The 98,901-nt window shown below is 71.2% G+C and carries 73 protein-coding genes (1 of these 73 running past the window's edge); 35 read left to right on the forward strand and 38 right to left on the reverse strand.

The window, feature by feature from the left end; genetic code table 11:
* From K8638_RS03055 to K8638_RS03065, 3 genes are all read left to right on the forward strand, one after another.
* Positions 1 to 1,047, forward strand: partial view of a sigma 54-interacting transcriptional regulator gene (locus tag K8638_RS03055; protein ID WP_223752850.1) — the 3' portion only. Its footprint begins 780 nt before the window's first position; 1,047 of the gene's 1,827 nt are visible here — the last part of the coding sequence; the start codon falls outside the window, past its left edge; the stop codon is at positions 1,045 to 1,047.
* Entirely contained in the window at positions 1,044 to 4,985 is a 3,942-nt protein-coding gene (locus K8638_RS03060) for an SUMF1/EgtB/PvdO family nonheme iron enzyme (protein WP_223752851.1), read from the forward strand. Before K8638_RS03055 ends, K8638_RS03060 begins: the two co-directional genes overlap by 4 nt.
* A gap of 143 nt (positions 4,986 to 5,128) precedes the next feature.
* Positions 5,129 to 6,661, forward strand: a complete 1,533-nt coding sequence (locus K8638_RS03065; protein WP_223752852.1) for an ADYC domain-containing protein — start codon at positions 5,129 to 5,131, stop codon at positions 6,659 to 6,661.
* Here the strand turns inward: K8638_RS03065 and K8638_RS03070 are convergent.
* From K8638_RS03070 to K8638_RS03130, 13 genes are all read right to left on the reverse strand, one after another.
* Positions 6,630 to 8,855, reverse strand: a complete 2,226-nt coding sequence (locus K8638_RS03070) for a tetratricopeptide repeat protein (protein ID WP_223752853.1) — start codon at positions 8,853 to 8,855, stop codon at positions 6,630 to 6,632. The two genes, K8638_RS03065 and K8638_RS03070, sit on opposite strands and share 32 nt — an antisense overlap.
* 97 nt (positions 8,856 to 8,952) lie before the next feature.
* The gene (locus K8638_RS03075) at positions 8,953 to 9,849 is read right to left on the reverse strand and encodes a MerR family transcriptional regulator (RefSeq protein ID WP_223752854.1); all 897 of its coding nucleotides are present in this window, start codon (positions 9,847 to 9,849) and stop codon (positions 8,953 to 8,955) included.
* A gap of 18 nt (positions 9,850 to 9,867) precedes the next feature.
* Positions 9,868 to 10,734: a MerR family transcriptional regulator gene (locus tag K8638_RS03080; RefSeq protein ID WP_223752855.1), complete on the reverse strand. Its 867-nt coding sequence runs from the start codon at positions 10,732 to 10,734 to the stop codon at positions 9,868 to 9,870.
* Positions 10,731 to 11,408 carry a lysophospholipid acyltransferase family protein gene (locus K8638_RS03085; RefSeq protein ID WP_223752856.1) on the reverse strand — a complete coding sequence of 226 codons (678 nt, stop codon included), beginning with the start codon at positions 11,406 to 11,408 and terminating at the stop codon, positions 10,731 to 10,733. Before K8638_RS03085 ends, K8638_RS03080 begins: the two co-directional genes overlap by 4 nt.
* Positions 11,405 to 11,755 (reverse strand): lycopene cyclase domain-containing protein, encoded by a 351-nt coding sequence (locus tag K8638_RS03090; RefSeq protein ID WP_223752857.1) that lies wholly within the window; start codon positions 11,753 to 11,755, stop codon positions 11,405 to 11,407. The genes K8638_RS03085 and K8638_RS03090 overlap by 4 nt, the downstream gene beginning before the upstream one ends.
* Positions 11,752 to 12,141 carry a lycopene cyclase domain-containing protein gene (locus K8638_RS03095; RefSeq protein ID WP_223752858.1) on the reverse strand — a complete coding sequence of 130 codons (390 nt, stop codon included), beginning with the start codon at positions 12,139 to 12,141 and terminating at the stop codon, positions 11,752 to 11,754. The genes K8638_RS03090 and K8638_RS03095 overlap by 4 nt, the downstream gene beginning before the upstream one ends.
* Positions 12,138 to 13,292 (reverse strand): glycosyltransferase, encoded by a 1,155-nt coding sequence (locus tag K8638_RS03100; RefSeq protein WP_223752859.1) that lies wholly within the window; start codon positions 13,290 to 13,292, stop codon positions 12,138 to 12,140. Before K8638_RS03100 ends, K8638_RS03095 begins: the two co-directional genes overlap by 4 nt.
* A 76-nt stretch (positions 13,293 to 13,368) precedes the next feature.
* Positions 13,369 to 14,304, reverse strand: a complete 936-nt coding sequence (locus K8638_RS03105) for a carotenoid 1,2-hydratase (RefSeq protein ID WP_223752860.1) — start codon at positions 14,302 to 14,304, stop codon at positions 13,369 to 13,371.
* Positions 14,301 to 15,758: an NAD(P)/FAD-dependent oxidoreductase gene (locus K8638_RS03110; protein WP_223752861.1), complete on the reverse strand. Its 1,458-nt coding sequence runs from the start codon at positions 15,756 to 15,758 to the stop codon at positions 14,301 to 14,303. The genes K8638_RS03105 and K8638_RS03110 overlap by 4 nt, the downstream gene beginning before the upstream one ends.
* Complete coding sequence (locus K8638_RS03115; RefSeq protein WP_223752862.1) at positions 15,755 to 17,080, reverse strand: hydroxymethylglutaryl-CoA reductase, degradative; 1,326 nt, start codon at positions 17,078 to 17,080, stop codon at positions 15,755 to 15,757. Before K8638_RS03115 ends, K8638_RS03110 begins: the two co-directional genes overlap by 4 nt.
* A gap of 7 nt (positions 17,081 to 17,087) precedes the next feature.
* On the reverse strand, positions 17,088 to 18,098 hold the full coding sequence (locus K8638_RS03120; RefSeq protein ID WP_223752863.1) for a phytoene/squalene synthase family protein: 1,011 nt from the start codon (positions 18,096 to 18,098) through the stop codon (positions 17,088 to 17,090).
* Positions 18,095 to 19,648 (reverse strand): NAD(P)/FAD-dependent oxidoreductase, encoded by a 1,554-nt coding sequence (locus K8638_RS03125; RefSeq protein WP_223752864.1) that lies wholly within the window; start codon positions 19,646 to 19,648, stop codon positions 18,095 to 18,097. Before K8638_RS03125 ends, K8638_RS03120 begins: the two co-directional genes overlap by 4 nt.
* A 7-nt stretch (positions 19,649 to 19,655) precedes the next feature.
* Positions 19,656 to 20,741, reverse strand: a complete 1,086-nt coding sequence (locus tag K8638_RS03130) for a polyprenyl synthetase family protein (protein WP_223752865.1) — start codon at positions 20,739 to 20,741, stop codon at positions 19,656 to 19,658.
* Between the two features lie 114 nt (positions 20,742 to 20,855).
* On the opposite strand from K8638_RS03130, the gene K8638_RS03135 reads away from it, so the two are divergent.
* The 4 genes from K8638_RS03135 to K8638_RS03150 all read left to right on the forward strand — a co-directional run bounded on the left by K8638_RS03135 (position 20,856) and on the right by K8638_RS03150 (position 24,190).
* The gene (locus tag K8638_RS03135; protein ID WP_223752866.1) at positions 20,856 to 21,434 is read left to right on the forward strand and encodes a peroxiredoxin; all 579 of its coding nucleotides are present in this window, start codon (positions 20,856 to 20,858) and stop codon (positions 21,432 to 21,434) included.
* On the forward strand, positions 21,431 to 22,336 hold the full coding sequence (locus tag K8638_RS03140) for a TIGR01777 family oxidoreductase (RefSeq protein WP_223752867.1): 906 nt from the start codon (positions 21,431 to 21,433) through the stop codon (positions 22,334 to 22,336). Before K8638_RS03135 ends, K8638_RS03140 begins: the two co-directional genes overlap by 4 nt.
* A 10-nt stretch (positions 22,337 to 22,346) precedes the next feature.
* Positions 22,347 to 23,408, forward strand: a complete 1,062-nt coding sequence (locus tag K8638_RS03145; protein WP_223752868.1) for an alpha/beta hydrolase-fold protein — start codon at positions 22,347 to 22,349, stop codon at positions 23,406 to 23,408.
* Between the two features lie 167 nt (positions 23,409 to 23,575).
* Positions 23,576 to 24,190, forward strand: a complete 615-nt coding sequence (locus K8638_RS03150; RefSeq protein ID WP_223752869.1) for a hypothetical protein — start codon at positions 23,576 to 23,578, stop codon at positions 24,188 to 24,190.
* Positions 24,191 to 24,634: 444 nt separating this feature from the next.
* Here K8638_RS03150 and K8638_RS03155 read toward each other — a convergent pair whose 3' ends face one another.
* Positions 24,635 to 25,282, reverse strand: a complete 648-nt coding sequence (locus tag K8638_RS03155) for a hypothetical protein (protein WP_223752870.1) — start codon at positions 25,280 to 25,282, stop codon at positions 24,635 to 24,637.
* Between the two features lie 37 nt (positions 25,283 to 25,319).
* Between K8638_RS03155 and K8638_RS03160 the strand changes: the two genes are divergently transcribed.
* The 3 genes from K8638_RS03160 (at position 25,320) to K8638_RS03170 (ending at position 30,901) form a co-directional block, all read left to right on the forward strand.
* The gene (locus K8638_RS03160; RefSeq protein WP_223752871.1) at positions 25,320 to 28,307 is read left to right on the forward strand and encodes a HEAT repeat domain-containing protein; all 2,988 of its coding nucleotides are present in this window, start codon (positions 25,320 to 25,322) and stop codon (positions 28,305 to 28,307) included.
* 207 nt (positions 28,308 to 28,514) lie between these two features.
* The gene (locus tag K8638_RS03165; protein ID WP_223752872.1) at positions 28,515 to 29,930 is read left to right on the forward strand and encodes a reverse transcriptase family protein; all 1,416 of its coding nucleotides are present in this window, start codon (positions 28,515 to 28,517) and stop codon (positions 29,928 to 29,930) included.
* A complete protein-coding gene (locus tag K8638_RS03170) occupies positions 29,927 to 30,901 on the forward strand; it encodes a TIGR02996 domain-containing protein (protein WP_223752873.1) in 975 nt (324 codons plus the stop codon). Before K8638_RS03165 ends, K8638_RS03170 begins: the two co-directional genes overlap by 4 nt.
* 22 nt (positions 30,902 to 30,923) lie before the next feature.
* Here K8638_RS03170 and K8638_RS03175 read toward each other — a convergent pair whose 3' ends face one another.
* Positions 30,924 to 35,297 (reverse strand): chromosome condensation regulator RCC1, encoded by a 4,374-nt coding sequence (locus K8638_RS03175; RefSeq protein ID WP_223752874.1) that lies wholly within the window; start codon positions 35,295 to 35,297, stop codon positions 30,924 to 30,926.
* A gap of 314 nt (positions 35,298 to 35,611) precedes the next feature.
* Between K8638_RS03175 and K8638_RS03180 the strand changes: the two genes are divergently transcribed.
* The gene (locus tag K8638_RS03180) at positions 35,612 to 36,922 is read left to right on the forward strand and encodes a metallophosphoesterase (protein WP_223752875.1); all 1,311 of its coding nucleotides are present in this window, start codon (positions 35,612 to 35,614) and stop codon (positions 36,920 to 36,922) included.
* An 18-nt stretch (positions 36,923 to 36,940) separates the two neighbouring features.
* Positions 36,941 to 37,591 carry a TetR/AcrR family transcriptional regulator gene (locus K8638_RS03185; RefSeq protein ID WP_223752876.1) on the forward strand — a complete coding sequence of 217 codons (651 nt, stop codon included), beginning with the start codon at positions 36,941 to 36,943 and terminating at the stop codon, positions 37,589 to 37,591.
* 158 nt (positions 37,592 to 37,749) lie between these two features.
* Here the strand turns inward: K8638_RS03185 and K8638_RS03190 are convergent, their stop codons facing one another.
* Positions 37,750 to 42,402 (reverse strand): lamin tail domain-containing protein, encoded by a 4,653-nt coding sequence (locus tag K8638_RS03190; protein ID WP_223752877.1) that lies wholly within the window; start codon positions 42,400 to 42,402, stop codon positions 37,750 to 37,752.
* A gap of 214 nt (positions 42,403 to 42,616) precedes the next feature.
* Here K8638_RS03190 and K8638_RS03195 point away from each other — a divergent pair, with 214 nt between their 5' ends.
* Entirely contained in the window at positions 42,617 to 44,227 is a 1,611-nt protein-coding gene (locus K8638_RS03195; RefSeq protein WP_223752878.1) for a serine/threonine-protein kinase, read from the forward strand.
* Between the two features lie 34 nt (positions 44,228 to 44,261).
* Here K8638_RS03195 and K8638_RS03200 read toward each other — a convergent pair whose 3' ends face one another.
* Entirely contained in the window at positions 44,262 to 45,689 is a 1,428-nt protein-coding gene (locus tag K8638_RS03200; RefSeq protein ID WP_223752879.1) for an esterase family protein, read from the reverse strand.
* Between the two features lie 210 nt (positions 45,690 to 45,899).
* Between K8638_RS03200 and K8638_RS03205 the strand changes: the two genes are divergently transcribed.
* Complete coding sequence (locus K8638_RS03205) at positions 45,900 to 46,436, forward strand: FHA domain-containing protein (protein WP_223752880.1); 537 nt, start codon at positions 45,900 to 45,902, stop codon at positions 46,434 to 46,436.
* A 13-nt stretch (positions 46,437 to 46,449) separates the two neighbouring features.
* Here K8638_RS03205 and K8638_RS03210 read toward each other — a convergent pair whose 3' ends face one another.
* The 4 genes from K8638_RS03210 to K8638_RS03225 form a co-directional block, all read right to left on the reverse strand.
* Positions 46,450 to 47,157 (reverse strand): tol-pal system YbgF family protein, encoded by a 708-nt coding sequence (locus K8638_RS03210; RefSeq protein WP_223752881.1) that lies wholly within the window; start codon positions 47,155 to 47,157, stop codon positions 46,450 to 46,452.
* Positions 47,126 to 48,604: a serine/threonine-protein kinase gene (locus K8638_RS03215; protein WP_223752882.1), complete on the reverse strand. Its 1,479-nt coding sequence runs from the start codon at positions 48,602 to 48,604 to the stop codon at positions 47,126 to 47,128. The genes K8638_RS03210 and K8638_RS03215 overlap by 32 nt, the downstream gene beginning before the upstream one ends.
* Before the next feature lie 326 nt (positions 48,605 to 48,930).
* Positions 48,931 to 50,220, reverse strand: a complete 1,290-nt coding sequence (locus tag K8638_RS03220) for a hypothetical protein (protein WP_223752883.1) — start codon at positions 50,218 to 50,220, stop codon at positions 48,931 to 48,933.
* Between the two features lie 5 nt (positions 50,221 to 50,225).
* The gene (locus K8638_RS03225) at positions 50,226 to 51,428 is read right to left on the reverse strand and encodes a PEGA domain-containing protein (protein ID WP_223752884.1); all 1,203 of its coding nucleotides are present in this window, start codon (positions 51,426 to 51,428) and stop codon (positions 50,226 to 50,228) included.
* Positions 51,429 to 51,625: 197 nt separating this feature from the next.
* On the opposite strand from K8638_RS03225, the gene K8638_RS03230 reads away from it, so the two are divergent.
* The 4 genes from K8638_RS03230 to K8638_RS03245 all read left to right on the forward strand — a co-directional run bounded on the left by K8638_RS03230 (position 51,626) and on the right by K8638_RS03245 (position 55,511).
* Positions 51,626 to 52,066 carry a host attachment protein gene (locus K8638_RS03230; RefSeq protein WP_223752885.1) on the forward strand — a complete coding sequence of 147 codons (441 nt, stop codon included), beginning with the start codon at positions 51,626 to 51,628 and terminating at the stop codon, positions 52,064 to 52,066.
* A 110-nt stretch (positions 52,067 to 52,176) separates the two neighbouring features.
* Positions 52,177 to 54,075 carry a methyl-accepting chemotaxis protein gene (locus tag K8638_RS03235; protein WP_223752886.1) on the forward strand — a complete coding sequence of 633 codons (1,899 nt, stop codon included), beginning with the start codon at positions 52,177 to 52,179 and terminating at the stop codon, positions 54,073 to 54,075.
* 15 nt (positions 54,076 to 54,090) lie between these two features.
* Entirely contained in the window at positions 54,091 to 54,690 is a 600-nt protein-coding gene (locus tag K8638_RS03240) for an HAD family phosphatase (protein ID WP_223752887.1), read from the forward strand.
* A complete protein-coding gene (locus K8638_RS03245) occupies positions 54,687 to 55,511 on the forward strand; it encodes a glycosyltransferase family 2 protein (RefSeq protein ID WP_223752888.1) in 825 nt (274 codons plus the stop codon). Before K8638_RS03240 ends, K8638_RS03245 begins: the two co-directional genes overlap by 4 nt.
* 15 nt (positions 55,512 to 55,526) lie before the next feature.
* Here K8638_RS03245 and K8638_RS03250 read toward each other — a convergent pair whose 3' ends face one another.
* The 6 genes from K8638_RS03250 to K8638_RS03275 all read right to left on the reverse strand — a co-directional run bounded on the left by K8638_RS03250 (position 55,527) and on the right by K8638_RS03275 (position 63,057).
* A complete protein-coding gene (locus K8638_RS03250; RefSeq protein WP_223752889.1) occupies positions 55,527 to 56,174 on the reverse strand; it encodes a glutathione S-transferase family protein in 648 nt (215 codons plus the stop codon).
* A gap of 51 nt (positions 56,175 to 56,225) precedes the next feature.
* Positions 56,226 to 56,822 carry an adenylate/guanylate cyclase domain-containing protein gene (locus K8638_RS03255; protein WP_223752890.1) on the reverse strand — a complete coding sequence of 199 codons (597 nt, stop codon included), beginning with the start codon at positions 56,820 to 56,822 and terminating at the stop codon, positions 56,226 to 56,228.
* A 375-nt stretch (positions 56,823 to 57,197) separates the two neighbouring features.
* Complete coding sequence (locus K8638_RS03260; protein ID WP_223752891.1) at positions 57,198 to 58,022, reverse strand: hypothetical protein; 825 nt, start codon at positions 58,020 to 58,022, stop codon at positions 57,198 to 57,200.
* A 13-nt stretch (positions 58,023 to 58,035) separates the two neighbouring features.
* Entirely contained in the window at positions 58,036 to 58,857 is an 822-nt protein-coding gene (locus tag K8638_RS03265; RefSeq protein ID WP_223752892.1) for a hypothetical protein, read from the reverse strand.
* Positions 58,858 to 58,928: 71 nt separating this feature from the next.
* Positions 58,929 to 60,809, reverse strand: coding sequence for a serine/threonine-protein kinase (locus K8638_RS03270; RefSeq protein ID WP_223752893.1), 1,881 nt, complete (start codon positions 60,807 to 60,809; stop codon positions 58,929 to 58,931).
* Between the two features lie 169 nt (positions 60,810 to 60,978).
* Positions 60,979 to 63,057, reverse strand: a complete 2,079-nt coding sequence (locus K8638_RS03275) for a S46 family peptidase (protein ID WP_223752894.1) — start codon at positions 63,055 to 63,057, stop codon at positions 60,979 to 60,981.
* Positions 63,058 to 63,193: 136 nt separating this feature from the next.
* On the opposite strand from K8638_RS03275, the gene K8638_RS03280 reads away from it, so the two are divergent.
* Positions 63,194 to 64,333 carry a triacylglycerol lipase gene (locus K8638_RS03280; RefSeq protein ID WP_223752895.1) on the forward strand — a complete coding sequence of 380 codons (1,140 nt, stop codon included), beginning with the start codon at positions 63,194 to 63,196 and terminating at the stop codon, positions 64,331 to 64,333.
* A 123-nt stretch (positions 64,334 to 64,456) separates the two neighbouring features.
* On the opposite strand, the gene K8638_RS03285 is transcribed toward K8638_RS03280, so the two are convergent.
* Entirely contained in the window at positions 64,457 to 65,533 is a 1,077-nt protein-coding gene (locus K8638_RS03285; RefSeq protein ID WP_223752896.1) for a ferrichrome ABC transporter substrate-binding protein, read from the reverse strand.
* Between the two features lie 150 nt (positions 65,534 to 65,683).
* On the opposite strand from K8638_RS03285, the gene K8638_RS03290 reads away from it, so the two are divergent.
* The gene (locus tag K8638_RS03290) at positions 65,684 to 67,924 is read left to right on the forward strand and encodes a carboxypeptidase-like regulatory domain-containing protein (protein WP_223752897.1); all 2,241 of its coding nucleotides are present in this window, start codon (positions 65,684 to 65,686) and stop codon (positions 67,922 to 67,924) included.
* A gap of 39 nt (positions 67,925 to 67,963) precedes the next feature.
* Positions 67,964 to 69,751 carry a carboxypeptidase-like regulatory domain-containing protein gene (locus K8638_RS03295; protein WP_223752898.1) on the forward strand — a complete coding sequence of 596 codons (1,788 nt, stop codon included), beginning with the start codon at positions 67,964 to 67,966 and terminating at the stop codon, positions 69,749 to 69,751.
* A gap of 430 nt (positions 69,752 to 70,181) precedes the next feature.
* Here K8638_RS03295 and K8638_RS03300 read toward each other — a convergent pair whose 3' ends face one another.
* Complete coding sequence (locus K8638_RS03300) at positions 70,182 to 70,673, reverse strand: DUF4442 domain-containing protein (RefSeq protein WP_223752899.1); 492 nt, start codon at positions 70,671 to 70,673, stop codon at positions 70,182 to 70,184.
* A gap of 280 nt (positions 70,674 to 70,953) precedes the next feature.
* Here K8638_RS03300 and K8638_RS03305 point away from each other — a divergent pair, with 280 nt between their 5' ends.
* The 7 genes from K8638_RS03305 to K8638_RS03335 all read left to right on the forward strand — a co-directional run bounded on the left by K8638_RS03305 (position 70,954) and on the right by K8638_RS03335 (position 76,579).
* Positions 70,954 to 72,345, forward strand: a complete 1,392-nt coding sequence (locus tag K8638_RS03305; protein ID WP_370643901.1) for a flavin monoamine oxidase family protein — start codon at positions 70,954 to 70,956, stop codon at positions 72,343 to 72,345.
* A 93-nt stretch (positions 72,346 to 72,438) separates the two neighbouring features.
* Positions 72,439 to 72,987, forward strand: coding sequence for a DNA starvation/stationary phase protection protein Dps (gene dps / locus K8638_RS03310; RefSeq protein WP_223752901.1), 549 nt, complete (start codon positions 72,439 to 72,441; stop codon positions 72,985 to 72,987).
* Positions 72,988 to 73,109: 122 nt separating this feature from the next.
* Complete coding sequence (locus K8638_RS03315) at positions 73,110 to 73,952, forward strand: SDR family oxidoreductase (RefSeq protein ID WP_223752948.1); 843 nt, start codon at positions 73,110 to 73,112, stop codon at positions 73,950 to 73,952.
* Complete coding sequence (locus K8638_RS03320) at positions 73,949 to 74,578, forward strand: glutathione S-transferase family protein (protein WP_223752902.1); 630 nt, start codon at positions 73,949 to 73,951, stop codon at positions 74,576 to 74,578. Before K8638_RS03315 ends, K8638_RS03320 begins: the two co-directional genes overlap by 4 nt.
* Before the next feature lie 119 nt (positions 74,579 to 74,697).
* Positions 74,698 to 75,201, forward strand: coding sequence for a hypothetical protein (locus K8638_RS03325; protein ID WP_223752903.1), 504 nt, complete (start codon positions 74,698 to 74,700; stop codon positions 75,199 to 75,201).
* 91 nt (positions 75,202 to 75,292) lie between these two features.
* Positions 75,293 to 75,679 (forward strand): inorganic diphosphatase, encoded by a 387-nt coding sequence (locus K8638_RS03330; RefSeq protein WP_223752904.1) that lies wholly within the window; start codon positions 75,293 to 75,295, stop codon positions 75,677 to 75,679.
* A complete protein-coding gene (locus K8638_RS03335) occupies positions 75,680 to 76,579 on the forward strand; it encodes a CHAD domain-containing protein (protein WP_223752905.1) in 900 nt (299 codons plus the stop codon).
* 97 nt (positions 76,580 to 76,676) lie between these two features.
* Here K8638_RS03335 and K8638_RS03340 read toward each other — a convergent pair whose 3' ends face one another.
* Positions 76,677 to 77,360, reverse strand: coding sequence for a TetR/AcrR family transcriptional regulator (locus K8638_RS03340; RefSeq protein WP_223752906.1), 684 nt, complete (start codon positions 77,358 to 77,360; stop codon positions 76,677 to 76,679).
* Between the two features lie 155 nt (positions 77,361 to 77,515).
* Between K8638_RS03340 and K8638_RS03345 the strand changes: the two genes are divergently transcribed.
* The 3 genes from K8638_RS03345 to K8638_RS03355 all read left to right on the forward strand — a co-directional run bounded on the left by K8638_RS03345 (position 77,516) and on the right by K8638_RS03355 (position 81,287).
* Positions 77,516 to 79,129 carry a bifunctional 3-(3-hydroxy-phenyl)propionate/3-hydroxycinnamic acid hydroxylase gene (locus K8638_RS03345; RefSeq protein WP_223752907.1) on the forward strand — a complete coding sequence of 538 codons (1,614 nt, stop codon included), beginning with the start codon at positions 77,516 to 77,518 and terminating at the stop codon, positions 79,127 to 79,129.
* A 110-nt stretch (positions 79,130 to 79,239) separates the two neighbouring features.
* On the forward strand, positions 79,240 to 80,301 hold the full coding sequence (locus K8638_RS03350) for a 2,4,5-trihydroxytoluene oxygenase (RefSeq protein ID WP_223752908.1): 1,062 nt from the start codon (positions 79,240 to 79,242) through the stop codon (positions 80,299 to 80,301).
* 29 nt (positions 80,302 to 80,330) lie between these two features.
* Positions 80,331 to 81,287 carry a fumarylacetoacetate hydrolase family protein gene (locus K8638_RS03355; RefSeq protein WP_223752909.1) on the forward strand — a complete coding sequence of 319 codons (957 nt, stop codon included), beginning with the start codon at positions 80,331 to 80,333 and terminating at the stop codon, positions 81,285 to 81,287.
* A gap of 77 nt (positions 81,288 to 81,364) precedes the next feature.
* Here K8638_RS03355 and K8638_RS03360 read toward each other — a convergent pair whose 3' ends face one another.
* Positions 81,365 to 82,294 carry a hypothetical protein gene (locus tag K8638_RS03360; RefSeq protein ID WP_223752910.1) on the reverse strand — a complete coding sequence of 310 codons (930 nt, stop codon included), beginning with the start codon at positions 82,292 to 82,294 and terminating at the stop codon, positions 81,365 to 81,367.
* Between the two features lie 165 nt (positions 82,295 to 82,459).
* On the opposite strand from K8638_RS03360, the gene K8638_RS03365 reads away from it, so the two are divergent.
* Positions 82,460 to 83,716, forward strand: coding sequence for an Hsp70 family protein (locus tag K8638_RS03365; RefSeq protein WP_223752911.1), 1,257 nt, complete (start codon positions 82,460 to 82,462; stop codon positions 83,714 to 83,716).
* A gap of 5 nt (positions 83,717 to 83,721) precedes the next feature.
* Here K8638_RS03365 and K8638_RS03370 read toward each other — a convergent pair whose 3' ends face one another.
* From K8638_RS03370 to K8638_RS03385, 4 genes are all read right to left on the reverse strand, one after another.
* Entirely contained in the window at positions 83,722 to 84,588 is an 867-nt protein-coding gene (locus K8638_RS03370) for a hypothetical protein (RefSeq protein ID WP_223752912.1), read from the reverse strand.
* Between the two features lies 1 nt (position 84,589).
* The gene (locus K8638_RS03375) at positions 84,590 to 87,199 is read right to left on the reverse strand and encodes a TonB family protein (protein WP_223752913.1); all 2,610 of its coding nucleotides are present in this window, start codon (positions 87,197 to 87,199) and stop codon (positions 84,590 to 84,592) included.
* Between the two features lie 40 nt (positions 87,200 to 87,239).
* On the reverse strand, positions 87,240 to 88,043 hold the full coding sequence (locus tag K8638_RS03380; protein ID WP_223752914.1) for an OmpA family protein: 804 nt from the start codon (positions 88,041 to 88,043) through the stop codon (positions 87,240 to 87,242).
* A 129-nt stretch (positions 88,044 to 88,172) separates the two neighbouring features.
* Positions 88,173 to 88,727, reverse strand: a complete 555-nt coding sequence (locus K8638_RS03385; protein WP_223752915.1) for a chalcone isomerase family protein — start codon at positions 88,725 to 88,727, stop codon at positions 88,173 to 88,175.
* 336 nt (positions 88,728 to 89,063) lie between these two features.
* Here K8638_RS03385 and K8638_RS03390 point away from each other — a divergent pair, with 336 nt between their 5' ends.
* Positions 89,064 to 92,273, forward strand: a complete 3,210-nt coding sequence (locus tag K8638_RS03390; protein ID WP_223752916.1) for an NEW3 domain-containing protein — start codon at positions 89,064 to 89,066, stop codon at positions 92,271 to 92,273.
* Positions 92,274 to 92,448: 175 nt separating this feature from the next.
* Here K8638_RS03390 and K8638_RS03395 read toward each other — a convergent pair whose 3' ends face one another.
* Positions 92,449 to 93,222, reverse strand: a complete 774-nt coding sequence (locus K8638_RS03395) for a hypothetical protein (protein ID WP_223752917.1) — start codon at positions 93,220 to 93,222, stop codon at positions 92,449 to 92,451.
* A gap of 107 nt (positions 93,223 to 93,329) precedes the next feature.
* Here K8638_RS03395 and K8638_RS03400 point away from each other — a divergent pair, with 107 nt between their 5' ends.
* Together K8638_RS03400 and K8638_RS03405 are read left to right on the forward strand one after the other, a co-directional pair.
* Complete coding sequence (locus tag K8638_RS03400; RefSeq protein WP_223752918.1) at positions 93,330 to 95,603, forward strand: ATP-dependent endonuclease; 2,274 nt, start codon at positions 93,330 to 93,332, stop codon at positions 95,601 to 95,603.
* Complete coding sequence (locus K8638_RS03405) at positions 95,600 to 97,504, forward strand: UvrD-helicase domain-containing protein (protein ID WP_223752919.1); 1,905 nt, start codon at positions 95,600 to 95,602, stop codon at positions 97,502 to 97,504. The genes K8638_RS03400 and K8638_RS03405 overlap by 4 nt, the downstream gene beginning before the upstream one ends.
* Before the next feature lie 319 nt (positions 97,505 to 97,823).
* Here K8638_RS03405 and K8638_RS03410 read toward each other — a convergent pair whose 3' ends face one another.
* On the reverse strand, positions 97,824 to 98,531 hold the full coding sequence (locus K8638_RS03410) for a hypothetical protein (RefSeq protein WP_223752920.1): 708 nt from the start codon (positions 98,529 to 98,531) through the stop codon (positions 97,824 to 97,826).
* A 71-nt stretch (positions 98,532 to 98,602) separates the two neighbouring features.
* Positions 98,603 to 98,901 (reverse strand): hypothetical protein (locus K8638_RS03415; RefSeq protein ID WP_223752921.1); only part of this gene is annotated, 299 nt, incomplete at its 5' end.

Consider the following 98,901-nt stretch of genomic DNA (forward strand, 5'->3'; position numbering starts at 1 on the left):
GAGGGCATCACCCGGCTCGCCCTGGGCGAGCGCACCGTGCTGGTGGCGGACCCCGCCATGGCGCAGCTCTACGCGCTGCTGCGCCGGCTGGCCGCCAGCGAGCTGCCGGTGCTGGTGTGCGGGGAGACGGGCGTGGGCAAGGAGAACGCCGCGTTCGCGGTGCACCACTGGTCGCCGCGCGCCTCCGGGCCCTTCATCGCCGTCAACTGCGCCGCCCTGCCCGAGGGGCTGGTGGAGAGCGAGCTGTTCGGCCACGAGCGCGGCGCCTTCACCGGCGCCACCACCGCGCGCGCGGGCCTGCTGGAGAGCGCCCAGGGCGGCACCGTCTTCCTGGACGAGGTGGGCGAGCTACCCGCGTCCGCGCAGGCGAAGCTGCTGCGCGCGCTGGAGGTGCGCCGCATCACCCGCGTGGGCGAGGTGCGCGAGCGGCCCATCGACATCCGCATCGTCGCCGCCACGCACCGGGACCTGGAGGCGGAGGTGGCGGCGGGACGCTTCCGGGAGGACCTCTACTTCCGGCTCGGCGCGGCCACCGTGCTGCTGCCGCCGCTGCGCGAGCGCCCACGCGAGGTGCCCATGCTGGCGCGCGACTTCCTGGCGCGGGCCTGCCAGGCGCTCGGGCGGCGCGAGCTGGAGCTGGCCGCGGGCACGCTGCACGCGCTGTCCCGCCACGGCTGGCCCGGCAACGTGCGCGAGCTGCGCAACCTGATGGACTATGTCGCCGCGGCCGTGACGGGAGACGTGGTGGAGCCGCACCACCTTCCGGCGCGGATGCTGGGGCGCAAGGGTTCCGCTTCCGGCGCGCAGCCGTTGGTGGAGCCGGAGCCGGCTCCGGCTCCCCCGGCCGGGCCTCGCCCCCGGGTGCCGCTGGCGCAGGAGATTCGGGAGCTGGAGCGCCGCCGCATGCAGGAGGCGCTCGCGGAGGCGGAGGGCGTGCAGACGCGCGCGGCGGCGCTGATTGGCATGCCCATCCGCACCTTCTCCTTCAAGCTGAAGCAACTGGGCCTTCAGCCACGCGCCGGACGCAAGGGGCCCCCGGCCGGATGAGCTCCGCGCCCGGGCTCACGCAGCCCCCTCCCGAGTTCGAGGAGTACCGGCTGCTGAAACCCCTGGGGCACGGGGCCATGGGACAGGTGTTCCTGGCCCAGGACACGCTGCTGGACAGGCTCGTGGCGGTGAAGTTCATCGCCACGCCCGCGGGCCGGCTACCGGACGCGGCGGCCCGGGCGCGCTTCTTCCAGGAGGCCCGCGCCATCGCCCGCTTGCAGCACCCCAACGTGGTGGCCATCCACCGCGTGGGCGAGGTGCGCGGCCAGCCCTACCTCGTGTCCGAGCTGGTCCGGGGCGAGACGCTGGACCGCCTGCCCCGGCCCATGGACGGGCGCGAGGTGCTGCGGCTGGGCATCGGACTGGCGCGGGGGCTCGCCGCCGCGCACCGGCGCGGGGTGCTCCACCGCGACATCAAGCCGGCCAACGCCATCCTCTCCGAGGACGGTGAGGTGAAGCTGCTCGACTTCGGGCTGGCGGAGCCGTGGGCGGGGGGCGGTGCCGCTGGATGGGAGGAAGCGGCCTCCGCCGGGGCGCTGGCGCGGGAGGCTCGGCCGGAGGACACGCGCCCCCTGCCCGGCACCATGCAAGGCCTCCACTCCGATGCGGACACGCCTTCGCTCGTGACGCGGCCTCTTCCCGGTGCCGTGCAGCGAACCCCGCCCGCTGCCGCGCGCGCGACGCGCCCCCTGGACGGCGGAGCCGCCGAAGCAGGAGGAGACGTCACCCGCACCGGTGCGCCCGCGCCATGGGTGGCCGTGGCCGGCACCCCGCTCTACCTTGCCCCGGAGCTGTGGCGCGGTGAGCCCGCCAGCCGCGCGAGCGACGTGTACGCGCTGGGCGTGCTCCTCTACGAATCGTGCGCGGGCGCCGCGCCCTACCATGACGTGCCGATGGAGGCGCTGGGCCACGCCGTGCTGGAGCGTCCGCCTCCGCCGCTCGCGGGGCTCGCGCCCGGACTCCCGCGGGGCCTGGCCGCCGTGGTGGACCGCTGCCTCGCCGCGGAGCCCTCCCAGCGCTTCGAGTCCGGAGACGCGCTACGCGAGGCGCTGGAGGCCCTGTCCGCATCAGAGCGGCCAGGCGCCCTGCCCTCTGGAAACCCGTACCTGGGCCTGCGCGCCTTCGATGCCGAGCACCGCGGCGTCTTCTTCGGCCGCGAGGCCGAGCTGCGCGAGGTGATGGACCGGCTGCGCGGAGACGCCTTCGTCCTGCTCGCGGGCGACTCCGGCGTGGGCAAGTCCTCGCTGTGCCGCGCGGGCGTGCTGCCCATCGCCGCCAGCTCCGGCCTGGAGGAGGGAGGCCCCCCACGCCTCGTCCTCTGCTGCACTCCCGGGCGCCGCCCGCTGGAGGCGCTGGTGGAGGCGCTGGCTCCCGTGCTGGACGAGGGCGCGGACGCCCTGCTCGCGCGCGTGGCCACGGAGGAGCCCGGAGCCCTGGCGCGCGCCCTGCGCCGCCGGCCCGCGAGCGCCCCGCCCGTGCTGCTGTTCCTCGACCAGCTCGAGGAGCTGGTGACCTTCTCCGAGCCCGGCCAGGCCGCGCGGCTCGCCGAGGAGCTGGCCCTGGTGCTGCGCCGCGCCCCGCGCGTCCGAGTCCTCGCCACCGCGCGCAGCGACTGCCTCACCCGGCTGGTGGCGCTGCCGGGCCTGGGAGAGGAGCTGCCACGCGCGCTGTACCTCGTGCGGGCCCTGTCCGAGCGCGGGCTGCGCGAGGCCGTGGAGGGCCCCGCCCGCGCGATGGGCGTGCGCTTCGAATCCCCCGCGCTGGTGGACACCCTCGTCACCTCCGCCGCGCGCGCCGAGGGAGGCCTTCCCCTGCTCCAGTTCGCGCTGGAGGCGCTGTGGGAGGCGAGGGACAGGGAGCGCCACGTCATCCCCGCCGCCGCGCTGGAGTCGCTCGGAGGCGTGGAGGGCGCGCTGGCCCGCCACGCGGACGCGGTGGTGGCGCGGCTGCGGCCGGAGCAGCGCCCGCGCGCGAGGGAGCTGCTGCTGGAGCTCGTCACTCCCGAGGGCACGCGTCTGCGCCGCACCCGCGAGGAGCTGCTGCGCGGGGCCGGCGACGCCACCGGGCGCGCGGTGCTGGACGGGCTGGTGCGGGGCCGCCTGCTGACGGCCGGCGAGGCGGAGGGCGGCGAGGGCGTCTACACGCTGGCCCACGAGAGCCTGGTGACGGGCTGGGACACGCTGCGCGGGTGGCTGGGCCAGGACGAGCAACGCCGCGCCGCGCGCCACCGGCTGGAGCGCGCCGCCGCCGAGTGGGAGCGCATGGGCCGGCCCGTGGAGCTGCTCTATGGCGAGCGTCAGCTCTCCGAGGCCGAGGGCACGGGAGCGCTCGCCGAGGGGCCTCGCGAGCGGGACTTCCTCTTCCGCTCACGACAGGCCTCGCGCCGCCGCCGCGCCGCGCGGTGGGCGGTGGCCATCGCGGTGCCGCTGGTGCTGCTGACCGCGGTGGGTGTCACCCGGGTGCAGGCTCGCGCGCAGCTCGACGCACGCATCAACGGCCACCTGGACGAGGCGCGGCGGTACCGGGACGCCGCCCATGCGCGAGGCGCCGAGGCCGAGCGCCTGCGCGCCCAGGCCTTCGCCCTCTTCGACGCGCCCGGGCCGGAGAAGCGCGAGGCCGCCGAGGCGGTGTGGTCCCGCGTGCTGGAAGAGGAGCACGGCGCGGAGGAGAGTGCCCTGCGAGCCCTCGCCGCGCTGGAGACGGCGTGGGGCCTGGACCCGGGCAATGCCCGCGTGAAGGAGCCGCTGGCGGACGTGCTCGCGGAGCGCGTCGAGTGGGCCACCCGGCGGCGCCAGCCCGAGCAGCGCGCGCAGTGGCTGGCGCGGCTGGCGGCGTACGACGAGTCCGGGAGGCGGAGCCAGCGGCTGGAGGCGGCCCCACGCGTCTCCGTCATCAGCTCGCCCCCGGGCGCGCGGGTGCGGCTGCTGGCCACCGGGCCGGACGGCCTGGAGGGCCCGGGCCGCGTCCTGGGAGAGACACCGCTGCGCGACGTGGAGCTGGCCACGGGCTCGCACCTGCTGGTGCTGGAGGCTCCGGGCCGCTTCCCCGTGCGCGCCCCCGTGCTGCTGCGGCCCGGTGAGCACCTGCCGCTGGAGCTGGCGCTCCCGGAGGAGTCCCTGGTGCCGGAGGGCTTCGTCTACGTGCCCCCGGGACGCTTCCTCCAGGGCCTGTCGGACAACGAGTACCTGCGCCGGGCCTTCTTCGCCGCGCCGCCGCTGCACACGGTGGAGACGGGCGCGTACCTCATTGCCCGGCACGAGGTGACGTTCGCCGAGTACATCGCCTTCCTGGAGACGCTGCCGCCCGGGGAGCGCGCCGCGCGCATGCCGGGCACCCGCCTGCGCTCCAGTGTGGTGGACCTGTCACGGGAGGCGGATGGCCGGTGGCGCCTGGACCTCCGCCCAGCCTCCGGACACTACAGCGTGCGGGACGGAGAGCCGGTGCGCTACACGAAGCGGGCCCGGCGCGCGGTGCAGGACTGGCTGCGGTTCCCCGTGTCGGCCATCTCCTTCGACGACGCGCTGGCGTACGTGGCCTGGCTGGACAAAACGGGCCGCGTGCCCGGCGCGCGCACCTGCACGGAGCGGGAGTGGGAGCGGGCCGCGAGGGGCGCGGACGGACGGCGCTACCCTTCCGGCGACTGGCTGGCCCCGGACGACGCCAACCACGACGTGACATACGGCCGGGAGCCCGGCGGCTTCGGACCGGACGAGGTGGGCAGTCACCCGCGCTCGCGCAGCCCCTTCGGCGTGGACGACCTGGCCGGCAACGTATGGGAGTGGACGCGCTCCGACGTGGACCCGGAGAAGCCCTCCGCCCAGGGAGGAAGCTGGTACCAGAGCGACCTGACGGCGCACTCCGCCAACCGTGACCGGGTGGAACGGACCCAGCGCGAGGCCCTCATCGGCCTGCGCGTGTGCGCCACGCCGCGTCCCTGAAGGCACCACGGCAAGCCTTGCCGTCCGGAAGGAGCCGCCGCGCCGCCTCCCGGCAATCCTTGCCGGCAGTCCCTGCCAGCGAGGGCTGCCGGCAACTCCCGCCCGGCCGAGGACTTCGCGCCAGGGACGTTGATTTCGGTGGCATGCCGGATGCTCCGGGCCTGCCACACGAGAACGAGAACGAGGTCCTCCACGTGACGCCCATGCTCCGCCTGCTTCCGACGTGTCTGTGTGCCGTCCTCCTCGCAGCCTGCGGCGTGTCCCCGGAGGAGGCCGAGCCTCCGTCCCCGCTGGAGGCCCGGTCCTTCGCCGCGGGGAGCGACGGCTTCCACACCCAGGGCACGTGGCTCCACGGCACGCACGTCCAGTCCGTGTCCTTCTCCGGGGCCACCGTGAAGCGCGAGGGCGCGAACCGGAGCGTCACGCTGAGGCTGATTCAAGGGGAGCTGGTGGCCAACATGCCGCTGCAGCTCTCCGGCACCACGCCGAGCCTCGAGCCCTGCCTGTCTCGCGCCGCCTCGGGAGTGGACCGGGGCTGCGGCTTCACCGTGGAAGGCCACGGCGTGTGCACGCCGGGCAGTGCCGTCACGCTCACCAGCGGCGCGTGCGGCCAGGCGGGAAGCTGCTCGGGCAACCCCGTGGTGCGCGTGTGCTCGGGAGAGACGCCCTGCGAGCACCGCGGCGCCGGCTATCTCGCCTCGGGAGACGACGTCACCGCCTGCCTGTCGTCGTGCCCGAGCGTCCGGTTCATCTGTCCCGCCAGCGGCATCTACACCGTGCTCGCCGCGCCCTACACGTCCGGACAGGCGTGGAGCGTGACGCTGGCGGCCAGCAGCGGGCTCTTCCCGGCGGCCACGAAGATATTGCGCGGCACGGACCTGGTGGGCGCGACGCTGTGGCCCCACGTGGGGGGCACGCTGGCGTACAACCTGGAGGTGGTGGAGGCCGTCAACGCCAACAGTGTCCCCAGCCCCGAGGACTCCCTGGAGCCGTGGGATTCGAGCGGTGACACCTTCCTGTACCGCGTGCGCGTCCTCCCGTCGAATGGGACGCCCACGGAGCTGTGCGCCCCGAGCGCGGGCACGGCGGGCTGGGCTTGGGCCGTGCCGGTGAAGGGACTCTTCGACTCGCAGGGGAACCGGCAGGACAGCAGCACGGCCTTCACGCTGGGATGTGACCCGGGCGTCATCGCCAAGTGCTACCGCTGGGGCTACAAGCCGTGGCTGGACGGGGTGCAGTCGGGGGATGTGACGAGGGCCCATCATGCCTGCACGAGGATGGCTCGCGCGGACTACTGCGCCGACGGCACCTCGTACACCCAGGACGGCACGTACATCCGCCTGTGGGACAGCGTGGTGCCGAACATCACCCCCGCGCCGTCCACGGATGCCGGCTCGGTGGGAATGACCTTCGAGGCGGGCTGGAAGCCCACCGGCCCCGCGTGCCTCAGCCACTGGCGCTGGCAGCACCTGAACGCGCCGTGCGTGGGCCTCAACGCGCCCATCTACGGCAGGGACGGCGGCATCGAGAATGACTGCCGGGACCCGGAGAATCCCTACGGCCCCCTCAAGTGCTCGCAAATCTGCGACAACGCCGGGGAGGCGGAGAAGCACTATGGAGCCCGGCTCTTCAACGACTCCGCCCTCAATGGGCCAGGTGGGGAGCCGAGCCCGTGAGGCCCGGGCCCCAGCCCCCGGGCCTGCCCTGGAGCTCCGCGCGGATGTCCGGCTTGCGCAGGGCGAGATGGCCCCAGGCCTGGAAGGCGTCCTGGGTGTGCAGGTTCTCGAGCTCCGGGTAGCGCAGCAGCCACTTCCAGGTGCTCGCGGTGAAGGGGCCCTCGGGGTCCCGGAGCGCGCAGGAGAGATGGAAGGTGGCGCGCCGGGCCTCCGCCTCCGCGTCCACGCCATCTCCGATGCGCAGCGCGTGGAAGCAGGCGAGGTTGTAGTGCGTGACGCCCAGCCAGTGCCCGCGGATGCGCATGGCGTGCCGCGCCTCGAAGTCCAGCAGCCTCACCCGGAAGAGGCACCAGCGATGGCGCAGCCTCCATGAGGCGGGCATCGGGTACCGCGGGTTCTTCCGAAGCCGCTGCAGCCGCTGCAGCTCGACGTTCAGCCGCGCGGCCTTGGTGGACAGGTAGAGCCCCCGGTACCTGCGGGGAGGCCAGATGAGGGTCTTCCAGAAGAGCCGGCGCTCCGAGGTGCTCTTGAGGCACCAGAATGGCATCCACCAGCGGCCCGCGCGCTCCATCTGCTTCGCGCACCGCAGCGCGATGTCGAGCAGCACGTCCTGCAGCCGCCCCGTGTTCCAGGTGATGAGGGGGTCCGGCTCGCGGGAGAAGAGGGCCTTCAGCGGCTGGCGCTGTCTCCACCGCTGTTCCCGGCACAGCAGGGTGGGCCTGCGCAGGCGCCGCGCCTTCCGCGTCGAGAGCGCCACCTGGAGGCGCGTCCACGGGTCCAGCTCCCCGGTGGCCTTCGCCTTGTCATTCAACCGGGGCGCCCAGGCTCGCGCCGAGCGGCAGACGGAGACCAGCCTGTACTTCGCCACCAGGAGGTGCGGGTGGCGGCGGATGAGCTCCAGGTAGATTTCGATGGCGCCGACGTAGTCCCCTTCCGCCTCCAGCGCCTCCGCGAGCTGGAGCCAGGCCAGCGCCGTCCCGGGGCTGCGCTCCGCGGCGCGCTGCAGGTGCTCCTTCGCCTTCTCCACCACGGCGGGCTCGCCCGCGTCCTGGCAGATGTGCAGCACACCCTCGTGGTACTCGCGCAGCGCGGAGCCGCCTTCCCGGCGCAGGAGCGCATCATCCTCCCGCCAGTACGCCCACTCCGGGAGCTTGCCGCACTCCTCCATGGCCCGCTCCGCGGCATAGTACGCCCCCTGCTCCACGGCGTGCTCCAGCTTCGTGTCGCTCCAGAAGGTGCGCGCCATCAGCGTCTGCCGCGTGTAGACGTCCACCATGTGGACGCGGATGCCGAACTTCACGGGGCCCCCTGGCCGCCCCTCGTTGCTGTCGATGACGGTGCCGCAGATCTCCATGCCCGACGGAGGATGGATGGCCCGCATCGCGATGGCCGCCAGCCGGGTGAACCAGTGCTGGTCATTGACGGACTGCTTCTCCACGAAGTCCTGCCAGTAGACGAGCCCCCCTCCGGGGAACGGCGCCGGGGTGTGGGGCGTGTTGCGGTGGAGGCACTCGCGCATGAGCAGCTCGAGGTCCGGCCGGGCATTCCCGCTGACGTCCTCGATGCGGTGGACCTTGATGGGAAGCAGCGTCTGCCGCAGGTTGACGCGGTCCAGCCAGCCGTAGCCCAGCAGGAGCGCCACCCCCATGAGGATGAGGGTGACCATGTCCGGCCGGCTGCCGTCCCGGTGGAGGATGGGGTCGAAGAACCGCTCCGAGCCACGCTCGAGGACGACGTCGTCCACCTCCTGCTCCACGGGGAGCGGCTGCACGGAGGCCGGCTCGCCGTGCAGCGCCACGCCGAGGAAGGCGCCGGCCAGCAGTCCCGCCGCCAGGAGGTGGAAGTTGCGGCGCGAGAGGTGGCGGGCCGCGAGCAACAGCAGCCCCAACAACACCACGAGCGTGGGGAACCAGGGCCATAACCAGTCGAGGGGAGCGAGCATCGCGCCGGGCCCACCTCCGGTCAGGGACCGCCAGTGCCGCTCAGGGTCGCTCCAGAGCCATCGGATTCCCCACACGAGGCCCACCAGGGCACCCAGGTGCACGGCCACCAGCACGAGCACCACCAGGGCATGCGGGTAGAGCCCGCTCCCCAGCCGTGGGAACGCGCCGACCACCAGGTGCCACGCCCCCCAGAGAAGCAGGAGGACTCCCAGCGCCACGACGAGCGCCTCGGGCAGCCATGCCGGCAACACGGGTTCCCCCCTCTTGCCCAAGACTCGGCATTGTTCCCGGACGGGACAACCCGCAGGCCACGGACCGCCGGCCGTGCCCCCGCGCGCGAAGCGGGCCCTACTCCACCAGCCTCAGCCAGTCGTCCTCGTCGGAGAACAGGCGCGCGCCCAGGCGCACGCACACGTCCGGATGGGCCTGCGCCGCGGGGCCACCCACCCAGACGGGCAGGCCCCCGGGCACCGCGTCCATGACGCGCGCCAGCGTGTCCTGGAACACCTCCGCGCCCTTGTTGTTCACCGCCGACAGGCCCACCAGGTCCGGCCGCAGCTCCCTCACCGCGCGCCCCAGGTCCGTGGCCGGCATGCGCTGCCCCAGCAGCGTCACCCGGAAGCCCGAGTGGCGCAGCCGCAGCGCCACGCCCAGCAGCCCCAGCTCGTGCTCCTCGTCCGGAAAGCACGCCAGCACCGCGTGCTTGCGCCCACCCCCAGGCGCCGCGTGCAGCAGGCTCACCAGCCGCGCCCGCACCACCTGCGTCACCAGGTGCTCCTGCGCCACCGACAGCCGCCCCGAGTGCCAGCGCTCGCCCACCTCGCGCTGCAGCGGGGCCAGCACGCCGTCGAACGCCCTCAGTGGCGGCAGCGCCGACAGCACCTCGTCCACCACCGCCGACACCCGCGCCTGGTCATACGCCTCGGCCGCGGCCAGCGCCGCCTCCAGCCACGCCTCCAGGTTCTGGCCAGGGACAGTGCCCACCAGCGCGGGGGCCGGCTCCGAGTCCAGCTCCGCCAGCAACCGGGGTACCAGCTTCGCAGCCTCGCTGATGGCCACGCCCTCGTCCGTCAGCTTCTTCAGCCGCTTGAGCAGCGCCACGTCCCGGTCCGTGTAGACGCGGTAGCCGGCCGGCGTGCGCTGGGGGATGAGGACCCCGTAGCGCCGCTCCCAGGCGCGGATGAGCTCCACCCGGACTCCGGAGAGCTCGGCGGCGATGTGGATTCGGTAGGTGCGCTCGGCCATGTCGCGGGTGTGGGGTGACTAGGGACGGTTCTGGGCGTTGCGCACCTGGTTCCAGATGGCGACGAGCTCTTCCGCGGACTCCGCGTACTGCGCACCGAGGGTGAATAGCGTCTTCAGGTGCTCGCGTGCGCCGGGCCCTCCTACCACGACGGGAAAGGGCGCGCAGGCCCGCAGTGCATCCCCGAGCACCTCCAGGAACTCGTCCGGCTCGCGCCGGCGCACGAAGGACAGCGCCACCACGTCCGGCTTCAACTGGACACAGGCCGTCCTCAGCGCATCCGCCGGAGTGTCCGCGCCCAGCAGCGTCACCCGCCAGCCCTTGCGCTTGAGGTGCACCCCCAGCGCGAGCAGGCCGCCCTCGTGGTGGTCCTTCGCCGGGCACGCCAGCAGCGCGCGGGCCCCTTCCGGCCCGCTGTCCACGGAGTCCAGTACCTGCCGCAGCCGCTGGCGGATGAAGGCGGACGCCAGGTGCTCGCGCGCGATGTCCAGCCGCACGCCCATCTCCCGCAGCAGGGGCATGAGGAAGCGGTCGCAGTACGCCTCCACGTCCATGGCGGCCTGCGCCTCGTCCAGCACGCGCGTCACCTCTTCCCCGTCCAGCACCATGACGGCGGACCAGAAGCGCTCGTTCAGCCGCTCCGGCTGGGGCAGGTCCTTGAGGGGTGTGGCGCGCACCTGGGCAATGGCCTCGCTCACCGACAGGCCGTCCTGCTGGATGAGCCGCGCCACGCGCCGGATGGCCTCCACCTCGTCGCGCGTGTAGACGCGGTAGTTGTTCCCCTCCGAGCGGTGCGGGCGCGGGAAGCCGTAGCGCCGCTCCCACGCGCGCAGGGTGGCCTCGCGGATGCCCGTCAGCCGGGCGATGGTGCGGATGCGCAGCGTCATCGCGCCATTCCCCGGGCGGCATCCCAGCGCTCCGCCACGCCCCGCGCTCCGGACACCTTGCGCGTGAAGCCCTCCAGCGCCGTCACCGCCGCCAGCCGCTTCACCACCGACTCCAGCCCGTCCTGGAAGAGCGTCAGCGGGCCCGGAGGATGCGGCGTGCCCACCTCCAGCAGCACGTCCGGCAGCTCGTGCTCGAAGAAGGCGTAGCGGATGCCGATGGGCAGGCACTCCACCCTGGACACCCGCGCCAGCAGCTCCACGCCGCGCTCCAACTGGAGCGGCATCACGCCGAAGGGGCGGTGCTCGCCCTCCGGGAAGACGTACAGCGCCGCGCGCGGCCGGCGCAGCAGCTCCCTGGCGTAGCGCAGCGACTCCACCGACGACGCCGCGTCCTTGCGGCGGATGCTGAAGGCGCCGATGCGCGCGAGGAAGCGGTAGCGCCGCAGGTTCTCCTCCTCCATGAGGCAATAGCCGTCCCACCCCGTCACCCGGCCGAGCTGGTGCAGGACGAAGCCGTCCCACCAGTTGGAGTGGTTCAGGTACACGAGCCGCCCCGCGCCGTCCGAGGGCAGCGTCCCGCGCACCCACAGGCCACGGAACGCCGAGCGGAACTTCCGCCCGATGTACGCGTCCAGCAACCAGCCGAAGGGCCCCCCTTTCGCCGCGCGAATCACGACGCCCGGACCTCCCGTATCCGCTCCACCAGCGCGGTGAACAGGGCCAGCCCCAGCGACACCAGCACGCTGGTCAGCAGGAAGAAGAGCACCTCCTCCAGCGGCACCAGCCCCAGGTACACGCCCAGGTGCTTGCCCTCGCCGAAGTTCCAGATGCCCGTGGAGATGGCGAGGTGGTCCGCCACCGACAGGTAGATGCCCATGATGAAGGCCGGCGGCAGCACCGCCTTCAGCACGGCGCCCGTGCGCTGCTTGTAGTGCCGGGCCAGGACCACGAGCTGGAAGACGATGAGCGGCAGCGCCCAGCCCAGCAGGTGGATGAGGTAGGCCCACTTCGTCTCCATCATGGCGCCGCCTCCCGAGCCGTCAGCTTCCCGTCGCGGGTGCGCTCCGGGGGGCGCGCCTCCGGCCGCTGCGCCGACGGCGACGTGCCCAGGGCCCGCGCCAGCCGCGCCCTCGCCCACAGCCCCACCAGCAGCGTCTGGAGGCCGAAGAAGAGGTACTCCTCCAGCGGCAGGTAGCCCAGCTTGATGCCCCAGATGCGCTCCGGGTCGAAGCCCCACAGGCCCCACTTCACCGCCAGGTTGTCCCAGGGTGACGTGGCCGCGTAGACGACGACGAGCAGCAGCCCCATGGGCGCCAGGCTCCACGCGGTGAAGGTCCGCCGGTAGCGCCACATCAGGAAGAGGATGGGCAGCACCACGAACAGTCCGAGGAATCGCGCGTAGGTCATCGCGGCCCTCCACTCAGCTCCGGCCACACCCGTACCATTCGTCCTCCGGGCCGCAACGCATACGTGTGCCCCCTCCACGTCACCGTGCCCTGCTGCCACAGCGAGCACAGGAAGGCCGCCAGCAGCAGCGCTTCCCCCAGCAACCAGTCCGTGAGCGCATGCGGCAACCCCCTGTCCACCGCCGTGGGCCGCGCCTCTGCTCCAGGACTCACGGCGGTGCTGAGCGTGGCGAGCCGCAGGGACAGCAGGGTGCGGACTCCGACGAGCAGACTCACCGCGCCCACCAGTACGGGTGAGCCCATCACCGCGGCCAGCAACACCAGCGGGGGCGTGGCGGTGAAGAGCAGCGGCACCGTGGGGTACAGCGCGGGACGGTGGCTGGACAGCACCTGCATCCAGCGTGTGAAGCGAGCCAGCGGCGTGGACCAGGAGCCCACCGCGCCCACCGGCACCACCGCCGGTGCCGCGCTCAGCGCCACGTCCAGGCCCCGCGCGTGCAGCCGCTTCGACAGTTCCAGGTCCTCGCCGATGTGGTCCGCGAGTTCCTTCAGTGACTCCATCGCCGAGGGAGACAGCCCCAGCGCCTTGCCGCAGACGGCCTTCGCCCCCGCGCTCATCACGTCGAGCGCGCGGAAGCTGTGGTGCGTGTAGCGCAGCAGCCCGGTCATGGCGCGGCTGGCTCCGTCCCCCGGGTCCACCGGCGTCGGCGCCGCCGTGCTCAGCGCCGCGGCGCCCGAGGCCACCGGTGCCGCCAGCCCCTCCACCAGCGCCCCCGTCACCGCCACGTCCGCGTCCACCGCGAGCACCACGCGGCCCTGCGTCTGGAGCACCTCCAGCGCGTACAGCAGGTGGCCCACCTTCCGGTTGGGCGTCAGCGGGTCGCTCGGCAGCCAGCGCACGCCCGGCGCGAGGCGCGGGCGGTACGGAGACACCACGACCTGCTCCAGCGGTCCCGCGTAGTCGATGGGTGCCGCGAGGTTCTCCAGCTCGCGCGGCGTGGGCGCGTCCACCGGGCGCAGCAGCAGCACCGGTGGCAGCGTGCCCGCCGAAGAGGCCGCGGGCCGCGCACGGAGCAGCCGCGCCAGGGCCACGCCACTGAAGCCCGTGGCGAGCACCGCCCACGTGAGGGAGGCAAGGACGAGGACGCTCATGGAGCCAGCCCTCCATGAATGCGGAGGTGCGCCATGCCATGACCGAGGCACGGGGATGAAGCAGGCACGTACGCGCTCATGCGGCCCGTCCCATGCGCGTGCGGAAGTGCGCCATCCAGCGGATGAAGGGCGAGTGGAAGCGGCGGAAGTCCGCCACCTCGCCCAGTGAGTCCAACGCGCCCTGCCGCGCCTCCAGCCGCGCGTAGAAGGGCGACGACTCCAGCAGCCGGGGCTCGCCCACCACCTCATTGCCCGCGTGCAGCCTCGACGGCACCCGCAGCCCCCAGCCGGTGATGCTCGTCGGCCGCGCCTCCTGCACCGGCCCCCGCTCGCACCGCACCCCGCTCTCACACGCCACCACGCGCAGGGGCGGCACCCCGTCCGGCAGGTGGTAGTCCACCACCGTCTCGCCCTCGCGGTGCGTGCGCGCCCAGTGCCAGCCGGGCAGCCTCGCTCCCAGCAGCTCCTCGCCGTGGTTGGTGTCGTGGTAGCCCAGCCCCCCGGCCTCCACACCGAGCGACGGCACCTCCAGCCGGGCCCTCGCGCGAGGCGCCAGCGCCTGCCAGTAGTGAGGCAGCTCCGGCATGAGCCGCACCACCTCGCCCACGGGCGTCATCGGCTCCAGCGTGAGGCGCGCGCGCACCGGCCGCCCCCACGGTGCCGTCCAGTCCTCCACCTCCATCCGCACCGTGCCCGCCTCAGGGCCACTGTCCGCGTACGTCAGCGTGGAACGCCCGATGCGCAGCCGCCCCGGCGGCTCCAGCTCCGTGCGCGGGTACTCGCTCAGCACCCACAGCCGGCGCACGCCCTCGTGGTACAGCGCGAAGTTCACCGCGCTGTGCTCCAGCGGCCTCCCGCCACGCCGCGCATTCACCGAGTAGCGCGGCGAGAAGAGCGAGCCCAGCATGAAGATGCACACCGCGCTGAACGGCCCCGCGGTGACGTCCGCGTAGAACCAGCGATACGCACCGGCCTCGGCCGGCAGCTCGGGAAGGTGGCCGAGCGGCTTCATACACTCCTCCTCAGGTGCTGCGACGCCAGCTCCGCCGCGAAGCGGCCGGACAGCATCACCAGCGGCACCCCGCCGCCCGGATGCGTGCCCCCACCCGCGAAGAACAGCCCCGGCGTGCCACCACGGATGCGAGGCCGGCGGAAGGGCCCGAACCTCCCGTGCGGCAGGAAGCCGTAGATGGAGCCCCCCGGAGCCCCCTGCGCCGCCAGGTCCACCGGCGTGCGCTGGCCGATGACGCGCGTGCGCCCTCGCAGCTCCGGGAAGTGCTGGTACAGCTTGTCGAACATCTGCGCCTTCACGCGCTCGGCCCCCAGCTCCCAGCTCCGGGCCGCCCGCTCCGCCGCCTCCGGCCCCACGGGCAGCGGCGGCGCGTTCACCATGACGAACAGCCCCGTGCGCCCCGGCGGCGCCATGGTGGAGTCCGTGGCGGAGGGGTTGCAGAAATACACCGTGGGGTCCGACGCGAGCTGCCCGCTGAACAGCTCGTCGAACTCGCGCCGGTAGTCGCTACCGAAGAGAACCGTGTGGTGCGGCAGCGGCGGCCGCCCGTCCACCTCCAGCAGCAGCACGAAGCCGGACAGCGCCAGCGGCTCGTCCGCCCGGTGCAGCGACTCCAGCGGGTCCGCGTTCACCACCACGCTGTCGAACGCCTCCGCGTCGCCCTGGGGACCCACGCGGTAGCCACCACCGGTGCGCTCGAATCGGGCACGCGTGTTGAGGCGCACCGTGACGCCCAGCCGCCGCACCGCCTGCCCCAACGCCTCCACCAGCGCCCCTACGCCGCCGCGCGCGTGGTGCACGCCATGGGCATGCTCGATGTGGGGAATCAGCGCGAAGGCCGCGCTCGCCTGGTAGGGCGACGCCCCCGCGTAGGTGGCGAAGCGGCCCACGTACTGGTGCATGTGGTCCGTCTTGAAGTGCTTCAGCGCCAGCGCATGCAGGGTGTCCAGCTTCATCCCCGCCAGGACGGCGCCCACGCCTCGCTTCGCCACGCGAGCCATGAAGCCGGCCATGCCCTCGAACGGGGCCTCCAGGTACGGCTCGCCCGCGGCGCGCCAGATGGCCGCGGACTCCTCGTAGAAGGTGCGCACGCCGCGCCGCTCGCTCGGCCTCAGGTCGCACGCGCTCTCCGCCATGCGCTCCAGGTCCTTGTACGCGGTGAAGCCGCACCCATCCGCGAAGCGGTAGGTGCACTGCGGCTCCAGCTCCGTGAGCGGCGGCAGCAAATCCAACGCGTCCAGTTGCTGGAACGTGCCCCGCACCAGGCCGGGCAGCGTCAGCAGCGTGGGCCCGGTGTCCAGGGTGATGCCGTCCACGGTGACGGCCCGGGCCTTGCCGCCCAGCGAGGGACTCCCCTCGAAGAGCGTCACCGAGTGCCCTTCCTTCGCCAGCAGCCCGGCGGCCGTGAGGCCTCCGATGCCACCGCCGACCACCGCCACGCGGGTGCGCTTCATCCCCCGACTCCCTTCCGCCGGGCGACTTCCGCCGCGAGGATTTCCCTCGCGCGCTCCGGCCGGTAGACGCGCTCGCGCGACAGGCGCTCGGCGACGATTTCGATGAGCTCGCCGTACGCCCCCGCCTCGGCCGCCACGCGCCGCGCGTGCAACGCCATGTGGCCCTTCTGGATGCCCTCGGTGGATAGCGCCTTGAGCGCCGCCAGGTTGGTGGCCAGCCCCGCGGCCCCAGCCAGTCCCGCCAGGTCCAGCGCCCCCGACACCCCCGCCAGCTTCAGCGCCCGCTTCACGCCCGGGTGCGTACGCGCGGCGCCACCCGCCGTGGACGTGGCCAGCGGCATGAACAGCTCGCCCTCCAGCACCCCGTCCCCACCCGCGCGCCACGTGGTGAGCGGCCCGTAGGTTCCGGAGCGCGCCGCCCACGCGTGCGCCCCCGCCTCCACCGCGCGCCAGTCGTTGCCACACGCCACCAGCACCGCGTCCACGCCGTTCATCACCCCCTTGTTGTGGGTGACGGCCCGGTACGGGTCCAGCTCCGCGAAGCGGTGCGCCGCCAGGATGCCGTCGCGCACCGCTCCGCCGTCCGGGAAGCCCTCGGACACCAGGGCGGAGGCAGGCACCCGCGCGCGCACGCGCACCTTCCGGCGGTCCGCGAGGTTGGTGAGAATCTTCAACCCCGGCCGCGCCCCGGTCAGCTCCGCCAGCCGCGGCGCCATGCCCTCCGCCACCGAGTTGACGCAGTTGGCGCCCATGGCATCCCGCGTGTCGATGTGCAGGTGCACCACCAGCGTGGTGGCGTCCAGCACCCGGACCTCGATTTCACGCGTGCCACCACCGCGCTCACACATGGCGGGGATGAGCGCGTCCGCCTCCGCCAGCAGGAAGGCCCGGTGCGCGTGCAGCGCCGCGCGTGCCTCCTCCAGCGAGGGCACGTCCAGCAGCTCCACCTGCGCGGTGGTAATCGGCGGGTCCGCCTCCACCGTGAAGCCTCCGGCCTCCGCGCACAGGCGCGCGGCATAGGAGGCCGCGGCGATGATGGAGGGCTCCTCCACCGCCATGGGGACGAGCCGCTCCCGCCCGTCCACCACGAAGTTGAGCGCCACGCCCAACGGCAGCCCGTGGATGCCAATGACGTTCTCCACCATGGCGTCCGCGCACGCCTCGTCGAAGCCGGCCAGCCCCGCCAGCGACTCCACCTCGTCCGGGGCCACCCAGCGCGCCTCCACCAGCCGCGCCCTCCGGCGCTCCGGGGACTGGCGGTAGAAGCCCGACAGGCGCGAGGTGCGCTTCACCTGCAATGTCTTCACGCGGTCGTCGCTCATCGCGTCCTCACCCTCCCGTCCCGGTCGGCAGCAAAGGCACCCGCACCTCGCCCCGGGGCACGGGCAGCACCGAGCCGGGCCGCACGAAGGCGGCCGTGGCCAGCGCCAGCTTGCGGCGCGTCGTCGTATGGGCGCGCCCGCTGAACACGTCGTAGTCGCGCGCCTCGATGTCGCGCAGGATGTCCCCGTAGATGGCGCCCATCAGCCGCACCATCCGCTGGCTGCCGAAGCCGGTGAGGTAGTGCACCCCCGCCGCCGCCCTCGCGTAGTACGCGCGCGCCCGGTCCACCTGGAAGCGCATGAAGGCCCGCCAGCGCTCGTCCACCTTCCCGCGCTGGAGGTCCTCCTCGGACAGCCCGAAGGCGGCCAGCTCCTCCGACGGCAGGTACACGCGGCCCCGCTCCAGGTCCTCGCGCACGTCGCGCAGGATGTTGGTGAGCTGCATGGCCCGGCCCAGGTCCGCCGCCGGCCGGGCCGCCTCCGCGTCCGAGCAGCCCAGCACCGGCGTCAGCATCAGCCCCACCACACCCGCCACCCGGTAGCAGTAGAGGTCCAGTTCCTCCCACGTGTGGTAGCGGCTCTTCGTCAGGTCCATCTCCATGCCGGAGATGAGGTCCTGGAAGGGCTGCTCCGGAATCCGGTAGTGGCGCACCGTGTGCTTCAGCGCGGCGAACTCGCCCGCGTCCCACGGGGACTGGGCCTCCGCCGTCATCAGCCGCTCGGCGGGAGAGCCCAGCTCCCGTGACGCCAGCTCCGGCATGGGCAGGTACACCTCCGCCACCATCTGCCGCGCCTTCGCCAGCCGCACGGACAGGTCGATGGGCACCACGTTCTCTCCGTCCCCGTCCACCATGTCGTCCAGCCGCCGGCAGAAGGCGTAGAGCGCGAAGGCCGCCTTCCGCCGCTGCCCGAAGAGCAGGTACGAGGCGAAGTAGAAGCTCCTGGCGTGGTGGCGCGTGACGCCCTTGGCCAGCCAGTACCCGCGCGCCACCAGCCCCTTCTCCTCGTGCGAGTTCATGCCGCCACCCCCTCGACCGCGCGGGCCCCGGCGCTCCGGGGGGGCAGGCTCACGCCCGCGTCGCGCGCCCAGGACAGCAGCCGCTCGGTGACGAGGCGCGCGGAGATGAGCACCGTGGGCAGGCCCGTGCCCGGCTGCGTGGAGGCGCCCACGAAGAAGAGGTTCTTCACCCGCGCGTCCTGGTTGCGTGGGCGGAAGGGGCCAATCTGCGTGAAGTTCTGCGCCAGGCCGAACGCGCTGCCGCGCGACAGGTTGAAGGTGGAGGCCCAGTCGTCCGGGGTGAAGACGCGCTCCACCTCGATGTCCGCCTCCAGCCGGGAGAAGCCCAGCTCCGCCAGCCGGGCGAACACCTTGGCGCGAACCTTCGGGCCCTCCTCCTTCCAGTCCACGCCGGGGTGCTGGTGCGGCACCGGCACCAGCACGTAGAGCGCGTCCTTGCCCTCGGGTGCCAGCGACGCGTCCGTGCGTGTGGGCGCGTTGACGTAGAAGCTCGGGTCCTCCGGCACGCGGAAGCGCTCGAAGATGTCGTCGAAGGAGCCCTTGTAGTCCCGGCCGAACACCACGTTGTGGTGCAAGAGCTCCGGGTACTTCCGCTTCAGGCCCAGGTAGAGCATGTAGCCGCTGGACGTGTAGCGCAGCTTCTCCGCGCGCTTGAGCGTGGTGGCCCCGGGGTCCAGCAGCGCCTCGTACGCGTAGGGCAGGTCCGCGTTGCACAGCACCGCGTCCGCCTCCACCACCTCGCCGTTCGACAGGCGCACGCCCGTGGCACGGCCCCCGTCGGTGAGGATGCGGTCGATGGGAGTGCAATAGTGGAAGCGTACGCCCTCCTCGCGCGCCAGCCGCTCCAGCGCCTGGGGAATGGCGTACAGGCCGCCCCTGGGGAACCAGATGCCCACGCCCAGCTCGGTGAAGGGCAGCAGGCCGTAGACGGCGGGCGACGCGAAGGGCGACACGCCCAGGTACATCGTCTGGAAGGTCATCGCCGCGCGCAGGCGCTCGTCCTGGAAGTAGCGGCTGACGTCCGCGTACATGCGGCGGTGGGCGCGCACCTGGAGGATGCGGGCCAGCACCTTCGGCGAGAAGTAGTCGGAGATGCCGTCGTAGTTGCGTCCCACCAGGTGGTCCAGGCTGGTGCGGTACTGAACGCGGCCCTGGGCCAGGAAGGCGAGGTAGCGCGCGTAGCTGCCCGGCTCCACGCGCTCCAGCTCGCGGCCCATGGCGCACAGCTCGGAGGTGAAGGTGACGTCCGAGCCGTCACGAAAGTGCACGCGGTAGTTCGGATCGCACCGCAGCAGCGTCAGGTAGTCCTCGATTCGGCGGCCGAGCGCGCGGAAGGTCTCCTCGAACACCTCCGGCATCAGCACGATGGTGGGGCCGATGTCCCACGTGAAGCCGTCCACCCTCAGCCGGTTGCAGCGCCCCCCGGGCCCGTCCGTCTTCTCGAAGACCTGGACGTCGAAGCCCTGGTGCGCCAGCCGCGCCGCCGCCGCGAGGCCTCCGACGCCCGCGCCCACCACCACCACCCGCCTGCCCTGTGTCCGTGTACTCATGGCGTCCTCAGGCGGCGCGGCGCGCCAGGCGGGCGATGAGGGCGTCCAGCAAGTCCCTCACACCGTTGGGGTTGGGCAGCGCCTGCAAGGAGCGGCGCGCGGCGCGCGAGGCCCGGTCCACCATCCGCTCACACGCGGCGCGGCCACCGCAGCTCTCCACCAGCGCGCGAGCGCGGGCGAGGGCCGCCTCGTCCTTCTTCTCCACCGGCAGCGCCCAGAGCGCCTCCAGCTCCTCGCGGGCGGCGGCGTCGGCGCGCGCGAAGGCGGCCAGCACCGGGAAGGTGCGCTTGCCCTGCGTGAAGTCGCCGTCCGCGGCCTTGCCCGCCACGCTCGAGTCGCCGAACAGGCCGATGAGGTCGTCACGGAGCTGGTAGGCCAGCCCCACGTGACGGCCCACCCGCTCCAGGCCCTCCACCAGTTCCGGCCGGGCGCCGCCCAGCATGGCGCCGCACACCAGCGGGGCGCAGAAGCCGTAGCGCGCCGTCTTGAGGTAGGCCACGCGCAACGTCTGGAAGAGCGTCACCTCCGACAGCGGCGCGCGCCCCAGGTCCAGGTCCAGGTACTGGCCGGCCGCGGTGTGGCGGCACACGCCCAGGTAGTACCGCACCACCTGCGGCACGCCCGGCAGGCCGGACTCCAGCATGGCCTCCAGCGAGCGCGCGAAGAGGTGGTCTCCCACCACCACGGCCAGGTCCTCGCCCGCGCGCCCCGGCGCCAGCAGGCGGTGCAGGGCCGGCCCTCCGCGCCGCAGCTCCGCCTGATCCGCCACGTCGTCATGGATGAGGAGGAAGGTGTGCAGCAGCTCCAGCCCCGCGGCGAAGCGCCACAGCCCCTCGGGCACCGAGGTGCCGCCGCGCGCCAGGCAGTGCCCCGCCATGACGAGCGCCGGCCTCAGCCGCTTGGCCGGCCGCAGGGTGTACGCGCGGGCGCGCTCCATGGCCTGCGCCCAGCGTGGGTCCAGGTTCGCCTCGTCCGGCAGCTCGAACAGCTCCGACAGCGCGGACTCCACCTCTGTCTGCACGAGCTGCAGCCAGGCCTGCTCCAGAGGAAGCGCGCCGGGCGAAGGCCGAGCGTTGCGAAGCGAGAGTGCCATGCGGCGTTCCTCCGGAAATCCCGATGATTTCCCCCCAAGAGGTAGCGTTTGCGTCCAGAGCTTGTCAAGGGTATGTCTAAGGTTTGAAAGAACCTTGTACACGGGGGTTCCCTCATGAAGGCGTGGATCGCGGGAGCGTTGATGGCGGCATTGGCGGTGGGGAGCGCACAGGGCGGAGCCCCTCCGCCGGGGCCGGTGGACGCGACGTTACGCACCTCGGGAGGGGAGCAGGTGCGGCTTTCCCGGTGGCGCGGGAAACCCGTCATTCTGTTCTACGAGGACAAGGACTCCACGACACTCAACTCGCCCTTGAAGGAGACCCTGTTCGCCAGGGGCAAGGAGCGGGGACTGCTCGACGCGGCGTGGGTGGTGGCCGTCGCCAACCTGCAGAAATTCGACTTCTTCCCCGCTCGGCAGATTGCCCTCTCCTATGTGCGTGACGAGGAAAAGAAGGTGGGCGTGCCCATCCTCGTGGACCTGGACGGGACACTGGGCGCGGCCCCCTGGGAGCTGCCGATGAAGACGTCCAACGTGCTGCTGCTCGACGCGGAAGGGGCGGTGGTCTTCCGACACTCGGGACGGATGAAGCCGGAGGAGCAGGAGGCGTTCTTCACCGCCCTGAGCCGGCTCGTCGGGGTGGATTTGACGGGCACGCCGCCCCCGGCTGCCGCCGCGCAGGAGGGCCGCCCGTGAAGGTGGCCGTCACCGGCGCGAGCGGCTTCATGGGCCCAGGCCTTGTCCAACGTTTGTTGGGCCGTGGACATGACGTGCACGTGCTCGCCCGCAACATTGAACAGTCCTTGAGCAGGCTTCCGGAGGGGGTGACGGGCTCCTACTTCGACGCCGCCACGCCGCTGTCCCCGGACGCGCTGGCGGACGCGGAGGCGGTCGTCCACCTGGCCGGCGAGCCGGTGGGGCAGCGGTGGACGAAGGAGGCGAAGCACCGCATCCACGAGAGCCGGGTGATGGGCACGCGGGTGCTGGTGCGGGCGATGAAGGAGGCCGGCACGGTGAAGCGCTTCGTGTCGGCGTCGGCCATCGGCTTCTACGGGGGCACGCGCGGGGCGGAGCCGCTGACGGAGGAGAGCTCGCCGGGGGACGACTTCCTGGCGAACGTGTGCCGGGCCTGGGAGGCGGAGGCGATGCTGGCGCGCGAGGCCGGCATCCGCACGGCGATTGTCCGCATGGGCATGGTGCTGCACCCGGAGGGCGGCGCGCTGCACAAGATGCTGCCGCCCTTCCGCATGGGCGCGGGCGGCCCGGTGGGCACCGGCAAGCAGTACGTGAGCTGGGTGCACCGCGAGGACGCGCAGGACCTGGTGCTGTACGTGCTGGAGCACCCGGAGGTGGAGGGGCCCGTGAATGTCACGGCGCCGAACCCGGTCACCAACGCGGAGTTCGCCCATGCCATGGGACATGCGCTGGGCCGGCCGGCGGTGATGCACGTGCCGGCCTTCATGCTCAAGGCGGCGATGGGGGAGATGGCGAAGCTGGCGCTGGAGGGACAGCGCGTGCTGCCGAAGCGGGCGCAGGAGGCCGGCTTCACCTTCCGGTACCCCGAGTTGGAGGCGGCGCTGAGGGACTTGCTGGCGTAGGGTGCGCCGCATGGATGCGAAGACGCTGGAGGCGCGGGCCCGCTCGGAGGGAACGCCGGTCATCAACGGGGACACGGCGACCTTCGTATGGCGGGGACGGGGGCCGGTGTCGCTGGTGGGGGACTTCCAGGACTGGCGGGGCAAGCCCCTGCCGCTGAAGCGCGTGGGCCCCGGGCTGTGGGCCCGCTCGCTGACGCTGCCCCGGGACGCGTACGTGGAATACGCGCTCATCGACGCGCGCGGCCGGCGGGTGAAGGACGCCTTCAACCCGCGCCAGTCCGACAACGGCTTCGGCGGCTTCAACCCCTGCTTCTACATGCCCGAGGGCGGCCCTCCCGACGTGCTCCTGCGCCCGCGAGGCAGCCCCCGGGGCCGCGTCACCCGGCACATGCTGGAGACGGCGGACATGGCGGTGGGCGGCCGGCGCGCGGTGTCCCTGTACGCGCCGCCCGTGCGCGGCCCGGTGCCGCTGGTGGTGGTGCTCGACGGGGACGACTACCTGCGCCGCGTGAAGCTGCCGGAGGTGGTGGAGTCGCTGGTGGCCCGCGGCCAGATGCGCCCGGTGGCGCTGGCCATGCTCTCCAACGGCCGCGAGGCGCGCAGCGTGGAGTACACGTGCAGCGAGTACACGGTGGACCTGCTGCTGCGGCGCGTGCTGCCGCTGGCACGCGAGCACCTGTCGCTCGTAGACGAACGGCGCGAGCCCGGAGCGCACGCGGTGCTCGGCTCGTCGTTTGGCGGGCTGATGGCGCTATTCACAGGGCTGCGGGCCCCGGAGGTCTTTGGACGGGTGCTGTCCCAGTCGGGCGCCTTCGCCGTGGACGGGCGTGACTTCGTCGTCTTCGACCTGGCGCGGCAGACGCCTCGCCGCCCTCTCGAAGTGTGGATGGATTGCGGCCGTTTCGAGGTTCTCCTGGAAGGCAACCAACGCATGGCTCCATTGCTGGAGTCGTCCGGCCACCGGGTGGAGTACCGGGAGTACAACGGCGGCCACAACTATCCAGCCTGGCGCGATGACGCCTGGCGTGGGATGCAGTGGCTTTTCCCCGTGTCGTCCGCCAAACGCCGGTAAGTACAGCGATTTCGAAGTGTTCGCTGCTGGGGGCTCGGGGGTGCGCGGGCGGGAGGGAGGCCCCACCCTTTCCGGGAAGGGACGCAACTGCCGCCGGTTCCGTCCGATAAACCCCGTGGGAATCCCCGGAGCCCTGTCCGCCCCGGGAGCCCCCCTGGAGTTCCCCCATGTCGCGCATTGATGGTGGCAACCGCTCGTCCTCCCCCAAGGGCCCGGTGCCGGAGCGTTCCGGAGCGGAGCGGCCGGACTCCGCCCCCGCCGCCAGGGGTGCGCGAAAGGACGCGGGCGCGAAGGACCTCCAGAGCCACCGCGCGGTGCAGCCGTTCCAGGGCCGCAGCGACTTCGAGCCGGACCGCCGCCCCACCCCACGCTCCATGCCCGCCGTGACGCAGCCCGCTGTCTCCGCGGAGCTCGCCGGGGCCGACGCGGAGCTGGCCTTGCTCTCCGAATTCCCCGACCAGGCCGACGCCCAGGGAGGCCTCGCCTCCGCCATGCTCCACGCGCACGCGGACGAGCCCGCGTCGCAGGCCCACATCGTCGAGCGGCTGAAGCAGGACGGCCGGCTGGAGGCCCTCTTCGGCGAGGTCTTCCGCGAGGGCAACCCGTACGTCGAGCAGCCGCACCGCAACGCCGTCGTCCGTGCGCTCGGCACCGCCCTGGAGCGGGGCGCGGTCACGAGCGAGGACCTGCGCGCCTTCACGCGCGGTGCCTATGCGCGCGAGTGGCGGCAGATTGGCTCCGAGCTGTCGTCTCCCGCGAGCGCCGCTCCGCGGAAGCCGTAGAGCACATCTGTCCCGTGACTCCCCTCGGTGAGCGAGGGCTCATCGCATCTCTCTTCGCGCTTGCTCCATGCACGCTTCCCGCAGACGCAGCTCAGCTATGGGCAGAAGACCGCCGGCGTCGTCCCGGCCCGCCGGGGTGCGGCGCGCGCAGGGGCCCGGCCGAGCAAGGCTCCGCCCTCCTCCCCAGCGCGGGAGCAACGGGAAGACACGTCCCGCCCGCCGCTCCCCGTAGCCGGCCCGGGCTCCCTGGGAGGTCCCGCCCGGGCTGCGAGGACAGGACGCCCTGATTGCGAGGCGAGCGGCTCTCCATCGAGCGCCACGCACAGCGCCACCGACGCGCGCCAGCGGTAGCTTCCCATCCGGGCCCACGTCGCCGGACGTGGCTGTTGACGATGTAGACGAATTGCCCCGCCGCCACCTCGCCGGTGGACGGCTTCGAGTGCGTCAGATGTTGGCGCGCCGGGCCAACGCGCTGCGCACCGACTGGGAGATGACCTTCGCGTCGGAGGAGAGCTCCTCGGGCAGCCAGTAGTAGAGGACCTTCCCGTTCGTCTCCACCTTCGAGCGCAGGAAGGTGAGCCCGCCCGTCTCGGCGCGCTCGGGACTCTTCGGCAGGCAGCGCCGGCACAGGCACGGGAGCTTCGGGTGCTCCTCGTGGGCGGTGAGGTTGGTGGGGCCGCCTCCGAGGTCCGCGCCTCCCGCGGCCTGGAGCATCAACTCCGCGTCCGCCGCCGACAGGGCTCGCGGCGTCTGGAGGGACATGCCCAGGGCGCCCTTCGCGGCCTGGATGCCCTTGCCGGACTCGAAACGAATCCTGGGGATGAGCGCCGTGATGTCGGTGATGGGGACGCGGTTGGGCCGGGCGCGCCAGCCCTCGTCATCGGATTTGAGCCCTTCGAGCACCGCCACCAGCCACAGCGCCTCGTTGGGCGGACGCACGGTGACGAGGAAGAGGCGCCCGCCCGTGGCCAGCGGCTCCAGGTGCTTGCTGTTGCTGCGATAGCGGTCCATCGGAAGCACGTCGCCGGGCTTCTTGCCGGCGGCTTCCTTCTCGAACACCGCCTTGCTGATGATGGCCAGCATGTCGGGCATGTCATGGAGTGTACCAGCGGGCGTAGAGTCCTCGGCAATGCCCGACCTGGACCCGGCCACGGTGCGGTTGCTCGATGAGGATGTCGCGGTACGGCGCGAGGCGGCGGGCAACGTCGATGCCTCCACGCTCCCGGGGCGCCATGCCCTGCGGCAGGCCCTGCTCACCGACGAGGACGCCGAGGTCCGCGCCATCGCGGCCCAGCGGCTCGGCGGGTCGCGGGACTCGCGCTTCATCCCCGCGCTGCTCGACGCGCTGGCCGACCCGATGCCCCTGGTGCGGGACCGGGCCTGGCGCGGGCTGGCACGGCTGGGCGCGCAGGCGCTGCTGCCCGTGGCGGTGCGCGCGGTGCGCGAGGAGCCCGTGTGGTGGGTTCGCCGGGCGGTGGTGCGCGCGTCGGCTTCCGTCGCGGGGAGCGGCGCACTGGACGTGTTGCTCGCGGCGCTGGAGGACCCGTTCTGGCGCGTGCGCCATGCGGCGGTGCAGGCGCTGGTGTGGATTGGCACGGGGAATCCTCCCGTCCAGCAGCGTGTGAGGCAGGCGGCGGAGCGCGCGACGCATGGGCCTGTGCGCTCCGCCGTGGAATGGCTCGAAACCGCGTGGAGTGCCACGGCCGCGTTGGGACGCGATGAGGCCGCGGCGAGTCTGGGCACAGCGCCGCTCGCGGCGCCTCCCGAGTCGCGTGCAATGGGCGCCCCGCCCGGAACAAGCACGCTGCCACTCGCGGAGCCTCCCGAGTCCCTCGGCAATGAAGACCCGGCGGTGACGACGGCCCGGCTGGAGGCCACGCCCGCCTCGGCCCTCTCCGCGCGCGAGCTGGTGGAGTGGCTGGGCGACCCGCACGAGCCCCTGCGAGTCCTCGCGCGCCGGCGCCTCCGTGAGCGGAAGGACCCGGAGGCCCTGCTGCTCGCGATGCGCTGGCTCGACGAACCTCGCGTGCCCCATGCGGCGGAGGAGGCTCGCGCGCTGCTCGAACGCATCGACGTGGAGGACATCGACCTCGCATCCCGTGTCCTCGCCGCGCCGCCTCGCCCGGGCGCGGTGGCCTGGGCCTCCCGCGTGGCCGTGCGCAGAGGACATCCCGAGCTGCTGGAGCGCGTCCGCCTCCTCCTGCGCCATCCGGAGCCCGCCCTCCGGCGCGCGGCGCTCTCCGGCCTCGTCTACGACCCGGACAGCCTCGATGACGTCCTCGCCACGCTCGAAGACCCGGACGAGACGGTGCGCGCGGAGGTCATCGCCGCGTGGGAGCGCAGGCCCCCCGCTCCTTCCACCGCCGAGGCCTTCGCCCTGGCGCTGGTGGCGTTCGCGCCTCGTGCCTCCTCCACCCGCGAGCGGCGCGCCGTCGCGGTGGCAGCCATGTTCCTGGAGGAGCCGGAGCTGCTCCTCCGCGCGTCACACGACGAGGACCCCGCCGTGCGCGCGGTGGCCCTGCGGGCCCTGGCTTCGCTCGACCTGCTCACGGAGTCAGAGCGCCAGGAGGCCGCGGCGCACGAGGACCCGTGGATCCGCTCGGCCGTGCTCGACCTGGAGTCCGCGCGGCGTGCCTGCACGGAGGACCCGGACGCTTCGCTGCGCCGGATGGCGCTGGAGCTGCTGATTGCCCGAAGCCGCCAAAGTGATGGCACCGCGCCCTCCTCCAGCGAGGCACCTTCCACCGAAACACAGCAAGCCGCACTCGCCACCTCGCGCTCACCCGACGCGTGGATGCGCGCCCGCGCCGCCGAGCTGCTCACCCCCACCCAGGGCCGCGAGTCGCTGCGCGCCCTGCTGCGCCTCTCACTCGACTCCACGCCCATGGTCCGCGCCGCCGCGGCCTCCATGCTGGAGCCCTGCGCCACGCTCCACTCACTCCTCGACGACCTCCTCCACGGCCCCGAGCCAGAGCGAGACGAGGACCTGCGCACCTCCGCCTGGACGTGGCGCCTGCGCCTCGCGGACGCCTCCGCCTTCGAGCAGCTCCGCACCGCCCTCCTCGGCAACACCGAGCCCGAGCGCGTCGTCTCCCACCTGGAGGCCCTCACGCTCGTCTTCCCGGACGCGCTCCTCGCCTCCGTCCCCGAGCTCGCACGGCGCATGCCCTCGCGCTCCGCCCGGCAGAGCAGCGCCCCGCCTCCGCGCCCCACCCCGCCCCCGCGCGCCTCCTCGCGCCCCCTGGGCCGCACCGGCCTCGAGGTCTCTCCCCTCGTCCTCTCCGGCGCGCACCTCACCTCGCCCCAGCCCTTCTTCGAGGCGCACGAGGCCGGCCTCAACACCTTCTTCTGGGAGCCGCGCTACACCGCGCTCACCCAGTTCCTGCGCAGCGGCCGGAACCTTCGCGAGGGGCTCGTCATCGTCGCCGGCACCTACCACTCCGGCGCCGCCGCCCTCCGCCGCGACGTGGACTCCGCGCTGCGCCGGCTGCGCACCTCGTGGCTCGACGTCTTCCTCCTCTTCTGGGTCCGCTCCCCCGAGCGCCTCAACGCCGAGGACTTCGCCGCCCTGGAGCAGCTCCGCGCCGAGGGCAAGGTCCGCGCGTTCGGCTTCTCCACCCACCTGCGCGACGTCGCCCGCGACGCCATCCTCCAGCGCCCGTGGCCCGTGGTGATGACCCGCCACAGCGCCGCGCACCCGGGCGCGGAGGCCGCGTTCCTCCCCGAGGCCGCCGCCCGGGGCACCGGAGTGCTCACCTTCACCGCCACCTGCTACGGCCGCCTCCTCCAGCCCGCCCCCGGCGCCCCACCGGACGCGCCGCTGCCCTCCGCCGTGGACTGCTACCGCTACTCCCTCTCCCAGCCCGGCGTCAGCGCGTCCCTCACCGCCCCGCGCAGCCGCCGCGAGCTGCTCCAGAACCTGGACGTGCTCTCCCGCCCGGACATGGAGCCGGACGCCCTGCCCGCCATGCGCTCCCACGGTGAGCGCGTGCGCGCCCGGAGCCGCCAGCTCGACGCGCTCGTCCGCCGCGCCCCGGGCGGCCCGCGTGACGCCCTGCTCGCCCTCCTGGAAGAGGAGGACGGGCCTCCCGACGCGGGCGACCTTCCCTCCATATAAAGGATGTGGTGAGCTTCACCCCGCTCCTGGGGTCGCGTGCAGCCAGCCTTCCGTCCGCGATGTCACGTCGCGGCTGCCTGTGACACCCATTGAAGGACGAATCGGTGCGAGGTCCGCCTGGCGGGCTTCCCCGACCTCGCCCGCCTCTGCAGTGCAGGTGGCGGCGGCCCCAGGAGCACGCAGTCCCTCCGCGGTTGGGAGCATGGAATGGACCTCGTTGGCCTCCTCCTCGAGCTGAAGCCCCTGACGGCCGACCCCGAGGCGAACTTCGACCGCGTCGTCGAGCTGCTCCAGCGCCACCAGGGCCTGGCCGAGTACGAGGTGGCGCGCTTCTACGTGAGCCGCTCCTGGCTGGAGCCCGTCGCCCGCCGGCTCAAGAGCGTGGACCCGCGCGAGCGGCTCCAGGCCGTGCGCCTCATCCCCCTGCTCTTCGCGCGCGCCAGCGCCGCCGGGCAGCTCCGCCACCGCGTGAAGGACCCGGACGCGCGCGTGGCCGCCGCCGCCCGCGCCGCCGTGCGCCGGCTGGGCCTGGCCGACGTCTCCCCGCCCGACACCCGCGCCGACCCGCCCCGCTTCCCCAGCCCCACCGCCGTGGGCGGCTGGAACCCCACCGGCTGGAACTTCGGCCTCTACCCCTCCATGCGCGCGCCGGTGAAGCGCAAGCCCGCCACCACCGGGCCCCTGCCCGAGCTGAAGACTCGCGCGGACGTGGCGAAGCTGGTGGGCGTGAAGGTGCCGGAGCTGGACGCGCTGATGCGCCCGGGCTCCGAGGCCGGCTCCGGCTACGTGGAGTTCGACGTGCCCAAGCGCACCGGGGGCGTGCGCCGCCTCTGCGCCCCGCGCGCGAAGCTCAAGGCCGTCCAGCGCGCCATCCTCGAGAACATCCTCGCGCACCTGCCCACGCACCCCGCCGTGCACGGCTTCGTCGCCGGGCGCTCCACCGTGACGAACGCGACGCCGCACGTGGGCTCCACCGTGGTGGTGCGCGTGGACCTGGAGGACTTCTTCCCCACGGTGCACTACCGGCGCGTGAAGGGCCTCTTCGAGGCGCACGGCTATGGCGACGAGGTCTCCTCCGTGCTCGCCGGCCTCACCACGTGGCGGCCCCGGCTGCCGGACGGCACGGTGGCGTGGCCCGGTGTGCTGCCTCAGGGCGCGCCCACGTCGCCCGCCATCGCCAACCTCGTCTGCCGCCGCATGGACGCGCGCCTCACCGCGCTGGCGAAGAAGGCGGGTGCGAAGTACACGCGCTACGCGGACGACCTGTCCTTCTCCTTCCAAAAGCCGCCCGAGCGAATGGGCCGCTTCCTCTGGTGGGTCAACGCCATCCTCCAGCAGGAGGGCTTCGCGGAGAACGGGGCCAAGCGCCGCGTCATGCGCCAGGGTGGCCGCCAGCGGGTGACGGGCCTCACCGTCAACCAGCAGGTCTCCATCCCCCGCGAGGAGCGCCGCCGCTTCAAGGCCATCCTCGCCAACTGCCGCCAGCACGGCGTGGAGTCGCAGGCGCGCGGGCGGCCGGACTTCGCCCAGTGGCTGCAAGGCTATGCCGCCTACGTGCGCATGGTGCACCCGGAGCTGGGGGAGCGCTGGCAGCGCGAGGTGAAGGAGCTGCTCGCCCGATGAGCACCTACGAATCGCTGCTCGCGCGCATCGCCGCCGAGCCCGCCAACGACGAGCCGCGGCTGGTCTGCGCGGACTTCCTGCGCGCCACCGACGACGCCCGCGCCGACCTCATCCAGGCGCAAATCGCGCTGACCGGGCGCCTGGACCCGGCGCGCCGCAGGGACTTCCAACGGCGCGTGGCGGCGCTGCTGGAAGCGCATGGCCGCCGGTGGCGGAAGCCGCTGGAGGACGCCCGCGCCACGGACACTCGCTTCACCCGGGGCTTCGTCGAGGAGGCGAGGCTGTCCGAAGCGCACCTGGCGGGGCACGGCGAGGCGCTGTTCTCACGCGAGCCGCTGCACCGGCTGCACGTGGAGACGCAGAGTGGCAAGGGACTGGCGCTCGCCGCCGGGCAGCCCTGGTTCGAGCAGGTCCGCTACCTCCGCCTGGAGGGCAGCGGCGTGGAGGCCGCGGCGAGGGCGCTGGCCTCCGCGGCTCACGTCTCGAAGCTCTCGGGGCTGGCGCTGGCGGGCGCCGATGACGGGGCCCTCCAGGCGCTGGCGGAGAGCCCGGCGCTGACGGGGCTGCGCTCCCTGAGCGTCTCCGGCAGCGAGCTGTCGGACGACACCGCCGCGGCGCTCGCGAAGGGGAAGCTGGCGCTGGAGCGCCTCTACCTCTCCGGCACGGGCCTGTCCGACGAGGGCGCCCAGGCGCTGGCCCGCGGCAAGGGGCTCGCCACGCTCCAGTTGCTGGCCCTCAACCGCAACGCGCTCTCCGACGAGGGCGCCCAGGCGCTCGCGGGCAGCAAGACGCTCCTCCAGCTGGAGCGGCTGGAGCTGTCCCGGAACGAGCTGAGTGAAGAAGGCGCGCTCGCCTTCCGCTCCGCCAAGGCGCTGCCGAAGCTGCGCCGCCTGGAGCTGCTGGACATGGGCCTGGACCGGCGCGAGCTGGAGCCGGTGCGCAAGCGGCTCGGCGCGGGACTGAGGCTCTGACGGCCCCGCGCCCGCCCTCGCGTCAGGGCAGCGTCACGGGGCCATGCGTGGTGCGGTGTCCCGGCAGGCCCAGGCCCAGTGTGCCGTGGAGGTTGGAGCCCCAGCTCATCACCGTGCCGTCCCACAGCATGGCCACGGAGAAGTCAGCGCCGGCCGACACGAACCTCGCGGACGACAGGCCATTCACGAGCACGGGGGAGTACCGGATGGAGCTCTCGCCGTTGCCGAGCTGGCCATGCGAGTTGCGTCCCCAGGACCAGAGGCGTCCGTCCTCCGTCACGGCGAACGAGTGCCGGGCCCCCGCGCCAATGGAAGACACCCCCGCCGGGCTCGCCAGGGCTTCCGGCAGCAGGCGCGGCTTCGCGCTGCCGCTACCGTGCTGGCCGTGGCTGTTGTCGCCCCACGTCCACACCCGGCCGTCGCCCGTCCGCGCCAGCGAGTGGTACGCGCCCGCGTGCACCTCCAGCACCCCGGTGAGTCCCACCACCGGCACCGGCGACAGGCGCGCGGTGGTGCTGCCATCCCCGAGCTGCGCGTAGGCGTTGTGGCCCCAGGCCGCCAGGGCGCCACCCGCCAGCAGCGCCAGCGAGTGGTGGTCGCCCCCCGCCACCGCCGTCACGTCCTCGAGGCCCGACACCTGCACCGGCTCGAGGCGCTGCTCCGCGGTGCCGTCTCCGAGCTGACCGAAGGCGTTGTACCCCCAGGCCCACACCGTGCCGTCCTCGCGCACCGCCAGCGAGTGGTAGCTGCCGGCGGCGATGGCCCTCACGTGCGTCAGCCCCACCACCTGCACCGGCACCGTCCGCGAGGACGTGGTGCCGTCCCCGAGCTGGCCGAAGCCGTTGCCACCCCACGCCCACACCGTGCCGTCCGAGCGCCGCGCCAGCGAGTGGTACACACCCGACGCCACCTGCGTCACCCCCGTCAGTCCAGGCACCGCGGCGGGCGCCGCCCGGCTCTGAGTGGTGCCGTCCCCGAGCTGGCCGGAGGCGTTGTTGCCCCAGGCGTGCACGGTGCCGTCCGCCAGCAGCACCAGCGCGTGCTGGTGCCACGCGCGCACCGCGAGCACGGGCGGGCGGACCTTGGGCCCCTGCACCTTCACCTCCACCGGCTCCAGGCGCGGGCCCGAGGCCACCTCCCCGAGCTGCCCGTACTCATGACTGCCCCAGCTCAGGACGCCGCCGTCTCGCAGCAGCGCGAGGGAGTGCTGCTCCCCGGCCGCCACCGCCACGGCTCCCACGAGGTCCGGCACCTGCCTGGGCACCATCACCGCCGTGCAGGTGCCATTGCCGAGCTGCCCCAGGCTGTTGTCGCCCCAGGCCCACACCGTGCCGTCCCCAAGCACCGCCAGCGAGTGGTGCGCACCCGCGGACACGGCGCCGACGTTCTCCAGCGCCAGGATGCGCTTGGGCAGGCTCTGCGAGGCGTTGGTGCCATCGCCGAGCTGGCCGGACGGATTCGCGCCCCACGCCCACGCCGTGCCGTCCGAGCGGACCGCCAGCGAGAAGGCCCGCCCCGCGGCCACGGACGTCACGCCCTCCAGGCCCTGCACCCGCACCGGCGTGGGGCTGGAGGTGGTGGTGCCGTCGCCGAGCTGGCCGGAGCCATTCGCGCCCCAGGCCCACGGCACGCCATTGCCGTCCACGCCCAGGCCATGCGTCTCACCCAGGGCCACGGCCATCATCCCACTCAGTGACTTGAGCTGCGCCGGCGTGGCGCGGTCCACGGTGGTGCCGTCGCCGAGCTGGCCCTGGGTGTTGGCACCCCAGCTCCAGACGGAGCCGTCCGCGAGCAGCGCCACCGACGAGTCCCCACCCGCGGCCACGGCCACCGCTCCCGACAGGCCCTCCACCCGCACCGGCATGGCCCTCGCGGTGGTGGTGCCATCCCCGAGCTGGCCGCGCTGATTCGCCCCCCAGGCCCACACCGTGCCGTCGCACGCCACCGCCAGCGTGTGTTGCAGGCCGGAGGAGAGGCCACGCACGCAGGGCACGCCTCGCGTCTGGACGGGTGCCGAGCGGTGGATGGTGGAGCCGTCCCCGAGCTGGCCGGACGAATTCTGCCCCCACGCCAGCACCGTCCCATCACCGCGCACCACCAGCGAGTGCGCGCGGCCCGCCGACAGCCGCGCCTCCCGGCCGAAGCCACGCACCGGAACGGGCGTCGCGCTCCAGCTCGCGAAGCCCAGGCCGAGCTGGCCGAAGCGGTTGTAGCCCCAGGCGAGCACCGTCCCGTCCTCCCGCAGCGCGAGCACGTGCAGGTAGCTGGCGCGGACGGCCTTCACGCCCGTCACCGCGGGCACGCCCATGGGCGAGGCGCGGGAGGTGAGTGTGCCGTCACCGAGCTGGCCGTAACCGTTGTAGCCCCAGGCACTCAGGGTGCCGTCGGCCCGCAGCGCCACCGAGTGGGAGCGCCCGCCGCTGATGCCGGCGATACCCTCCAGCGTGGGCACCCGCACCGGACGGAAGCGGTCGGTCCACGTGCCGTCACCGAGCTGGCCGTCGGCATTGTCGCCCCAGGCCCACACCGTGCCGTCCTCGCACGCCACCAGCACGTGCGCGGCGCCCGCGGCCACGGCCACCACGCTCGACAGCTCCGGCACCTGCACCGGCACCAGGCGCTGCACACCGGCGCCGTCGCCGAGCTGCCCCTCGTAGCCCTCGCCCCACGTCCACACCGACCCGTCGTTGCGCAGCGCCACGGAGAAGTTGGTGCCGGCGGCCACCGCCCTCACCTCCGTCAGCCCCGGCACACGCACCGGCGCGAGCCGGTCCACCTTGGTGCCGTCGCCGAGCTGGCCCTGCGCGTTGTAGCCCCAGGCCCACACCGTGCCGTCGGCCCGCAGCGCCAGCAGGTGGCTGCCACCCGCCGCCACGGCCTCCACGTCCGTCAGCCCCGGCACCTGCACCGGCGAGGCGCGGTCGGTCCGCGTGCCGTCGCCGAGCTGGCCGGAGGCGTTGCGCCCCCACGTCCACACCGTCCTGTCGGAGCGCAGCGCGGCGGAGTGGTGGCTGGCCGCGGCGACGGAGAGCACGGAGCCGGGCACCGGCACGCGCACGGCGGAGTGGCGCTCCACGGTGGTGCCGTCGCCGAGCTGCCCGTACGTGTTGCGCCCCCAGGCCCACACCGTCCCGTCCTCGAGCGAGGCCAGCGCGTGGAAGCTGCCCGAGGCGAGTGACTGCACGCCCGCCAGGCGCAGCACCGGCTCCGGGGAGGGATGCCGCTCGGAGCCGCCGTGGCCGAGCTGCCCGAAGGAGCCGCTGCCCCAGGACCAGAGCGTCCCGTCCGCGCGCACCACCACCGCGTGCTGCGCCCCGGCGGCGAGCGCCGTCACCGCGCCCACCCCCTGCACGGCCACCGGCGAGCTGCGCTCCACGGTGGTGCCGTCGCCAAGCTGTCCGGACGTGTTGTAGCCCCAGGCGAGCACGGAGCCCGTGTCGCGCAGCGCCAGCGAGCCGGCGTCCTGGGCGGCCACGGCCTTCACGCCCGTGAGGCCCGGCACCCGCGCCGGGACATTGCGGTCGGCCCGCGTGCCGTCGCCAAGCTGGCCATAGGAGTTGCTCCCCCACGTCCACACCGTGCCGTCCGCGCACAGCGCCACCGTGTGGTAGGTGCCCGCGGCCACCATGGCGACGCCGGTGAGCCCGGGCACCACCACGGGGGACAGGCGCTGGGTGAAGGTGCCGTCGCCGAGCTGGCCGGAGCCGTTGCCGCCCCACGCCCACACCGTGCCGTCCTCACGCACGGCCAGGGAGAAGTCGAAGCCCGCGGCGAGCGCCACCACCTGCGTCAGGCCCGGCACCGGCCCGGGCGTGTCACCGGACTGGGTGTGGCCCCGGCCGAGCTGTCCGTAGGCGTTGCTCCCCCATGCCCACACCGTCCCGTCCGCGCGCAGCGCCAGCGAGTGGAAGTCACCCGCCGCCACCCCCACCACGTCCGTCAGCCCCGCCACCGACTGGGGAATGGCGCGGTCCACGGTGGTGCCGTCACCGAGCTGGCCGTAGGCGTTGCTCCCCCACGTCCACACCGTCCCGTCCGCGCGCAGCGCCAGGGAATGCGAGTCCCCCGCCGCCACTCCCACCACGTCCGTCAGCCCGGGGACCTGCGCCGGCACCAGGTGCTGGTAGGAGGTATCTCCCCTCCCCAGCTGCCCGGCGCCGTTGCCGCCCCAGGCCCACACCGTGCCTCCGGGGGCGACGTAGAGCGAGTGCTGCGCGCCCGCCGCCAGCGTCCGAGGCTCGGCCCGGGGCACCAGGCGCTGCGTCCGCCGTGAGCCGGACGCCAGCGTGCCGTCCGCCGCCACGGGCCCCGGCTCCCGACCGCAACCGGCCACCAGCAGGGCGCCCAGCAGCAACCCCCACAGGGCGCGAGCTCCCGCAGTCATGTCCTTGCGCATCGGTGTTTCTCCTCCGGGTGAGCGAGCACGTCGGACTGGCGGCTCGCGCCATCACACGAGAGGCGGTGCGCCAGTGGCCGTCCGGCGGTCGGGTGTATATGGCGAAATCCCGCTTCCTTGTACCGCGAGAAGGCTTTCGGTGCCCCTCTCTCCGCCACCTGTAACGCGGTTGCAGCCGTGTATCGGACACGCGGAGCTGGCGCCGCTCCGAGTCCCGGGCTCCGCGCCTCCACGCTCCCCCGCGCCCGCGGTCCACACTTCTTCACGCGGATTGCGTTGCGGCGTACAGGGAACGGGTGAGTATTGAAGCGACCATGGAATCCCTGGTGCGCTTCGCCATCTTCGCCCTCGTCTCGGGCCTCATCACGGTGCTCGTCCACGTCTATCTGTACCGGCGCCTCTTCGCGGACACGTCCGAGGACCCGAGGTGGCGGCGCTCGGGCATGTGGGTGATGGGAGCCCTGGCCGTGCCGCTGGTGCTGTCCTGGTCGGTGACGCGCTTCCTGCCGATGGATGCCACCTTCGCCGTGGCCACCGCCATCTGGACGTGGATGGGCGCGGCCACCTACCTGCTCTTCGCCTTCTGGACGCTGGGAGGCGCGCGGTGGGGAGCGGAGTGGATGGCGCGCCGGCGCGAAAATGACCCGGTGCCCGAGGTGCCGCCGGTGCCAGTCGCAGTGGAGGCACCGATGGCGGCGGCGGGAGGCGCGCCACCGGCTTCGTTCGTGGCGGCCCCCTCCGACGGACTGTCGCCCGTGGCCGTCTCCGTCAGGCCGGAGGCACCGGGCCCCGTGGACGTGGAGCGCCGCCGCTTCCTCGCCCGGGCCACCGCGGGCGGCGCGCTGCTGGCGTCAGGCGGGGTGACGGGCTTCGGCATGTGGCGCGCGTTCCACGAGCCGGTGGTGAGCGAGGTGGCGGTGCGGCTGCCCGGGCTGCCCCGTGCGCTGGACGGCTACACCCTCGTCCACCTCAGTGACATCCACGTGGGCCCCGTCATCCGGCGCCGCTTCATGGACGAGCTGGTGGCGCGCTGCGACGCGCTGCGTCCGGACCTGGTGTGCATCACCGGAGACCTGGTGGACGGCCACGTGCCCTCACTGGGCCCCGCGGTGTCCGCGCTCGCCGAATTGAAGGCGCGCCATGGCGTGTACTTCGTCACCGGCAACCACGAGTACTACTGGAACGCGGCGGTGTGGTCGGACGCGCTGGAGCGCATGGGCATCCACGTGCTGCGCAACCGCCACGTGCGCATCGGCGACGCGGCCGCCTCGTTCGACCTGGTGGGCGTGGACGACTGGTCCGCGCGGCGCGGGCCCCAGGGTTATGACCTGGCCGCGGCCACCCTGGGCAGGGACCCGGAGCGGGCCTCCGTGCTGCTTGCCCACCAGCCGTCCAACTGGAGCGTGGCGGCGGAGGCCGGCATGGGACTCCAGCTCTCCGGCCACACGCACGGCGGCCAGTTCTTCCCCTTCACGCTCGCCGTCTCCGCCATCTGGCAGCACGACGCGGGGCATTTCCAGCAGGGCGACCGCCATCTCTATGTCAGCCGGGGAACAGGCTTCTGGGGGCCGCCGCTGCGGGTGGGCTCTCCGCCAGAGATTGTCAAGGTGACGCTGATGGCATGATGTATAGATTGCATCCGTATGGCGAAGGTACCGGCGCAGCGGGAAATCAAACAGGAGCGTGCGGCACGCACACGGGTGGAGATTCTCGAAGCGGCCATCACCCTGTTCTCGCGCCGGGGCTTCCTGGCGACGACGATGGCGGACCTGTCCCGCGCCATCCGGATGACGCCGGGCGCGCTGTACTGGCACTTCCCGACCAAGGAAGACCTGCTGCTGGCTGCGATTGAAGAGCTGCACCAGCGCTGCCTCCGCGAGTTCGAAGAGTCCCTGCCCCAGGTCCGCACGCAGCCGGCCAGCGCGCAGCTCCGGTTCTTCACCGAGCGCGCGCAGACGTTCATCCGCCTCCATCGGGAGTACGGCATCTTCTTCGCGATGCTGGCGACGGAGGCGGCGGAGTCGAACGACCGGGTGGCGGAGGCCATCCGGGAGAAGCTGTCGCTGTACACGAAGGTGCTGGAGGACATCATCCGCTATGGCCAGAAGACGGGTGAGTTCCGCCAGGACGTGGATGCGATGCACATGGCGCATGGCATCTTCGGCGGCTTCATGGGCGTGCTGGTGCACCAGCATCTCTTCCGGGACACGCTGGGCTTCGATGCGCCGATGAGCGCGCTGCAAGCCCTGGTGATGGCAGGCATCCAGCGGCCCCCGTCCGGCTCCGGCGAGTGAAGCCCGGAAAACCCACGGGCGGCCCCCGACAGCGCGGGAGCCGCCCGTGCAATGCCTTGCATCGCGCCGCGCGGCCCGGGGCCGCCAGGAAATGAGAAGGGCGGAACCCTTCAGCGGGTTCCGCCCTTCCAGACAGCTCAGCGCGGCTTCACCCCGGCCTACGGCTGCTCGGTGGGGCTCTGCGAGCTCTGCGGCTGGCGAGCGCTCCGAACGACGAAGTCCGCGAAGTTGTTGTCCGTGTCCTGACCGTTGCCCGCGTTCTCATCAGCGCCGCCCTCCGCCATGGTGTCGGAGGTGGAATCAGCGCGGGCCTTGCGCTCGAGGCTGCCGCCCGCGGCCGGGTGGGCGGGAGCCGCGGTGCCCTCGGGCTGGTTGGCCGTGCCGTACCCCAGCTTGTCCACCGTGTTGGGGTCATTGAGGTTCGATGCGGTCAGATTCGGACCGATACGTACATGGCCGCCACCCGACGCCGCAGCGGACATGCCGAAGGTATCGTAGGTGACGTCCGCAGCGGGGCTGCCCGTGTAACCGGTGTGCGCGATGAGCAGGTAACCATGGGCCTTGATGCGCTTGCCGTTCGGGATGTCGACCGACCCCGTGTAGGTGGTACCCGCGGCACTCTTGTACTGGAGCTTCCAGCCGCTCAGGTCGACGTCCGAGCCGGTCGGGTTGTAGAGCTCGACGAACTCGTCCGTGTCGCTCGTAACCCCACGCGCGGAGAGCTCGCTGATGACCACGTGGTCGACGGCGGGGCGCTGGGCGACGGTGATGGCCGCGCTCTGCGTCACGCCGCCATGGGTCGCCGTCAACTGCCCCTGAGCCGGGGCCGAGCCCGCGGTGAACGTCACCTGGGCACTGGTCTGCCCCTCGGCGATGGTCACCGTGGAGGCGGACAGGCTGCCCAGCCCCGAGGCGGGCTCCAGCGCCAGGTTCACCGTGAGGCCTCCCGCCAGCGCCGGCCGGTCCAGCGTCACGGTGAAGGCCTGCGTCGCGTCGAAGTACACCGTCGCCGTGGCCGGAGTCAGCGCGGCCAGCTTCGGCGGCGGCGGCGTCACCGTGAGGTCCGCGGTCCGGGTGATGCCGTACAGCGAGGCGGACACCTGGCCCGCGCCCCCACCCTCCGCGTCCGCGGTGAAGGAGAAGGTGGCCTGCGTCGCGCCCGAGGCCACCGTCACCGTGGCGGGCACGCTGCCGTAGCGGGAGACGCCATTGCCCGGAATGGCCGCCAGCGGCACCACGGTGTCCGCGGGCGCGGCCCGGTCCAGCGTCACCCGGAACTCGCGGGTGCCACCGGCCGCCACCGGACCAGCCTCGGTTGCCGCCACCGACACCAGCCGGGGCGCGCTCTGGTCCACCGTCACGGTGGTGCTCGCGCTGCCGGTCCCCAGTTGCGCCGTCAGCGTGCCGGCGGTGCCCGTGGCACCCGCGTCCACCGTGAAGCTGAGGGTCGCCTGCATCGCGTTCTCCGCCACCGCCAGCGTCCCGTTCGCCACGCTGAAGGTGCCCAGCTCCACCGGGTCCGCGCTCAGCGCCACCGTGGTGTTGGCGGGCGCCGGCCGGTCCAGCTCCACCGTGAGCGTCACCGTGCCACCGGGCACCAGCGTCGCCTCGGCGGGGTTGATGCGGCTCAGCGTGGCCTGCTCGTTCTCACCAAGCACCCGGACCGTGGCCTGCTGCGAGGAGCCGCCCAGCGTCGCGGTCAGGGTGACGCTCTCGGCCTGGGCCAGCGGGCTCAGCTTCACCACCGCGGACGTCTGGCCCGCGGGAATGGTCACCTCGCCGCCCACCACGCCCAGCGCCGACGGGGCGCTGGAGGTGACGGCCACGGTGACATCCTCGGGGAAGGCGGAGGCCATCGTCACGGTGAGCACCTGCGGGAAGGCATCCCCCGTGGTGGAGCCCACGCGGATGTACGGACCGCCGCTGAGGCCCGTCAGCGCGGGCAGCGGCGGACGCATGTCGCGCGCGCTGCGCGGCAGCAGCCGGTACTCGTTGAAGCCGTAGGTCAGCACGCCCTTCAGCGAGACGTACCGCGTCCCCACCGCCGGCAGCGGGAAGTCGTAGGCCTGGTCGTCCACCTTCAGGCCGGAGCGGGCCGGGTCCGCGCTCGGGTTCTCGTCCACGAGGATGGAGCCGCGGGTGTCCTCGCCGCTGATGACGAAGACCTCTCGCAGCTCCAGCAGCACGCCGTCCAGCGCCGCGGCGCGGGGCCCGTTCGTGCGAACCTCCTCCGAGCGGACCACCACGGGGGCCGGCAGGGCGTTGCCGGAGCTGAGCCGGGTGAACTGCACGTTCGTCAGCTCGAGCACGCCGAAGTAGACCTTCAGCGTCGCCTCGGTGATGTCCAGCCGGTCTCCCACGGCGACGTCCGCCTTGGGCCCGTAGACGTAGATGCCCGAGTGCTCCACGCCCCGGCCCGGCAGCGGCGGGTGCACCTGGACGAAGTAGCCGTTGTTGCCGGTGGCGTTCACCGCCGTGACGAGGACGTCCGTGAGCGACACCTTGGAGTTCAGCAGGGGCACGCTGCCGTTCACCGGAATCTTCAGGTCATACACGGTGGTCGGGCACGCGGCGCCATCCGGGTTCGCGACGGAGCACGGGTCGCACGCATCCCCCTGGCCGTCCTGGTCCGAGTCCGTCTGCTGCGGGTTGGGCGCGTAGGCGCAGTTGTCGCCGGGCGTCACGATGCCGTCGAGGTCGGCGTCGGTCGGGTCGGCGTTGGCGCAGGTGCCCCCGGCCTGCTCCGGGCAGCCGTCGCACGCATCCCCCTTGCCATCCGAGTCCCGGTCCGCCTGATTCGGGTTGGCCAGGAACGGGCAGTTGTCGCGCCAGGTGGCCACGCCGTCGCCGTCATCGTCCGCCGGATGCGCCGCGCCGCAGTTGGTGGAGTCGGCGTCCAGCGGGCACGGGTCACACGCGTCACCCAGGCGGTCGCCGTCCGCGTCCGCCTGCGCGCCGTTGTCCATGGGGCGCACCGGGTTGAAGATGGCGGGGCAGTTGTCCACGTCGTCCGTGAGGCCGTCACCGTCGTCGTCGTTCTCGCGGACCTCGCTCGTGTAGACGGTGGAGCCGTTGCGGGAGGCCAGCCACGCCTCGTTCATGGAGGCGCGGCGGGGCGAGCACACCGGCTCGTTCTGCGGCGTGCCGCAGGCGAACAGCGGGTACGCGCTGCTGTTGGCGGACCGCAGCGCCGCGAGGTTCTTGCCCAGCTCCGACTGGAGGCACACCGCCTTGGCGGCGCCGCAGACGTCCAGCGTGTCGCAGGTGTCCGGGCCCTTCAGCGCATCCACCAGCGCGCCGTCACCGTAGAGCGCCTTGCCGCCACGCAGGGTGAGGACCACGTCCTCGGGGTTGGCGGTGATGACCGCGCGGTGCGGAGAGTCGGCGAAGGCGCGCAGCTTGAAGATGGCGAGGTCGCCCACCTTGCCCTTCTCGATGCGGCCCACCTTCTCGAAGACGTCCGTCAGGTCCGCGGCGTTGGCCGTCGCCATGCGCCAGAGCTGCTCGTCGGTGAACGTCCGCGCGTAGTGGGTGGCGTTGAGGTAGTCCGCGCACTGCAGCTCGCGCAGCATGTTCATGGAGCCGGACTGGAGCCAGTCGGTGCCCAGGGCGATGCTCACGCCCATCCGCTTGTACGCCGTCACCATGGCCGTGTCGCCGTACAGCGCCACGTTGGAGCGCGGAGACCAGATGAGGCCGGTGCCCCGCTCCGCCATGGCGGCCATCTCCCGCGCCGTCAGGCCGATGCCGTGGATGATGGCCGTGCGCCCGAAGAGCACGTCGGAGCCGCCCGAGGCCAGGCAGCGGAACTCGTTGGCCGCCCGGGCGTCGATGCCCTCGGAGACGTGGGGCAGGTACGCGGCCAGCTTCGGAAGCCCGCCGGACGCGGGCAGCGACGGGTAGCCGCAGCCGCTGGTGAGCGTGTCACCGCCGCTGTCACCCAGCGGGAAGGTGTCCGAGTCCGAGTAGCCCTCGTTGAGCCCTTCCTGCCGGGCCACCGTGCTCATGTCCAGGTTGCGCAGCAGGCCCGGAGCCCCGCCCGCGCCAGCGGTGGAGGTGGTGCCGGCCATCAGGTGCCGCAGCTCCTGATAGCTCACCAGGTCACCGCTCTTGCTTCCGCCGTTGCGGACCTCCGTGTGGCCGTTGGCGCCGGTGCGCCAGTCATGGCGGTGCTCGAAGCGCTCCTCGACCTTTTCCTGCGCCGCCACGTACGGCTTGTCCACGTAGGTGATGTGGTCGTGCGGGTTGATGAGGCCCGGGGAGATGACACCCGTCGGGCACGACACCTGCGTGGCCGAGGCGGCGCCCGCCGCGGTGGAGCAATCACACGCAGCGCACTGGATGACGCCCTGCTCGTCCACCAGCACCTGGCCGCCCAGCAGCGTCTCGCCGTCCTTCAGTACCACGCCCGTGAAGAGGCGCGCGCCGTTGCCGGCCTTCGTCACCTCGCAGGTCGCCCCGCTCGCGAGCGCGGGCGCGTTCGCGGCGGCGCAGCGGGTCGGCGCCTGCTGGCAGTTCGACGGACACGCATCCCCGTCCAGGCGGTTGCCGTCGTCACACGACTCCGTGCTCTCGACGCTGCCGTTGCCACACGTGACCTGGGCCGGCGTGCAGTCCGCCTGGCAGCCATCACCGTCCGTCGTGTTGCCGTCGTCGCATTGCTCGCCCGGCTCCTGGACGTTGTTTCCACAGACGGCCGGAGCGACGCCACAGCCATCTCCCTCACAGGGCTTGGGGTCGTCGGAACATCCGGCGTGGAAGAGGAGGACCGCACCAAGCGCGGCCAGTACCAGGCGTGAGGAAATTTGCATCTAGTGGGTCTCCCGGCGGACTCCGCCTGGGGGAAGGTGACGGGTCCTTTGCACGCAAAGAGCGTACTCGCTGAAACATTTCAGCGACACCTTACGTACTGAGTCCAGCGCCCTTGAGTGCCGGAGGGGCGGATGTGCCTGGGAGTGCGCCGCCACCACACTCCGGGTCCACAAGCGTCGTATCGTCCACCCTTCGATAGATTGAGAAGACGCCATGACCGCCCAGACCGCCACCAGCCCCGTGTCGCGCTTCCTCGACGGACATCTGCGACGCGATGCGCAAGCGAGGGAGCTGTCCGTGGCCCGCTTCATGGCGGGGCTGTCCGGCGCCTCGGTGGTGGTGGCGGCGGCGCTGGGTTCCTCCATCGGCTGGGGGCTGACGCAGGCGCTGATGGGGCTGTCGGCGGTGCTGTGCGTCTACTACACGGTGCTGTGGCGGGTGCTGCGCTCCGGCGTCTTCCACCCGGCCGTGCCCTGGCTCAACGTGGCCATCGAGGTGAGCATCCCCGCGGTGGTGCTGGCTTTCGATTTGCGCTTCCAGGGCCCCATCTACGCGCTCACCGCGCCCACGCTCGTCATCTGGCCCACGCTGATTACGCTGGCCACGCTGCGCAGCAACCCGCGGCTGGCGCTGGCCGCCGGCATCCTCGTCGCCGCCGAGTACCTGGGCATCTACTTCCTCTTCGTGCGCCCGCTCCTGCCGGAGAACGCGCTCCTCACCCTCACCCCGCGCTTCATCGCCACCCGCGCCTTCTTCTTCGTGGCGGCCGGCGTCTTCACCGCCATCCTCGCGCGCCACTTCCTCCAGCTCACCCGAGGCGCGCTGTCCGCCCTGCGCGAGCAGGAGGTCATGGGCAAGTACGTGCTGCACGAGCGCATCGGCGCCGGCGGCATGGCGGAGGTGTACCGCGCCACCTACTGCCCCGAGGGCGGCTTCCAGAAGGCGGTGGCCCTCAAGCGCATCCTCCCCGCCTTCACGGACAACGAGGAGTTCGTCACCCTGTTCCGGCAGGAGGCGGAGCTGTGCTCCTCCCTCAACCACCCCAACATCGTCCAGGTGTTCGACTTGGGGCGCCACGGCGGCACCTACTTCCTGGCCATGGAGTTCGTGGACGGGCTGCCGCTGAGCGGCATCCGCCGGGGCCTGGGGCGCGGGCCGCTGCCCCTGGCCGCCGCCACCTGGGCCGCGGCGGAGCTGGCCGCCGCGCTGGACTACCTCCACCGGCGCACCGGCCCGGACGGCCAGCCGCTGCACCTGGTGCACCGCGACGTCAACCCGCCCAACGTGCTCGTCTCCCGCTTCGGTGACGTGAAGCTGTCGGACTTCGGCATCGCCCGCGGCGCGGCGCGCGCCCAGCTCACCCTGGCCGGCAGCGTGCGCGGCAAGCTGGGCTACATGGCTCCGGAGCAGGCCATGGGCCGTCCCTTCGACGGGCGCGCGGACCTCTTCGCCCTGGGCCTCACCCTCTACGAGTCCCTCACCGGCCAGCGTGCGCTGCAGGCCCCCACCGAGGAGGCGCTGATGCGCGCCGCGGTGGACCAGCAGATTGAACCACCCTCGCGCCTCAACCCCGAGGTGCCTCCGGCGCTGGACGCCATCGTCATGCGCCTGCTGGAGAAGGACCCGGCGCGCCGCACCGCCACCGGCGCGGAGCTGCGCGCACAGCTCCTCGCATTGGAAGGCCCGGCCGCTCCCTTCCCCCGGGGCCAGGCGCTCCTGGCCCAGGCGGCGCGTGACGCGCAGGAGCAGGCCCGGCGCGCCACCCAGACCCGGGAAGAGGCCGACGGCGTGCCCACGAGCCAGAAGCTCACCGCGCGCGTGTGAGGAAGCGCTGCGCCCCCGCCCGGGACGACCCTGATTAGAGGCCGCACACCGCCGGGTCCGCGTTGCGGAAGGAGCACAGCAGCTTCGGCAGGCGCCGCTTCCAGGCGGACCAGTCGTGCGGCGCACCGGGGTCGTTCCAGTGGGCCACACCGTAGCCGCGGCCCCGCAGCGCCGCGACGAAGCGCAGGCTCGACTCGCAGTCGTCGCCGCCCGGCTCGTCGTCGCGCGTGCAGCCCGCGCGGGGCGAGCCGTGGTCCACGTAGAAGCGCACCGGCACCACCGGCTCCTCACCCGCGCGCAGAATCATCGCGTCGCCGTCATTGCGGTCGATGACGCCGTCATGCGGCCAGAAGAGCGAGCCGGACTGGCAGCCCACGAAGCCGAACGTCTCCGGCATCTGGAAGCCCGCGTACACGGAGATGAGGCCGCCCAGCGACGCGCCGGCCACGCCGGTGTTCTGGGGCCCCGTCAGCACGCGGAAGGACGACTCCACGCGAGGCTTCAGGTCGTCCCGGAGGAAGCGCAGGGAGTCGTCCCCGCGCGGCTCCGGCCACTCCGGGTCCCGCTTGGGCGGGAAGGTGTACTGCGCGTTGCGCACCCGCTGCTCGGGCAGCGCCACGAAGACGAGCACCGCCGAGTCCTCCGGCCGCGCCGCGTAGTGCGTGTCCGCCGCGTCCGCGAAGGACTCGCGGGTGAGGCTCTCGTTGCCGTCGTGGAAGTACATGACGGGCAGCGCCGGGCAGTCCTTCCCGTCGTAGACCGCGGGCGTGTAGACGTAGACGTCACGCCGGTCGCCCAGCGCGGTGGCGGACACGCCGTACATCGCGGTGAGCCGCCCCTTCCCCGCGTCCTGCAGCTCCGGGTAGACGAGCGAGGAGAAGAAGCCCACGCCGTTCATGTTGATGCGGTCCCACGCCACGTGGCGCGCGCCCGGGTCCGCGAAGAAGTTGCCGTTCTTCACCAGCTTGTACGCCTGCGGGCCCGTGCGCGGCACGTCCACCTCCGCCACCCACAGGTCCGTGTCCCGCACCTGCACCAGCGGCGTGGCGGTGGCCGACCACTCGTTGAACTCACCGGCCACGGTGGTGCCCGGCGCGGACGCGCCCCGCACGAAGAAGGCCACGCGGGGGCGGGTGGCCGTCGCGTCGCTCACCAGCGGCGTGCCGCCCTGCTCCGCCACCGCCGCCACGAAGCGGTCGATGGCGGCGATGCGCTCCTCGCCCGTGGTGGCGCGGCTCATCGCGAGCTGCAGCTCCACCAGCAGCGAGATGGGCGCGCCGTGCACCGTCTTGTCGCGCTGGCACGCCCAGGAGGCCCCGGCGTCCGGCCCGGTGTCGGGCCCGAGGCCTCCGTCGGGGTACGTCTCGGTGAAGGGCGGGGGCGGAACGGAGGGGGCGCCCGGGGAATCATCACAGGCGGCCCACAGGGCCGCGCACAGCACGAGGGCGGACAGACGGCGCATCACGTTTCCAGGAGGCAGGGTGCCTTGTCGGAGGGGCGCTCAGCAGGCACCGCATGGGACCTGCGACAACATGTGGGCGGGGATGTACTACAGGCGTCGGCTCGCGCGCGAGAGGGCCCCCTCGCCGGGCTTCCGCTCACTCGTGGACACGCGCTCACCGCACCGCGCCTTGCGCCCCCACCACGGGGTGAGGGAGGTTATTCAGTACGCATGGCCCGCGCTCTGTTGCTCTCCCTCCTCGTGCGTCAGCACATGGCACTCAAGGAGAAGTTCCGCGCCAAGTACCCACACCCGTGGCTGGTGTGGGAGGCAGGGGCCTGGAACGTCCCGGAGACGCTCGAGGGAAACGTGGCCGCCACGCGGCTGCCGCTGACGGACCTGCGGGACTGCCTGCCCGCTGGAGACGCCATGTGCTTCGAGCTGATGGCCCTGGCCGAGCGCGGCCCCATCCGGCTGGGGCGCGCCTCCCACAACGCCATGGTCATCAACGACGCCACCGTGTCGCGCGAGCAGCTCCTGCTGGCCCCCACTCCGGACGGACGGTGGCAGGTGACGCGCCTGCCCGGCTCCCGCCCGGTGACGCTGGACGGGACGCCCATGGAGCCGGACCAGCCCGCCCTGCTGCGGCCGGGCCTCCAGCTCCAGGTGGGAGACGTGCGCCTCACCTTCCATGACGCGGAGGGCTTCAACGCGCGCATCGGCCGCATCGCCGAGCAGGTCATCGCGCAGGCCGCCGCGCCACGTTGAGCCCGGGCGCCGGCTACCGGAGCGGGCTGACGTTGCCCAGCGAGGTGGGGCGGGCGTCCGGGCCGCTGGTGGCCATGATGACGCCGGTGGTGACGAGCGCCGCCGCGGCGCCCATGCCGGCCCATACCCACCACTTGCGCGTCCACGGCCGGGAGACGGTGTTCCCCTGCTGGGGCGCGGGCTGGGTGAGTGCCCGGGCGGCGCGGGCCTCCATTGCGCGCTGCTCGGCCTCCAGCTCCGCGCGGCGGCGGGCCGCGGCCTCCGCTTCCGCCTTCGCCGCCTCGGCGCGGGCCCGCTGCACCTGCTTGTCCTGCTCGGCGCGCTCGCGCTCCAGCCGCCGGGCCTCCTGCTCGCGGGCCCGGGCCTCCATCTCCTGCACCAGCCCACGCACCGCGGGCGCCTGGGACTCGTCCGGCAGCAGCGACAGGTAGCGCCGGTAGAAGAAGGCCGCGCGCGAGAACTGGCCGAGCTGCCGGTGGCACTGGGCCATGTTGAAGAGGAACCCGGGCAGCGGCTTGAGGCGGTACGCCTCGCTGAAGGACGTGAGCGCCTTGTCGAAGTCGCCCACGTCGTAGGCCAGGTTGCCCTCCGCGAAGTGCTCGCGCGCCTGCGTCTCCGCGTCCGGCCCCTCCGCCCGCACGGCCGGAGGGGCCAGCAGCAGCGCCCCCAGCACGGCCAGCACCACCCCGCTACGGAGTGGCGAACGGGTCGATGACCGCATCACGCAGCCCTCTCTTGCGAGCCGCCGGCCGCGAGGCGCCGGCCGCCTGCCGAGGGGCCGTCTGCGCCTTGGCGAGCGGCACCTCCAGCACCGCGTGCGTGTCCAGCCGCACCTCCCGCTCCAGCGGGACGTAGCCGGCCAGCTCCACCCGCAGGCCGATGGGCGCGTCCGCGCCGGGAAGCTCCTTGATGAGCGGCGTGATGCCCAGCACCTCGCCCGTGTCCGCGCGCTTCACCTGCGCGCCCTCCGGGAAGGAGCGCACCGTGAGCGTGACGGGCGCGCGGGGCGCCACGGACTCCGCGGCCGTCGCCGCCGTCGCCGCCGCCATGGGGCCGGGCTCGCGCGCGGAGCGCAGGCCGGACCACGTGAGCGCTCCGGCCACCAGCGCCACCACCGCCGCGCCCGCCGCCAGCGCCATGCGCGGGCGCCACGGCACGGGCACCAGCATCCGCTTCGTGGGCCGCTCCGAGACGTCCTCCACCCGGTCGCCGGGCGCCTCCGGCACGCTCACGGGCGAGGGCAGCAGCAGGAGCGCCGTGGTCACCTCCGCCAGGGACTGCGGCCGTGCCTCCGGCTCCTTCGACAGGCAGCGCATGACCAGCTCGCCCAGCTGCGGCGGCAGCGGCTCGCCCGAGGGCAGGAACGAAGGCAGCGGCGGCGGCGGCTGGGTGATGATCTGCACCACGAGCTGGCCGAAGGCCGGAGCCTGGAAGGGCGGCCGCCCGGCGAGCAATTCATAGAGGATGTTGCCCACCGCGTAGATGTCCGCGCGGGCGTCCACCGGCAGTCCCGCCGCCTGCTCCGGGGACATGTACGCGGGCGTGCCGATGATGGTGCCGTCCAGCGTCCCCGTGGTGCTGCCCTCGGTCGTGAGGAGCTTCGCCACGCCGAAGTCCAGCACCTTCACGAAGTCCGTCTGGCCGGCGCGGTGGATGAGGAAGAGGTTGTCCGGCTTGACGTCCCGGTGCACCACGCCCACCTGGTGGGCCGCGCCCAGCGCCGCGCACACCTGCACGGCGATGCGCTGGATGCGCGCGAGCGTCAGCTTCTCCTCCTTCGCGAGCGAGGCGAGGCTCTGCCCCCGCAGCAGCTCCATGACGCAATAGACGTGGCCGCCCTCGCCCTCGTCCACGAAGTCGAAGATTTCGACGATGTGCTCGTGGTTGATTTGGTTGACGGTGCGCGCCTCCTGGAAGAAGCGCTGCACGAAGCCACCGTCGCGCGCGTGCTCGGGCTTGAGCACCTTGAGCGCCACCTGGCGCCCCAGCCGCGCATGGCGCGCCTGGAACACCTTGCCCATGGACCCCTCTCCGAGGAGCCGCTCGAGCTGGTAGTTCCCCAGCGTGGAGCCCACCCGCAGCTCCACGTCGGCGCGGTTGACTACGTCACCCACGGCGCCCCCTGCTGTGGACAGCACTGTCTGTGCGAAGAGGTCATCGGAGCCCATGGTGGGAAGAAGTTTCCATGCCCGGCTCCAACGGCAACCCTCCCGTGCGCCTCTGTCTTCCCAGGGACGGCGAACTTGTCGGCCTGTGAGAATTCGCGACGCCACCGGGTAGAAACTCCTCCCCGGCCGCACTCCCGGAAACACTCCTCCCTCCCGCCAGGGCCGTCATCCAGTGGCCATGCCAGGGCCTCGGCCCCCTCGTGGGGACTGACGACTGCCTGACAGGGGTGGGACGGAATCACGGCTGAAGGCTCATCGGGGAACGGGGTGGGATACGGGGCTCGTGGCGAGGGCCTCGGGGGAGGCCCCCGCCGCGAGCCGGGCACTCAGTTACACAGCCCGCCGGACTGGCACCTGCCCGTCGAGCCATTGGCGCGGGTGCATTGCTTCCCAAGGCAGTCGTCGTCCGCGCAGTCCGGCTTTTCATCCCCGTCGTTGTCGCGGGTGTCTCGGCAGTTGACCTCCGTGCAGGTGGACGCATCACACCAGGCGAACGCGTCCGACTGACCAGGGGTGCACGCCTTGAGGTTGCAGTCCGAGTCCGCGCAGTCGATGTCCGCGTCACCGTCATTGCTGATGCGGTCCGTGCAGTCGACCTCCGTCCGGGTACTGCTGGCGCAGGTGCAGCCCATGCCGCAGGTCTCGCCGGCGCAGACCGGGTCGGCGCAGTCGGTGCCGCCCACCCCGTCGTCGTTCACGCCGTTGTCGCACACGCCCTCGACGCAGCCGGTACGCGGGCCCGAGTTCTGGCAGATGAGGCCCTCGCCGCACACCTGCCGGTTGCAGTCGGGGTCCGCGCAGTTGAACAGGCCGTCGCCGTCCTCGTCACCGCTGTCGCGGTCGCAGAGCGTCTCCTTCGCCGTGCCGCTGATGCACGCACAGCCCTCGCCGCACGGCTGGTTGTCGCAGTCGTCGCGGTCCGCGCAGTTGAGCAGGCCGTCGTCGTCCTCGTCACCGCTGCCGTGGCCGCAGGCCGTCTCCGCCTTCCGGCCGTTGCGGCACACGCAACCCGTGCCGCACGACTGGTTCTCGCAGTCCTCACGGTCCTGACAGTCGGCGGGGCCGTCGCCCTCGTCGTCATTCCCGTCGCCGCAGTTCAGCTCGCCGCGCCGCACGCACTCGCCATTCACGCAGTTCTGCAGGAAGGTGCAGGACACGTCGCACCGGCCGCAGTAGCCGGGGTCCGTCTGGAGGTCGAAGTCCTCATCCACCCGGCCGTCGCAGTCGTCGTCCTGCCCGTTGCACTCCTCGTTGATGGGCAGCACCTGGTTGACGCAGGTGATGCCGCCAGTCCTGGTGCACGCGGACTGGCCCGGGCGGCAGGTGCCCACGCCGCTCGTGCCCTCGGGGCCCGTGTAGCAGGAGGCGTCCAGCTCATCGATGGCGCCGTCGCAGTCGTCGTCCACGCTGTTGCACAGCTCGTCCGGCTCGGGCAGGCAGCAGTACTTCGGCCCGTCGTTGGGCAGCGCCGTGCACACGTAGCCGTCGCCACCGCAGTCGGCGTCCGCGCCGCAGGTGTACGGAACGTCGTTGGGAAACTCCACCTTGCAGCCCGCCGCTCCGGACAGGAGCAGCAGGGAGCAGAGCGCTCGCAGCCAGGGATTGAAGGTCATCATGGTTGTCAGAAACTCCCGCCGACGACGAGGTGGAGCGCCGTGGAGGCACCACCGGGCCCGCCCGGCTCCAGGGTGGCCTTGGGCGCGCTGCGCGTGGGCACCACCACCAGCCACACCACGCTGCCCGCGGCCACCACGCCGCCACCGGCGATGAGCGCCGTGGCCAGGTTCGCCTGCGACTGCGCGTCCAGCCGCTCCTTGCGGCTCACGTCGAAGATGCCGTCCCCGTCCGCGTCACCCGCGCGGGACTCCACGTCCTTGGCCCCCATCCCCAGCACCACGCCCGCGCCCACCGCGGCCAGGCCCACAATCGCGGTGTAGAACGCCGGGCGCTTGAAGAGGGACTGCCCACCGCCGCGGCTTCCGGACACCCCGGCCACCGCATCGTCACCAGGGCCCTCCGGCGCCGGGCCGGAAATCTCCAGCCGCACGTCCACCGACTCGCTCGCGCCGGGCTTGAGGTCCAGCGTCCGGGTGAAGGTGCTGTACTCGTCCGCGGACACCTCGAGCTGCGTGGTGCCCGGGGGCAGGCGCGCCTCCACGCTGCCCACGCCGAGGATGCGCTCGCCCACCTTCACCACCGCCTGTGGCACGTTGACCGCCACCTTCAGCACCGCGCGCGGCCGGGCCAGGGCCATCATCCGGTTGGACAGCTTCGTGGCCGCCTCCTTCTGGAAGGCCGCGTCGCGCGGGTTGCGCCCCGACACCACGTCCTCCACCACCACGCGGCGGTCCCGGTCATACGTCCATGCCCGCAGCGTCCAGCCCGCATCCTCCAGCGACAGTCGCGCGGTGGTGAGCAGGTCCGCGTCCAGCGCGTCCGCCGGCTCCGCCAGGCACGACACCTCCGTGCAGCGCACCGCCGCGTCATACCCCTCCGCCAGCCGCTCGCGCGTCTCCTGGAGGTTGGCGCCCAGCGTCACCATGCCGGAGGACATCGCCCCGCGCGCCAGCGTCTTCAGCCAGGCCTGCGCCTGCTGCGCGCCGGCGCGCTCGGGGGTGTCCAGCCCCAGCAGCACGAAGCGCGGCATCAGCGCCGCCTTCGGGTCGCTGTCTCGCAGGTCCAGTCCGATGTCCGGGCCAGGCTGCTCCTGGGCCGACGTGTCCGTGCTGAGGTCCAGGCCCAGGCCGCCTTCCTGGGCCCGCGCGGGGTGGACCCACAGCGCGAGCGCCAGCAGGGCAATGGAGGGAGCGGGGGGAATGCGCATAGACCCTGGTTCTACCCCGCCGCCCCCCACAACGGAATGACGCTCGGCCGCCCCCCTTTCACGGCCTCCCCGGGCCGCCCGTCAACCGGGTAGGACATGGCCGCCTGCCCTGCGCACGGCGGGGGCGGGGCTCGCTCCCGGAAGCTTGCCGGGGGCCGGGCCGGTCCTCATCTCCCTTCCTAAAGGAGATGAACCACATGGCGGATGGAACGCTCTGGATCCTGGTGGGCAACGCAAGCCGTGCGCGGCTCTTCGCGACCGACGCGAAGGCGGAGGGGAACTGGCGGTTGGTGGAGGAGTTCCAGCACGACGAGAGCCGGGCCAAGGCCTTCGAGCTGCTCAACCAGCCGGACAACCCCAACGCGGGCACCCTCCACGGCCCGCCCGTGGAGAACGAGCCCAACGGCCGCAGGGAGCTGGAGCACGACCGCTTCGCCCGCCAGCTGTCGGAATTCCTGGACAGGGGGCATGACCGGCATGCGTTCGACAAACTCGTCATCGCCGCACCTCCAGAATTCCTCGGCAGGATTCGCCGGCTGCTCAGCTCGCGGGTGAAGCAGCGGGTCCTCCTGGACGTCGACGCGGACTACTCCAGCGTGCCGGCCCGGGAGCTGCCCAACCGGGTGCCAGTCCTGTAGGAGCCAGGCAGGCAGGCAGGCGCGCGCCGTGCCCGGGGCGTCCCGGGCTCTGGTATACGCGAGGGGCCACCCTCCTCGGATGGTCCCTCGCCATCCGAGCCTTGAGAGACATGTCACTTCCCCTCATCGGCTCCCTGTCGCTGCGTGGGCGCCTCACCCTGTACGTCACCCTTCTCTCCGTCATCCCGCTGCTGACGCTCAACGCACTCCAGACGCGTGGCGCTCGGCGGATGCTGGAGGAGCAGATTCGCGCGTCGCTGCTACGCGAAGCGGAGGGCGTGAAGGACCTGATGGAAGCGACGCTCGCCGAGCGCGAGGCGAGCCTGCGAAGCTGGGCGGAGGACGTGGTGGTGCGCTCCGCGCTGCGCACGGGCAACACCCAGCCGGCGGACGCCCTGCTCGCCCTGCTGCAGCGCCGCTATCTCAGCCTCAACGGCATCGTCCTCTTCAACGACGAGGGCCACGCCGTGTCCGCCAGCACCCCGGCGCTGCGGGACGCGTACGCGGGCATGCACGACGCGCTGCGCGCCACCCCCTGGTTCCGCGAGGCGCGGCAGGGCCGCACCACGGGCGAGGGCGTCACCGTCGAGGACCCCGTCTTCGGCGTGCGTGTGCTGTCGCTGGCGGTGCCGGTGGTGGACCCGGCCACGGACACGCGCATGGGCGTGCTGCTGGCCGCCTTCGACTGGGCACAGGTGGACGGGCTGGTGCAGCCGGCGCTGGCCCGCGCCCACCAGCGAAAGCTGGACAGCTTCGCCCTGACGCTGCGGCGCGCGGACGGCGCGGTGCTCTTCGACTCGCGCGGCGCGGCGGCCGGCGGTGACGAGGGCCTGCTGGCGGTGGAGGCCATCAACGGCACGGACGTGAAGGACGTGGCGGACGGCTGGCGCTTCGTGGCGCTGGTGGACCCGGACGAGGCCTACGCGCCGGTGGACGGCCTGCACACCCTGGCGCTGCTGCTGGCCCTGGGCTTCCTGGTGCTGGCGGTGGCCGGCGCCTGGCTGCTGGCGCGCGGCATCACCCGGCCCGTGCTGGCCCTGCGCGCGGCGGTGACGCGCATCGTCCGCGAGGGCGACCTCACGCGGGACGTCGACGTGGAGGTGGGCGACGACGAGGTGGGTGAGCTGGCCGGCGCCTTCGGACAGCTCGTCAAGCAGCTCCGTGAGACGGCGCTGAGCCTGCAGCGCGGCACCCGGGTGCTCAGCGAGACGGTGGCGGAGCTCCAGCGCGCCTCCGAGCAGCAGGAGCGCAACGTGGCCCGCCAGGCCACCGCCTTGCAGGAAACGCAGGTGACGGCGCAGGAAATCAAGCAGACGTCGCTGCTGGCCTCGGAGAAGGCGGAGGACGTGCTCGGCAGGGCCTCGCGCGCCGAGGAGGTGGGCCGCGAGGGCGAGGAGGACATCCGCGACAGCCTCGGCGGCTTCCAGTCCCTGCTGGAGCAGTCCAAGCAGATGACCGAGCGCATCACCCAGCTCAACGAGCGCACGCGGCAGATTGGCGGCATCACCCAGACGGTGAAGGACCTGGCGGACCAGTCCAACATGCTGGCCCTCAACGCGGCCATCGAAGCGGCGCGCTCGGGCGAGCACGGCAAGGGCTTTGGCGTGGTGGCGCGGGAAATCCGCAACCTCGCGGACCAGTCCATCCAGGCCACGGAGCGGGTGCGCGACATCCTGAATGATTTGGGCGGCAACATCCTCTCCACCGCGAAGATGACGGAGGCGGGCCACGCGCGCGTGGAGGCGGGCGTGGAGCAGGTGCGCAGCAGCGGCGAGCGGCTGAAGGAACTGGCCACCATCATCCAGGACAACGCCGCGGCGGTGAGGCAGATTGCCGGCGCGGTGAGCCAGCAGAACGCGGGCATCGCGCAGATTTTCACCGCGGTGACGGACCTGTCCTCCATGATGACCGACACCCAGCAGAGCCTGGCGGCCACCACCCGGGCGGCGAAGCTGCTGCGGGAGGTCTCCGGGCAGATGCAGGACGTGGCTCGCGCCTACCGCACCTGAGGAGGAGGAAGACGCATGGCGTTGGTGAAGGCGGTGCTGTTGGATTTGGGCAACGTCCTCGTCTTCCATGACAACGCGCGGCTCTTCACCCGGCTGGGCGCGCGCGCGGGGCTGACGGGCCCGGAGGTGGCCCAGCGGCTCACCGGCGCGGGCTGGACGGACGCCAACCGGGGCCTCCTGGACGCCGAGGGCATCCGCCAGGACGTGTGCCGCGCGCTGGGCGTGGAGCTGCCCATGGCGGAGTTCGCCCCCCTGTGGAGCAGCCACTTCACCCTGCATGACGCGGTGCTGCCGCGCGTGGAGGGGCTGGTGGGCCGCGTGAAGCTGGGGCTGGTGTCCAACACCAACGCGCTCCATGCCGCGTACCTGCGGCCGCGGCTGCCGGTGCTCCAGCGCTTCGACGCGGTGGTGATGAGCTGCGAGGTGGGGCACGTGAAGCCGGAGCCGGACATCTTCCGCCTCGCGCTGGAGCGCGTGGGCTGCGCCCCGGGCGAGGCCGCCTTCTTCGACGACTTGCAGGAGTTCGTGGACACGGCCAGCGCGCTGGGCCTTCGCGGCCACCTCTTCACCACCGCGGACGCCTTCGACGCGCAACTGAAGGAGCTGGGCCTGTGAGGCTGGGCGGCTACGTCCTGCACCGGGACAACCGGGACACGCTGGAGCCCTGCCTGCGCGGGCTGCTGGCCCTCTGCGACGAGGTGGTGGCGCTGGACTCGGGCGCCACGGACGGCTCGGCGGAGCTGGCACGCTCGCTGGGCGCGCGCTCCGTGCCGCACGCATGGCGGGGCTACGGGGCGGCGCGCGACGCGGCGGTGAAGGCGCTGGGGCCGTGTGACTACGTCTTCTACCTGGACTCGGACGAGGCGCTGGAGCCCGGCGCGGTGGAGACGCTGCGCGCGTGGAAGGCGTCCTCCCCCACGGAGGCCGTGTACCGGCTGCCCCGGCGGGACTGGGCGGAGCTGGACGGCCACCGCTTCCTCTTCCGCACCCAGTGGCGCGCGCGCCTGGTGCGCCGGGACAGGGCCGTGTGGAAGCCGGAGCAGATTGTCCACGAGGCGCTCCCGAAGATGCCGGGCGGGCGCGTGCACGCGCCGATTGAGCACCGCTTCGCCACCTCGGTGGCGCGGCGCTCGGCGAAGGAGGAGCGCTACGCGCTGCTCTGGGCGCTGCGGGCCCACGCGGAGGCGCGGCGCCTCAAGCCCGTGGGCGTGCAGCGCGTGGCGTCGTGGGTGCGCGACTGCGTGCTGAAGGGCGCGCTGTGGCGCGGCGGGGGCGACGCGTCGCGCCTGGCGTGGGCCGTGGCGGGCTACCACGCCGCGAAGTACGCGTACCTCCGCGAGCTGCGCCAGGGCCACTACCCGGAGCTGGCGCGGGCCTACGCGGAGGGCCGCTATGACGAGGTCTTCACCCGCGTGCGCGACGGCGCGCTCGGCTGAAGCGGCCCCGCCGCGTCACTCGTACCGCGCCACCGGCTTCTCGTGCTTCGCCGCCTCGGCCCACTTCTGGAAGGCCGGCAGCGCGAGCACCGCGTCCCGGTACGCGGCGCACACCGCGTCCAGCGCCACGTCATAGGTGACGAAGCGGGTGACGACGGGGGCGTAGAAGGCGTCCGCAATCGTGAAGTGGCCGAAGAGGAACGGGCCGCCCTGGCCGAAGCGGGCGCGGCAATCGTTCCAGATGGCGGTGATTCGGGCGATGTCCTCCGCCACGCCGGGGGCGCGGCCCTGGCCCGGCTTGCGGGAGCGGATGTTCATGCTCATGTGCTGCCGCAGCGCCGCGAAGCTGGAGTGCATCTCCGAGGTGACGGAGCGCGCCACCGCGCGGGCCGTCTTGTCCTGGGGCCACAGGCGCGCCTCGGGGAACGTCTCCGCGAGGTACTCGCAGATGGCCAGCGAGTCCCAGATGGACAAGTCTCCGTGCTTCAGCAGCGGCACGCGCCCGCTGGGCGAGTGCTGGAGAATCTTCCCGGTGGTATCCGGCTCCCCGAGCTGAATCACCACCTCCTGGAACGGCTGCCCGGTCTGGGCCAGCGCCAGGTAGGGTCGGAGCGACCAGGACGAATAGTTCTTCGTACCGACGACGAGCGTGAGCTGGGGCATGGCGCGGAACCCTACAACGCCCTGCGCCCGGTGTGCCCCGCTTCGGAGACTTCAGTTCGCTGGACCGCGCCCCAGCAGCCTGCGCATCCGCGACAGCAGCGGCACCCGGTTGCGGAGCTCGGGCGGGTCGATGCGGTAGACGGCCACCGGCAGGCGGATGTTCTTCATGTCCCCGCGTCCCAGCCGCACCGGCGGCCGGGCCAGGCTGCTCTCCACCTGCCGCGCCACCGTCTCGCTGACGTAGAGCGTGCCGGGCCGGGCCAGCGCTTCGATGCGGGCCGCCAGGTTGACGCCCTCGCCGAACACGTCCCCGTCGCGGTGCACCACCATGCCCACATGCACGCCCACGCGCAGCACCGCGCGGCGCTCGGCGGACACCACCTCGTTACGCGTCTCCAGCGTGCGCTGCAGCTCCAGCCCGAAGCCCACGGCGGACGAGCCGTTCTCGAACTCCAGCAGGAAGCCGTCCTCCAGCCGCTTCACCTCTCGCCCGCCATGGCGTGGCAGCAGCTCGCGCACCAGCAGTGCGTGCTCTTCACGCAATAGTTGTTGAAGCGCGTCATCGCGCCAGGAATGCCGGCCAGGCCCTTCGATGCCCGTGAACAGGATGGCCGACAGCTTTCTGGGTTCCGGTGCCTCCACCACCATCGCTTCAGCTCCCCTCTCCCCCCGGCACAAACTGTCGAGGAGTCTACTTCACGACGAGGTCCCCGGTCCCAGCCGGGCCCCCCGTCCCGGCTGGGACCGGGCCCCGGACGACCCTTCGCCCGCGAAGGCGCGGCCGTACAACGGGTGCGTCCACCACCCCGGTACGTCACCGGCTCCGAGGGACCCGCCCTCCGCTTCCGACTCCGTCCTGAAGCGCCCGGTGGTGGACATTGCGTAATCCGCCCTATTCAGTGCTATCAGGATAGGTCATCCCTGACGCGATGCACCAACCCCCGGAGGAATCTCCACGTGGGGTGTCCACGAGCGGACTCAGGAGGTGGGGTGGGGTCCGGCCCCGGACAGAGGGCGTGACGACTACAGGTCGTCGCAGGGGGTGCCCAGGCGCGCGCCGGTGTAGACGCCCAGCTCGTTGTAGATGAGCAGGAGGTTCTCCTCGACGGGCACGGCGCGGAGCTTCTTGCGGTTCTTCTTCACGACCCACAGCGAGGGCTGCTCGCGGTCCAGCACGAGCTGCAGGTCGCCCTGCTTCGTGGAGAAGATTTCGCCCTTCGAGTCGGCGACGACGTTGACCATCTGCTGCTGCTTCAGCCGCCCGCGGGGGCCGATGAACACGCGGTAGCCCATCTGCCCTGACGTGGAGGTGCTCCGCTCCACCAGGTAGTAGGTGCCCTTGCCGTCGCGCAGCAGGGCGTGGGGCTCGTACTTCTGGGGGCTCACGTCGTACGTGGCCTTCAACAGCATCTCCCGGGCCTGGGCGTGCTCGAGCACGGTGAAGGGCGTGGTGCGCGTGCCGCAGGTGACGGCGCAGGTGTTCGCCTTCGGGTCGACCTTCACGTACGAGTACGGGCGCAGGTCGAGGCCGCTGTCATTGACGTTGGAGTTCGCCTCGGGGTTCGCGAAGCGCGGGTCGAGGAACGCCCCCCGGGGAACCCAGACGTGGTTGGGCGCCAGGGGCATCTGCGTGAAGCGGGTGCCGTCGCCGTAGAAGAACTGGACGTGGGACCTCCCCCGGATGGGCATGGCCACGACGTAGTGGCCCCGGCCGTCGGTGCACACCGAGGTGCTCTCCAGCAGCATCCGCTGGCCCAGCGTCTTTCCCTGGCCCCAGGGCGGTTCGAGTGCCACGGACGTGCCCGACGAGAAGAGCACCGCGAACGCGAGGAATCGTGAGAGTGACATGCGCGGGCTCCGGCTACAGGTTGTCCATGAAGAACTGCTGGTGATGGTCCACCGCCACGCCGCCCTTGCCGGGGGCGAAGGTCCAGACCACGGTGTCCGCCTCGATGCGGCTGGAGAAGCCGTCGCCCACGCGGCAGTCCACGCGCTTGACCTTCGCCTGGACGGTGCGCTGGGCCTCCGCCGACTGGTCGCACAGCGTCTTCAGCGCGTCGAGCGGACCGACGCAGAAGGCGCCAATGGCCCTGCCCTCGTCGAGCAGCGTGTCGGAGACGGTGTCCCAGGCGATGGCCGCCGCCACCGCCGAGCCGCACGCCGCGTTCATCGCCTTGAGCGACTGGGCGACCTGCCGCTCATGGTCCTTCGCCCAGAACTGCTTGTCGTAGGCCTCGCCCCGGGCCAGGGTGCCATCGGCCAACTGGCGCAGGTACAGCTCCTGGACCTCCGCGGCATCCAGCGCGCGGGTGCGCTCCGCGTCGAGCTTCATGTGGATGACGCCATCCTCGAGCAGCCGCGTCGCCATGAAGTCCTCGGTCTTCGTCTTCCTGTTGAAGTGCTTGCGCTCCTGGAAGAGGCGCAGGTCTCTTCCACGCCAGCGCGCCCAGAACTCCATCCCGTCCTGGCTGGCCTTGTGGAGGAGGACCTTCCCATCATGGTCTTCGCCCGGGATGTTGAACTGGATGAGGAACTGCCGGGCCTCCGGGGGCAGCAACGGGACGACGCTCACCGTCTCGCCGCTCGGAGCCGAATACACCGTCCCCCGTCCCACGGGGCCGGAGCCGGGGCCCGCGGGACGGGTGCCCCGGGCACAGCCCAGCGCGACGAACAAGACGCTCATGGCCAGAAGGGTTCTCAAGCACATCACCTCGGTGTGGAGGCTCCGGCCGCTCCCGCGCGAGGCGGCAGGGCTCAGAGCGCGATTTCGTACTGCTTGCAGTAGCGCCGCACCTTGGTGCGCTCCCAGGCGGGAACGCTCTCCCAGACGGTGCGGGCATTCGAGAGGTCCCGCTGGCGGCAGTGCGCGCGGACAAGGAGCGAGAAGGAGGAGCTGGTGACCTGGACCCGCTGGCTGCGACGGGCCAGGTGGAGCGCCTCCTCCGCGTCGCCGCGCGCCAGCGCCTTCTCCCCCGCCGCCAGGTCCTCCAGCACCGCCTTGGGAATGGGCGTGGACGAGCCCTTCCGCGTGGAGGTCGCGACGGGACGTGCATCCGTCCCGGACGGCGGCGCCGCCACGGCCCCGGGCACCGAGCCGGGCTGCGCCAGGGCCGCCCCGTTCTGTGCCGGAGGCGGCTCGGTCGCGCCATTGTCCACGGGCTGTGACGGCGGAGCCCCCACCTGCCCGGGAAGAGCGTTGGCCGGCGGTTGTGCCGGAGAGGTCCCCGCCTGCCCGGAAGAGGCAGTCCCCTGTTGTGCTGGAGCGGCCCCCGGGGAAACGGCGCCCTGCTGGAGCCCGACTCCCTGGTGCGGCACGACGGGCGGCGGCCGGCTCCCCATGAGACGCAGCCCCACGGCGAGGGCCACCGCGCCCACGAGGACCAGCACCGCCGCCGTCCACCACCACCGGGCCCTCGAGCCCCCCGTCTCGAGGAAGGGCGCGGAGCCCTGGGCCACTCCGACGTCCGGGCGCACCATCTGTGTAGACGGTCCGGCGGCGGGCGCATCGGGGGGCACGGGCGCCGCCGGGGCGCCCACGGTCATCGTGGAGACCTCGTGGAGCGGCACGTTGACGACGGGGCGCTTCGAGGAGCCCGCCGATTGCGCCGAGGCCTCGCTGGCCGGGCGCCGTCCGTCCACCGTCGGGCGCTGCGAGGCGGGCACCTCCACGGGGGGCGAGCGCTTCATGCCCACCGTCTCCATCTGCGAGGGGCGGACCGCGAGCGCGGGCACCGGCACCTGCTGGGGCGAGAGCGTCTGGAGCGGGCTGCCCGTCAGCGCCTCGATGAAGGAGCCCACGTCGGGGTAGCGGTCCTCGGGGCGCTTCTCCAGCGCCCGCTCGATGGCCTCCACGACCTGCTCGGGGACACCAGGAACGAGGGTGCGCAGCGGGTCCGGCGGATCATAGACGATGCGGTAGATGAGCTCCGGCAGGGGGCCGTCCTTGAACGGCAGCCTGCGGGCCAGCATCTCGTACACCATGCACCCGAACGAGAAGATGTCCGTCCGGGGGTCCACCTCCTGGTTCTTCCCCTGGGCCTGCTCGGGGGCCATGTACTGCGGCGTGCCCAGCAGGATGCCGCCCTGGGTGTGCACGCTCGTCGAGTCGATGATTTTGGAGATGCCGAAGTCGAGCAGCTTCACGTGCTCCATCACCACGCCGCCCACCTCGGTGGGGACGAGGAACACGTTGCCGGGCTTGAGGTCGCGGTGGACGATGCCGGCGCGGTGGGCCGCCTGGAGCGCGGAGCCCATCTGCCGGGAGACGTTGAACACCTCCTCCAGCGTGAGCGCCCCTCCCCGCCGCAGCCGCCGGGAGAGCGGCTGCCCGCGCAGACACTCCATCACCAGGAAGGGCGAGCCGTCCGCCAGGGTGTCGAAGTCGAGCACCTCGATGATGTTCGGGTGCCCCAGCCGGGAGGCGATTTCCGCCTCGCGGCGGAAGCGCACGTAGACCTCCGCCCCCAGGCCCCCGTCGTTGCGCAGCACCTTGATGGCCACCTGCCTGCCGGGAAGCCGCAGGTGGTTGGCCAGGAAGACCGTGCCCATGCCGCCACGGCCCAGGACGCCGGCAATCTCGTAGGTCTCCCTGATGACGGTGCCAAGAGGGATGTCTTTGGAGGTGGAGGAACCCATGGAGAACCGGCTTTCAGCCTTGAGACCCGATTCTATCCTCCACCCTCTGACATCCCTTGGCCAGTTGCCCTCTCCCTACCTTCCCAGGGAGCCCGCCTGTGGGCCCTGAGTTTTGAGAATGCGGGAGGCGGGCCCGTCGACCCGACCTCTCGGGTTCCCCGCGGGGGGCCTACTTCGCTGCCGGTACGGTGACGTCGCTCGCGGCGCGCAGCTCCTTCACGACGTGGGTGGCGCCGTAGACGTGCTCCAGGGCGGCGAGGATGCCGTCGCCGTGCACGGCCACCGCGCGGTTCGTCTCCGGCACGTACGCGTACCGGCCGCCGAGCGAGTGCAGGTTGCCGTCGAAGATGAGCCCCACCACGCGCCCGTCGCGGTCCACCACGGGCGAGCCGGAGTTGCCGCCGATGATGTCGTTGGTGGTGGCCATGTCCAGCGGCGTGCCGGCCGGCACCTTGCCCTGGGCCTTCAGCCAGGTGCCGGGCAGCTTGAAGGGGTCCTTGCCGGTGTGGCGCGCGAAGGCGCCGCCGAAGGTGGTGAGGGGGGCCACGGCGCGGCCATTCTCGTCCCAGCCCTTCACCTGCCCGGCGTTGAGGCGCAGGGTGAAGGTGGCATCCGGGTAGCCGGAGGTGCCGTAGACGGCCAGGTGCGCCCGGGCGATGCGCTCGCCGTTGCGCTTGAGCACCGCCTCCACGGCGTCCTCGTAGCGCTTGCGGGCGGCGCGGGCCTCGGCGTCCACCTTGCGCGCGAAGACAATCATCGGGTCCTTCGACGCATCGACGGCGGCCTTGCCGCCCTCCAGCAGGGCCTTGCGCACCTTCACGTCGCCCAGCTTCGTGCCCTTCACCAGCGCGCGCGCCAGGTCGGCGGGGGCCTCGCGGCCGAGCACCTGCTGGACGAACGGGTCATCCGCGCCCAGCGTCTCGCGCAGGCGGTTGAGGCCGAAGCCCAGCAGCGCCTGCTCCAGCTCGGTGGCGATGGGGGCGCCGCGCAACAACTGCTGGCGCAGGGTGGGGAGCTGGGCCTCGGTGTACTCGCGCAGCCGCTCGGCGTTGGGCTTGGGCTGCTCCTCGGCGACGCGCACCAGGTGCCGCGCCAGGGTGAACAGCTCGCCGGGGTACGCGTCCGCATGTTCCTTCATCCGGTACTCGGGCAGCATGCGGCGGTACGCGTCGAGCGCCTGGGCCATCTCCTCCCACGCGCCCGCGGTGGCGGCCTTCACCTGGGGGTTGGCGTCCACCTTCTCGCGCAGCTCGGCCTCCTCCTGGCGCTTGCGGGCCAGCAGCGCCGGGTCGGCCAGGGCCTGGTGCCGGCCGCGCAGCGCCTTCAGCCCGTTCTCCACGGCGCGCAGCCGCGAGCGCGTGGTGCGGTAGCGCTCGGGCGAGGCGCTGGCGAACTCGCGCAGCATGCCGCGGACCTCGGAGAGCTGGAGCAGCGTGTACGGCAGGTTGACGTCGCGCTGGAACTCCAGCTCGGCCACGGTGGCCTTGCGCTCGGTGCCGCCGGGGTGGCCGGAGACGAAGACGAGGTCGCCCTCCTTCGCGCCCTGCTTCGCCCACGGCAGGTAGTGCGGGCTCTTCGCCGGCGCGCCGCCCTGCCACACGCGGAGGAAGGCCACGTCGTAGCCGAAGCGCGGGAAGTTGAAGTTGTCCGGGTCCCCGCCGAAGGCGGCCATGGAGAACTCGGGGGCGAAGACGAGGCGCACGTCCTGGAAGCGGCGGTACTGGTAGAGGTGGTACCTGCCGCCGTTGAAGAGCGTCACCACGTCACAGCGCAGGTCCGTGGACGTCGCGCACTCGGACTCCGCCGCGGCCATCTCCTTCTTGAGGGCGGTGTTGAAGGCGGCGCCGGTGAGGCCCTTCGTCGCCGCGTTCATCCGGGCGGTGACGTCGGTCATCTTCTCCAGCTGGTTGGCCTCCACCTTCGGGCAGCGGCGCTCCTCGGCGGGCGTCTTCGCCTGGAAGCCGTTGGCGAGCAGGTCCTGCTTCGGCGAGGCCAGGTCCTCGATGCACTCGCGGATGCAGTGGTGGTTGGTCATCACCAGGCCGTCGGGAGACACGAAGCTGGCGGAGCAACCGCCGGCCAGCCGCACCGAGCCGAGGCGGACCTTGTCCAGCCACTCCTGCGTGGGCGTGAAGCCGTACGCCTTCTTCACGGCCTCCGAGGGAAAGGCGTCGTAGGTCCACATGCCCTCGTCCGCGGCGGCGGGGAGGGAGATGAGCAGGCCGAGTGCGAGCAGTCTGCAATCCACGTGCGGTCGTCCTTCTGGAATGACGGAGAGTAGGGGTGCCGTTCTCCTCGTGGGAGCAGGCGCGCGTCAACCCGCTGCCGGTGCGTGCATTCCCGAGGTGGGGAATCACGCGTCGCGTCAGGTATGGTGGGGAGCAATGCCCGCGAAGCACCACATCTACCTCGTCCCCGGCTTCTTCGGATTCATCAACCTGGGCGAGCTCATCTACTTCGGCCACGCCTACGACTACCTGAAGGCGGAGCTGGCGCGCCGTGGAGTGGACGCCGAGGTGGTCATCGTGCTGTCCCACCCGACGGCCTCCATCCGGACGCGCACGGCGGACCTGCTGAAGGCGGTGAAGGACACGGCGGGCGGGGATGACGGCCCCATCCACCTCATCGGCCACTCGACGGGCGGGCTGGACTCGCGGCTGTTCGTGAGCCCCGGGGCGCAGCTCACGCAGGGGCTGGAGCTGGAGCCCTTCGCGCAGCGGGTGCGCTCGGTGGTGACGGTGTCCACGCCGCACGCGGGCACGCCGCTGGCGACGTTCTTCATGGGGCTGTTCGGGCAGAAAATCCTCAAGCTGCTGTCGCTGTTCACGGTGTACGTGCTGCGCTTCGGGCGGCTGCCATTGCGGGTGGTGTTCCGCTTCGGGCACGTGCTGGTGCGGGCGGACGACACGCTCGGATGGAAGCCCACGCTGGTGGACCAGCTCTACGACCAGCTCCTGGGGGACTTCTCCTCCGAGCGGCGGGACGCGGTGGCGAAGTTCCTGAGCGACGTGGGGAACGACACGTCGCTGATTCCGCAGCTCACGCCGGAGGGCATCGACCTCTTCAACGCGAGCACGGTGGACCGGCCGGGCGTGCGGTACGGCTCGGTGGTGACGCAGTCGCGGCCGCCGTCGCTGCGCACGCGCATGTCGGCGGGGCTGGACCCGTACGCGCAGCTCACGCACACGATTTATGCGTTCGTGTACGGGCAGACGCAGCGGATGCCGCTGACGGCGATTCCGCCGCACACGCCGGCACAGACGGCGGCGCTGGTGCAGGCGTACGGGGCGCTGCCGGGGCCCACGGCGTGTGACGGCATCGTCCCCACGCGCTCGCAGGTGTACGGGCGGGTGCTGGCGGCGGTGCGGGCGGACCACCTGGATGCGATTGGGCACTTCGACCAGCCGGCGCACCAGCCGCCGCACGTGGACTGGCTCATCTCCGGCTCCGGCTTCCGCCGGCCCCAGTTCGAGTCCACGTGGAAGAGCATCACGGACTTCATCATGGAGGACGAGCCGCGCTGAACATGCGTGCCAGGCCCTGGCGCCGGAACTCCTCCACGAGCCCCTGATTCACCCTCGGCTGCCGCCAGGAAGCACGCCCGTGCACACGAAGCGCGGCGGCCCCCGAGCCCCCCGTGCCCGGGGTCAGTAGATGCCAATCAGGTGGATCTGCACCCTCGGGTTGCCGAGGTACTCCTTCAGTCGCCAGCGGGTCCGCATCCCGTCGTCGCGCATCCCCACGCCGCCGTCCCCGGGCGCATCCGCCCGGGCGAGGGCCTCGCGGAGCTGGGACATGGCCCAGTCGTCGAAGGTCTTGTCTCCCGAGCCCTCAATCACCTTGAGCTCCAGCAGCTTGCCCTCGCGGTCCTGACGGACTTCGACGACGGCGGCGAGCACGAGGATGGGCTCGGTGACGTCCACCATGTACATGTTCGCGGCGCGTCCCGCCTCCACGGCCGCCTGGATGCGGTTGCGCTGCTCCAGGCGATGGTCTCGCTTCCCACCTGGGGCCACGGGGCTGCCCGTCTTGCCGAAGCGCTGGATGGCATCCACCTGCTCGCGCTTCATCCGCGCGGCCAGCACCTTCAGGTCCGGAGGCGGTGGGTTCACCAGCTTCTTCGTGAAGTCCTTCTGGAGCCGCGCGAAGTACGGACCGGGAGCCCCGCTCTCCGCGCGCGCCTCCGCCAGCGCGTCCTTCGCCCACCCGTCCACCTTCTCCCGCGCGTCCTCCGCCTCGCGCGCCGCGATGGCCTTCGGATCGGGCGCCGTCCCGGGCTCATTGCGAATCGTCCGTCCCGTGGACGGCGGCTTGCCCGTGAGGCCCTGCCCCAGCAGGTGCTCCGGCACCAGGATGGGCCGGTCCTGGGCGGCGATGCGTGGGGCGTCCTCCACCGGAGGTGTCGGCTCCTCGGGGGCTTCGTCTCCCCCGGGCCGCGCCTCTGGAGGGGTGGCCGCCACCGGGGGCTTCGGAGCCTCCCGCGCGGGCCGCTCCGCCTGACGCGGGGGTGGGGCACTCGCCCGGTCGGGCGGTCGCACCGTGGGCGCCGGAGCAGGCGGGGCCACCGGCTTCACGGGTGGGGAGAAGAACTCCAGTTCCACGACCTCACGCCGCGCCGACGCCGGAGGCCGGGCGGACGGGACCCGCGACAGCGCGAAGAAGAGCGCTGCGTGCAGGAGCACCGAGAGCAGCAGTGTGAGGCCCAGCCTGGAGCGACGTGACACTGAGGACAGCTTGCCTCGCCGGGCCCCCCGCGTGAAGCGCCCCGGGGACCGGGTGTTGACCCACCACGCCATCCTGCCTGCCCTGCACTGTTACCTTTCATTTAGCCCCCTTGAAACGGAGGAACGGACGGCCCGGCGTACACTCGGCCCATGCGTCCTTCCGTCATCCTGGGCCTGCTGCTCCTCCTCCCCACCGTGGCGCTCGGCTCACGCGTCAGCGGCTCCCTGGCCGATGCGAAGAGCCAGCCCTTCACCGACGCGGCGCTGGAGGTGGTCCGCGAGCCCCAGGGCAAGGTGGTGGCACGGGGTCGGACGGGGCCGGAGGGCCAGTTCAGCTTCAACCTGCCGCCCGGCGACTACCGCCTGCGCGTGCGCACTCCGGAGCTGTGCGCGGTCCACGAAGTGGCCCTGGAAGTGAAGGACGAGGACCTCGCGAGCCTCCCCACGCAGCTTCCGCGCTGCGTGCGCGTCACGGGCCGCGCGTTGGGCGCGGGAGGAGCCCCGCTCGCCGGCGGCAGGGTGACGCTGGACTGGCTCAACTCCGAGGAGCCCGACCAGACCGCCACCACGGATGCGGAGGGACGGTTCGAGCTCCCGCGAGCGTCCCAGGGCGCGGTCCGGGTGTCCCTCGTGGACGCCTCGGGCAGGGACCTGCTGAGCAGGACACGGCTGACGGCGCCCCGGGAACTGGAGGTCCGCGGGGCGAGGATGCACCAGGTCCTCGTCCGTGGCCCCACCGGAGCCCCGCTGAAGAACGCCGAGGTCCTCCTGGTCCCCGAGGCACGCAATGGCACCAACCAGCTCAGCCGGACGGATGCCCGCGGCCTCGCCAACTTCCCCGTCTGGGCTCCGGGACGCTATCGGCTGCTGGCGTCCTGGGAGCAGGAGGACCGGTTCCGCCGCTCCGTGTGGCGAGACGTCGAGCTGAAGGGGGACCCCGAGGAAACACTCCCGGAGCTGAGCTTCGCGGAGCGCCCCGCGTCCGCCACGCTCCAGGGACGGGTGCACCGGCCGGACGGCCGCCCCTTCGCGGGCTCGAAGGTGACCGCCGTCCAGCGCTTCCCGTCCGTGCCGCTGGACGACGACTTCCTCCGTGACCAGACCTACTCCACCGAGAGCGCGACCACCCTGACGGACGCGGAAGGGAACTTCGTCCTGCGGGACCTGCGCGAGGGCGAGTACGTGCTCACCGCGGAGCCCCCGCTCGGGAGCAGGGGGGTCCTCGCGAGGACGGGAGGCCCGCCCGTCGACATGTCGGTCATGCCCTCCTGTGCGTCGAGCGCCTCCGGTCGCGTGGTCGACGAGCAGGGCGCTCCGGTCCGAAGCTTCCGGGTGCTGCATGAACGCGTGAAGAACGAGGAGGGTCGCTTCCATTCCAACCTGGGCTGTCACCTCTTCATCTGGGCGGAAGGCTTCCTCCCCCGGTGGCTCGAGGTCCCCGCCTCGACGACGGAGCACGTGTCGCTGCCGGACGTCGTGCTCGTGCGGGGACGGCAACTCGAGGGGAAGGTGGTTCATCCGGACAGGGGCCCCCAGGCGGGCATCACCCTCACCGCGGAGTGGAAGGGCTCCCAGGAGTCCGTCGACTCGAAGCCCACCGACGCCGCCGGACGCTTCTCCCTGGGCCCCGTCCCACGAGACAGGGATGTGGTGCTGACGACGAAGTGGTGGCGAGGCACGCTGCGTCAGCGTGTCTCTCCGAAGCACAAGGGCGAGGTCACCTTCCGCCTGCCCGCCTCCGAGACGCCAGTGCTCATCCACGCGCTGTCGGCGGAGGGCCTCCCGCACGTGGGCATCGAGGTCACCGCCGAGAACGCGGATGGGGTGTTCAAGGGGCACTCGAACGACTCCCACGAGGTCAGCCTGAAGCTGCCGCCCGGAGCGTACGAGATACGAGTGGTCGACACGGCGGACTCGCGGGGCCCTCGGGCCGGGCTTCCCGCGCGCTTCGCCCCGCTGAAGGTCCAGGTCCCCGCGAAGGGCGCCGCCACGGTGGAGGTCCGGGCCACGCGCGGCACGGGAGCGCTGCGCGTGCTGCTGCCCCGGCCGAGCCACTATCGCGATGTCTACGTCGTGCCCGGAGCGCGGCCCTGGCCCGGGGACCTCGACGCACTCGCGTCCCTGCCGGGGACACTCGAGGCGGATGCCGCCGCGGATGGGACGGTGGACCTCGCGGCACCGGATGCGCCCTTCATCCCCTTCAACTCCGTCCTGAAGGACTTCAGCCAGCTCGTGCCCGGTACGTACACGGTCTTCGCCAGGAACTCGTATGGCGGCACCCTGGGGCGGTCGATGCTCTTCCGGAAGGTCATCGAGGTCGGGGGGCCCAAGCGTCAGGTCGTCCAGGTCCGCTTCGAGGGCCCGGACGCGCGCGAGCTGCCCTGGTGGTAGCCGCCGTGGGCCGGGGCCACCGCGGCTAGAGTCGGGGGCATGTGGCTCCGCGTCCGCACACTGCTCCCGCTGCTGCTCTCCACCGTGGCGCTCGGCTCGCCCGCGAGTCCTCTTCCGGCTGAAGGAGCCGCGCCCGATGCCGGTGCGCCGCAAGCGTCCGCCCGGATGCTACGGGTCCGCGTGCTCGGTCCGGAAGGTGCGCCCCTGCCGGGCAGCAAGGTGCAGCTCGTTCCCGAGCCCCTGGAGGGCGTCCATTTGTGGCTTGAAACGGACGACAAGGGCGAGTCAGTCCACCCGGCCCCCGCGCCCGGCCGCTATCGGGTGCTGGCGTACTGGACGGCGCAAGGACGGTTCCGGCGCTACGTCTGGCAGGACGTCGAGCTGCGGCCCGGCACGGATGACTCGCGCGTGGAGCTCCGCTTCGAGCGGCGGTCCACGCCTCCCATCTCGGGACAGGTCCGGAACCTGGACGGACTTCCCGTCGCCGGAGCCACGGTAGAAGCGTACCAGCACTTCCCCTCCGTGCCGCTGGACGAGGACTTCCTCCGCAACACGGCCTGGCCACGGGAGACCACAACCGCGACAACGGACGCAGAGGGCCGCTTCACCCTGGAGCCCCTTCGCGCGGGCGACTACGGGCTCGAGGTGAGACATGAGGAAGGCATTGGCGATGCCACCGCCAGGACAGGAGGCCCGCCGGTCGACATCATGCTGGCCCCCCGCTGCGCGAGGACCGCCTCCGGCCGCGTGGTCGACGAGCGCGGCGCTCCGGTCACGCGCTTCCAGGTGGACTCGCATCGCGTGCGTGACGCGAAGGGACGCTTCACGCTCGAGGGCGCCTGCTACCTCAACATCGAGGCCGGGGGCTTCGTGTCCCAGGGCTTCCCGTTGCTCGGCTTCAAGTCGAAGCACGTGGACATGCCGGACATCGTGCTCGAAAGGGGACGCCAGCTCATGGGCCGCGTCCTGGACGCGGACGGCAAGCCGGTAGCGGACGTGCAGCTCACCGCGCATTGGACGGGCATCACGAGCCGTCCCGACTCCGCGAGCACCAACGCCTCCGGCCGCTTCTCCCTCGGGCCGGTTCCGACGGGGCGGGAAGTGACGCTGACGGCGATATGGGACGAAGGGGCCGTGCGGCAGCGCATCGCGCCCGGGAAGGAAGGCAAGGTCACCTTCCGCTTCCCCATCGAGAACGCCCGTCTGGAAGTGCGCATCCTGGATTCGGAAGGAGCGCCGCTCCAGGGAATGGACGTCACCGCGGAGAGCACGGCGGGCGAATTCTCCCTGCGCACGGACGGCTCGGGCCAGGCGGTCCGGAGCGTCCCCGCCGGAGCCTACGAGGTCCGTGTCACGCGGGAGCCGTCACTCCCGCCATCGAAGTCGCATGTCCCTCGCCGCTTCGCTCCGGTGAGCGTTCAACTTCCGGAGGGAGGCACGGCTCCGGTCGAGCTCCGGCAACAGCGAGGCACGGGACGGCTCCGTGTGCTGTTGCCCAGGCCGTCGCACTACGAGGGCATCCACGTCGTTCCAGGAGCCCACGACTGGCCTGCCGACACTCAGGCACTGGGGAAGCACCTGGAGTCCCGGCTGGTCGCGGACGCACGAGCGGATCTCGAGGCACAGCCGGCCGTGCCGCTCATCGGCTACACGTCGCAGAACGACTTCAGCGAGCTGGTGCCCGGCCCCTACACCGTCTTCGCGATGAACCCGTACGACGACGGCCCGAGGCTGCTGCTCTTCCGGAAGGTCGTCCACATCCGGGGCCCCGAGCGGCAGGTCGTCCAGGTCCGCTTCGAGGGCGAGGACACACGCAGGCTGCCCTGAGGACTGCGCGCCTCATTCAGGACGCGGATGAGAGCCCTGCCGCGGAGCACGTCGAGGCCGAGAGGACTGGCGGAGCCGCGTTGGCCACCGGTGCTGCATCGCCAGAGGCGCCCGTCTCCGACGGAGTGGTGCCGGGTCATGCACCCCGAGAAAGGGGCGCACTCTCCACGCACGCCGCGCCCTCATGCGCTTCTCGACAGCGCGAGCGCCTGGCCGTGTCACCTGGCAATCGCGCCGCCTGGCTCCCGAGAGACAGGTGCCCGGGAGCTCGACGAAAGCATGCGGGAAGTAAGCGCGTTTGCGCTCGTCCGGTCGCGAACGCGGCTGGATGTCCATCACGACACGTGCAACGCCCTCTTCGAGGCGCCGCCATGTCCCAGGCACCGCCGGGCGGCGCCTTGCCTCGTACGATTCGCTACCGCGATATGCGTCAGTAGCGCTTCAGCACCGCGAGGAAGCGTGCATCCGCGATGTGCTTCCCCTCGAAGTCCTCCAGCCGCACCGGCACCCACTCACGGGCCTTGTCGCCCTTCTGGCGGAGCGCGGCGTCCAGGGTGGTGAGCACCTCGACGGGAGGCTCGCAGATGCCGCGCACCCCACCCTTCGCCTTGGCGTGGAAGGACACCTCCACCTTGTCCACCAGCGCGTTGTAGCGGCCCGGTGGAAAGTGGCGGAAGAGCCACAGCCCCATCGTCAACTCCATCACCGTCACCTGCACGCCCAGGTACACGCCGCCCACGTGGTTGCGCGTGCGCCGCCGCAGCGGCACGGATGCTCGCGTCCGCGCATCCGACACCTCCTCCACCTTGAAACCCATCACCCCCGACAGCGGGATGACATTCTTCACCGCCACCGTCATCAGGGCATTCGCCGCCGCCGGTGACACCTGGCGCAGCCTTTCCACGAGGTCGAGCGCGAGCATGGCTCCTCACCATCCAACGAGGGGACCGGCATCGTAGCGCCGACGCGGGCACGAGTACGGCTCCTCGGAGCGACATTCCATCTTCCGCGCGTGGGGCACAGCGGAGCCACCGCATACGTGGAGGGAGTGCCGGGAGCGCGCCGCGGAACGACCTTCCGTCTTCCGCCCCCAGGCCACGGGAACGCCCGCATCATTCATGGAGTGCCGGGGACGTGCCGCGCACGGCGCTGCCCCCCTGTCCCGCGCCCGGCATAGAGTCCCCGCCTGGACCGGAGGGCACATGGACACGAGCGCAGTGGATGTCGTCATCGTCGGCGCCGGAGTGGCGGGACTCACCACCGCGCGGGCCCTCTCCCGGGCCGGGGTCTCCGTGGCCGTGCTCGAGGCGAGGGAGCGCGTCGGAGGACGCACCCTCACCCAGTCGCTGGGAGGCGAGGCCGTGGACCTCGGCGGGCAGTGGGTGGGACCTCAACAGCGCCACGTGCTGCGCCTCGCGGACGAGCTGGGCCTGGAGCGCTTCCCCCAGCACCACCACGGCACGAAGGTGCTCGACGTGCGCGGGGAGCTGCGCACCTATCGCGGCCAGGTGCCCTCGCTGCCGCTGCTGTCGCTGCTGGACCTCCAGCGCATCATCTGGAAGCTGGACGGACTGGCGAAGCGCGTCCCCCGCGAGCGGCCCTGCGCCGCGCCCCGCGCCGCCGAGTGGGACACCCTCACGCTGGAGGAGTGGAAGCAGCGCCACGTCCCCACCTGGGGCGCCCGCGCCGCGCTGGACATCGCCACTCGCGCCGTCTTCGCCGCCGAGCCCTCCGAGCTGTCCTTCCTCCACTTCCTCTTCTACGTGCACTCCAACCACGGCCTGATGCCCCTCACCACCATCGAGGGCGGCGCCCAGGCCGAGCGCTTCACCGGAGGCGCCCAGGCCCTCAGCCTTCGCATGGCCGGCGAGCTGGGCCCACGCGTCCACCTCTCCACCCCCGTGCGCGCCGTGCTCCAGGACGGAGATGGCGTCACCGTCACCGCCGAGGACGGCCGTGCGTGGCGAGCACGCTACGCCGTGGTCGCCGTCCCCCCCGCGCTGGCCGAGCGCATCGACTTCGGCGCCACGCTCCCACCGGAGCGCCGCCGCGCCCATGCCGACCTCCCCATGGGCAGCGTCATCAAGGTGGTGGCCACATACGAGCGTCCCTTCTGGCGCGAGGCCGGATTCTCCGGCGAGGCCGTGAGCGACACCGGCCCCGTGCGCCTGTGCTTCGACGACTGTGGCGCCAACGGCCACCACCCCGCCCTGGTGGGCTTCTTCCTCGGGGAGACGGCGCGCGCGTGGACGGGCCGCCCGTCCGAGGAGCGCCAGCGGGCCGCGCTGGAGTGCTTCGCGCGTTTCTTCGGTCCCAAGGCCCTGAAGCCCACCGCCGTCGCGGACCTGGACTGGATTGCCGAGCCCTGGAGCAAGGGCTGTTATGTCGGCCTCCCCCGTCCCGGCACGCTCACCGCCATCGGCGACGCCCTGCGCACGCCGTTCGGCCGCGTCCACTGGGCGGGCACGGAGACGGCCATCGAGGGCTGCGGCTACATCGACGGCGCGGTGGAGTCCGGCGAGCGCGCGGCCACGGAGCTGTCCGCACGCCTGGCCACGTCGGGAGCCGGTGCCTCCCGGAGCCGCGCCGTCTAGGCCCGGCCGCCTGCACCCCTGCCGTCGCGGCGTGGATTGGCATCCATGGAGACCGTCCCCACCCTTGGGAGGCCCTCTGGAGGAGGCCGGAACATGAACTTTCCCAGTCACGTGAATCTCCCCGCGGATGCCCGCGAGGAGCTCATCGATTTCCTCAACACGCTGCTGGCGGATTCCATCGACCTGCACTGGCAGATAAAGCAGGCCCACTGGAACATCCGTGGCAAGCACTTCTACAGCCGTCACGAGCTGTTCGACGAGCTGGCCGGGCACGCGCGCAAGCAGGCCGACGCGTTCGCCGAGCGCGCCGGCACCCTGGGCGGCTACGCCGAGGGCACCATCCGCCTCGCCGCGAAGAACAGCGAGCTGCCCGAGTACGACCTGACGGCCGTGGACGGCGACTCGCACCTGAAGGTCCTGGTGGAGCGCTTCGCGCGCTACGGGGCCAGCCTCCGCAACGGCATCCACCGCTCCGACGAGCTGAACGACCCCGTCACCACGGACCTGCTCACGCAGACGCTGGGCGAGGTGGAGCTGGACCTCTGGTTCCTGGAGAGCCACCTGCACGGCGACGTGCGCGCCGGCGTGCGCCGCGGGGAGCGGGCCGGGGAAGGCATCTCCCCCCAGCCCCCCAACGCCTGACGGCGCGTTGACCCGTGGACGGCACCGCCACGCTGGCGGTTCGGCGAGCGCGCGCGCCCGCTCCAGCGTATAGAAGGCGTCCTCTCGAAGCTGGAGGACGCCTTTTGACTTCACAGACGCGAATGGACGGCAAGGTGTGCCTCATCACCGGAGCCTCCGGAGGCATCGGCCTGGAGGCGGCCAAGGCGCTGGCGGGCATGGGCGCCACGGTGGTGCTGGTGGGGAGAGACCCGGGCCGCACCGAGGCCGCGGTCAGCGCGGTGCGCGCGGCGGCTCCCGGGGCGACGGTGGACTGGCTGAAGGCCGACCTCACCTCCCTCCAGTCCGTGCGTGACCTGGCCGCCACGTTCAAGGCCCGCTACCCGCGCCTGGACGTGCTCCTGAACAACGCGGGTCTCATCATCGACCGGCGCGAGGTGACGGTGGACGGACTGGAGGCCACCATGGCCACCAACCACTTCGCGCCCTTCCTCCTGACGAACCTGCTGCTGGACGTGCTGAAGGCCAGCGCCCCGTCGCGAATCATCAACGTCTCGTCCGAGGCCCACCGCACCGGCAAGGTCGACTTCGACGACCTGCAGAGCGAGCGCGGCTACATCGGCTTCCGCGTCTACGGCACCTCCAAGCTGGCCAACATCCTCTTCACCCGCGCGCTCGCGAAGCGGCTGCGGGGGACGGGGGTGACGGCCAATGCCCTGCACCCGGGCGTGGTGCGCACGGGCTTCGGCCACAACACGAAGGGTTTCTTCCGCCACATCGTGAAGCTGGGTGCACCCTTCATGATTTCGGCGGAGAAGGGGGCGCGGACGTCCATCTACCTGGCGTCCTCGCCCGAAGTGGAGTCGGTGTCCGGGGAGTATTTCTACAAGCGCCGGCCGAAAAAGGCGTCCTCCGCTGCCCGGGATGACGCCCTCGCGGAACGGCTCTGGCAGGTGAGCGCGCAGCTCACGGGAGTGACAGCATGATTGACCTGTACACGTTCGGAACGCCCAACGGGCGCAAGGTGTCCATCGCCCTGGAGGAGATGGAGCTGCCCTACACCGTCAAGGTGGTGGACATCACCCAGGGCGAGCAGTTCAAGCCCGAGTTCCTGGCCGTCAATCCCAACAACAAGATTCCGGCCATCGTCGACCACGCGCCGGTGGACCACCGGCCGCTGACGGTCTTCGAGTCGGGCGCCATCCTGCTGTACCTCGCGGAGAAGACGGGCAAGCTGCTGCCCTCCAGCCCGCGCGGGAAGGCCGAGGTGACGCAGTGGCTGATGTTCCAGATGGGCGGCATCGGGCCCATGTTCGGGCAGCTCGGGTACTTCACCCGCTTCAGCAAGGCGTACGTCCCCCACGCCATCGAGCGCTATCGCAACGAGTCCAAGCGCATCCTCGGCGTGCTGGACGGTCAGCTCGGCAAGGGTGACTACGTGGCGGGGAAGTTCTCCATCGCGGACTGTGCCATCTACCCGTGGCTGGCCAGCGCGCGGGAGTTCAACCCCGACATCTTCGAGGGCCTGCGCAACGTGCCGCAGTACCTGCACCGCATGGGCAGCCGCCCCGCCGTGCAGCGCGGCATGAAGGTGCCGGAGATGAAGCGGTAGCCCTCCCCAGCCGGGAGCGGGGGCTGTCCTCCGCTCCCGGCGCCCCCGTCCGGACGCCCACCGGGCGAGCAGCCCCACCGGCGCCGGACCTCCGTGAGGCGGTGCGTAGCTTGAGGGGCATGATGGAACCGCCTGTCTCCTCGCGGCCCCGCTTCCTGGTGGCCGCCCTGGGCCCGGGGCTCGTGGGCGCCACGTCGCTGACCCTCCTGCACGAGGGGGCCCGCCGCGTGGTGAAGCACCCGCCTCGAATGGACGTGCTGGGCAAACGCGCGCTGAAGAAGGGGCTGCGCGGCCTCGGCCTCCGCCCCGCTCACGGCAAGCGCCTGCACCGCCAGTCCCTCGCGGGCGACCTCGTGTCCAACAGCCTCTTCTACGCGCTGGTGGCGCTCGGCCGGCCGAAGCGGCCCTTCCTTCGCGGCGGAGTGCTCGGGCTGCTCGCCGGCCTGGGCGCGGTGGTGCTGCCACCCTACCTGGGGCTGGGCAGGGGCCCCAGCCGTGCAAGGACCTCCACGTCGCTGCTCACCGTCGCGTGGTACACGCTGGGCGGGCTGGCCGCGGCGCGCGCCACGCGAAGCCTCCTCGAAGCCGGCCCCGCCCAGGAGACTCCGGGTCCTGGCTGGTAGCCCGTGCTCCTCGGGAGCGAGGGTTGGCGAACCGAGACGCCCCCGAGGGCTGGCTTGCCCGGAGCGGCTCCCCGCACAACCTTGAGTCCATATGGCGACGGACCTCACCCGCCTGCCCCTGCGAGGGCAACAAGGCTCCTTCCACGTCGTCGTCGAGTCCCCCCGCGGCTCGACGGTGAAGCTCAAGTACGACACGGCGCTGCAGGCCTTCTCCATCTCCCGGCCCCTCACGCGCGGGCTGCGCTACCCCTTCGACTGGGGCTTCATCCCCTCCACCAAGGGCCCGGACGGGGACCCGCTGGACGCGATGCCGCACCTCCAGACCTACCAGCAACTGTCCAAGCGCGAGCGCGACGAACTGGAGCACTTCTTCCTCGCGGCCGTGCACTTCGCGGACAAGGACGCGCGCATCCTCGGCTGGGAGGGCCCGGAGGGCGCGGAGCGGATGCTGCGCCAGTACGCGCTCCCGGAGGGCTGAGTGGCGCAGGCGACCCCCATTCGCGGACTGGGGCCCGACAGCCGCCTGGGGGTGGCCGCGCGGCGCATCCTCGCCGGGAGGCTCGCGGACGTGCGCAAGCCGGAGGCCCGGCTCGACGAGGGCATCGACGACGAGTCCGTGCACGACATGCGCGTGGCCACCCGGCGCCTGCGCGCCGCGCTCCAGGTGTTCCGGCCCCTCGGCGGATTGAGGAAGCTGGAGCGCGAGGTGAAGCGCATCCAGGACGCGCTCGGCGGCGTGAGGGACCTGCACGTGCAGGCGGCGTGGATGGAGGGCGCGGCGCGAGAGGTGGAGAAGGAGAAGCCCGGCGCGCGGGATGGCATCACCGCCCTGCGGGACTCGCGGCTGGCCTCGCTGGATGAGATGGAGGCCCGGCTGCGCGCGGAGCTGGAGCGCTGGGAGGACCGGACCGTGCCCCGGCTGCTGCGCAAGCTGGACACACTGGAGGACCCGCACCGCTTTGGAGGCCGCCGGGTCCGGAAGCACCTGCGCTGGCGCGTGCGCCGCGTGCGCCAGCGGATGGACGCATACGCGGACGCGCCGGATGCGGCGTCCGCCCATGAGTTGCGCAAGGACTTGAAGAAGCTGCGCTACGAGCTCGAGGTCTTCCAGCCCGCCTTCCGCCGCATGGTGGACGCGCTGCTGGAGGTGCTCGTACCGCTCCAGGACGGACTGGGCGAGCTGCACGATGCGGACGTCAGACTGGAGCTGTTCGAGCGGATGGCCGCCGAGGAGAAGCCCCGGGAGCGCAAGGCCGCGCGGGCGCTACTGCCCATGGTGCGCGATGAGCGCGCGAAGCGCGCGGCGGAGCTGGCCCGCGAGCTCCAGCGCTGGCACGCCGAGGAGATTCCCCGGCGGCTGCGCCGGATGCTCGCGTGACGGTACGGGCCCAGCGCCGGGCTCCCGAGGCGCGGTGCTGGCACGGCCACGAAGCAGGCGCACGGCGTGAGGCCCGCGATGCTCCGGCTGGCCGTCCCTACCCCTCGGAATCCGAGGCCAGCGCTCCCTCGGGAAGCGGGCGTCGCGCGACGGCCCCCGCCTCCGCCGCGGACAGCCCCAGCGTGCGCAGCACCAGGGTGGCCGCACGCTCCGGCAGCTCTTCCGCGTCCAGGCCTAGCCCCCGGAGCAGCTCCGCCTGCGGCGCGCCGGGGACGCTGAACTGGAGCTCCGCGGAGATGGCACCCAGCACGGCGCCGCCCACGGCGATGAAGGTCATCAACGGGTCCTCGGCCTTGAAGCGCCGGGTCTCCAGGCCCTTCTGGATGTCGCGCAACAGGCGCTGCCCGAGACCGCGCGAGAGCACGCGAGCCGAGGAGCCCTCGCGAATCAGGAAGCGTCCCCAGACCGGCTCCCGCCGCGCGCGCCGGAGGGTGTGGCGGATGGACACCGCGAGGACCTCCGCCGGGTCGGTGGTGCCCGCCGTGAGACGGTCGAGCGCGTCGGCGAAGCCCTCGAAGACGGCATCCATCAGCGCGCCGTGGATGGCCTCCTTGGACTCGAAGTGGTTGTAGAAGGAGCCGAAGCCGACGTCGGCGGCCTCCGTGATTTCGTTGATGGCCACCCCTTCCATCCCACGCTCCGACATCAGCCGCAGCGCCGCCTCCATCAGGCGCGCGCGTGTCTCCCGCTTGCGGCGCGCGCCGCGCGGCTCCTTCTCCATGGGCGCGACAGTCCTGGCCTTCGGGGACGCGCGCGTGCGCTGAGGGCGTTTCGGGGCGGGGGACCTGGGCATGGCTTCGAGGTGTCGAGCGGCCGCCACCATAGCAGCCGGTCAAAATTGACAAAATCATCAGTTACGACAACCCTATCATCACCATGATGTCCCTGCCCTCGAAGGTCGATGTGCTGGTGGTCGGCTTCGGCCCGGTCGGAGCCGCGGCGGCAAGCCTGCTGGGCGGCCATGGCGTGCGAGCGCTCGTCATCGACCGCTCGCCGGAGCTGCTTACGCATCCGCGTGCCATCGCGCTCGACAACGAGGCGCTGCGCATCCTCCAGCTCTGCGGCCTTCCCGAGGGTGCCTTCCCCACCCTCGCGATTCCCTACGTGCGCATGCACTCGCCCTACTGCGGAGAGTTCGCGCGCATCAACACGGGCGGCTCCATCGACGGCCATCCGAAGCTGGTCACCTTCTTCCAGCCCGACCTGGAGCGGGCGCTGCGCGCGAAGGTCTCCTCCCACGCCCCCGTGGACACGGCGCTCGGCGTGGAGCTGACGGGCCTCGCGGAGCGGGAAGGGGCCGTCTTCGCGACGCTGAAGCACGCCGACGGGAGCACGGCCACCGTGGAAGCGGCCTACGTCATCGGCGCGGACGGTGCCGGCTCCGCGGTGCGCCGGCTCATCGGGCTGGACTTCCAGGGGCACACCTACGCCGAGGACTGGCTGATTGTCGACGCGAAGCACGTGCCGCGCCCCATCGACCACGTGGAGTTCCTGTGCCACCCGCGCCGGCCGACGCCGCACATGGTGGCGCCCGGCGGCCGCGAGCGCTGGGAGTTCATGCTGCGGCCCGGAGAGTCGCGCGAGGAGGCCGCCAGCGACGACGGTGTGCTGCGCCTGCTCTCACGCTGGGGCCGGCCCGAGGAGATGGAAATCGAGCGCAAGGCCGTCTACCGCTTCCACGCGCGCACGGCGGACGCCTTCCACCGTGGCCGCGTGTTCCTGGCCGGAGACGCCGCCCACATCACCCCGCCCTTCGTCGGCCAGGGCCTCGTCGCGGGGCTCCGAGATGCCGCCAACCTGTGCTGGAAGCTCGCCTGGGTGCTGCGGCACGGCGCCTCGCCCTCCATCCTCGACAGCTACGACACCGAACGACGCCCGCACGCCCGGAAGATGATTGCCCTGGCCCAGTGGATGGGCCGGCTGGTGATGCCGGGCAATGCCGCCACGGCCGTCATGACGCATGGGCTGATGCGGCTGCTCCGGCTCGTGCCGCCGCTGCGCGCCCGGCTCGAGGAGCTGGGCCTCAAGCCCCGGCACCGTTTCACGCGGGGGCTGTTCGTCCGCGGGCGCACGCGCTCGCGACTGGTCCGCGGTGACGTGCTGCCCCAGGGCTGGCTGCGCGGCGACGACGGCTCGGTGCGGCTGAGCGATGACGTGTTCGGGCCTTCGCTGACGCTGCTCGGCTTCGGCCCGGACGCGGGCGCCCGGCTCGACGCGGCGGTGCGGGCCGCCTTCACCGCCGCCGGAGGCAGGGTCGTGCAGCTCCGGCACCGTGGCCAGCGGCTGCACCGCGCGGACCACGGCGACTCCTGGGAAGACCTGCACGGAGCGCTGACTCCTGGCGCGGCCCCCTTCGGTTGGGCGGCCATCGTGCGCCCGGACCGCACCGTGCTGCACGACGGGCCCGTGAGCGAGGTGAACCGCCTCGTGCGCGAAACCCTCCGCCTGCTCGGCACGCCACGAGCGGCCGAGGCCGCCCCCACCCCATGAGTGACGGAGCCACCGCCATGCCTCGACCGCCAACACCTCCCCCGGCCCACCAGGAGCGGCCGAGCCCTCCGCACACCAGGAGTGACGGGGCCGCCACCGGGCCCCACTCCATGACGCCCCCGCTGGCCCGCCACCCGCACCCGACGGTGAAGGCGCAATCGCTCGCCTGGCTGATGTTCGAGCGCCCCGACCTCGACCGCACCGAGCGCTTCCTCACCGACTTCGGCCTGCGCGTCGCCGCGCGCACGGACGAGGCCCTGTTCCTGCGCGGCACGGAGCCCTCGCCATTCTGCTACGTGGCCGTCCAGGGCCGCCGGCCGCGCTTCGCGGGGTTCGGCCTGCGCGTTGGCTCGGTCGAGGACCTGACGAAGCTCGCGGCACTGCCCGGCGCCTCCGGGATTGAGCCGTCACCCTGGCCGGGCGGTGGCGAGCGCGTGCGCCTGACGGACCCTTCCGGCTTCGCGGTGCACGCCGTCCATGGCGCGGCTGACGCCGAGGCGCTTCCCCACCGCGCGCCCATGCCGCTCAACGTCGCCGGCGCGCACCCGCGCATCAACGGTACGCAGCGGCCCCCCGTCGCGCCGCCCGAGGTCCTCCGCCTGGGCCACGTGGTCCTCGAGGTGGTGGACTTCCAGGCGACATTCCACTGGTACCTCCAGCACTTCGGCTTCATCCCCTCCGACGTGCAGGTGTTGCCGGACGGCTCGCCGGCCGTCGCCTTCCTGCGCCTGGACCTCGGCGACCGCCCGGCCGACCACCACACGCTGGCGCTGGCCCAGGGGGTGGTGCCCACCTACAGCCACAGCGCCTACGAGGTCGTGGACGCGGACGCCGTGGGCATGGGCCACCGCGTGCTGAAGGACAGGGGCTGGCGGCATGCCTGGGGCGTGGGCCGCCACATCCTCGGCAGCCAGATTTTCGACTACTGGCATGACCCCTACGGGGACAAGCACGAGCACTACACCGATGGAGACCTCTTCACCGCCGAGGTGCCAACCGGTGTGCACCCCACCTCGCGCGACGCAATGGCACAGTGGGGCGAGCCGATGCCACGCAGCTTCTCCCGGCCGGCGCTCACGCCCCTGACGCTGCTCCACATCCTGCGCAACGTGCGCCGCGGCCCGGACCTGAGTCTCGGAAAGCTGCTCACGCTCGCCCGGCTCTTCGGCTAGCACCCGCCTCACCTTCGAAGGAGACCTTCATGGCACTGAACATCATGCGCTTCGAGCACCAGGGCCGCGCCGGATGGGGCGTGGTGCGCGACGGCCGGCTCACGCCGGTGCCGGGCGACTTCCCGGCCACCGGAGACTTCCTCCGCGGCAACACCGTCGCCAGCCTCTCCGCGCTCACGGGCCCGAGCCTCGCCCGGGAGGAGGTCCGGCTGCTGTCACCGGTGACGCGGAACCAGCAGTTCGTCTGCCAGGGCGCGAACTACCGGCAGCACATGCTCGAGTCGGGCATGGACCCGGACGCGAAGACGTTCAACATGTTCTTCACGAAGGCGCGAAGCTGCATCGTGCCCGCCGACAGCGAGCTGGTGAAGCCCTCGCACGTGCGGTTCCTGGACTACGAAATCGAGCTGGGCCTCGTCCTCAAGCGCGACCTCGACCGCAAGGCCGTGGTCACCCCGGACAACCTGCACGACTTCATCGCGGGACTCGTCATCGTCAACGACTACTCGGCGCGCGACGTCCAGATTCCGCAGATGCAGTTCTACAAGGGCAAGAGCTACCGCACCTTCGGCCCCGTCGGCCCCCACCTGTGCCTGCTGGAGCCCGAGGACCTGCCACGGCTGAAGCAGCTCCACCTGGAGCTCACGGTCAACGGCGAGGTCCGGCAGCGGGACACCACCGCCAACCTCGTGTTCGGCCCGGAGGAGACGCTCACCGAGCTCTCGGGGCTGCAGGACCTCTTCGCCGGCGACCTCATCGCCACCGGCACACCCGCCGGTTGTGCGCTCTCCATTCCCTCGCCTGCCAGACAGCGCCTGGCGGCGCTCCTGCCGGAGAGGAAGAAGTGGGAGCTCTTCATGAAGGTACAGGCGAAGCGGCCCCAGTACCTGAAGGCCGGCGACGTCGTCGAGTCGCGCATCCACAGCCGTGACGGCGCCATCGACCTCGGCGTGCAGCGCAACCGCGTCGTGGACGAGGCAGCCTGAGGCACCGCGCCCCTCTGGAGACCCGCTGAGCACGGACCGGGTGCAGAGCCGCGACTCGAGGTTCTCGCGGGGGGCGGCTACTGCTGAGGCTGAGGCTGCGGCGGCTGCGACGGCTGTGCCCCCGGCGAGGACTCACCGCTCTCCGGCGCGGCCGGCGCGGTGGGCTGCACCTGTGACGTGGCCTCGATGCGCACCGCCCGCGGCTCACCGCTGGCCGGGTCCGTGCGGTAGGACGCGCGCACCTGGCTGCCCTCCTCGATGTCCGCCGCGCTCGCCTGACGCCCGTCCACCGTCACCTGCGTCTGGGGGCCAATCTGCAGCCGGAGCTGGGGCTCTCCGCGAGAACTGAGCAGCACCTCCTGCTCGCTCGCCGTCAGCACCTCACCCACCACCTGCTGCTCGGCGCCCTGCTGCTGCTGGCCCTGCGCCTGGGCCTGCTGCTCAGGCTGCTGGGGCTGCTGGCCCTGTGCCTGGACCTGCTGCTCGGGTTGCTGGGGTTGCGCGGGCTGGGACGGCGGCGGTGCCGCGGCCACCGGCTGCTGCGCCTGCTGGCGGAGCTGCTCGGACTGCGCCTGCGCCTGCTGCTGGGTCTCCTGGCTCTGCCGGGACAGCTCCTCGGCCTGCTTGCGCTGCGCCTCCTGCGCGCTGGCCTGGGCCTGCTGCGCCTCCTGCTGGGACTGCTGCGTCTGCTGCTGGGCCGACTGCTGCGACTGCTGCGCCTGCTCCGACTCCTGGGAGGCCCGGGCCTGGGCCTCCTGCAGCTCCTTCTGCTTCTCCTGAAGCTCCTGCTGGGCGCTGGCGGCCTCCTGCTGCTGCTCGCTGGCCTGTTCCTGCGACTCGCGGGCCTTGTCGAAGGCGCCCTCCGAGCGCTCCTGTGCCTGCTCCACCTGATTGCTCGCCGACGCCTGTTCGCCCGTCTGCTGGCTGCTCTGCTCGCGTTCCTTGCATCCGGCGCCCAGCACCAGCGCCGCCGCTCCGGCCATCAACCACCCTGCGCGGAATTTCATGAATCTCTCCTGTCGAGGACGTGACAGCGGAAAGATGGAGAGGCACCGCCCGGCGCCAACCCGCACCGCGCGCGGGCGCCCGCCACCTCGCCCGGTCACCGGCGGGCGCCTCCACCCCGAAGGCCCTACCCTTGGGACGCTTTTGGAGCTATGGGGCGCACCCCCATGCGTGCCTGCGGACTCGACTTCGGAACCAGCAACACCGCCGCGGCGCTGCCCGACGGAACGGTGCTGCCCCTGCAGCCCCATACCCAGGAGCCGCGCCTCTTCCGCTCCGTCCTCTTCTTCCCGGACGACGAGCCGGAAATCCACGCGGGCGCCGACGCCATCCAGCGCTACCTCGAGGACAACACCGGGCGATTCATCCAGTCCGTGAAGTCCTTCCTCCACTCCTCGTCCTTCCGCGCCACCCAGGTGAAGGGCCGCACGTACACCATCGAGGAGCTGGTGGCCGTCCTCCTGCGCCGCGTGCGCGACGCCGCGGGCGCCCAGATGGGAGGGCCTCCGGAGGCCGTCATCCTCGGCCGCCCCGCCGTCTTCACCCCGGACCCGGAGGCGGACGCCCTGGCCCAGCAGCGCCTCTCACGCGCCGCCGAGCTGGCCGGCTTCAAGCACATCCAGTTCCTCATCGAGCCCATCGCCGCGGCGCTCGCCTACGAGGCCCAGCTCACCCGCGACGAGCTGGTGCTGGTGGCGGACTTCGGCGCCGGCACCACGGACCTCACCCTCATGCGCCTGGGGCCGTCCCGCCGGGGGAATCAGGACCGGCGCCCGGACGTGGTGGGCTCCACCGGCGTGCGCATCGGCGGTGACCGCTTCGACGCGGAAATCATGCGCCACAAGCTGCTGCCCCGCTTCGGCGCCGGCTCCACGTACCGGGTGCGCGGCTTCAGCGACAAGCGGCTGCCCATCCCCCAGCACGTCCTGGCCAAGCTCCTCTCCTGGCACGAGATGTCCTTCATCCGGGAGAAGTCCACCCAGGAGCTGCTGGGCACCATGCTCGAGACGAGCGACCGCAAGGCCGAAATCCGGGCCCTCTACGACCTCGTCATGGACAACCTGGGCTACCGCCTCTTCCGCGCGATTGAAGCGGCCAAGGTGCGCCTGTCGAAGGAAGAGCAGGCCACGGTGGACTTCGAGGAGGCCCGCATCAACCTCCACGAGCCCATCACCCGCGCCGAGTTCGAGGCCTTCAGCAAGCCCCTGCTCGACGAGCTGGAGCAGTGCACGGAAGGGCTCCTCGCCCGCCACCCCGAGGCGGAGCACATCGACGCGGTGTTCCTCACGGGCGGCTCGTCGCAGATTCCCGCGGTGCGCCAGCTCTACGTGCGCCGCTTCGGCGAGGAGCGCGTGCGCACCGCGGATGCCTTCACCTCCGTGGCCGAGGGCCTCGGGCGGGCGTCGGCCCACCTGAAGGCCTGAGCGGGCTACGGGCCCACGTCGACGGTGCGGCTCAGCCAGCCCACGCCGCCGCGCCCGTCGCGCGCCACCACCCAGAAGGTGACGCGCTGGGGCTCGGACGACGTCTCGTACTTCGACGTGGGGTCTCCCGGCTCGTCGTCCACCGGCTCCAGCGAGCGGAACTCCTTCACCTCGCCGTCGCCCGTGGCGAACCAGCTGTAGAAGACCTGCTCCGTGCGGGGGCCCTCCTCCGTCTCGTACACCTCGGCGCTGCCCTCCGCGAGCACCGGTTGGAATGTCACCTCCCGGAAGAGGGGCAGCGGGCCGGCCAGCGGCGCGCCCTCCCAGAGGATGTCGGACACCACCGGGTTCCGGTTGGGCACGGACGCGGAGCGCAGCGTCACGGTGCGCACGCCCCGCTCGTAGCCCTCGGGCGTGCCGCTGCCGTCCGTGGCCTCGTAGCCGATGAAGAGGGGAATGCCCTCCGCCAGCGCCTCGGCCAGCGCCGGGTCATTCGGGTCCGGCGTCCCGCCACCGGGGTTGTTGCCTTGCAGCACCTCGGTCAGCACCGCCTGCACGGTGGGGTCCTGGAGCGACAGCACGCCGTCCGGCAGCGGCACCCCGTTCTCCCCGGGGCACCGGCCGTCATACGGGTTGGTGGAGAACCGGCACAGCGAGTAGCTGACGGTGACGGGCCGCTCGTCCGCGGACACCGCGAGCGCGTTGAACGTCACCGGGCCGGGCAGCGTGGAGCCGTTGGGGTCCAGCACCAGCTCCGCGGGCTCGGTCTGGATGGCGAGCACGCGCACCCGGCGGATTTCACTCTGCAGCTCGAAGTCGGGGCCACACGCGGCCAGCAACATGGCCAGGGCGGCGAGGACGGGCGGGCGCATGTCAGAAGCTCCCCTTCGCGCCGAGAATGGGCAGGATGGGCAGGCCCTCGAAGAAGGCGCTCTCGGAGTAGTTGTAGTTGTAGGCGATGCCTTCCACCGCCGGGTTGTTGTAGGCGTTCGTCAGGTCCAGGTAGACGTTGAGGGCCCACCGGTCGAACACGAAGTTCTTGTCCACGCGGATGTCGAGCTGGTTGAAGGACGGCAGCCGCCGCGAGTTCACCGCCCCGTAGAGGGGGACGAAGACGTCCGTCCCGTCGTCGCGCACCGAGCCCACCACGGGCGTGGTGGGGTTGCCGGACGCGAAGCGCAGCCGTGCCCCCACCTCCCAGCCCGCCGGCAGCTTGTACGAGGCAATCGCCGTCAGCACGTGCGTCTGGTCGTTGTCGAAGAGGCGCCACGCCGACTCCGGCGTGTCCCGGCGCTCGCTGCGGCTCAGCGTGTACGAAATCCACCCGAAGAGCCGGTCCGTCAGGGAGCGGCGCACCAGCAGCTCGAAGCCGTAGATGCGGCCCACGCCGCCGTTCGTCAGCCGCTCCGGTACCACCTCCCCGTCGCGGACCACCGTCGCGTTGGAGCGGACGATGAGGCCGTCCAGGTCGTTGTAGAAGACCTCTCCGCCGAGGAACCACTCCGGCCGCGCCTGCCACTCCGCGCCCACGCTGTACTGGAGCGAGCGCTTCGCCAGCAGGTCCGGGTTGCCGAAGGCGGTGCTCGGCTCCTCCTGAATCGGCGGGCCATGGTAGACGCCCGCGCCGCCCTTGAGCGTCACCGTCTCCGTCAGCCAGTAGCGCACCGCCAGGCGCGGGTTGAGCGTGCGCCGGGGGCTCTCCTGGTCCGTGAAGACGTAGCTCTCGAGGCGCAGGCCCGGCACCACCAGCAGCTCCTGGATGGGGCGCCAGCGCAGCTCCACCCAGGTGGACGGGAAGTACTGGTGGTAGTCGCCGTCCGTGGTGAGCAGTTCCTCGGTGACGGTGGGGGTGGGCGGCTCGCCCTCGCGCGGCGGGGCCTGGATGCGCGCGGTGACACGCGCGAAGCTGCTCACCACGTCGAGGCCGCCCGCCAGCGTGAGCGGCTCGCCGAAGACGTACTCGGCGGTGGAACGCAGGGCCACGTCCGTGGAGTCGATTTTCAGGTTGCGCTGGCCGATGACGAACTCGACGAGTGTGCCGCCCACCAGCACCTGCGTGTCCAGCGTGAGGGCCTCCGCGCGGTACTGGTGGCGCAGCCGGAGCTGGTTGAAGGCCGTGGTGACGTCCAGGTCACCGTTGATGGTGGGGTCATTGTCCGCCGGCCGGTCGAAGACCAGGCCCAGCCTGTCCCGCGAGGTAATCCCCTGCAGCGAGAAGGTGTGCCGCGACAGGGGCTTCCACACCAGCTTGAGCTGCGCGTCGTAGTAGCGCGGCGCCACCTGGAGGCTGGGCCCGTCACCCTCCGGCACCAGCCCCAGCACCAGGTCGATGTACGAGCGCCGGCCGCCCACCGCGAAGCCCAGCGTGTCGGTAATCGGCCCCTCGATGACCGCGTTGGACTCGATGAGGTTGACGCCCACGGTGGCATGGATGCGGTCCATGCGCGGCTCGCGGCTGCGCACGTTGATGACGCCGCCGGTGATGTCGCCGTAGTAGGCGGAGAAGTTGCCGGGCAGGTAGTCCACCGCCTCCAGCAGCTCCGAGTTGTAGACGGAGGTCAGCCCGCCGAAGTGGAACAGCAGCGGGATGCGCTGGCCGTCCAGGAAGACGCCGGACTCCTGCGGGCTGGTGCCGCGGATGATGAGCTGGCCGCCGTTGAAGGCCGGCCGCGCCACGCCGGGCAGGTTCTGCACCACCTTCAGCGTGTCGCCCTGCGTGCCGGGGATGCGCTGCACCTCGGCCACCTGGATGGAGGTCTGCGTCACCTCCTTGCGCTCGCGGTCGCTGCGCACCACCGTCTCGTACGGGCTGAAGATGCGCTTCTGCACGTAGTACTTCGCGCGCGTCTCCTGCCCCTCCGTCACCGTCTCCTTCGTGCGGAAGCGGTCATACCCGCCCAGCACCACCAGCACCTCGTGGGTGCCCACGGGCACGCCCCGGAAGGAGAAGCGGCCTTCCGCGTCGGTGACGGTGGACTGGTCCAGCTCCGGCAGCACCACCTCCGCGCCGTTGAGCGGCTTGCGCGTGCCGCGCTCCAGCGCCTCTCCGCTGAAGTTCACCGGCGCCTCGGGCTCCGCGGTGCCTCCGTCCGCGTCCACCGGTGGCGGGGCCGGGCGGAAGACGAACTGGTACGCGTACTGGATGCGCACCGGGGCGGGCACGTTGTCCACCTCGGCGGGCTCGAACTCGAACTGCTTCACCGCCTCCACCGCCGCCTCGTCGAAGCCGTGGCCGGCGGGCTCGGTGACTTCGACATTCGTGACGGCGCCCGTCTCCGAGATGTCGATGAACATCATCACCGTGCCCTCGAGCTGCTGGGCGGCGGCTTCCGGCGGATAGGCGGCCTCCACCTGGCGCTTGAGGACGGGGGGCTTCGTCAGCACCCCCGTGGGGACGCCGGCATCGGAGACGCCACCTTCCGGAGCCTGGGCCATGGCCCCGGTGGCGACGAGGAGGCAGAGGACGGCAGCGAGCGTTTTCATGGAGGGCGTGGGGTTGTCTCCCGCGCCCGTCCTAACGCCCTTACAGCTTGGGAGCGAGCACGATTTCAATGCGCCGGTTGAGGCTGCGATTCTCCGGCGAGTCGTTGGGGGCCATGGGCTGGTACTGGCCGTAGCCCGCCGCCGACAGGGCCGTGGGGTCCACCCCGGCGTCCTGGAGCGAGCGCACCACCGCCATGGCGCGCGCCAGGCTCAGCTCCCAGTTGGTGGGGAACTGGCCGCCGCCGGTGGGCACGTCGTCCGTGTGGCCCTCCACGCGGATGATTTTGCCCTGCACCGTCTTCAGCGCGTCGGCGATTTTCGCCAGCGCCGCCTCGCCCTCCTTGCCCACGCGCGCCGAGCCGGAGGCGAAGAGAATCTTGTCCTTGAGCTGCACCGTCATCCGGCCCTTGAGCTCGGACAGCTCGATTTTGCCCTCGGAAATCTCCTGCTTGAGGCTCTGGGCGAGGCTCTCGTACTCGGAGCTCTTCTTCTCCAGCTCCTCCTTCGCCTGGGCCAGCTTCCGGGTGTTGCGCGCCAGCTCCTCGTTGAGGGCGCTGAGCTGCGCGTTCTTCTCCTCCAGGGCCCGGCGCTCGGCGGCGTTCGCCGTGAGGCGCGACTCGGAGGTGGTGAGCCGGGCGGTGAGCGCCTCCTTCTCCTGCGTCAGCTCGGCGGCCTTCGCCTCCAGCTCCTTCACCTTGGCTTCCGCGGCCTCGCGCGCGCCCTTCTCGTCATTGAGGCCCTTGGCGAGCTGCTCCGCCTCCAGCGCCTTGGCGTCGAACTTCCCCTGCGAAACGCACCCCGTGGAGAGCGCAACGAGCGCAGCCAGAACCAGCCGTGTCCGCATATGTACGAATCCTCCCGACAACGAGCAGTGGGCCACCAGACTACCGCCAGCGGCGGCCCGGGTCAGGAAGAACCTCTACACTATTTTGACCACCAATGATTCCCAGGCAGGAGGGCGTGCGGGCCTGCGTCAGCGGGGGAAGATGGGGTGGACCTCCAGCCACGCGGAGAAGAGGGCGTCCGCGAAGCTCTTGCCGGGGATGAAGGCGCCTCCGCTGGCGCCGCCGGCGATCTCCAGCCCGGCGCCGGGCAGGTAGGTGATGACCAGGTCCTCGCCCTTCTGGACATCCCGGAGCGAGGACAGCATCACCTGGAGGTGGTTGGCCAGGGGCCCCTGCCGCAGGTCCGGGTTCTTCTGGAGGCCGGCGCGGAGGCTGCCCACGAGCTGCTCCCGGCTGATGTCGCGCAGGAAGCGGAAGTGGAGGCGCTTGACGGAGTTGGAGGCGATGGCCTCGGACGCGCTCCGTGGCTGCTCCTCCAGGTAGAGGCTCCAGACGTAGACCTTGAAGAACAGTCGCTTCTGCAACTGCATGTGCGCGAGCGCGATGGTGCGCCCGTGCAGCGTCAACGAGTCCGGCATGTTGACGCCGCCCACCTGCTTCTGCCCCGCCTGGGCCGAGCCCACGGCGAGCACCAGTCCGAGCACGAGCCACCGAGCACACGTACGCCACGCCTGAATCCTCATGCGTCCGACCCCCGAACCCCTCTCAATCCGGTGCCACGTACGGTGCACACGGACTGCCAGGGCCGCCACCGCCTGAAAGCGCGAGGCTGTGTGGCAGTGGACGGCGACGACGGGCGTGAAGCGCGGCACACCTCGGGTGCCAGGTACTTGGACACCCAAGTATTGGTAGCACGAGAGGGCGACATCGAGATCAACTCCGTGCAACGGCACGGGATTTCGCACCCTTGGCTGCTGTCGTGAGGTTGAAAACCTCCACCGCCCCGGGGGAGAAGGCGCGCGCGGCGGCCGGCGGGGCGCACTCCCCGCGCCAGGGCCGCCGCTCACCCGGGAGAAGGAATGCTTCGCACGTTATTGGTACTCACCCTGGCGGTGGCCGTGGGCTGCACCAGGGGAGAGGAGCCCGCGCCCTCCGCGCCGGCTCCCGACACGGCCCCAGGCAGCGCCCCCTCGCGGCCGGAGGTGGCGCCGCTGAAGGAAAAGGTATCCCAGCTCAACACCCGGCTGCGGCGCGTGGGGGCGCGGCCTGGAGCCGACCTCTCCCCCCTGCTGGCCGAGCGCGCCGAGGCCCTGGGCTCGCTGATGGAGGTGGACGCGGACGCCGCCCTCGCGCTGGCCCTGCCGGAGCCGGTGCGCGAGCGGCTGGCCCGGAGCACCCCCGGCGCGGCACGGCACCTGGAGGAGCGCGGCACGTTCGAGGGTGAGGCGGAGGTCATCGTCGTGGACGGCCCGGACCTGCGCGAGGTGCGCACGGACGTCTTCGTCCGCGTGAAGGGCGAGCGGCTCCAGGTGCGCTTCGATGGCGGGGTTCCCCCCGAGCTGCTCAGCGGCCAGCACCTGCGTGTGCGCGGCCTGAAGCTGGGTGCGCGGGTGGCCGCCGAGGACGCCGAGGTGGTGCCGGTGCGCTCCGCGCTCTCCGCCACCTCGGCGTGTACCCTCACCGGAGACCAGCGCGGCATCGTCATCCTGGCCACCTTCCCCGGCCAGCCGCAGACCCTCACCGTGGAGCAGGTGCGCGAGGTCTTCTTCTCCTCCACGCAGCGCTCGCTGACGCGCTTCTGGCAGGAGGTGTCCCAGGGCCGCACCAGCGCCAGCGGTGACGTGGTGGGCTGGTACACGCTGGACCGTGCCTACTCGTGCTACGAGAGCAATGCCCTGCGCGCCGCGGCCATCGCCGCCGCGGACGCGGACGTGGACTTCCGCACGTATGACCGCGTCTTCATCGTGCACCCGGCGGCGACGGGGCTGGGCTGCCACTACGGTGGCCTGGGCACGCTGGCCTGCTCCACGGTGAACACGCAGGACGGCGCCATCACCGCCTCCACGTCCTGGCTGCGCGCGGAGTACATGAGCCCCAACGACGTGGGCGTGGAGCTCGTCACGCACGAGGGCGGCCACAACCTCACCCTGCACCACGCCAGCTCGCGTGACTTCGGCGCGGAGCCCCTGGGCCCGGTGGGCAGCAATGGCACGGTCGCCGAGTACGGCGACGTGTTCTCCACCATGGGGAGCTGGAACCTGGGCCACTACGCCGCGCCCCACAAGACGCGCCTCGGGTGGCTGGAGCCCGCCGCGGTGACGACGGTGGACAGCACGGACGGCACCTTCACCCTGGCGCCCTTCGCGGGGCCGCTGGGGGGCGGCGTGCAGGCGCTGAAGGTGCGGCGTGGCTTCCACGGCGACGGCTGGCTGTGGCTGGAGGCCCGCCGCGCGGTGGGGGACTACGACCTCACCCTGCCCTCGCAGGTGTTCGGCGGCGCGCTCGTCCACTACCAGGACGCCTCCACCGGCAGCTTCACACACCTGCTGGACTTCACCCCGGAGACGGCCTCCTGGACGGACCCGGCCTTCCTCCCCGGCTCCACGTGGACGGACCCGTACACCAACCTGCGGCTGTCGGTGGACTCCGCCACGGCGGACAGCGTCACCGTGAGCGTCCACTACGAGCCGGTGCCGTGCGTGCGCGCGCCGCCCACGGTGACGCTGGACACCTGGTCCGACTACGCCGCGCCCGGCTCGTACGTGGACAGCGCCCTCACCCTCGTCAACAACGACACGGTGGGCTGCCCCGTCTCCACCTTCGAGCTCCAGTCCACGCTGCCCACGGGCTGGCCCACCACCAACCTGCTCGCGAGCCTCACCCTGGAGCCCGGCAAGCGCCGCTACCTCTACTTCACCAAGCAGGTGCCGGAGGCCACGCCGTACGCCACGTACACGGTGGACGTCACCGTCACGCGCGAGGGCGAGTCCGTCCACGTCACGGACTCGCTGGACGTGGTTCCGCCGTGCCAGCCCGCACCCATCGAGGTCCGGTTCGACCGGCAGTCGCAGGTCGTCACCGCGGGCAGCACCGCCGCGTTCGGCATCACCCTCATCAACCGCGACTCGCGCGCGTGCGGCTGGGCCTACTTCGAGCCCGACTCCACGCTGCCCCAGGGCTGGGCCACCGACTATGACCAGTTCGGCTTCGACATCGAGGCCGGCACCTCCCACACGTTCACGATGTTCAAGACGGTGCCGGTGGATGCCGCGGGTCCCCATGCGGTGGACGTGCGGATTCTCCGGGAGGGCTACCAGGTGGAGTCCACCGCCACGGCCTCGGTGGAGGTGGACCCGTGCGTGCGGGCCGCGCCCTCGTTCACCGCGCTGCCCGCCCTCGTCGACGTGGAGCCGGGCGGCTCGGCGAGCTACACGCTGTCACTCACCAACCATGACGCGGCCGCGTGCGCCCCGGCCTCGTTCGACCTGAGCGCCAGCAGTCCGGACCTCTGGCCGCTCGCCCTGTCCTCGCCGGTGCTCACCGTGGCCCCCGGCGCCACGGCCACCGCCACGCTGACCGTCACCGCGCCCAATCCCTCGACGGCGGGCAGCCGCTTCTTCGAGGTCGCCGTGCTCCGGAATGGCGCGCATGTCCACGGCGCGGAGCTGGAGGCGCGCGTGGTGTGCCTGCACAAGGCCCCCACGGTGAGCATCACCCCGGACCCGGGCACCGTGGAGGCCGGCAAGCCGCACACCGTCACCCTGACGGTGGCCAACACCGACAACCCGGCATGTGCCGCGGAGAGCTTCGCGGTGGGTGCCACGGTGCCGTCGGGCTGGACGTACAGCTTCTCGCAGGCGTCGCTCACGCTGGCGCCCGGCGCGAGCGGCTCGGTGGACCTCACCGTCACCCCGCCTGAGATGACCTCCGCGGGCCGATACACCGTCAGCGCGCTCGCCTCGCACACGGGCGCGAGCACCACCACCGGCACCTTCGCCGTGGACGTCACCCCGCCGCCGCTGAAGGCCACGCTGTCCGTGCCGGCCTCCAGCTACAAGCGCAATAGCGTGGTGCCCCTCACCGCCACGGTGAATGCCCAGGCCAGCGTGCACTTCAGCGCCGTCCGGCCGGATGGCGTCACCGACTCGCTCACCGTGGCCACCGACGCCACGGGCAAGGCGGCGTGGAGCTACACGGCGCGCGTGCGCGGCACCTACCGCGTCACCGCCACCGCCACCGCGGGCACGGAGACGGTCACCAGCAATACCGTGAGCTTCTCGGTGCAGTGAGGCGGTGGAACTGGAGGCGGCGGGAACGCGGTACGCTCGCCGTCTCCGGTTCATGGGCGCTACCGCGTGACAGTGCGAGGGCGCCCGAAAGTGGAGCCCGCAACGAGGTCGCGCGACCTGATGAGCTCGGGCGGCGCGCTTCCGTGGTGGTGCTCGGCTGCCACGGAAGGCGCGCTCACCGGGTGGGCGGGATGAGCTCCGGCACACGCGTCGGCTTGTGGTGGTGCGCGTGGTCGTAGAAACACTCCGGGCCGAGCACCGTGATGAGGCGATCCTCCGCCGCGTCACCCTCGGGCGTCATCGCCTGGGTGGGCAGTTCGTAGGGCTGGACCAGGACGAGCCCGTCTCCCAGGTCCTGAACGGTGCCGGGCGGCAGAGACAGGAGACGGTCCCCGAACATCCGCACGAACGGCGGGCCGAAGATGTTGCGCCAGAAGAGCCCGGCGAGCCCTTCGCTGGGGTCGCGGACAGTGAAGGTCTGCTCGGTGCCGAAGCCGTCGGGAAGAGGGATGAACCGCTCCGTCTTGCGGTGCACATCACCAATCATCGCGGCCTGCGCCAGGTAGGAGCCCACCAGTCGCATGACCTCCATGACCTGATGAAGGTGGGTATCGCGCCATTCCATCGCGTTCCACTCATCGACCTTGACGACCCAGGAGACCCGTCCAACAAAGGGGTACGCAGTTCTTACGGACGTGGAGATCGATAAGCACTGCTGCTCCTCCCTGTCCGCGATGAGGAAGCCACTCATCTTGTCGTAGTAGGGAAGACGAGCGCTGTAATTGAGGGTGCCTGACTCCGATTCCGCGTCTTCATCGAAGCGTCCCTCAAGTGCGGGCTGGAACCAGCGGTACTCCTCGAATGCGAGATGAAGGAGGTCTCGTACGACCCCCGTGGGCAGAGGCCCAGGCGGCACATAGACCGTGGCTTCGATCGAACGTGAGGTCATCTCACCCCAGGCTACTCATCCACACCAAGTTCGACTATCTGCACATCACGTCGCAGATGTAGCGCAACCGTGCGCATCCCGGTAGCCTAGACGACCGGAGGGGCGGCATGCATATCCAGGCATTGCGGGTCAGAAACTTCCGCAGGCTCAAAGATGTCCAGATTGATCTTGCGCAGGACATTTCGATCTTTGTTGGTGCCAACAACAGCGGAAAAACATCCACCGCCCAGGCCTTCCAACTGTTCCTGGGAGCATCGCGGGATCGTTTTTCCATTCACGACTTCAGCGCAGAATGCTGGGCCGAGATCGATGCCTTTGGCGAGCAGGCCGCAGATGCCAAACTCCCCAAAATCTCCCTTGACATCTGGCTCCATGTCGAATCCACCGACCTCCATCGCGTTGTCGATCTCTTACCAAGCCTGAGTTGGGAGGGGTCTCTTGTCGGGGTTCGTATTGAGTTTGGAGCCTCGGATGAGAAGGTACTATTAGCTCGTTTTCACGAAGCGCGCGCCAAGGCGCAAGCAAATGCACGACCAGGCCGAAATGGCAGAGGGGATTACCAACCCTCGCCACGTACTCTTTGCGAGTACCTCACGGACAATCTTCGGCGTGAGTTCGAACTCCGGTACTACGTCTTAGATCGCGCACGCTTCGATGAAGCATTCGCTGAAAACGCAGATTACGTGCCATTGCAGTTGACGCCCGACAAGGGCCGCAGCGGAAAGGACGTGCTAGGCTCGCTACTACGCGTCGACTTTCTAAACGCACAGCGTCACCTCTCCGACAGCTCTGATGGGAGCCGAGCAGAGGATCTGTCACGTTGCCTTAGCCGCTTCTACAAGCGCAATCTGGAGAAGCGGGAAGACGACATTGAGGCTCTAAGCGCGCTGTCGGAATCGGAAGACAGTCTCAACAAGCACTTTGCACGCGTGTTTGAGCCAACACTGCGTCGACTAGGCGAACTGGGTTATCCGGGACTGACAAATCCTCGACTTGTCATCAAATCGGCACTAAACCCCGCAACGATCATGAGCAGTCATGAGGGAGCACGAGTTCACTACGCGCTTGGAGATGCGCAGCGTGATGGAGAGGAACTGACGCTTCCAGACCGCTATAATGGTCTCGGGTTCAAGAACCTCATCTACATGGTCGTGGAACTGCTCGATCTCCATGCTCAATGGATGGACATTGAAGAGGACCGCCCCCCACTCCATCTCATTTTCATTGAAGAACCTGAAGCTCATCTCCATGCCCAACTGCAACAGGTCTTCATTCGCAAGGTGCTCGACATATTGTCGTTCGAAGACGAGAAATTGACGCACTACTCAAGTCAACTCGTCGTCACGACACACTCACCCCATATTCTCTATGAGCGAGGCTTCCGGCCAATACGCTACTTTCGCCGCCACGCAAGCGGCACTGCACAGACCTCCGAGGTGTTGAACCTATCTGCCTTCTATAACACCACCGAGAATTCAACGCGCGACTTCCTGGAGCGCTACCTCAAACTGACGCATTGCGACCTATTTTTCGCTGATGCTGCCGTGCTGGTTGAGGGAAACGTCGAGCGACTCCTACTTCCCCATATGATCGCGAAGGAGGCGCCCAAACTTAGGTCCACCTGCCTAAGCATCCTTGAAATCGGCGGAGCATTTGGGCACCGCTTTCGCTCACTTATCGAATTCCTCGGACTCACCGCGCTTATTGTCACCGACATAGACAGCGTGCAAGGCGAATCCTTACATCCTGCTGGAGAGAACGGCGCAGTCCTCGCCGAAGGCACGACCGACGACGAACCAGACGACGGAAATATATGCATGGCGCACAAGCAAGGCGCTGTGACATCCAACCAGACTCTAATCCACTGGTTGCCGGGACGAACCGCCATCATCGACCTCCTTACGGCTACCCCAGAGAATCGAACTCAGCCGCCAACCAAGAACTCTCAAGCACGAATCCGTGTAACCTACCAGACTCAAGTCGCAGTCGCCTGGCGTGGAGAAACGGAAGTTCTCATCGGCCGGACTTTGGAAGAGGCATTCGCATTCGAGAACCTCGACTGGTGCCAAGATCAACAGCGCGCCGATCTGAAACTCTTTATTCGCAGCAAGACCCCACTCTCCCTCCAAGACCTAGCCGAAAAAATACACAAACGAGTCACAAGATCGTCGTTCAAAAAAACTGACTTTGCGCTCGCCCTCCTCGCGCATGAGCCTGTGGCTTGGAAGGTGCCGACCTATATAGCCGAGGGTCTCAGATGGCTGCAGGAACACGTCACACAGTCCCATCCACCATCGCCAGCGCCAAACGTCACCACTCAAGACGCCGCAGCAACTAGCGAAAGCCAGGGCGCAATTACGTCTCCTGAGGTGGCCGCATGACGAGTCGGATCGAAAAGCCCGATACCGAAGCCGACCAGAAACTGCGCGCCTGTCTTGATGGACGACCGCCTGCAAGCTTCGTGATGGTTGCCGGTGCTGGTTCGGGAAAGACGACTTCGTTGGTCAAGGCGCTCGACTACCTCGCTCAGACCAAGGGCGCCGAACTGAGGCGTCGCGGACAGCAGATCGCCTGCATCACCTACACTGACGTTGCGGTCGGTGAAATCTGGGGGGATGTCGGAAACGCCCCCCTGTTCCACGTCTCTACGATCCACAGTTTTCTATGGACCGTGGTGCGGCCATTTCAGAATGATTTGCGCAACTGGGTAGAGGGCAGGCTCAGAGAAAAAATCGCCGAATCCGAGGAGAAGATCGCAAGTCCGAAAACGCGCGACAATACACGGGAGCGACTCTCTCGCGAACGTGTGCGCTACCAACTCCAAAGCGCGAAGCTAGGCGCCGTATCACGCTTTACGTACGGTGCGGGCAGCGACTACGCCAATGGAATCCTCGGCCACGACGACGTATTGAGAATTGGACCTGCACTAATCAGCAATCATTCATTGCTACGCACACTGATTGCCAACCGATTCCCTTTCATATTTGTAGACGAGAGCCAGGACACACACCCACCTCTTGTCGCCGCACTGAAGCAGATCGCAGACACGGCCGGCACCAGTTTCTGCCTCGGCTTCTTCGGCGACCCAATGCAGAGAATCTATCCGACTGGTACGGGTCCGATCACACCAGGTGCTGGATGGACAGAAATAACAAAACAGGAGAACTTCCGCTGCTCGGCCAGTGTACTACGCGTGATCAACCAAATTCGGGCGGAGGACGACGGCCTTCATCAGATCAGAGGGAGAACTGTCGGTCGCAAAGACGGGGGTGAACAAGTTGAGGGAACGGCGCGGCTGTTTATTCTGCCGGCTGATGAGCGTCGGAGCGAACGTCTTGCGGATGTACGCCGCTGGCTGGCAAAAGCCAACAACGACCCACTTTGGGAAAGCGACGGCGATGATGGAAACGTACGCGTCCTAGTTCTTGTTCATCGTATGGCAGCGCGACGTCTCAGTTTTTCCGACATCTATGCCGCGCTAAATGACGATGGAGCTCCGGCCAATTTGAGAGATGGCCTGCTGGACGGTACAGCATGGGTCCTCCGACCATTCATGACTTATCTGCTCCCTCTCGCTCTTGCTGCTCGTGCTCGCGCTGACTTCGACGTTATTTCAATACTACGCAAGCACTGTCCGCTTCTCACAAAAGAGCACATCTCCGGAAAGAACGCAGCCGAGGTACTCACGTATCTAAAAAATGATGTCGACCATTTCGTTGGAATGACCAGCAACGAGAGCACCCACTCAATCCGAGAAGTGCTCACGTTCGTTCGAAATCGAGAGCTTTCTTCCCTAGACGAAAGATTCATGCGCTTCCTTGCGGACACGCCGACTTCAGACGAGAGTGACGAGTCGGACCCAGAGCATGCAGCCGTGAGCAAATTCCTTAACTGCCCTGCGGCACAACTATGGGGGTATCGCGCTTACATTGAGGACGAGTCTCCCTTTGCGACCCAGCAGGGAGTCAAGGGCGCTGAATTTCAGCGCGTGCTCGTCGTCCTGGATGATGAAGAAAGCGATTACAATTTATTCTCATACGGGAAGTATTTTGGATCCGCTCCTCTCTCGGAAAGAGATCAAAAGATTTCACGAGAAGGCGGAGAGTCGGTGATTAGTCGAACACGGCGACTCTTCTACGTCTGCTGCTCTAGGGCAACACAAGACTTGGCGGTTGTTCTTTTTGCTCCAGACGTGGAGAGGGCCAACAAGGCTGTAGCCTCCAAAGGAATATTCCCGCGTAATGATGTATATGTCTCTAGTATTAACTTCGAACTCGGCTGACGCGAGCGGCAGGTTCGAGCTTCGTCTTTTCTTTCAACTATCTGGACCTGATGCGGGCGGCGATCGTCCGTTCCCATTCCTACCTGAGCCACCAGCATCCAGTGGACAGCTCCGAGGTGCCCGGCCGTAATGAGAGGCCACCGAAACGTCGCCAGGACCACCTGGAGAGCCGCAATGTCCCTCGCTCTCATAGCGCCAGCGCTAAGCCAAGGAGAGGAATCCGTGTGAGGGGCATAGCCGCCCGCCCCGAAAAATCGGGCCTCGGCGCAGGGCCCCCCCTGAACGGATTTACTCTCCCTGGCTTAGCTCGCGAGGGTGCTCACTTCGCGGGCAGAGTAAACTCCGGCACGCGCGTCGGCTTGCTTTGGTGCTGGTGGTCGTAGAAGCACCCGGGTCCCAGCACCGTGATGAGGCACTCCTCCGCTGCGTCACCTTCGGGTGTCATCGCCTGGGTGGGCAGTTCGTAGGGCTGGACCAGAACAAGCCCGTCTCCCAGGTCCTGAGCGGTGCCGGGAGGCAGGGACAGAAGCCGGTCCCCGAACATCCGCACGAACGGCGGACCGAAGATGTTGCGCCAGAAGAGGCCCGCGAGCCCTTCGCTGGGGTCGCGCACCGTGAAGGTCTGATTGGTGAACCCGTCGGGGCTGGGGATAAGGAGCTCGTTTTTGCGGCGCTGATCTTCATCCAGTCCCGCTTGGCCCAGAGGAGCCCCCACCAACCGCATGACCTCCACGACCTGACGAAGATGCGCATCGCGCCATTCCTCCGGCATCGTGTCGGGGAAGGAGGTTGACCAGGAGATGTTGCCGATCCAGGGGAACTCAGCTCCTCTAGCTGGGAAGATCATCAAGAAGTCACGGTCCATGCTGTCGGCAATCGTGACGTTCTGGAACTCATCGTAGTAGGCGAAGAGCGCGCTGTAGTCGGTGTCCCTCGGATCCAGACGTCCATCCTCTCCGAAGCGCCCATACACGGCGGGCTGGAACCAGCGGTACTCGTTGAACGCAAGCCGAACGAGATCCCGCACGACCGCAGAGGACGGAGGACCCGGCGGGAGATGGATACGCGTGATGAGTGTTCGTGAAGTCATTGCATAACTCAGGGCTCCCACTTTATCTCCGCCTTGCCCTCTTTCTTGAGCGCTTCGATTTGTAGGAGCAGGGGCTTGGAGAGCCCCGTCTGGCCGCGTGGGTGCTGTGCCGAGCGAAAGTACACCTCAATGTGGCCCCCATACTCTTCGACATATTGGAGCATAGCCTTGAGGTTGCCAGTCAGTGGCATCTCCGCACGAGCCTTCGCCTCCACGAAGCGGTAGGGCCTGCCCCACACCAACTCCTCGGGGTTGCCCACCACCGAGTCCGGGATGAAGCCCTGCTCCGGCTTGCCTCCCGGCGGCG

Origin of the sequence: Myxococcus sp. RHSTA-1-4 (assembly GCF_020037125.1) — a bacterium.
Lineage (GTDB): Bacteria > Myxococcota > Myxococcia > Myxococcales > Myxococcaceae > Myxococcus.

Excerpts from the sequence above, each read along its gene's own strand:
- K8638_RS03060 (WP_223752851.1), top strand. The coding sequence starts at position 1,044 with ATGAGCTCCGCGCCCGGGCTCACGCAGCCCCCTCCCGAGTTCGAGGAG.
- K8638_RS03065 (WP_223752852.1), top strand. The coding sequence starts at position 5,129 with ATGCCGGATGCTCCGGGCCTGCCACACGAGAACGAGAACGAGGTCCTC.
- K8638_RS03075 (WP_223752854.1), bottom strand. The coding sequence starts at position 9,849 with ATGGCCGAGCGCACCTACCGAATCCACATCGCCGCCGAGCTCTCCGGA.
- K8638_RS03080 (WP_223752855.1), bottom strand. The coding sequence starts at position 10,734 with ATGACGCTGCGCATCCGCACCATCGCCCGGCTGACGGGCATCCGCGAG.
- K8638_RS03090 (WP_223752857.1), bottom strand. The coding sequence starts at position 11,755 with ATGATGGAGACGAAGTGGGCCTACCTCATCCACCTGCTGGGCTGGGCG.
- K8638_RS03095 (WP_223752858.1), bottom strand. The coding sequence starts at position 12,141 with ATGACCTACGCGCGATTCCTCGGACTGTTCGTGGTGCTGCCCATCCTC.
- K8638_RS03100 (WP_223752859.1), bottom strand. The coding sequence starts at position 13,292 with ATGAGCGTCCTCGTCCTTGCCTCCCTCACGTGGGCGGTGCTCGCCACG.
- K8638_RS03105 (WP_223752860.1), bottom strand. The coding sequence starts at position 14,304 with ATGAAGCCGCTCGGCCACCTTCCCGAGCTGCCGGCCGAGGCCGGTGCG.
- K8638_RS03110 (WP_223752861.1), bottom strand. The coding sequence starts at position 15,758 with ATGAAGCGCACCCGCGTGGCGGTGGTCGGCGGTGGCATCGGAGGCCTC.
- K8638_RS03115 (WP_223752862.1), bottom strand. The coding sequence starts at position 17,080 with ATGAGCGACGACCGCGTGAAGACATTGCAGGTGAAGCGCACCTCGCGC.
- K8638_RS03120 (WP_223752863.1), bottom strand. The coding sequence starts at position 18,098 with ATGAACTCGCACGAGGAGAAGGGGCTGGTGGCGCGCGGGTACTGGCTG.
- K8638_RS03125 (WP_223752864.1), bottom strand. The coding sequence starts at position 19,648 with ATGAGTACACGGACACAGGGCAGGCGGGTGGTGGTGGTGGGCGCGGGC.
- K8638_RS03130 (WP_223752865.1), bottom strand. The coding sequence starts at position 20,741 with ATGGCACTCTCGCTTCGCAACGCTCGGCCTTCGCCCGGCGCGCTTCCT.
- K8638_RS03135 (WP_223752866.1), top strand. The coding sequence starts at position 20,856 with ATGAAGGCGTGGATCGCGGGAGCGTTGATGGCGGCATTGGCGGTGGGG.
- K8638_RS03145 (WP_223752868.1), top strand. The coding sequence starts at position 22,347 with ATGGATGCGAAGACGCTGGAGGCGCGGGCCCGCTCGGAGGGAACGCCG.
- K8638_RS03150 (WP_223752869.1), top strand. The coding sequence starts at position 23,576 with ATGTCGCGCATTGATGGTGGCAACCGCTCGTCCTCCCCCAAGGGCCCG.
- K8638_RS03155 (WP_223752870.1), bottom strand. The coding sequence starts at position 25,282 with ATGCCCGACATGCTGGCCATCATCAGCAAGGCGGTGTTCGAGAAGGAA.
- K8638_RS03160 (WP_223752871.1), top strand. The coding sequence starts at position 25,320 with ATGCCCGACCTGGACCCGGCCACGGTGCGGTTGCTCGATGAGGATGTC.
- K8638_RS03165 (WP_223752872.1), top strand. The coding sequence starts at position 28,515 with ATGGACCTCGTTGGCCTCCTCCTCGAGCTGAAGCCCCTGACGGCCGAC.
- K8638_RS03170 (WP_223752873.1), top strand. The coding sequence starts at position 29,927 with ATGAGCACCTACGAATCGCTGCTCGCGCGCATCGCCGCCGAGCCCGCC.
- K8638_RS03175 (WP_223752874.1), bottom strand. The coding sequence starts at position 35,297 with ATGCGCAAGGACATGACTGCGGGAGCTCGCGCCCTGTGGGGGTTGCTG.
- K8638_RS03180 (WP_223752875.1), top strand. The coding sequence starts at position 35,612 with ATGGAATCCCTGGTGCGCTTCGCCATCTTCGCCCTCGTCTCGGGCCTC.
- K8638_RS03185 (WP_223752876.1), top strand. The coding sequence starts at position 36,941 with ATGGCGAAGGTACCGGCGCAGCGGGAAATCAAACAGGAGCGTGCGGCA.
- K8638_RS03190 (WP_223752877.1), bottom strand. The coding sequence starts at position 42,402 with ATGCAAATTTCCTCACGCCTGGTACTGGCCGCGCTTGGTGCGGTCCTC.
- K8638_RS03195 (WP_223752878.1), top strand. The coding sequence starts at position 42,617 with ATGACCGCCCAGACCGCCACCAGCCCCGTGTCGCGCTTCCTCGACGGA.
- K8638_RS03200 (WP_223752879.1), bottom strand. The coding sequence starts at position 45,689 with ATGCGCCGTCTGTCCGCCCTCGTGCTGTGCGCGGCCCTGTGGGCCGCC.
- K8638_RS03205 (WP_223752880.1), top strand. The coding sequence starts at position 45,900 with ATGGCCCGCGCTCTGTTGCTCTCCCTCCTCGTGCGTCAGCACATGGCA.
- K8638_RS03210 (WP_223752881.1), bottom strand. The coding sequence starts at position 47,157 with ATGCGGTCATCGACCCGTTCGCCACTCCGTAGCGGGGTGGTGCTGGCC.
- K8638_RS03215 (WP_223752882.1), bottom strand. The coding sequence starts at position 48,604 with ATGGGCTCCGATGACCTCTTCGCACAGACAGTGCTGTCCACAGCAGGG.
- K8638_RS03220 (WP_223752883.1), bottom strand. The coding sequence starts at position 50,220 with ATGATGACCTTCAATCCCTGGCTGCGAGCGCTCTGCTCCCTGCTGCTC.
- K8638_RS03225 (WP_223752884.1), bottom strand. The coding sequence starts at position 51,428 with ATGCGCATTCCCCCCGCTCCCTCCATTGCCCTGCTGGCGCTCGCGCTG.
- K8638_RS03230 (WP_223752885.1), top strand. The coding sequence starts at position 51,626 with ATGGCGGATGGAACGCTCTGGATCCTGGTGGGCAACGCAAGCCGTGCG.
- K8638_RS03235 (WP_223752886.1), top strand. The coding sequence starts at position 52,177 with ATGTCACTTCCCCTCATCGGCTCCCTGTCGCTGCGTGGGCGCCTCACC.
- K8638_RS03240 (WP_223752887.1), top strand. The coding sequence starts at position 54,091 with ATGGCGTTGGTGAAGGCGGTGCTGTTGGATTTGGGCAACGTCCTCGTC.
- K8638_RS03250 (WP_223752889.1), bottom strand. The coding sequence starts at position 56,174 with ATGCCCCAGCTCACGCTCGTCGTCGGTACGAAGAACTATTCGTCCTGG.
- K8638_RS03255 (WP_223752890.1), bottom strand. The coding sequence starts at position 56,822 with ATGGTGGTGGAGGCACCGGAACCCAGAAAGCTGTCGGCCATCCTGTTC.
- K8638_RS03260 (WP_223752891.1), bottom strand. The coding sequence starts at position 58,022 with ATGTCACTCTCACGATTCCTCGCGTTCGCGGTGCTCTTCTCGTCGGGC.
- K8638_RS03265 (WP_223752892.1), bottom strand. The coding sequence starts at position 58,857 with ATGAGCGTCTTGTTCGTCGCGCTGGGCTGTGCCCGGGGCACCCGTCCC.
- K8638_RS03270 (WP_223752893.1), bottom strand. The coding sequence starts at position 60,809 with ATGGGTTCCTCCACCTCCAAAGACATCCCTCTTGGCACCGTCATCAGG.
- K8638_RS03280 (WP_223752895.1), top strand. The coding sequence starts at position 63,194 with ATGCCCGCGAAGCACCACATCTACCTCGTCCCCGGCTTCTTCGGATTC.
- K8638_RS03290 (WP_223752897.1), top strand. The coding sequence starts at position 65,684 with ATGCGTCCTTCCGTCATCCTGGGCCTGCTGCTCCTCCTCCCCACCGTG.
- K8638_RS03295 (WP_223752898.1), top strand. The coding sequence starts at position 67,964 with ATGTGGCTCCGCGTCCGCACACTGCTCCCGCTGCTGCTCTCCACCGTG.
- K8638_RS03300 (WP_223752899.1), bottom strand. The coding sequence starts at position 70,673 with ATGCTCGCGCTCGACCTCGTGGAAAGGCTGCGCCAGGTGTCACCGGCG.
- K8638_RS03305 (WP_370643901.1), top strand. The coding sequence starts at position 70,954 with ATGGACACGAGCGCAGTGGATGTCGTCATCGTCGGCGCCGGAGTGGCG.
- dps (WP_223752901.1), top strand. The coding sequence starts at position 72,439 with ATGAACTTTCCCAGTCACGTGAATCTCCCCGCGGATGCCCGCGAGGAG.
- K8638_RS03315 (WP_223752948.1), top strand. The coding sequence starts at position 73,110 with ATGGACGGCAAGGTGTGCCTCATCACCGGAGCCTCCGGAGGCATCGGC.
- K8638_RS03320 (WP_223752902.1), top strand. The coding sequence starts at position 73,949 with ATGATTGACCTGTACACGTTCGGAACGCCCAACGGGCGCAAGGTGTCC.
- K8638_RS03325 (WP_223752903.1), top strand. The coding sequence starts at position 74,698 with ATGATGGAACCGCCTGTCTCCTCGCGGCCCCGCTTCCTGGTGGCCGCC.
- K8638_RS03330 (WP_223752904.1), top strand. The coding sequence starts at position 75,293 with ATGGCGACGGACCTCACCCGCCTGCCCCTGCGAGGGCAACAAGGCTCC.
- K8638_RS03340 (WP_223752906.1), bottom strand. The coding sequence starts at position 77,360 with ATGGAGAAGGAGCCGCGCGGCGCGCGCCGCAAGCGGGAGACACGCGCG.
- K8638_RS03345 (WP_223752907.1), top strand. The coding sequence starts at position 77,516 with ATGATGTCCCTGCCCTCGAAGGTCGATGTGCTGGTGGTCGGCTTCGGC.
- K8638_RS03350 (WP_223752908.1), top strand. The coding sequence starts at position 79,240 with ATGACGCCCCCGCTGGCCCGCCACCCGCACCCGACGGTGAAGGCGCAA.
- K8638_RS03355 (WP_223752909.1), top strand. The coding sequence starts at position 80,331 with ATGGCACTGAACATCATGCGCTTCGAGCACCAGGGCCGCGCCGGATGG.
- K8638_RS03360 (WP_223752910.1), bottom strand. The coding sequence starts at position 82,294 with ATGAAATTCCGCGCAGGGTGGTTGATGGCCGGAGCGGCGGCGCTGGTG.
- K8638_RS03365 (WP_223752911.1), top strand. The coding sequence starts at position 82,460 with ATGCGTGCCTGCGGACTCGACTTCGGAACCAGCAACACCGCCGCGGCG.
- K8638_RS03370 (WP_223752912.1), bottom strand. The coding sequence starts at position 84,588 with ATGCGCCCGCCCGTCCTCGCCGCCCTGGCCATGTTGCTGGCCGCGTGT.
- K8638_RS03375 (WP_223752913.1), bottom strand. The coding sequence starts at position 87,199 with ATGAAAACGCTCGCTGCCGTCCTCTGCCTCCTCGTCGCCACCGGGGCC.
- K8638_RS03380 (WP_223752914.1), bottom strand. The coding sequence starts at position 88,043 with ATGCGGACACGGCTGGTTCTGGCTGCGCTCGTTGCGCTCTCCACGGGG.
- K8638_RS03385 (WP_223752915.1), bottom strand. The coding sequence starts at position 88,727 with ATGAGGATTCAGGCGTGGCGTACGTGTGCTCGGTGGCTCGTGCTCGGA.
- K8638_RS03390 (WP_223752916.1), top strand. The coding sequence starts at position 89,064 with ATGCTTCGCACGTTATTGGTACTCACCCTGGCGGTGGCCGTGGGCTGC.
- K8638_RS03395 (WP_223752917.1), bottom strand. The coding sequence starts at position 93,222 with ATGACCTCACGTTCGATCGAAGCCACGGTCTATGTGCCGCCTGGGCCT.
- K8638_RS03400 (WP_223752918.1), top strand. The coding sequence starts at position 93,330 with ATGCATATCCAGGCATTGCGGGTCAGAAACTTCCGCAGGCTCAAAGAT.
- K8638_RS03405 (WP_223752919.1), top strand. The coding sequence starts at position 95,600 with ATGACGAGTCGGATCGAAAAGCCCGATACCGAAGCCGACCAGAAACTG.